This is a genomic window from Streptomyces sp. NPDC090798 (assembly GCF_044768965.1).
Taxonomy (GTDB): Bacteria; Actinomycetota; Actinomycetes; order Streptomycetales; family Streptomycetaceae; genus Streptomyces.
In genome coordinates, this window is sequence record NZ_JBIVXA010000033.1 from 1 (window position 1) to 97166 (window position 97166).

Sequence of the window (97166 nt, forward strand, 5' to 3'; positions counted from 1 at the left end):
TGGGGGTGGGGGCGGTGGGGTTACGGGCCCGACGTTGCCGGCGCCGACCCCGGTCTTTCCCCGGTCGGGGGGGTATGGGTTAGGCGCCGGGGGGGGGGGGGGGGGGGGCCCCCGGGGGCGCCCCCCGACTCCAGCTCTACCTCGACTGTCACCTTGAACGGCGGGGATGTCGCAGGCCTCGGCGCGAGACTGGGCGCGAAGGTCAGCGGGCCTTGCGGCTGCCGGGTGGGTCCTGCGGGTCCTGAGGGTCGACGCCGGTGGTGGCGGATGCGTCCCTGGTCCCGCTGGGGCGCTGGGAGCGGCCTTTGGGGCCGGTGTCGTGCATGCCCTTCTCGTCACTGCGGGCCTTGCTCTGTTCCTCTCCGCGGCGGCTCGTGCTCTTCACGGGCGTGCCGTGCGGATCCCCGGCCTCCTCTTTCGAGACCTTGCGCCCGGGGCCCTTGCCGGGAGCGTGCTGGTCGGGGTGGAACGAGCGGTGGGCGCTCGGGTTGTCCTGTTGGCGGGTCTCGTCGACGTCCGGAGACCAGCCGTGCTGCTGGGTGCCCTTGTGCCGGCTGGGGCCCTCACCGTGCGGGGGCTGGGATGACTTCGGCTCCTTGGCCATGGTCTGGCCTGCCTTCCTTTCCTGCACTGAGTACGTCCTGTGTGAGCTTCACGCGTTGCGGAGCTCCCTGTGCCGATGTGGCTGCTACCAGTAGTGCTTGCGTCCGCCGACGCCGTGGCCGAGGGCGCCCACGATCCACAGGACGACTCCGATGACGCCGAGGATCACGCCGATGGTCCACAGGATGCTGATTCCGGCGACGAGGCCGATGACGAGCAGAATGACGCCGAGGACGATCATGGTGTCCTCCGATTTCGCTGTGATGCCTCTTCCAGACTAGGCACATCGGCGCCCTCACCGCTCTGTCGTCCCGGCGCGAGCACCGTCCTGACGTCGACACCGTCGGGCAGCCGGCACGCCGCATCCGACTCGCGATCGCCTTCCGTGGTGGTTCCCTGCCCGGAGGGTGTCCTGTCGAGCGGTCGGTCGCGCCATGCGGCGTACGCACTTCCACCAGGCGCAGGGCCCGATCTCGAGGTCGGTACCGCCTATCGGGTCGTGGGCACCGGTGCGCGGATCAGCTGGCCCCGCCATCCGCGCGGGCGGGACGCGCCTGCGGCCACCTACGGCGTCGGCGCACGTCGCCACGATCAGAGACATGCACTGTTTATCTATTTATGTCGGCTTTAGGGGTAGATGGTGGATAACCATCTCTCCCTTGGAGGCCGTCATGGCGTTCACCCATCACGCACCCATCGAAGAACACCCCGACCTGATGGAACTGCGCGCCCGACACGACCGCGCCGCCGCCACCCCGCGTGCCCAGATGATCGAGGCCCTCGCTCTCATCACCGGCCTGTACCTCGCCGCGTCCCCCTGGATAGTCGGCTTCAACGGCCTCACCACCCTCGCCGTCACCAACCTCATCGCCGGCATCGCCTACATGCTGCTCCTGGGTGGTCTCGGCAGCTCCTACGAGCGCACCCACTCCATGGCCTGGGCCGCCGCCGCCATCGGCATCTGGACCTGCGTCGCCCCCTGGGTCGTCGCAGGCGACGTCGCCCACACCCGCTCCATCACCAGCAATCTCATCACCGGCGTCATCGCCACCCTCCTCGCCGTCGCCGCCGCCTCCGCCGTCCGCGGCCACACCGACAACCGCCGTCTCAGCACCGGCAGCCCCGACGACCGGCGCACCATGTACCAGGGACGCGACGACCGCTGACCCTGCGGACCCCGCCGGGAACACCGCCAGGAGGCACGCCGTACCCGGCCATGACTCCCCCGTCGGCAGGCAGACAGTTCGAGTGCAGTCGAGGCCATGGTGGGATGGCGGCGTGATGCCGGGTAGTCGTTGTACATGAACACACACGCCCTCGACACCTCCACAAAGGCCGGAAAGACCTCGGCCCTGGACACCGCGTCGGCATGGTGGCTGACGGCCCTGGACCGCATCGAACGGTCAGTGGTAGCGGATCCGGCGATCCGGGTTCTCCAGCGGGGAATCCGCTCGCTCCCGCTGGGTGAGGTACGCGATCTGCTGCGCGGCAGGCCGCTGGGCCATCCTGTACATCCCGTTCTGGTACAAGTACCGATCGGCTGCTGGCTGTCGGCCGCCGTACTGGACATCGTGCCGTCCGGGCAGCGTGCGCCCACGACCCTCACGGCCGTCGGTTTGGCCGGAGTCGCCCCGGCAGCGGTCGCCGGCTGGGCCGACTGGGCGGACCTGCCGCCCGAGCAGGCCCGGGTCGGACTGGTCCACGCGGTCTCGAACGTGGCTGCGGTGGCCTTCTACACCGCGTCCCTGACGGCGCGACTCCGCGGTCGCTCGGCCAAGGGCAGGCTGTGGTCGCTGGGCGGACTGACGGCGGTCGCTGTGAGCGGTGCGCTGGGTGGCCACGTGGCCTATCGGCAGGCGGTCGGGGCGCATCCCTGAGGTCTTCGGATTGTCGTCGGCTGATGGGTGAGTGTGAGTCCGGTGCCGGAGCAGGCTCCGGTCACCAGGGCAAGCGGTCGGGTGGTGACTGGGCTGTCCACGGGGACTCTGTTCCGCAGGGGATGGCACCGTGGTCCCCGACCTGCGGGACGGCTCCTGTCCCAGCCCGGTGAGGCAACAGGGCGGCGCGCCCGGCCTAGTGAAGTCACCCGTTCGGCAGGCGTCGTGAGCGCAATCGTCTCGTTGGGGACAACGTGACAGTGCACGGTGAACAACATGTCGGCGGCGACCTGACCGGTGGCAATTGCTCCTACCAGGGAGACCGAACGCGCCGCGCGCTGAGGCTGCGGCTGGAAGCCGCAGCCTCAGCGCGGCTTGGCATGCCCGGCGCCACAACGCCCGGCGCCCGGCCACTGGCCGCCGCCCACACGCCTGGCGTGGCGAGCCCCTGCGCTGTGGCCCGCCCGGGCCTGGACGTAACCTGCGATCATGCCTGATACCCCGCACCTGACACCGTCCGAGGCCCTCGACCTACTGTTGGTCGGCAATCAGCGATTCGTCGCGGGCTCCCCGCAGCACCCGAATCAGGACGCCGCGCGCCGCGCCGCGACCGCACCCGGCCAGCGCCCCTTCGCCGTGCTCTTCGGCTGCTCCGACTCCCGCCTGGCCGCGGAGATCATCTTCGACCGGGGCCTGGGCGACCTTTTCGTGGTCCGCACCGCCGGCCACGTGGCCGGGCCCGAGGTGCTGGGCAGCATCGAGTACGGAGTGAGCGTCCTGGACTGCCCATTGGTCGTCGTGCTGGGCCACGACTCGTGCGGCGCGGTCGCCGCGACCCGTGCCGCCCTGACCGACGGACTGGGCGCCACCGGATACGTGCGCGACGTCGTCGAGCGCGTCACGCCCAGCGTCCTGGCCGCCCGCGCCGCCGGACTCACCCACGACGACGACATCATCGCCGAACACATACGGCACACCGTCGACCTTCTCCTGGACCGCTCCCGAGTACTCGCCGACCAGGTCACCACCGGACAGACGGCCGTAGTGGGCCTGTCCTACCGCCTGGCTGACGGCAGTGCCCGCCTCGTCACCGCCCGAGGTCTGCCGGCCGAAGAAGCTGCCCCGAGCCCGGGAGCCTGAGTGGCGAGCCAGCACCGCGGCCACCCTGCCGCGGCGAGTGGTGTACGTACGACCGCCCGCTGCGGTCGTACGTACACCCCACGCCTGGACCTCATCTGCGTGCCGATTGCCTGGTGCGCGTCGCCGTCAACGAGTCCGGCCTTGCAGGAGGTCAACTCAGCGTGGCCGAATGAGAAGGTGACCTCGCCGTAAGGCCAACATCGGGGGTAATCAACGCGCGGGTCGCGGCGTGGGTTGGAGGGCACATCGCGATGGACTGGCAGGGCTTTGCGCAACGCATGGCCTCGATGGCGCGCGATCTGCTGCGGCAGGAGTCGGACACGGCCACACTGCAGCGGATCGCTTCGTCGACGGTGGAGGTGGTCGAGGGCTGTGATTCGGCCGGCATCCTGGTCCGGCACGGCGACAGGGTGGAAACGCTGGCTTCTACGGGCGTGCTGGCAACGGAATCCGACCGGCTGCAGGACCTCCTCGGGGAGGGACCGTGCTTCGACATCGCCCGCAGAGCGGGCAGCGCCCAGGTGTTCCGCATCGAAGACCTCACCGAGCATCAGCAGCGATGGCCCCGCTACACCCCCGAGGCATGCAAGTTGGGCGTCGGGAGCATGATGGGATTCCTGTTGTTCGCCGACGACGAGGAGTTCGGTGCGCTCACCATGTACGCGCGCCGGCCCGGAGCCTTCAACGAGGTCAGCGAGACCGCCGGGGTACTGCTGGCCTCGCATGCCGCTGTCGCACTCGCCAGTGCACGCACATACACGCAAATGCACAGTGCGCTCGCGACTCGGCACACCATCGGGGAAGCGATGGGCATCCTCATGGGGCGCTATCACCTCGACGAGGACGGTGCGTTCGCCGTACTCCGGGAGCTTTCTCAGAAGCGCAACATCAAGCTCCGGTTGATCGCACAGCAGGTATGCGAAAGCGGCGGCATCGAGGATGGAAGGCATGAGGATTCGGGCGGCTCTTCCAGCACGTAGTCAGGACCAGGAGAGCCTGACCATGCCGTTCCCCGGGAGAACGGCAACGGCTGATGGACGGGTGCCCACATATCACCGACATACCGGCTCAGGGCTCGGCTCATGGCGCCACAGCGCAAAGAAGGCCGAGCGTCGGGGTCCCATTGAGGCGCAGAGAAAGAAGCCAGTCACTGAAAGTGACGACCGGTGAGGCGACGCGTCGGGGGTACTCGGGAACCGGTTGAGCACGGCAAGGCTGATCGCCCTGATGGTCGTACACCGTGTCAGGAGGCGGCGATGAAAACCTCGAAGATCGCCTACAAGCCTGTGGGGCTGGTTCTGGGCACCGTAAGCGGCGTGCTGGCCGGCCGGGTGTTCAGGCAGGTCTGGAAGAAACTCGGGCACGAAGGGGACGCCCCCGACGCCACCGACGAGCAGCACGGCTGGCGCAAGGTCCTGACGGCTGCTGTCCTGCAGGGCGCGATCTTCGCCGGAGTCAAAGCCGCGGTCGACCGGGGCGGCGCCGTCGCAGCGCGCCGCCTGACCGGCATCCGGCCCGGCTGACCTCTTGGCTTCACCCCAGCCCACCGGCTTCACCCCAGCCCGCCGGACGACGGGCAAGCCCGCTCGCCCGGAGGATGGGACCCCGTGAGCGCCCGTCCCCTCCCCCAGTCATGCCTCTCAACGAGGCTCCGCTCTGACAGCGCCGCGCCGCCCCGGACCACCAAGGCGTAGAAACCCGCACCCAGTGCGGAATCTCCTTGTAGTGGTGCTCGTCGTAGTCCGACTTCAGATATCCGTTGACGGTGTCGTTGAAGTGGATCCAGTGCGGCGCTTGCCGTGCGCGTCAAGGTGGTCCTGCGATTCCCAGTGCTGAATTAGGCGGTCATGACGAGCCGCGCGGCGGTCCGTCGCGGTCGGTTCTGATGCGGCGCGGCGCTCAGGCGGGTACGGCGCGGACGATCACCAGTTCTTCCAGACTCTCGGCAGCGGGCATTCCCCGCTCCCGCAGCCAGTCCAGCCGGGACAGCAGCACCGGTCCGAACGGGATGGTCGCCCGTTCGGTCACCGATGCCCTCAGCCCCGCCGCCGTCAGACGATCGAGCGTGGCCTCCACGCCGCACAGAGCGGAGTGCACGACCAGAAGCACACCGGTCGGCCGCAGCACCGCAGGCGCCGCGTCGCAGACACGGTCGAGGAGCGCCCGGCCATCCCAACCCGCGTCCCAGGAGCGGCTCGCTCCCTTCGGTGGCCACGCACAAGGTGAGGGAACGTACGGTGGGTTGCTCACCACCAGGTCGAAGGACCGTCCCGGGACGGCGGACGCCAGATCGCCGTGCCGGACAGCGATCTTCTGACGGCGGCGCATCGCGTTGAAACGTGCCGACAGCACCGCTCGCCAGGAGATGTCGACGGCGGTGACGCGGGCACCGAGACGCGCCGCTTCCAAGGCGAGGGCACCGCTGCCCGTTCCCAGATCGAGCACTTCCGCTCCGCCTGCGATGTCCTCGCGCTGCAGCGCCCCGGCCAAGAGACGTGTGTCGTGCTGAGGCTCGTACACGCCCGGCAGCGTTCTCAGTCGCGGCGATGTGGACGGCGGACGAGCTAGGGTCGTCATCGAATTCCTCCGGGCCTGCGTGAGTTGCAAGAAACGCATGGCGGACAAGGTTCCCACCGTGTCGCATGCTCTGGTCCCCCCCGATCGGAAGGCCCACAAAGGTGAACCACCGGCAAAGGCATAAGCGTGGCCGGGCGTGTTCGTCCTTCTCCGATCGGCGTGTCGTGCTTCTGGAGGGACTGGGTTGTTCGGGTTCCCGCCGACGCTCAAAACATGCGGTACGAGTCCACGGCGGGTTTCGCGCGACATGCACGTACCGAAGTCGGGCAAGTACCGAAGCAGGCCGGCGACGGTCGGACCTGGGCCGGTCGAGTACCGGAGGACAGCCCCCTGCGTTTGCGGAGATTTCGCTTTCTGGCCGGGCAGAAGACCGGCTGCAAAACGCGGACCGTCTCGATGGAAACCCGTTAGATGCGCCTGAAACCGGCAATACCCCGGTGGGCGACCGGACTTCCGCACCTGTCCCGGTCCCGAACCACTGAGTCCCGGAAATCGGCGGTGGCGCGCGTATGACAGAGCGGTGGGGGGCGACCGCGCCTACCCTGAAAGGGGCTTCACCGCGATATCGGAGGGCACGATGATCGTCCTCGGCGTCATTCCGCTCGTCATCGGGGCCATCCTCTGGATTGTGGGCGCCCTCGACCACCTTCCGCACCCAGTCCCTCGTCGAGGCCCTCTGACCGGCTGACGCCTCAGCTCAGGTCATCATTCCGGGCCGGCCGGGCTTTCGTCTGTGCAGGTTTCGAGGCTGCAGTGGGTACTCGGTTCCCCCGGGCGGCACCGGCCGTCCGGAGGAAGCTGACATGGAGGAAGAACTGTGGACGGGATTGTGCTGCTCAAGGAAGACCACAAGACGGTGGAGAAGCTGTTCAAGCAGTTCGAGAAGGCCGGCGACGACGCCCATACCGAGAAGCGGAAGATCGCCGACCAGGTGATCGAGGAGCTCACCACCCATACCTGGATCGAGGAGAAGATCTTCTACCCGGCCGCCCGCGAGGCGGACCCCGACACCAAGGACGACGTCCTGGAAAGCGTCGAGGAACACCACGTCGTGCTGTGGATGCTCTCCGAGCTCAAGGACCTCGACCCGGCCGACGAGCGGTTCGACGCCAAGATGACCGTCCTCATGGAGAACGTCCGCCACCACGTCGAGGAAGAGGAGAAGGAGTGGTTCCCCGAAGTCCGCAAGGCCATGGGCCGCAACCGACTCACCGAACTCGGCGAACAGATGGAAGCGGCCAAGAAGAAGGCCCCCGGTGAACCCCTCGCCGTTCCCAGCGCCGAGCAGTAGACCGCCCACGGCGGGCGCGCCTGCCGCGCGCCTGCCGCGGCGCAACCACTCGCCGGCCCGCCCGCGCCCTCCCCGCTGCCACCACTCGCCGCCGGCCTCCGGCGGCCGATCCCACCCGGGGAGGTACGCCCGCTCCGATGGATGTTCCGCACGTTCCGTCAGGCAGGAGGTGTTCTGGTATGGCTGTCCGTCATCAGCTCATCCATCGTCCCCCGCACGCGGTGTGGGCAGTTCTTGCCGATCCGGCCCGGTACGGGGAGTGGGTGGTGGGACCCTCCGAGTCCACGCCCCTCGACCAGGCCTGGCCCGAGGTCGGTTCCCGGATCCGCTACACCGTGCGGCTGGGTCCCTGGTCCTCGGACGGGGTCACGACCGTCCGCCACAGCGATACGGGCAGGGAGCTGGAACTGGAGGCATCGTTCAAGCCGCTGGGCACCGCGAGGATCTTCCTCCAGCTCCGTCCGTGGGGCGAGGAAACCCTCGTCGTCTGTGATGAGCACCCCCTGCGAGGTCCGGGCGGCACTCTCCACAACTCCGCGACCGAAGCGCTGCTGCAGCTGCGGCACCGGGGCATGCTGGCCCGCCTGGCCAGGGTGGTGGAACACCAGCACGACGCGACCAGCCATGCCTGACGCGGTGGTGATCGGCGCAGGCCCCAACGGGCTGGTGGCCGCGAATCTGCTGGTGGATGCCGGCTGGAGCGTAGAAGTCCTGGAAGCACAGGAAGAGCCGGGAGGCGCGGTCCGCAGCGACCGCGGCGTCCACCCCGACTACGTCTCGGATCTCTTCAGCGCCTTCTACCCCCTGGCCGCCGCCTCTCCGGTCCTCGCCCGCCTCGACCTCGCCGAGGAAGGACTGCGGTGGAGCCACGCCCCGCGTGTGCTGGCCCACCCGCTGAGAGACGGGGGGTGCGCCGTTCTGGAGCCTCATGTGCAGGACACCGCGGCCGGACTGGCAGAGTTCGCGGCAGCCGACGCAGGCGCCTGGCGGGACATGTACGACGTGTGGAGCCGTGTCGGGCCGGACCTGGTACAGGCCATGTTCACGCCCTTTCCCCCGGTCCGCGCCGGACTCCGCCTCGCCGCGAAGCTCCGCGCCGCTGGAGGCCTTCGGCTCGCCCGCAACCTGTCCCTGCCGGTGCGGCGCCTGGGCGAGGAGGAGTTCGCGGGCGCGGGGGGTCGCCTCCTGCTGGCCGGCAATGCACTCCACGCCGACCTGGCCCCTGAGGCCGCCGGCAGTGGCGGCTTCGGCTGGCTGATGTCGATGCTCGGGCAGAGCCATGGATTCCCGGTGCCCGTCGGCGGCGCCGGCGCCCTGACGGCGGCGCTCGTGACCCGCCTCCAGCGCCACGGGGGCAGCCTGCGATGCGGCGAGCGCGTCGCATCCGTCGTCGTGCGGGGCGGAACGGCAGTCGGTGTCGAGACGTCCGGCGGGGAAGCCGTCGCGGCGCGGCGGGCCGTGTTGGCCGACGTGTCGGCGCCTGCCCTCTACCGGGACCTCGTGGGCGAAGAACATCTGCCGGCCCGCCTGCTGCGGGACCTGGAGCGCTTCCAGTGGGACTTCGCGACATTCAAGGTCGACTGGGCGCTGACGGGCCCGGTGCCGTGGGACGCGCCGCAGGCCACCGGGGCGGGGACGGTCCATGTGGCCGACGGTGTCGACGGCCTGACCCGGTTCGCCTCCCAGATCGCCATGGGACAGGTTCCCGACGAACCGTTCGCCCTCGTCGGCCAGATGACCACGGCCGATCCCAGCCGCTCCCCCGCCGGCACGGAATCGGCCTGGGCCTACACCCACCTTCCGCAGCACGTCACCTCCGACGCAGGCGCCGACCGCATCACCGGCCGATGGGACGTCCGCGAACAGGAGGCCATGGCCAACCGTATCGAAGCGCAGGTGGAACGGCTTGCGCCCGGCTTCCGCACGCTGATCGGCGCTCGTCGGATCCTTTCCCCCACCACGCTCCAGGCCATGAACGAGAACCTCCACAACGGCGCCATCAACAACGGCACCACCGCCCTGCACCAACAGGCGGTCTTCCGCCCCGTACCCGGCACCGGACGACCCGAGACTCCCGTCAAGAGCCTCTACCTCGCCTCCGCTGCCGCCCACCCCGGCGGAGGCGTCCACGGGGCGCCCGGCGCAAACGCCGCCCGAGCCGCCCTGCGCCCCCACCGACTACACACTCTCCTCCACCGCGCCCAGCGCGTCTGAGGCCCAGCTGTCCCCCGACGGCGTCCACGCCCGGTGTCCGGACGCTCATGTATGTGCTGCTGCCCTGCGCTGGCGCCACGGAGCACGTGAGTGGGCCCGAACTCGACGAGTTCGGGCCCACTCACGTACGGGAGTCAGATGATGGGCTGGCCACCGGCGGGGGTGATCGGGCGATAGTAGGCGCCCAGTTCCTCGCGGTAGCCTGCGTCGCCGAGGTGCTTGTCCCGGTGGAACTCGGGGGCGTTCTTGATCTGTTCCTTGGTCCGGTCGACGAAGATCTTCTTCTTCTCCAAGTCGATCTGGATCACGGTGCTCGCCGGGAGGAGAACCTCCTTGCCGAAGATCCAGACCCCGGTGTCCACGACCAGGTAGGCGTCACCGACCTCGTCGGAGTGCTTGTCGACCTTGCCGATGTCGCCGTCGATCGCCTCGACCTTGTAGCCGGTCAGATCGCCGCCGGCCAGGTGGCCCGAGGTCGACTTGTAACTCCACACATGCTCAGTCACGCGAAAACAACTCCTCCGCTAAACAGAGGACAGCGGGGAAACCCTGCCGCCCTTCCTATTTCGCATACCACACGGGGCAGCTTTCTCTTCCGCTCGAAATCCGATTGCCCTGAACCCGGCGCTTCATTCGTCCAAGTCAAGAGACGAAGACCGGGATGGCCGTCGGACGGCGGAGGCGGGCGCAAACGTCGGCATGGCGTTGTGGCCCCCTCCGGAGAGGAGGACGGCCACCGCCATGTCGTTTCCGCATTCAGCCGAAGCCCGCTCCGCTACCAGCGGTACCAGCGGCCACTACTGCCCTTGGGCCGGGCGACGAAGCCGATCAGCCACAGGACCAGCACGACGATGGCGACCCACCAAAGGATCTTCAACGCGAAACCCGCACCGAACAGAAGCAAAGCCAGCAGCAGAACGAGAAGCAGGGGAACCATATTATCAACCTCCGAAAATCCGTATGCCCCTCCTGTCCCCGCTCACACCTACGGATTCACAAACCGCCTGAATGCCTGTCGCGAAACACCCGGCCGGTCCATAATCCGAGGAAATACGGGATGCAGGCAGGTCAAGCGCGTGGGCAGCATGGCGGTCGCCACGAGCAGGCGGGTGTCGGCGTCGATGATGACCTGCACGTTCGCGGAGAACCGGTGGTTGCGGCTCGCGGCACCGACCTTGCGGTCGCGGACCGGGACCAGCGTGCCGTCCACGATCCACAGCCGGTCCGCGGCATCGACGGGACGGGAGGCCGGCTCGAGCGCGAGGAGGGGCCGCAGCCGCTGGATGACCCTGCGCACCGTGGCCGGCGAGACCCCGAACAGCGGTGCGAGCTGCCGCATCGTGAGGTTCGTCCGGTAGTGGACAGCCACCACCAGCACCCGGTCCGCAAACGGCAGACACCACGGCCGCCCGATGCGCGGCCCGTCGCCACCCCGCTCCCGCTCCAACTTCGGCAACCGCTCGAACTGCTTCATCCGCAGCCCGGTGAACGACTCCACCCACAACGGATCAGCCCTCAACACCCCAGCCATACAAGGGAAATGCCCTGCATACGGCCTTCTGCGACACGCTTCAGTGCAGGATGCTGACGGCACGGGCGATCACGAGGAGCGAGGTCAAGAGGGCGGAGACACTCTGGATGCTCATCATAATTTTGGCCCTCGTCGACAGCGGCATGGTGTCGGTCGGACTGAATGCGGTGGAGTTCGTGACCGACACATACAGGTAGTCCACGAGAGTGGGAACCCAGTCGGACGTGCCACTGGCGCCGTCGGCGACTTCCTCCACGGCGTCGTCGTTCTCGTCCTGTGAGAAACGGAAGTCCGCCATGGGCAATGCGGCGCGGGGCTCCTGGGTGCGGCTGACAGGACCGCCTCGATCCAGTTCCCAGTAGGCCAACCCGAAGACGATGACGTTGGTGAGCCAGACCTGCAACGCGGCCATCAGCAACGACCCGCCGTTCTTCACCCCGGCGTACACCAACTCGTGAATCAGGATGCCCAGCGCTACCAGATTGCCCATCGCAATGACAGCTACGAGCAGCAGGGACAGGACACGGAAGGCTCGGGTCTGGCGGGTCAGGCGCCTCGGGTTAATCGCGATGAGCGGTACGAGCAGAATCAACTCCAGAGCAGGCAGCACGTAGCGAGGTGCGATCAGCAACCGCTGCGGCAAAGCCAGGTACAACGTGATCGCGGCGAGCGTCGCGATCACGGCGGGCAACCGCGCTTCCCCTCGACGTTCGTGCCGAGGATGTCTCGTCTGGGCCTCTGAGCGCGTGTACGGCATGTCCCGCCCCCTCACTAACACCTTATGAACAACGCCCCGAGATCCTCACCACACGGAAACATCAGCGGAGCTGGAGTTCCGCGTGTTCGTCATCGAGACCATTCCGTCATGGCGTCCGGTCGCGTCGGACCAGACTGGCTTAGACGCCCAGTCATTTCTTGTCCTACGTTGCAATCGCTGGAGCCGACCATTGGGTGGCACGCGCAGCAAGTAATCTAAGGGATGCCGAAAGGGAAATGGCCACGCACACCACTGCCGGGGCGGTGAGTCGACCTCGGCCGTCTCGACCTGGCCGACCCTGCACGCGTCGCGCGGCCCATTGCTTAGCCGCCCCGTATCCCGCTCACCGGGACACGCGAACAGCAGATGGCGCACTTTTCGCTTCAGTGATGAACCCGAGCGCCATCTGACGCTCCGCCGAAGAGGCTGGCAACCGCCCGAAAGGGCAGAGTGACAACGGTGGCGAGTGCGCGGCCGACCGAACGCAGAACGTCAGCAATTGCTTGGAACAAGATGAAACCCTTCCTTGGAACGGGCACGTGAAGCGCTCTGCCGCGACGGTTCACTGGTGGGGCGGATGCCCTACAAGCACCCGAACAAACTCTCGTCCGTTTTGAAGCAACGCCCCTGTAGTGGAACAGGAAGCGCGGGTACGGTGTCGCCGATGTTCGTTTCCTCGTGCTGACGCTCTGGCAAGGACCGCGCGCAGGTGTAGGGATCCGAAGCCCGCGGCCGTCTGCTCCTCGGATCGAGCGGTACGAGACGCTGCACGCCCTTGCTGACCGGGGTGCCGGGTGACTCGGTGGGTGTGGGCGGGTGGGTCAGAGCTCGCCCGGTGCGCCGAGGCCCGTCAGGGCGCCGACCGGGTCGAGGTCCGGGGTGCCCCGGGGCCACCAGTCCTCGTGGCCCGGTTCCGATTCGTAGGCGTACCAGAGGCCGTCGTGGCCCAGGCGGAGCTGGGCGTGGCCGCGGGGGTGGGTGAGGTGGTTGCGCCAGGGTCGGAAGGCGGGGAGGTCGGCGGCGAGGAGGAGGGGGCGGGCGCGGTCGAAGCGGCCCGCGGGCGGGTCCCAGGGTTCTTCGAGGACGGTGAGCCCTTCGAGGCCGCCCTGCCGCCAGGCGGCCACGGCACGCGCCAGGTCGGCGGGGGTACGGCCGGCGGCGGAGGCCAGCGAGGAGTAGAGGGCGCGGGTCGCGGCGGTGAGGCCGGAACCGGGGCGGGCGGCGGCGAGCCGTACCGCGTCCTGCCAGAGCGTCAGCTCCGCGACCGGGTCTCGGCCCGTGGTGAGCAGCGCGTGCGCGCGGGCGGCCGCGTCCGTGGCGAGCTGGTCCAGTGCGAACGGGTCGGGGCCGCCCGGCGCGCCCGGGTAGGTCGGCGGCTGCTCGGGGTGCGCGGGGGCGGGCAGCGGCGCCGGGAGGGGTGGCAGAGCCCGGCGCGCGAGGGCGTCACGGGCCCGTACACCGGGCAGCGGCGCCGACTGCTGTTGCTGGGCGGCACGGGCCGCGCGGGTGGCGTTGCGGCGGGACAGTGCGTCCAGCAGCTCGCGCTCGCCCCTGCCGCGCAGCAGAAGCAGTACGAAGGGATCCTCGTCGAGCAGACGTGCCGTCTGGTAGCAGAGGGCGGCGGCGTGTTTGCAGGGGTGGCCGTAGTCGGGGCAGCTGCACTGGGGTGCGAGGTCGCCGGGGCCGGGGAGCAGGGCGACTGCGCAGTCCGCGAGCGACTTGGGCATTTCCTTGTCGAGGAGCGCAGCGATGTGCCCGGGGCGCTCGGCGGCCGCGTCGAGGAAACGGTCCCAGTCGCCGTCGTCCAGCGTCCGCAGTCGGACCTGGACGCGGTACGGCCGCGGGCGGCTCCCGTGGACATAGGCCAGCACGAGTCCCGGTGTGACGGTGATGGCGTCGACGTGCCCCTGGTCGGCGTACGCCCGTCCGCGCACCAGCCGCGCCGCGTCCAGGGCTCCCTCTTCGAGGGCGCTCACCCAGGCGTTGCCCCACCAGGTCACCGCGAAAGGGTGCGCGCCCGCTTGCGAGGTGCGGGCGGGGAGCGCTTCGAACGTGCGGCGCAGCTCGCCGTCGCGGCGCGGGGCTGCCATGGAGCGTGGCAGGGCGGCGGAGGACGGGAGCGTGCTCGGCTCGCCGAACCGGGGCTGCGTCGGGTGCGCCGACCTACGGTGTCCCTTCTCGGCGTCGGTCTCGGTGTCGGCCTTGGCGTCGGACTCGGTGTGGTTCTTGGCGTCGGGCTCCGTGTAGTTCTTGGCGTCGGGGTCGCGCTCGGCGTCGGCGTGCGCCGGACGTCCGGGGGCGGTTGCCTCGCGCGTCGCTTCGGAGCCGGGCAGCTCGAAGACCTCCGCGAGCACCTCTCGTACGTCCCGGACCCGGCCTCCCCGGTCGTGGTCCCGTCGGTCACGCGGGGCCCGCGAACCGGCCGACGCACGGTCCGCGGATCGGTGCGCGCTCCCGACTCCCTTGGTTTCCGCCGCCGTTCGCGCCTGTCTGGCCTCCGTGCGCGCCGCGCGCAGTGCCTCGCGGGCGATGTCACCAGGACGCGTGCCGGTCGCGGGCACGTCGGCGGACGGGGTGTCCGCGGTCTCCGCTTGGGCGGGAGGCCGTACCGGGCCGGGTTCGGCGCCTGAGTCGGTCTCCGGATCCGCGGCGGTGTCCGCACCCGAACTCGGGTCCGGGTGCGGATCGTTCCCCCTCGTGGCGGCCCGGCGCAGGGCCTCCCGGGCCGCGTCGCCCGGTCGGGTCGCCGGGGAGGTCACCCCGTCGGACCGCGAACCCGGCTCGTCCCCTGCCGCCGGAGTCCGGGAGTCTCGCTCGCGCGCGGCTCGCAGCGCGCGACGCGCCAAGTCGGCGGGGCGCGGCCCGGCCGCCGGATGTGACGGCTCGGCGTCCGGCACGTCCACGCCCCCGGTCACCGGTCGCGTCTCCTCCTCGGCACCGCTCACGACGACCTCCGCAGTGACACGAGGTCCGACAGCTCGCGGTCGGTCAGTTCGGTCAGGGACGCCTCTCCGGAGCCCAGGATGGCGTCGGCGAGAGCCCGCTTCGCTTCGAGCATCTCGGCGATGCGGTCCTCGACCGTGCCCTCGGTGATGAGGCGGTGGACCTGGACGGGCTGGGTCTGGCCGATGCGGTAGGCGCGGTCGGTGGCCTGTTCCTCGACGGCCGGGTTCCACCAGCGGTCGAAGTGGACGACGTGGCCCGCCCGGGTGAGGTTCAGGCCGGTGCCCGCGGCCTTGAGTGACAGCACCAGGATCGGGGTGGACCCGCTCTGGAAGCGGTCCACCATGTGCTCGCGTTCGGCGACCGGGGTGCCGCCGTGCAGGAGCTCCACCGGGACGGCGCGCGCGGCCAGGTGGGCGGTGATCAGCCGGGCCATCCCCACGTACTGGGTGAAGACCAGCGCCGAGCCGTCCTCGGCGAGCAGTGTGTCCAGCAGTTCGTCGAGCAGGGCGAGCTTGCCGGAGCGGGCGGAGGGTCCGAGGGCAGCCGCCCGGGCGTCCTGCTTCAGGAACAGCGCCGGGTGGTTGCAGATCTGCTTGAGGGAGGTGAGGAGCTTCAGGACCAGGCCGCGGCGGGTGATGCCCTCGGTCGTCTCGATGGCGAGCATCGACTCGCGGACCACGGCCTCGTAGAGGGAGGCCTGCTCGCGGGTCAGGGGGACCGGGTGGTCGGTCTCCGTCTTGGGCGGGAGCTCGGGGACGATCCCGGGGTCGGACTTCTTGCGGCGGAGCAGGAAGGGGCGGATCAGCCGGGCCAGGCGGGCGATCGCCTCCTCGTCCTCGCCGTTCTCCACGGCGCGCGCGTGCCGGGCGCGGAAGGACTTGAGGGGGCCGAGCAGGCCGGGGGTCGTCCAGTCCAGGAGGGCCCACAGCTCGGAGAGGTTGTTCTCCACGGGGGTGCCGGTGAGGGCCACGCGCGCGGGGGACGGGATCGTCCGTAGGGCCTTCGCCGTCGCCGAGTAGGGGTTCTTGACGTGCTGGGCCTCGTCCGCGACGACCATGCCCCATGTCTGCTGGGTAAGCCGGGGCGCGGCCGAGCGCATCGTGCCGTAGGTGGTGAGGACGAAGCCGCCGTCGAGGTCCTCCAGGGTGCGGTCGGGGCCGTGGAAGCGGCGGACGGGGACGCCGGGCGCGAAGCGGGTGATCTCCCGCTGCCAGTTGCCCATGAGCGATGCCGGGCAGACGACCAGGGTGGGTTCGCCGCGGTCCCGGCGCAGGTGCAGGGCGATGACGGTGATGGTCTTGCCGAGGCCCATGTCGTCGGCGAGGCAGCCGCCGAGGCCGAGTGAGGTCATGAGGTCGAGCCAGGCGAGGCCCCGCAGCTGGTAGTCCCGCAGCCGGGCCTGGAGACCCGGGGGCGGCTCCACGGGGGTGATGCCGGCCGTCAGACGGTCGCGCAGCGTGGCGAGGGCGCCGACCGGCACCGCCTCGACCGTCTCGCCGTCGACGTCCGCGGTGCCGGTGAGCGCCGCGGACAGGGCGTCGACCGGGTCGAGCAGGCCCAGCTCCCGCTTGCGGGCCTTGCGGACGAGGGCGGGGTCGACGAGGACCCACTGGTCGCGCAGCCGCACGACCGGGCGGTGGGCCTCGGCGAGGGCGTCCATCTCGGCTTCGGTGAGCGGGTCGCCGCCGAGGGCCAACTGCCAGCGGAACTGGAGCAGTTCCTCGCTCTCGAAGAATCCGGTGCCGTCCGTGGCCGAGCCGGGCGCGGGGCGCACCACCGCGGTGGCGCTGAGGTCGTGGGCGAGGTCGCGGGGCCAGTGGACGGCGACGCCGGCCGCGCCGAGGCGGGTCGCGGCGATGCCGAGCAGGTCGGAGAGCTCCTCTTCGGAGAGTGCGAGGACGTCGGGCACGTCCTGTTCGGACAGGCGGTCCAGGGGTGGCCAGACGCGGGCCGCGCGGCGCACGGCGAGCGCCGCGTCCACGCGCGCGCGGGGGCCGAAGGTCGTGTCGGCGTCGCCCGCCCACAGGGCCGCGGCGTCGACGACGAGGGTGGGGTCGGCGAGGCTGTGCACCTGGACGACGGCGGCGCCCGCGCGGTGCGCGCCCTCGCCGTCGTCGAAGAGCTGGTACGCCGACAGGTCCAGACGGAGCGAGATCCGTACGCCGGCGTCCATGCCCGCGGCGACCTCGGCGGCCCAGTCGTGGGCTCCGGGCAGCCGCTGCGGCTCTCTGGCCGCGAAGGGTTTCCCTGAGGTGTGGGGAGCGGCGGGGGTGCGCGGCAGGGTGTCGGCGACCGCGTCCAGGAAGGAGCGCATCAGCGCTTCCGGGTCGGGCAGCCGAAGGGGGCCCTTGCCGGGGAGCGGGACGGCATGGCCTTCGTACGGGAGAGCGGCGGCCACGGCCCGCAGGTGGGCGATGTCGTCCGGGTCCAGTGGGCCCGCGCGCCAGGCGTCGTGGCCCTCGGGGGTGAGCCCGGGTAGCAGCCGGCCCCGCGCGACGAGCCGCAGCGCGTGCAGCGCGGCCGCGCCCCAGCAGGTCGTGGCCGGATGCGCGGCGCGGTCGTGGCGGGCCCCGGCGAGCAGCGGGAGCGCCTCGGCGATCGGCAGGGTCAGCGCGGGGACGGTGCCGCGGCGGGCTCCGGAGCCGTGCGGTCGTACCACCGTCAGCTCGGTCGGCTCGGCGGACGACGTGCTCTCGGCGGGGGACACGCTCTCGGCGCTGTCGCGGGACGGCAGCGGCCCGCCGTCCGGGTCCCAGAAGGCGACGCGCCCCTGGCGGGGCAGGAGTGCGGGCAGGAAGACGGCGGCAAGCCGCACCGGCACAGCGTTGTCGATCCACACGGCCTCGTCGCCCATACGTCCGGTCACCTCCCGCCCCTCGGTCGAATCAGTTGTCTTCGACTCTACGGGCGGGCTCTGACAATCGGTCCCGACGGTGGCCCTGGCGCGGGGCCGGGGCGGCTCAGGGGATCGTGCGCGAGACGACGTAGACCATGGCGCGCCCGGGCTTCGGCCAGTTCACGACGATGTCCTGGGTGGGCGCCGGGTCCTTCTGTTCGTGGACGAGGCCCCACCACGAGCCGGGGCCCGTGAACTTCCAGCCGACGACCTTCTGGTCACGGGTGCTGATGGCGATGTCGTTCTTGCGCAGTGTGTCCCTGCTGGTGCCGATCTCCGAGAGGAACTGCTCCAGGCCCGGGCCGTTGGTGGCGAACTGTACGTAGAAGCGGCTGGTCTTCCAGTTGTTCGTCTCGTAGGAGGCGACGGCGACGGCGTTCAGCGGGATCGGCACCTGGTAGAGGCGGCGCTGGACGCGCGAGGGCCAGCCCACGGTGAGGCCGGTCGCCGAGTACTTCTCCTCCTTCTGCTTGCCGCTGTCGCGGCTCTGGTTGGCGGAGATCACCAGGTAGCCGGCCGGGACGCCGATGAGCAGCACGATGATCAGCAGCGTCAGGGCACGGCGGCGGAACTTGCGGCGCGGGTCCTCCGGCGGCCGCTGGGGCTCGTCCGGAGGTGAGGCCTGGCGCGGCAGCGAGGCCGTCACAGCGTCCCCTGGGTCGTACGGCGGGACTCGGAGTAGCGCTCGTACCGCTCGTAGCGCTCCACACGGCGGCGCTTGGCGCGGCGGAAGCGGCGGGCGACGAGGCGGGCGAGGTCGGCGGCGCCGACCATGCCGGCCTCGGGGCCGAGCTGGGCGCGGGCGATACGGGCCTCGGGGCGGTAGCCGCGGCCGGTCAGATGGCGGCGGAAGGCGTCGCGCGCGGGGCCGATGAGCAGGTCGTCGGCCGCGCTGACGCCGCCGCCGATGACGAAGCAGGAGGGGTCGAGGGCCGCCGCCAGGTTGGCGATGCCGACGCCGAGCCACTGGCCGATGTCCTGGAGCAGCTCGATGCACATGGCATCGCCCTCGCGGGCGAGCTCGGTGATCATCGGGCCGGTGATGTCGCCGATGTTGCCCTTGACGTGCTCGATGATCCCGTACGCGACCGGGGAGTCCGCGGCGGCGAGTTCGCGGGCCTCGCGGACCAGCGCGTTGCCGGAGCTGTACTGCTCCCAGCAGCCGCGGTTGCCGCACGGGCAGCGGTGGCCGCCGGGGACCACCTGCATGTGACCGAACTCGCCCGCGACGCCGAACTTGCCTCGCTTGACCTGGCCGTCCTCCAGCAGCGCGCCGCCGATGCCGGTGCCGAGCGTGATCATGACGAGGTTGTCCTCGCCGCGCCCGGCGCCGAACCGCCACTCCGCCCAGGCGGCGGCGTTGGCGTCGTTGTCGACCAGAACCGGGACGGCGAGCCGTCCGGCGAGGCGGTCGCGCAGAGGCTCGTTGCGCCAGGACAGGTGGGGGGCGAAGAGGACGCGGTTGCGCTCGGCGTCGACCCAGCCGGCCGCGCCGATGCCGACGGCGTGCACGTCGTGCCGGTCGGAGAGGTCCAGGACCAGCTCCACGATGGTGTCCTCGACGGCCTTGGGGCTCTTGGACTTGTCCGGCGTCTCGGCGCGGAGCTTCTCCAGGATGTTGCCGTCGGCGTCTACGACGCCCGCCATCACCTTCGTGCCGCCGATGTCGATACCGACGGTGGGGACACGGGGCGCCGTCAGGTGGGAACGGCGTTCACGCGTCCCTACGGTCCGCAGGACAGTGGCCCGCGCGGAGCCGCGGTGTGCGAGGTCGCGGTAGGTGCTCATCGGGCCGATTCTGCCTCACCGTGCCATGGGGGCGCATGGCGGAGTCCCCCTGAGCTCTCCGGAACGCTCCGTCGGAGCGCCCCGGAAAGCCTTGGGACGTATGTGAACCGCGGGCCGTGTGCGGCTGGTCGCGCCCACGCGGCGGAGCCGCGAATGTCACAGCCCCGTGCCCCTTAAGGGGCGCTTCGCTCCAGCTCGTGACGCAGGTCGTCCAGCTCGCTGCCGCCCGCCATCTGGCGGGTCAGCTCGTCGAGGGTGATCTCGTCGCGGGTGTGGCTGCCGAACATGGCGCCGCGCTTCAGGAGGACGAAACGGTCGCCCACCAGGTACGCGTGGTGCGGGTTGTGGGTGATGAGGACCACGCCGAGACCGGCGTCCCGCGCGGCGGCCACGTACTTGAGGACCACGCCGGACTGCTTCACGCCGAGCGCGGCGGTGGGCTCGTCGAGGACGAGGACCTTGGCGCCGAAGTGGACGGCGCGGGCGATCGCCACGCACTGGCGCTCACCGCCGGAGAGGGTGCCGATGGGCTGGTCGACGTCACGCAGGTCGATGCCCATGCGCAGCAGCTCCGCGTGGGTGGTCCTGCGCATGCGGTCGACGTCCATGCGCTTGAAGGGGCCCGTCCCCCTCGACAGCTCGGAGCCGAGGAAGAAGTTCCGCCACACCGGCATCAGCGGGACCACGGCGAGGTCCTGGTAGACGGTGGCGATGCCCCGGTCCAGTGCCTCGCGCGGGGAGGTGAGCCGGGTCTCCTCGCCCTCGATGCTCAGGGTGCCCGCGTCGTGCTGGTGCAGACCCGCGATGATCTTGATCAGCGTGGACTTGCCCGCGCCGTTGTCGCCGAGCACGCACGAGATCTCGCCCGCGTGCACCACCAGCGAGACGCCTTCGAGGGCGCGGATGTTGCCGTAGTACTTGCTGACGTCGTCGAGTTCGACGAGCGCCGTGCGTTCCGTGGCGGCCGCGCCGGTCGTCTTTTCCGCGTCCGTCGTCATGCCGTCGCCTCCGCGCGCTTGCGGACCCAGTGGTTGAGCAGGGTCGCCAGGAGCAGCATCACTCCCAGGAAGAACTTGAACCAGTCCGGGTTCCACTCGGCGAACACGATGCCCTTGCTCACCATGCCGAAGATCAGCGCGCCGACCGCCGCGCCGACCGCGGAGCCGTAGCCGCCGGTGATCAGACAGCCGCCGATGACGGCCGCGATGATGTAGATCAGCTCGTTGCCGACGCCCTCGCCGGACTGCACGACGTCGAACGAGAACAGCAGGTGCTGCCCGGAGATCCAGGCACCGAAGGCGACGCCCATGTAGAGGCCGATCTTCGTCTTGTTGACCGGGACGCCGACCGCGCGGGCCGCGTCCTCGCCACCGCCGACGGCGTAGATCCAGTTGCCGAAGCGGGTGCGCAGCAGGATCCAGGTGGCGACGACGACCAGGGCCAGCCACCACAGGATGGTGATCTTGAAGTCGACGCCGCCGATGGTGAGCGTCGAGGCGAAGACGTCCCGGGCCGAGGAGAAGCCCTGCATGTCGGAGATCGACTTCGTGGACACCGTGCCGCTGATCAGCTTGGTGAAGCCGAGGTTCATGCCGGTCAGCATCAGGAAGGTGCCGAGCGTGATGATGAAGCTCGGCGGGTCCGTACGGGTCAGCATGACGCCGTTGAAGACACCGATCGCCAGCGTGACGACCAGCGAGACGAGGACGCCGACCCAGACGTTCGCGGTCATCTGGTAGCTGAACATCGAGGAGATCAGCGCGGAGCTGGTCACCATGACGCCCGCGGAGAGGTCGAACTCACCGCCGATCATCAGCAGCGCGACCGGTACGGCCATGATGCCGATCGTCGAGGAGGCGTACAGCACCGTGCTGAGGCTCGCGGCCCGTACGAAGCTGTCCGCGAAGATCGCGAAGAAGAGGAAGACCGCGATCGCGCCGACCACGGAGCCGAGCTCGGGCCGGCCCATGAGTCTGCGCAGGGGTGAGGTCTTCAGGAGGCGCTCGTCGACCTTGGTGTCGGGCGACGGCGCGGGTGCAGGCGCAGTGGCGCTCATCGGGTCCCCCGCTTGGTGTACTCCTCGAGCGCGGCGGCCTGATCCTTGGTGATGATCTGCGGGCCGGTGAGGACCGGCTTGCCGCCGCCGAGGACATCGGCGTTGTACTTGTAGAGCCACAGCAGGTCCACGGCCTCGTACCCCTGGAGGTAGGGCTGCTGGTCGACCGCGAAACCGAGCGTGCCGTCCTTGAGCTCCGAGGCCACCTTCGCGTTCAGGTCGAAGGTGTCGATCTCGGCCTTGCTGCCCGCGTCGGTCTTCGCCTTCACCGCGGTGTCCGCGTACGGGGCGCCGAGCGTGACGACCGTGTCGATGGACTTGTCGGCCTGCAGCTTGGCGCCGATGGAGGACTGCACGTCGGGCATGCTGGTGCCCTGGACGTAGAGGTTCTGCACGGTGCCGTGGAAGGTGTTCTTCACGCCCGCGCAGCGCTGCTCGTGGCCGACGTTGCCCTGCTCGTGCAGGATGCACAGAGCCTTCTTGCGGCCCCGCTTGTTCAGCTCCTCGCCGACCGCCTCACCGGCGATCGTCTCGTCCTGCCCGATGTGGGCGAGCGCACCGAACGCCTTGGACTGCTCGGAGCCGGAGTTCACCGTGATCACGGGAATGCCGGCCTTCTCGGCGCGCGCGACGGCGGCCTTCATCGCGTCCGGCTTGGCCAGCGTGACGATGATGCCGTCGACCTGCTTGTCCACGGCGGCGTCGACGAGCTGCGCCTGCTGCTGCGCCTCGGCGTTGTGCGAGTACAGGAAGTTGATGTTGTCCTTGACGGCGGCCTGCTTGGCGCCGCTCTGCACGATGTCCCAGAACGTGTCGCCATCGCCCGAATGGGTGATCATCGCGAAAGTCCACTTGGGCGTGTTCACCGCGGCCCTGCCCTGGGCCGACGCCGCCTTGCGGGCATCCTCGGCCCGCTTCCCGCCGGTGCTGCTGCATCCCGCGAGGGACACCCCCAGCGCCCCTGCGAGCGCGATGCTTACCCAGGTCCGAGTCCGTGCCACGAGGCCGTGCCCTTCTTGCTGTGTTCTTTGGTGCGCCGGGGCCTGCGGAGCGGCCCGGCGGGCCGTTCCGCAGGCCCCGGGGGCCGACATCTCGCCGGCCCCAAACGCCCAAGTATCGAACACTGGGATCGTGCACCCCATCAGCGGGTCCCGCGCGCGGTGTACTTCTCGAGGGTCGAGGCGTCCTTCTCGGTGATGATGGCCGGGCCGGTCAGGACCGTCTTGCCGCCGCCGAGGATGTCGCCGTTGGTCTTGTAGAGCCACAGCATGTCGATGGCCTCGTACCCCTGGAGGTAGGGCTGCTGGTCGACCGCGAAGCCGACCTCCTTGGCCTGGAGGCGCTTGACCACCTCGGCGTTCAGGTCGAAGGTGTCTATCTCCGCCTTGCTGCCCGCGTCGGTCTTCGCCTTCACCGCGACGGCGGCGATCGGGGCGCCCAGGGTGACGACGGCGTCGACGCCCTTGGTCGCCTGGAGCTTCGCCTCGATGGAGGACTGGGTGGCGGGTGCGTTGGTGCCGTCGACGTTGAGGTTCTCGACCGTGCCCTTGAAGGTCTTCTTCACGCCCGCGCAGCGCTGCTCCAGCGAGACGTTGCCCTGCTCGTGGATGACGCAGACGGCCTTCTTCAGGCCCCGGTTGTTGAGCTCCTCGCCCACGGCCTCACCGGCGACCGACTCGTCCTGGCCGAAGTGCGCGAGCGCCCCGAACTGCTTGGAGAACTCGGCACCGGAGTTGATCGTGACGACCGGGATGCCCGCCCGCTGGGCCTTGGCGAGGACGTCCTTCATGGCGTCGGGCTTGGCCAGGGTGACGACGATCCCGTCGACCTTCTTGTCGATGGCGGCCTGCACGAGTTGGGCCTGCCCGCCCGCTTCCTTGTCGTTCGAGTACAGGAAGTCGACGTTGTCCTTGGTCGCCGCCTGCTTGGCGCCGCTCTGCACGATGTCCCAGAAGGTGTCACCCTCGCCGGAGTGCGTCACCATCGCGATCTTCAGACGGGGCGTACTCGCGACGTTGCCGCCACTCCCGCTGCCGCTCGCCTTGTTCTCGGAGTCCTTGCCACCGGAGTTGCTGCAGCCGGCCGCGAGCGCGATCACGGCGATCACCGCCGCTGCCGTTCGGGCTGTACGCATGGTCGGAACACCCTCTCTTTTCCGCCGCTCCTTTGCGGCTGAGGGGAGTTCTAGCTTTGCGCCCGCACACCAGTCAATGTACTTTTTAGAACATTCTTACGATTCAAATCCAGCCTCGCCGAAGCCGATTCACGGCCACACCTCAACCGGTTCACGGCCGATTCACGGCCGCACGAGGAGCTGGAATTCGAAGGAGTAGCGCGAGGCACGGTACATGTGGCTGCCGAACTCCACCGCGCGCCCGGTGTCGTCGAAGGTGGTGCGCTGCATGGTGAGCAGCGGTGCCCCCTCGGGCTCACCGAGCCGCTCCCCCTCCTCCGCGGTGGCCGCGCGGGCGCCGACGGACTGACGGGCGCTGTGCAGCGTGATGCCCGCGGCCCGCATCAGCCGGTACAGACCGGTGGCCTCCATCTGCTCGCTGTCCAGCTCCAGCAGCTCCGGGGGCAGATAGTTGCAGAGGTACGCCATCGGCTCCCCGTGGGCGAGCCGCAGCCGCTCCACCCGGTGCACGTCACTGCCCTCGGCCACGCCCAGAGCGGCCGCGACCTCGGCGGACGCCGGTACGACGGTGTTGACGAGCACCCGGGTCGCGGGACGCTGCCCTGCCGCCTCCAGGTCGTCGTACAGACTGCTGAGCTCCAGGGGTCGCTTGACCTGGCTGTGCACGACCTGGGTGCCGACACCGCGGCGGCGCACCAGCAGGCCCTTGTCGACGAGGGACTGGATGGCCTGGCGGACCGTGGGCCGGGACAGCCCGAGCCGCCCCGCGAGCTCGATCTCGTTGCCGAGAAGGCTGCCCGGGGTCAGGGTCCCGTGCTCGATAGCGGCCTCCAGCTGTTGGGACAGCTGGAAGTACAGCGGGACCGGACTGCTGCGGTCGACGCTGAGCTGGAGCGACACGGTCGGATCCTCATCTGGTTTCGGCACGGGCCGAGCGTAGCTCCGGGAGATGTTGACGGGAAGTTGTGTAGTTCGATTGTCCGGACAAAGCATTGACAGCGTGCCTGGTGGGCCCTCAGTTTGTTCCCATGCGCATCGGACTTATCGGAACGGGTCGTATCGGCACATTTCACGCGACCGTTCTCAACCGCCACCGCGAGGTCGGCTCCCTCATCGTCACGGACGCGGACTCGGTGAGGGCACATGCGGTCGCGGACCGGCTGGGCGCTACGGCGGCGCCCAGCGTGGACGAGATCTTCACCTGGGGCGTGGACGCCGTCGTCATCACGGCGGCCACCTCGGCGCACGGCGATCTGATCGGCAGGGCAGCGCGCCTGGGCCTCCCGGTGTTCTGCGAGAAGCCCATCGCCGTCGACCTGCCGGGCACGCTGTCCGCGCTCGCCGAGGTCGACGCGGCCGGCACGGTCCTGCAGCTGGGTTTCCAGCGCCGCTTCGACACGGGCTACGCGACCGCGCGTGAGGCGGTGCGCTCGGGGCGGCTCGGACGGCTGCACACCATCCGCGCGATGACCTCCGACCAGTCGCCGCCCCCGGCCGCGTACCTCCCGATCTCCGGTGGCCTCTACCGCGACTGCCTCGTCCACGACTTCGACATGCTGCGCTGGATCACCGGCCACGAGGTCGTCGAGGTGTACGCGATGGGCTCCGACGCCGGGCCCTCGATGTTCCGTGAGGCGCATGACATCGACACGGCCGCCGCCGTCCTCACCCTGGACGACGGCACGCTCGCCACGACGACCGCGACCCGGCTGAACGGCGCGGGCTACGACGTGCGCATGGAGCTGGCCGGCGAGCTGGACCAGATCGGCGTCGGCCTGGACGACCGTACGCCGATCGCCTCCACCGAACCGGCCGGACCGCCGGCCGCCGACAAGCCGTGGACCGGTTTCCTGGAGCGCTTCGGCCCCGCCTACGAGGCCGAGCTCGCCGCCTTCGTCGACGTCGTGCGCGGCGAACGCGCCAACCCCTGCGACGGGCAGGAGGCCCTGCACGCACTGCGCATCGCCGAGGCCTGCGAGCTGTCGCGACTGGAGAGACGCCCGGTGTACCTGGCGGAGATCCCCGGCAGACGGGACTGAGCGATCAGATCCGGGGCTGGACGCCGCGCCCGAAGGAGAGATGGCTCTGCCGCCGATCCACAACGGCTCCGCCGCACAGCGGTGTGTCCACGTCTCGACCGGTCCCTCGAAGCGCAGCTCCTCCGCCACCGCGCCCTCGAGGAGCGACATGTCGGCCTGCGGCCCGGCGAGTTGGCCGACGGATACGGCTCCCTCGTGTACCCCGTGCCGTAATCCCCCGGATCGATCACGATCCCCCTCCCGCCTCCTTCCGACGCGCGGGCCCCGCGCTCAGTGCCCGTCTCCCTCCAAAAGTCCCGCGTCGTACGTCAACAAGGCGATCTGCACTCGGTTGTTGAGGCCGAGCTTGGCGAGGATCCGGGAGACGTGGGTCTTGACGGTGGCGACGCTCATGTACAACTCGGCGGCGATCTCGGCGTTGGAGGAGCCCCGGCCGACGGCCACGGCGACCTCGCGTTCCCGGTCGTTGAGCGCGCCGATCCGGTCCCGGGCACCGGTGCGCCGCCCACCCGGCGCCCCACCGGCCGCGTGCTCCATCAACTGGCGGGTGACGGCGGGCGAGAGCACGGGATCGCCGGCCGCGACCCGGCGTACCGCGTCGAGGATCTGCGCAGGTGGCGTGTCCTTGAGGACGAACCCGGCGGCACCCGCGCGCAGCGCCCGCAGCACCTGGTCGTCGGCGTGAAACGTGGTGAGGACCACGACCTGCGGCGCGTCCTCGCGCCCCCGCAGCCGTTCGGTGGCCGTGAGCCCGTCGACCACCGGCATCCGGATGTCCATCAGAACGACGTCCGGGCGGGTGCGGTCGACGAGCGCCTCGACCTCGCTGCCGTCCGCGGCCTCGCCCACGATCTCGATGTCGTCGGCGCCGCCCATCATGAAGGACAGGCCGGCCCTGACCAGCGGATCGTCGTCGACGAGAAGCAGCCGGATCGCATTCATGGTGCCTACCGTAGGTGCCCGCCGGAGCATTACCCACGCCTCGACCGCGACGAACGACTACCGTCGGCCGCCAGGACAGTCTCGACGGGGTCTCCCCCGGGAGTGAGGAGTTCAGTGCGCTATCGGCTCTTGGGCAGGACCGGCCTGCGCGTCTCGGAACTGTTCCTCGGCGCCATGACGTTCGGGGAGCAGGGCGGGGTGGGAGCGCCGAAGGAGGAGTGCGCGCGGATCCTCGACGCGTACGCGGAGGCGGGCGGCAACGTGGTGGACACGGCCGTCAACTACCGCGGCGGCGCCAGCGAGGAGATCGTGGGGGAGTTACTCAAGGGCCGACGCGACCGTTTCGTCCTCTCCACCAAATACACCGTCTCGCGTGACGGTACCGACCCGAACGCCGCCGGGAACCACCGCAAGAACCTCGCCCTCTCCCTGGAGACGAGCCTGCGGCGCCTCGACACGGACTACATCGACGTCTACTGGGTGCACATCTGGGACCGGAACACACCGGTCGAGGAGACCATGCGCGCCCTGGACGACGCCGTAAGGTCCGGCAAGGTCCTGTACGTGGGTATCTCGGACGCGCCCGCCTGGGTGGTCTCACGGGCCAACACCCTTGCCGAGTGGCGGGGCTGGTCCCCCTTCGCCGCCCTCCAGGTGCCCTACAGCCTGCTCAGCCGCGACGCGGAGCGCGAACTCCTCCCCATGGCGGAGACCTTCGGCATGTCGGTGGCCGCGTGGAGCCCGCTGCAGAACGGCGTCCTGTCGGGCAAGTACACACGTCCGGGCGGCGTGGCCCCCGGCACGGCGACCCGCCTCTCCCCCGAGGCGATCGGGGAACTCGAACGGACGGTGGCCGAAGCGGTCCAGTCGGCGGCCGACGAACTCGGCGCCTCCCCCGCCCAGGTGGCCATCGCCTGGACCATGGCCCACTCCCCCGCCGTCCACCCCATCGTGGGCGCCCGCCACGTCACCCAGCTCACCGACAACCTGGGCGCAAGCGAACTCACCCTCCCCGAGCACATACTGACCAGTCTGGAGGAGGCCACGGCCTTCCGCACAGGCTTCCCGACAGACTTCATCAACGAGACATCAAGCTGGGTCTACGGCACCGCGGGCCACCGAGTAGTCCCCCGCACCCCCTGACACACCCGCAGAGGCCCCCGACCCGCAGCCGCAGCCGCGATGCGACGCAAGGGGCCGTGGCGGTGCGTCGCAAGCCCGTCGCTTACGCCCGGATCGAGCAGCGGCTCCCATGCCCGGCCCACGTCTGATCCAGCGGCGACGGGCTCGACGCACCGCCACGGCCCCGACCCACCACGCACCCGCGGGCACGCCGCACGCTCACCCACGCAACCGCAACCGCAGCCCACACTCACCCACCCCACGGCAGCCACGCCCGCACCAAGAAGCCCCCACCCCCGTCGGACCCGTGCTCCAGACGCCCCCCGGCCAGAGTGGCCCGCTCGGTCAGCCCGATCAGCCCCTGCCCGGAACCCGGCACATGCGGCACCTCCCCCGCAGGAGCAAGGTTGCGCACGGACACACTCACACCGTCACCCGGGGCCCCCGAGACACCCACTGTGACCTCGGCTCCCGGAGCATGCTTACGGGCGTTCGTCAGCCCTTCCTGGGCGATGCGATACACGGTCCGCCCGACGGACGCGGGCACAGCCGCGGCATCGGCGACCCGCAGATCGAGGGCCACCTTCATCCCCGCCTCACGCGACTCGAAGACCAGCGCGTCCAACGCGCCGAGCGTCGGCTGCGGCCGCCCCGCGTCGTCGGAGTCACCCGCCCGCAGTACCCCGATGATCTCCCGCAGATCCTGCAGGGCCTCGTGCGCGCTCTCCCGGATCACCCCGGCGGCCCGCGCGACCTCCTCGTGAGGCGCGTCCGGCCGGAACTCCAACGCCCCCGCGTGCACGCTCAACAGCGTCAGCCGGTGCGCGAGCACATCGTGCATCTCGCGCGCGATCGCCTCGCGCGCCAACCGCTGCGCCTGCTCGGCCCGTAGCGCGGCCTCCGTCTCGGCCCGCCGTGCCCGGTCCCGCAGACTCAGCATGAGCTGCCGCTTGGACCGTACGAACATGCCCCAGCCGACGACCGCCAGGGTCAGCAGCGCGGTGACGGCCATGGCGGCGGCGTAGGGCAGATCGGGATCGGGACGCAGCCAGAAGTAGAACGGAAGCAGGGCGAGTTGGAGACCGGCGACCCAGCCCACGTACTTGAGGGGCCGGTGCACGGCGAGCGTGAAGAGGGCGACCAGACCTGTGCCGCCCGCGGTGTTCGAGAGCAGTCCGACGGGGATCATCGCCACGGCCAGCGCCAGCGGCCACCGGCGGCGCGACCACACGGCGAGGCAGGCGAGTCCGCCGATCCACTGGTCGACGACGGCGAGGGCGTGCGGGGTGTCCGGGTCGCGGGTCAGCGTGTGCGCGGCCAGCGCCCCGATGACGACGGCCAGCAGAAAGCACCCGAAGTCGACCACCCAGTCACGCGCGGTACGCCGGGGTCGTCCGCCCCGCCCCGTCCGCTCCGGGTCGAGCTCCGCGACCACGGCCGACGGCAGCAGCCAGCGCCGCCCGGTCAGAACGGGTGCCATCGGCACCGGATTGTCACCACTCACGGTCGACGAATCTACGAGGCCCGCCCCGCAGACACCTCCTCCGCGGCGGTGATCGTCGACCAAAGTAGCGGCGCCGCATACTTTCGTCCGGACGTACCTCGCCCCGCGACCCATGAACGTGGGGGGAGCCGCGGGGCGAGGATCTTCCACAAAGCGGTCGAAGCAGTCCAAGCAGTCAGAACAACCGTACGCGCAGCCCTAGGCTCAGCAGCCGAAGTTGATCAGCTTGAACGTGACGTAGTGGTCCGAGGTGTAGTAGTCCTCCTGCGTCTTCTTGCCGGTCACGATGCGCTTGGCGCCACGCGTCGAGGAGCCCGGCGTGATGACGGTGTACTCGTGGTAGTACCCGGTGGACTGGGAGGGCAGGACACCCTCCCGGTTCTGGAAGACGACCCCGTCCTGCGAGTACGGGAAGGGACCGCCGGACGCGATCAGGTCCAGCGTGTCGTACGCCTGCGACGGCAGACTGCCGTAGCAGATGCTGCCCACGGCGGTGGCCGCCGCGTTGGCGGGGACCGCGGTGGTGCCGCCGATGAGCAGCGCGGACGTGAAGGCGACCAGGGCGCCGATACGAGTGATTCGTGGGGGGAATCTCATGACTCTAGGATGACGCGCGTAGACCATGGCATGTCAATGTCAAGGCAGAGGATTTCTCCCGCCAAGTCCGATGAATTTTCCGGGAGTTAACGAAGCCCGACACGACGCCGGGCGCGGTCAGCTGCTCGCGGGATCTTCGGCGGTAGTGTGCCGAGGGACGGTGCAGTGTGCACACGACGCCATCCACGGTGAGGGGCGATGATCGTTTCGGTGGTGTCGATGCCGGAGGGCGTCGTCGTTCGCACCGGTCTGGCACAGGCCCGGGAGCTCCTCGCGGCGACCTCCGGCTTCGTGATCGTGGACATCGACCTGGGAGACGAACCCCCGCCCGACGAGGAGCCGCTCTCCCGTCGGCTCGGACTGGACGACGCGGCCGGCGAGTGGCTCGGCAGAGCGGACGAGCACGTCCGGGCCGAGTACCACGACGGTACTGCCATCGGCGTCGTTCCGGTGGTCAGCGGAAACGAGGTCACCCATATCCATGTCCTGGCCGACCAGCGCCGCTTCATCACGGTGCACCACGGGCCCGTCGAACTGATCGAGGCCTTCCTCGACCGCCTGCCGCAGGACCTGCCCCCCGACGCGGTGACGACGCTGTTCCTGTTTCTGCAAGGGGTCCTGGAGACCTTTCGCCGGGCCGTCACGCAGGCCCATCTGGAGGTCGAGGACCTGGAGGAGGCGATGTTCGAGAGGCGGCAGCCGGAGCATGTCCAACAGCTGGCCCAGCTGCGACGGCGCGCGGCCCATCTGCATCGCGCGTTCCTGCCGTACGCCGCGGTCGCCCAGGAGATCCTGGTGCGCCGCAGGATGACGGATCACCACCTCCCGGAGGAGCGGCAGGCGATGAACCGGCTGCACGAGCACACCGTGCAGCTGGTCCTCGTGGAGATCGAGGCACTGCGGGACGCGGCCCGGCGGGCCGCGACCAGCTACGCCTCACTCGTCGCCGATCAGCAGAACGTCGTGATCAACAGACTCACCATCGTCTCGATGATCTTCTTGCCGCTGTCGTTCCTGACCGGCTTCTTCGGTATGAACTTCGCCTACCTCACCAACCGGCTGATGAGCGAGGACTCCTTCCTGGAGTTCGGCGTGGGTCTGCAGGTGGGTGCCGTGGTCGTCGCCCTGTACTACGTGCTGTACCGCACGCACTGGCGGCAGCTGCGCGACAGCCGTACCCGCGACGCCGTCGACGACCAGCCCTGATCGCGGCCCGCCGGGGCCCCGCGCGGCGCGCGGCAGCGCGGCCTCAGCCGCCGAGTTCCTGGTACCTGGCCGTCAGGGCCGTGGCGCCTTCCTCCGTGAGGGAGCCGAACAGACGCAGGCGGGAGATGCCTCCGTCGGGGAAGATGTCCACGCGCGCGTGGGTCCCGCTCACCGACGCGGCGAGGACGAAGCGGTGGTTGGTGTCGGGCTGGAGGCGGGTACGGGGGAGGATCTCCGTCCAGTCGCCGTCGTCGCCGTCCTTCACCGACACCGACGCCCAGCCGGCGCTGTTGCCCTTCAAGTACGCCGTGTCGATCTCCAGGGCGCGGATCTCGGACTGGGCGACCAGCTGGTAGCGGATCCAGTCGTTGCCCTGGTCGCGGCGGCGGCGGGTCTCCCAGCCGTCGTCCATCTTGCGGGAGCGCCCCGGCTGGATGGTGTTCGTGGCGGGCGAGTAGAAGAGGTTGGAGGCGTCCTCGACCCGGCCGCCGTTCTCCAGGGCTAGAACGTCGAAGGTGCCGAGCGCGGAGAGCCACTCCGGGTCGGCCACGACCTCGCCGTACACGCGCAGCCGGGCGATGCCGCCGTCGGGGTGCTGGTTGACGCGGAGGTGGGTGAAGCGCTGCTCGACGGAGACGGCGAAGCCGTTGGCGGCGTGGCCGCCGACCGCCGTACGCGGGACGAGCGTCGCCCACTTCACGTCGTCCGCGAGGAGTTCCTCCGGTGACGGGGAGCCGGGGAGAGAGGCCCCCTCGACCGACACCGCCTGGGGGTAGTTCCCGCGGAAGTGGGCCGTGTCGACCACCACCCCGCGTACGACACCGGGTGCGCCGAGCCGGACGAGCGCCCAGTCGTGGTCCTCGGCCGTGGGCCACGGGTGCTCGGCCGAGGCGCCGCGGCGCCGCCGCGTCTCCCAGCCGTCCATGACCTTGCCCTTGTGCCCGAAGTGCTCGGGGTCGAACTCGGCCCGCCCGGGCAGCAGGAGGTTCTCGCGCTGGGCGAAGAACTCGTCGTTGGCGGCGATGACCCCGGCGCCGAGCTGCCGGTCGGCGAGGTTGGCGTACCGGGTGAAGGGGAAGTCGGCGGTGCGGTGGTCCGCGTACGGGTCGCCGCCTCCGTAGGGGTTCGCGTCGCCGGTGAAGTGAGGAATCGCCGTCACGTTGATCAGGTCTGCCTTTCGAGGTCGGCCGCTGCGGGTGCGGGTGCGTTCGAGGACTTTCGAGGACTACGGGGTGCGCGTCAGGAGTTCGCCGCTGGGGGCGCCGAACTCGCCGTCGGCCATGATGCGCTCGCCTCGCAGCCAGGTGGACTTCACGACCCCGCTGAGCGTCCGGCCGGCGTAGGCCGTGACCCGGTTGCGGTGCTGCAGCGCGGCGGGATCCACGGTGAAGGTCTCGTCGGGGGCGAGGACGGCGAAGTCGGCGTCAAGGCCCACCGCGATGGCGCCCTTGCGGGAGTCCAGGCCGACCAGCCGGGCTGTGCGCGTGGACATCCAGCGGACCACGTCCTCCAGGCTGTGACCGCGCTTGCGGGCCTCCGTCCAGACCGCCGACAGGCTCAGCTGGAGCCCGGAGATGCCGCCCCAGGCGGTCGCGAAGTCGTCCGTCTTCAGGTCGGCCGTGGACGGCGAGTGGTCGGTGACGACACAGTCGATCGTTCCGTCGGCCAACGCCTGCCACAGCAGATCCTGGTTGGCGGCCTCACGGATGGGCGGGCAGCACTTGAACTCGCTCGCCCCGTCCGGGACTTCCTCGGCCGTCAGGGTCAGGTAGTGGGGGCAGGTCTCCACCGTGATCCGCACGCCCGCACGCTTGGCCTCGGCGATCAGGGGCAGCGCGTCGGACGACGACAGGTGCAGCACGTGCACACGCGCGTGGAGGCGTTCGGCCTGCGCGATGAGGTTGCCGATGGCGGTGTCCTCGGCGTCGCGCGGGCGCGAGGCCAGGAAGTCGGCGTACTTCCGACCGCCCTTCTGAGGGGCGGCGGCGAGGTGGTGCGGGTCCTCGGCGTGCACGATGAGCAGGCCGTCGAACGCGGCGATCTCGGCCAGGGACCGGGCCAGTTGCTCCTGGTCCAGCTCGGGGAACTCGTCCACGCCGGACGGCGACAGGAAGGCCTTGAAGCCGAAGACTCCCGCGTCGTGCAGCGGGCGCAGGTGCTTGACGTTGTCGGGAAGGGCACCGCCCCAGAAGCCGACGTCGATGTGCGCCTTGGAGCGGGCGACGTCCTGCTTCGTACGGAGGTGGTCGACCGTGGTCGTCGGCGGGAGGGAGTTGAGCGGCATGTCGACCAGGGTGGTGATGCCGCCGGCCGCGGCGGCGCGCGTCGCGGTCCAGAAGCCCTCCCACTCCGTACGACCGGGGTCGTTGACGTGCACGTGGGTGTCGACGAGGCCCGGCAGGAGAACGTCGTCGCCGAAGTCCTCCAGGCGGGCGCCGGGCGGCACCTCGGTGTCGTACGCGAGCACGGCCGTGATCCTGCCCGCGGCGACCGCGACCGTGGCGGCGCGCGTTCCTTCGGGAGTGATGACGCGCGTCGAGCGCAGCATCAGTTCGACCCATCCGACGTCGGACACCCGGACCCCTCTCTCTGCCGCTGTCGACTCCCGCTGCCGCAGTTAACTTCCACGTAACGGAATTCAACGTTCTGTTGAAGGAGTCTTCACTCAAGCCCTCACGCCGTCAAGGGCCCACCCCTCCACCCTGCCCCTGAATCCACCCCTCTGGATGTTTCCACAGAATGGAATTAGAATTCCACAGAGCAGAACGTAGCTACGTACCACCAAGGAGTCAACCAAGTCCCGGGTAGGCTGCATCACTGCCTGTCAGCCCTGAAAGGACCGCGCCGTGCCTGCGTCCAGCGCCAGCACCACCGACGACGCCAAGTCATCCGCCCCGAGCGGTGGTGTCCAGTCCCTCGAGCGCGCCTTCGACCTGCTCGAGCGCATGGCCGACGCCGGCGGGGAGGTCGGCCTGAGCGAGCTCTCCGTGAGCAGCGGGCTGCCGCTGCCGACCATCCACCGCCTCATGCGCACGCTCGTGGCCTGCGGTTACGTGCGCCAGCAGCCCAACCGACGCTACGCGCTCGGCCCCCGCCTGATCCGCCTGGGCGAGTCCGCCTCCCGGCTGCTCGGCACCTGGGCGCGCCCCTATCTCGCCCGTCTGGTCGAGGAGACCGGCGAGACCGCGAACATGGCGCTGCTCGACGGGGACGAGATCGTGTACGTGGCCCAGGTGCCCTCCAAGCACTCGATGCGCATGTTCACCGAGGTGGGACGCCGGGTGCTGCCACACTCCACGGGCGTGGGCAAGGCCCTGCTCGCGAATACCCCGGCCAACGAGGTGCGCGCGCTGCTCGCCCGTACCGGCATGCCCGCCGCGACGGAGAAGACGATCACCACCCCGGACGGCTTCCTCACCGCGCTGGAGGAGGTGCGCCGGCTCGGTTACGCGGTCGACGACAACGAGCAGGAGATCGGCGTGCGCTGCCTGGCCGTCTCGGTCCCCGACTCGCCCACGGCCGCCGCCATCTCGATCTCCGGTCCCGCGGGCCGGGTCACGGACGCGGCCACGGAGAAGATCGTGCCCGTGCTCCAGCAGGTCGCGGTGGAGCTGTCGGAGGCGCTGGCGAGCTCGGGCCCGGGGGCCTGACCGGAGCGCCCCGGGGGTCACCCGGCGGCGAAGTCGGCGAGATCGGCGAAGTCCCGCGCCATGGCCCGGCGCAGGGCACGGCGTTCGCGCCGTGCGAAGGCCGGGGCGGGCACCGTCAGGACGGGGCAGCGGGCGTGCGCCGGCACCTGGCGGCGGACCGCGGCCCTACGAGCCCCCGCGCGGGCGCCGAGGACCAGGAGGTCGTCCGGGTGCGCGGCCAGCCGGCACAGGGCCCGGTCGGGACGGGCACGGACCACCCTGCGGACGACGGTGACCTCGGGCGGCGTACCGCCGAAGGCCTCCTCGAAGGCGCGGTCGAGCCGGGCAGCGGCATCGCGGGCCCAGCGGGCGGCCCAGGCGCTGTCGGGGTTGCGGACGTAGAGGAACTCGCCCTCGGGCGGCTCCCACGCGAGTACCGCCACGAGCACCCGGCCGCTGTCGCGGGCGGCACGGGCGGCGACCCGCAGCGCGGCGAGACTGGCGAGCGAGCCACTGGCGCCGACGACGACCTCTTCGGCGGCGGCCATCAGGACTCACCCCGGCGCAGCCGCGGCAGCCCGGGCCCTCCACCGGCGCGGGCGGCGAAGCGTCCCGCGACCAGCCCGCGCACCCACTCCCGTACCGGCACCCCCGGCATCCGCTCCTCCTGGCGCCGCTGCATCTCCCGCTCCCCACGATCGGTGAGGCAGCGGTCACTTTCCTTGGCGCCGGACCTCCCCTTGGCGCTGATCCTCCCCTTCGCGCAGACATGTCCGGTGTCGATCGACATCACTCCGCTCCCCTTCCCAGGCCAATGCGGTGGGACGATATCCCCTGGTCCCCGAAGTCTGTACGCTGATTGGCCTGCCCCACAGGGCCAATGCAAGGGAGTTGGCATGGTGAACGGACCGGTGGTCCACGGAATGGACAGGACGCTGGGAAGCCGGCAGCTCGCCGCGCTGCTGACCGCCGTGCCCCACACCGACGGCCGCCTCGGGTATCGCGCGCTGGCCGACGGTGTACGCAGGCTGCTCCTCGACGGCCGGATCGCGCTGCACGTCCGGCTGCCCGCCGAGCGCGAGCTGGCCTCGGCGCTCACGGTCAGCCGGGCCACGGTGACGGCGGCGTACGACCTGCTGCGGGAGGACGGGTTCGCGCGGAGCCGGCGGGGCGCGGGGACGTGGACGGAGCTGCCCGACGGCCACCGTCCGGCCAATGTGGCCTCCTTCCCGGCCGACGACGGGGTGATCGACCTGGCCATCGCGGCGCCCGGCGCGCCCGAGGCGGAGCTCGCCGCGTCCTTCGCCGAGGCGGGCGTCATGCTGGCCCGTCGGGCCTCGACACCCGGCTATCACCCCTACGGGATCCCGGAGTTGAGGGCCGCCGTCGCCGAGCGGTTCACCCGGCGCGGGCTGCCGACGCTGCCGGACCAGATCCTCATCACGAACGGCGCGCAGCAGGCCCTCTCGCTGACGCTCGGGCTGCTCGGGCGGCCCGGTGACCGGATCCTGGTCGAGAACCCCTCGTATCCGAACGCGCTCGACGCGATGCGCCGCGTCGGACTGCGCACCACTCCCGTGCCCGTCACGGCGGAGGGCTGGGACCCGGGGCTGATCGACTGCGCGCTGCGGCAGGCGGCGCCCCGGCTCGCGTATCTGATCCCGGACTTCCACAATCCGACGGGGCATCTGATGCCGCTCGAACAGCGCCTGGCCGTACTGGAGTCGGCGCGCGCGACCGGCACCTGGCTGGTGATCGACGAGACGATGACGGACATCGCGCTGGATGTGCCCGGAGCCGCGCCGTTCGCCTCGCTCGCGCCGCGCGGGACGGGCGAACAGGTCGTGACGGTGGGGTCGTTGAGCAAGACGCACTGGGGCGGCCTGCGCCTCGGCTGGGTGCGGGCGGGATCCCGGCTGATCACGGAACTGGCGACCGCGCGGGTGCCCACGGACATGGGCGGTTCGGTCCTGGACCAGTTGGTCGCGCTCGGGCTGCTGGCGCGCACGGACGAGGTGCTGCGCGAGCGGCTGCCTCGGCTGCGCGCCCAGCGGGACGCGCTCACCGACTCACTGGCCCGCCATCTCCCGGACTGGCGCTGGCAGTTGCCGCCCGGCGGATTGACGCTGTGGATCGACCTGGGCCGCCCGATCGCCTCGTCGCTGGCCCGCGCGGCCCTGGCCCAGGGCCTGCGCATCGAGGGCGGTTCCCGCTTCGGCGCCGACCCGGGCACCCATGAACACCGGTTGCGCTTCCCCTACACCCTGCCGTCCGACGTTCTCGACGAGGCCGTACGCCGGCTCGCGACCGCCCTGGACAGCGGGCTCACCGCGGCCGGAGCGGAGGCGGGCCGCCCGCACTGGGTGGCGTGAGCGGTACTCCGGAAACACACCACGGAGAAAGCTCCGGCCCCTCCCGGAGAACGCTCCGGCCCCTCAAAGGCGCCGGGGCGGTTCCCCGAACAGCTCCACGGCGCTGCGTACGCCCGCGAGGCCGGTCGACAGCGCGCTGACCGAGCCGATCGCGCCCGCGATCAGCAGTAAGGAGCGGCGCAGCCGGGGTATCTCGGGCATACCGCTGAGGGCCATCGCGGCGAGCGCCGCGAGCTCGTCCTCGGCGATGCCCCGGTCGGGGAACTCGGCCGGGTGCGTGGCGAGTTCACGGCGCAGCCGGGAGACGGCGGTCCGCAGTTCCGCCACTCTCGGATCCTCGTCGCTGCCGGTCACTGGCCTCTGTCCCAAGCTCCGCAACAACAGCTCGCCCCCTCGCACGTCGTTGTGCGCACGCCCCTCGCCTGTCCGTCCCGCGCCCCATGGCGATGGCCGGGGGACGCGGGCCAGTAAACGCCACCCGATGCGGTGGCGCCACCGCGCGGACCGAAATTCAGCCCCGTGAAACCGTGCCCTCGGCGCCGGGTCAGGTATGCAGGAGGTATGACGCACAGGGAAGACGGCGTATGACGCACGAAGAAGACCAGGTGGCCGGGCTGCTCCTCGCGGCGGGTGGGGGGCGACGGCTCGGCGGACGGCCCAAGGCGTTGCTCGAACACCGGGGGCGACCCCTCGTGGAGTACGCGGTGGGGGTGCTGCGCGAGGCCGGGTGCACGCGCGTCCACGTGGTGCTGGGGGCGCGGGCCGACGCCGTACGAGAGCGGGCGCGGCTCGACGGGTGTGTGCTCGTGGACAACCCGGAGTGGGAGCACGGCATGGGTTCGTCACTCCGGGCCGGGCTCGGCTCACTGGCCGGCACGGGCGCGCGTGCGGCACTGGTCTCGCTGGTCGACCAGCCCGGCATCGGGCCGCGGGCGGTCGCCCGGGTGCTCGCCGCCTACCAGGACGACACCTCGCTGGCTTCCGCGGCGTACGACGGCGCGCGCGGCCATCCCGTCCTCTTCGGCGCCGCCCACTGGGCCGGCGTCGCGGCGAGTGCCACCGGTGACCGGGGGGCGCGCGCCTATCTGAAGGAGCACGCGGCGTCGATCACGCTCGTCGAGTGCGGCGATGTGGCGAAGCCGTACGACATCGACACGGAGGACGATCTGGGACACCTTGAGTGAACGGCGTGGCACTGAGCGCCACGTTGCCTCGACCTGGAGAATCTCGACATCAACAAACCATTGAACTTCCACCATGAGGAAACTACTATCCACTGTTCAGAAGCGCCGGGCTGCTCTCCAGGCGCTGCTCGTCCTACCCGGGTCGCCTGGCACCCGGTGCCACGCTCGCTGAAGGAAGTGACAGCTCATGTCCGCACCAGCGCCGTCCCCGCTGGCCATCGTCGACGCCGAGCCCCTGCCCCGGCAGGAAGAGGTCCTCACCGACGCGGCCCTCGCCTTCGTGGCCGAGCTGCACCGGCTGTTCACGCCCCGGCGTGACGAGCTCCTCGCCCGCCGCGCGGAGCGCCGCGCCGAGATCGCCCGCACCTCCACGCTCGACTTCCTCCCCCAGACCGCCGGCATCCGCGCGGACGACTCCTGGAAGGTGGCCCCCGCCCCGGCCGCCCTGAACGACCGCCGTGTCGAGATCACCGGCCCCACCGACCGCAAGATGACCATCAACGCCCTCAACTCCGGCGCGAAGGTGTGGCTCGCGGACTTCGAGGACGCCTCGGCCCCCACCTGGGAGAACGTGGTCACCGGTCAGCTCAACCTGATCGACGCGTACACCCGCGGCATCGACTTCACCGACCCGAGGTCCGGCAAGTCGTACGCCCTGAAGGCGGACGACGAGCTCGCGACGGTCGTCATGCGGCCACGCGGCTGGCACCTGAACGAGCGTCACCTCGTCGACGCGGACGGCACGCCCGTCCCCGGCGCGCTCGTCGACTTCGGCCTCTACTTCTTCCACAACGCGCAGCGCCTGCTCGACCTCGGCAAGGGCCCCTACTTCTACCTCCCGAAGACGGAGTCGCACCTGGAGGCCCGCCTCTGGAACGACGTCTTCGTCTTCGCGCAGGACTACGTCGGCATCCCGCAGGGCACCGTCCGCGCGACCGTCCTGATCGAGACGATCACGGCGGCGTACGAGATGGAGGAGATCCTCTACGAACTCCGCGACCACGCCTCCGGGTTGAACGCGGGTCGCTGGGACTACCTCTTCTCCATCGTCAAGAACTTCCGTGACGGCGGCCAGAAGTTCGTGCTGCCGGACCGCAACGCGGTGACGATGACGGCCCCGTTCATGCGCGCCTACACCGAACTCCTCGTCCGCACCTGCCACAAGCGCGGCGCGCACGCGATCGGCGGCATGGCGGCGTTCATCCCCTCCCGGCGCGACGAAGAGGTCAACAAGGTCGCCTTCGAGAAGGTCAAGGCCGACAAGGACCGCGAGGCGGCCGACGGTTTCGACGGCTCGTGGGTGGCCCACCCGGACCTGGTCCCGATCGCGATGGCCTCCTTCGACGCCGTCCTCGGCGACAGGCCGAACCAGAAGGACCGGCTGCGCGAGGACGTGTCCGTCGCCGCCGGAGACCTGATCGCCGTCGACTCCCTCGACGCCAGGCCGACGTACGACGGTCTGGTCAACGCCGTCCAGGTCGGCATCCGTTATATCGAGGCCTGGCTGCGCGGGCTCGGCGCGGTCGCCATCTTCAACCTCATGGAGGACGCGGCCACCGCCGAGATCTCCCGCTCACAGATCTGGCAGTGGATCAACGCGGGCGTCGAGTTCGAGCACGCGGGCAACACCGTGAAGGCGACTCCGGAGCTGGCCCGCGAGGTCGCCGCCCAGGAGCTGGCGAACATTCGCGCCGAGATCGGTGAGGAGGCCTTCGCCGCCGGTCACTGGCAGCAGGCCCACGACCTGCTCCTGGAGGTCGCACTCGACGAGAACTACGCCGACTTCCTGACGCTGCCGGCGTACGAGCAGCTCAAGGGCTGACCTCCGCGGCGGCTCACTTGTCCGAGTGGCCCAGGGACCTTCCCGGGGCCACTCGGTCGCGTACGAGCTTCTTCACGGCCGTCGGTTCCGGGAAGCCCTGCTCGCGCCGGTCCCAGACCACCTCGTCGTTCACGCGGACGACGAACACACCGCCGGTGCCGGGCTTCAGGGACAGCTCGGTGAGTTCCGTCTCGAAGGTGGTGAGCAGCTCCTGGGCCAGCCAGGCCGCGCGGGGCAGCCAGCGGCACTGGGTGCAGTATTCGATCTGGACGCGCTGGACGTCTGTCATCCGAGGTGCACCGACCAATCCTGTTCCGCCGCCGGTTTGCCGTGCAGGTCGGGGACCCGCTTGAGCCAGTTCGGGCGGCCCTGCTGGGTTTTCGCCGCGCGGTCCGCGTCCTCGGCGGCGAGCTGTTCACGGCTCGGGAAGTCCGTGGGGAGCCAGGCCGCGGAGGCCTTCACGCGGGCGAGGAGATAGCGGACGTACGCCTCCCGCGCCTCGTCCGGGGTCGCGAAACCGGGTTCTTCGGCGAGCCAGGCGTCCGGCACCTCCGCGGTGACCTCGCGCAGCAGCTCCTCCGTCACCTTGGGCGCCAGTTCCGCGTCGGCGGCGCGGGTGTCCGGGGCATGGCCGCCGAGGGCGTGGCTGCGGAAGTCGTACGCCTTCTCCGGTGCCGAGGCGTCCCAGCGGTGGTGGAAGACGAGGGCGGCGCCGTGGTCGATCAGCCACAGCCGCGGGGGCGCGATGCCGAACGTCGGCCAGACCATCAGGTTCGAGCTGTGCATCGTACGGTCCACGTTGACCGTGAGGGCGTCGAGCCAGATGACCTTGCCCGCCTCCAGCGGGTCGACGGGGAACGTCCTGGCGATCTCCGGGGTGAAGTCCTTCGCGCCCGGCAGATAGTCCATGCCGAGGTTGAGGCCGGCGCTGGCGCGCAGCAGGTCCTGGACCTCCTGGTGCGGCTCGTGCTCGGCGACGGCCGGGTCGAAGTGGACGAGGACCAGCTCGGGGAAGCGCAGCCCGAGGGCGCGCGCGAGCTCACCGACGATCACCTCGGCGACCAGCGCCTTGCGACCCTGCGCGGAGGCCGTGAACTTCACGACGTACGTCCCCAGGTCATCGGCCTCGACGACCCCGGGGACCGAACCACCGGCCCGCAAGGGTGCGATGTAGCGGGTTGCAGTGACCTCTCTCAGCATTTTCTCAGGCCGTTCGTGTCTTTAGCCTTACAGTCCACGCCCAACCTCCGGCGTGCGCAACAGCGAGAAGTATCCATCATCAGCCCTGGGGAGAATCTGGGGAGTTTCCACCGGCATGCAGATCCCCCTGCCTCCCCAGCAGTCCGTCAATGGCCGTCCGGCCCCTGCTTCCGGCCTCCGGCATGAAGTGAGCATAGTAACCGAGGGTGATCGCCGGCGAGGAGTGCCCGAGCCACCGTGCCACCGTCACTGGGCCTCCAGGTCCGGGCCATGCCGCCCTTCCAACGCGTCCGATACGACATCCAGTGTGAGTCGATGCGCACCGGCCACGTCTACGGCAGCTTCCTGCGCCACGCCGTCGATCTGCGCCCGGAGCCGGCCCCTGCGATGGCCACGCCCACGCCTGGCAATCCCCCACAGGAGGTACCGGAACCCACATGAGTGATCGAACACAGCGTCACAGCAGGCCACCCCCGGCCGCGCACGGAGAAGCCCGAATATTCGAAATCGGGTTCTAGATTTCGCCCTCCCACACCCGTGACGGCGACAGGAAACCCCCCGTTACCCGATCACCTGTCCGCATCTGACCCCGAGGAGCACCCATGCATCCCGTACGCCGCCCTGCGCTCGTTCATCCTGCGTTCGAAAGCACCGCTGCCTCCTCGGACACCACCGGCCGCCCTGCCGCTGGCTGCGCCGTCTTCCTCGACGCCGGGGCACGACCGGATACGAGGTACCTGGCATGACGGACTCCCCACGCCTCCCGGAACCTCTCGCCTCCTGGGGGGAACCGGTCCTGGGCCCCCGCAAGCGACTGATGCAGGAGGGACGGCGTTGAGCAGAACTCCTCACCCGCTGATCGCGGACGTGGCCCAGATCCTGCTCCGGGCGAACGGCGCCGTCCTGTGCGTGCGCCGCAAACCCAACACGGACCTGGCACCGGGACAACTCACCGTTGTCGGAGGCCATTTGGAGGCAGGCGAACCGCTGGACCGCGCGGCACGGCGCGAAGCGAAGGAAGAGACCGGCGTCCGCATCAGCGCCGACCAGCAAGAGTTCGGCGGGCTCGTCCACCACCACGAGCCCGGGGGCACGGATCGGATCACCGCCGTGTTCGTCACCCAGTCCTGGACCGGCGCACCGCACAACGCCGAGCCGGACAAGCACGAAGGGCTGTTCTGGGTGCCGATGGAGAAACCCCCGCCGGACTGCCACCCCTACACCGTCGCCATCTTCCACATGCTCACCCACGGCCCGTCGTACCGGGCCCTGAACTGGCCCACCTCGGGAGGCGCCCGGTGAAGAGGTTCTTCGGACCGGTGAAGATGGCCGAACCCCAGGTCTCCGACGCCGAACAGGAGCTCTTCGGCGGACCGCTGCGCTACGACATGGGCTGGTCCCACCATGAGCACGCGGGCCTGGACCTGACCATGATGTCAGCGCTGCGCTCCATGCCGGCCCTCGTCGGCACCACCCTGCGCATGGCGTGGAGCGCCGACCGGCGGGCGCTGCTCGCCGTGGCGGTCAGCGAGATCGGCCAGGGCATCGCCGCGGCCGTCGGCCTGCTCGCCATCAACGCCGTCATGCATGCCCTGCTCGCCGGGAGCGGCGACGCCGCCCAGCGGCTGCACGCGCTGCTGCCCGGGCTGCTGGCCGCCGCCGCCATCGGTGTGGTCAACTCCGCCCTCTCCGCGTGGTCGACCTCTCGCGCCGGGCGCCTGGAGCCGATGGTCGAGCGGATCGCCACCACCCAGTACCTGGCCGCCGCCGCGAGTGTCGAGTTGGAAGCCATCGACGACCCCGACTTCCGGCGGCTCCTCGACGTCGCCCAGTACGGTCCGGGCTCCGCCCGCCGCATGATCGGGGCCTGCGTCGCCGCGCTGAACGGCCTCATCTCCCTGATCACCACCGCCGGCGTCCTCGCCGTCCTCCACCCCGTCCTGCTGCCCATGCTGATCCTCATCGCCGCCCCGCGCGGCTGGGGCGCCATGCGCGTGGCCCAGGAACGGTACGTGTCGGTGATGAGCTGGATCGAGCATGTGCGGGCCAGCCGACTCATCGGCAACCTGCTCACCGAGCGCAGCGCCGCCCAGGAGGTCCGCCTTCACGCTGTCGGCGCCTTCCTCCTCAGCCGCTACCAGCGCATGGCCGAGAGCGCCGAGGCCGAACAGGAACGCCTCGCCTCCAACAAGGCCCTGACGGAGTGGATCGCCTCCGCGCTGTCCGGCCTGGCCATGGCCGCGACATACGGGGCCATGTTCTGGCTGATCCTGGCCGGTCACATGAGCCTCGCCATCGCCGGCACCGCCGTGATCGCGGTGCGGACGGGGTCGGCGAGCCTGGGCGCGCTGGTGATGAACATCAATCAGTTGCACGAGGAGTCCCTGTACGTCCGCGACCACGGCCGGTTCCTGGCCCAGGCAGCACAGCGCACCATCCCCGAGGGCGGCAATCCGGTACCCGAAGAGATCAGGGAGATCGTCCTCGACCGCGTCACCTACCGCTACCCAGACCGTGACACAGCTGCCCTGGACCAGGTGTCGCTCACCCTGCCGATGGGCTCGGTCACCGCCGTGGTGGGCGAGAACGGCTCCGGCAAAAGCACACTGATGAAGATCCTGTCGGGCATGCTGCTGCCCCAGGCCGGCACCCTGCGCTGGGGAGAGGCGGACATCAGCGACCTCGACCGCTCCCAGGTCTTCGAGCGCGTATCCCTGCTCACCCAGGATTTCCAGCGCTGGCCCGTGACCGCCGCGCTGAACATCCGCCTCGGCCGCCCCGCCCACGCCGCCACACCGCAGGATCTGCAGCCCTCCGTCGACTATGCCGGAGCAGGCCCGGTCATCGCCAAACTCCCCGACGGCCTGCGTAGTCTGCTGGCGCGCATGTTCCGCGGCGCCATCGAACTGTCCGGCGGGGAATGGCAGAAAGTGGGTCTGGCCCGCACGCACTGGCGTAGCTCGACATCGCAGGCGGACAGCGTCCTCATCGTCGACGAGCCCACCTCTGCCCTGGACCCCGAAGCCGAGATCGAAGCCTTCGACCGTATCCGCCGTCTCGCCGCTCCGAACAGGGCCGTCGTCCTGGTCACTCACCGCATGTCCGGCGTCCGCCACGCCGACCGCATCTACGTCCTCACTCACGGGCGCCTCGCCGAACACGGCACCCACGAAGAACTCATCGCCGCACAGGGGCGGTACGCCGCCATGTTCGACGCGCAGGCCGCCCAGTACGCCCCCAACGCCAGCATTCCGAAGCCCGCCGCACCCACCGTCGCGGATCCCGCATGACCCGCTCGACCGAAAGGCCCGCCGTGACGACATCTCCCACCACCGGCCTCGACGAGGCGGGCGCACTGCGCCACCAGCTGGCCGACCAGCTCGCCGGCGCCGGCCACATCCGCACCCGCGCGGTCGACAAGGCCCTACGCACCGTGCCCCGGCACGCCTTCGCCCCCGAAGTTCCTCCCCAGAAGGCGTACGCGAACGACACCGTCGCCACCTGCCCCGGTGACGACGGCCGCATCACCAGCTCCATCTCGGCACCCTGGCCGCAGGCCGACATGCCGGAAGCCGCCCGCCTCCAGCCCGGCCACCGCGTCCTGGAGATCGGCTCCGGCGGCTACAACGCGGCCCTGATCGCCGAACTCGTCGGCCCCACCGGCGGCGTCACCACCCTCGACATCGCCCAGGCCGTCACCGACCGCGCCACCCGCTACCTGGCCCAGACCGGATACGACCGCGTCCGCGTGGTCAGCGCCGACGCCGAGCACCTGCCCGTCGGCATCGTGCCGGACGGCGGCTTCGACGCCATCCTGGTCACCGTCGACACCTGGGACCTGGCGCCTCGGGCCTTCGCCCGTCTCGACGCCATCGAGCGGGCCCGGCGCGGCGAAGGCCCGGCCTGCCTCATCACCCACACCTGACCGCGTCGCGCAGCCCACCGAGGAGACACCGTGCCCGTCGAGGACATCAACACCCAAGCCTGGACCGTCTACGGCAAGCGCCAGCTGGCCCGCGCCTACATGCCGCCCATCCCCGACCGCCTGGCCTGGACGCCCTGGGAGGGGGTCGGACCGGGTGCGGAAGTCCTCGGCGACATCACCGGCCGACGTGTCCTGGACATCGGCTCCGGGGCCGGCCACCACGCCGTGCATCTCGCCAGGGCCCACGGCGCTCGCGTCACCGGGATCGAGCTGTCGCCGACCCAGCACGAACGCGCCGCCTCCACGCACGCGGATGTTCCGGATGTGGAACTCGCGCAGGGGGATGTGGCCGAGTACCTCGCCGAGGCTGAGCCGTTCGATGCCGCGTACGCCATCGGCACCCTGGCATTCATCGATCCGCACCGCGTGCTGCCCGCACTGCGTGACGGCCTACGCCCTGGCGCGCCGCTGATCCTCTCACTCCTGCACACCGACCTCCACGGGCGCGGCCCGTCCACGGAAGTGGCACCGCGCGAACAGATGATCTTGCTGCGTGACGACCCGCCCCTGCCGTCCCAGATGTGGGTCCTTGCACCGCAGCTGTGGGAGGACCTGCTCACCGAGTACGGCTTTCGCGTCGAGGCCATCGATCTGCTGCACCACCCCGAGGAGAGTGCCCCGGTCATCCAGCAGCTCATCCGGGCCCGCCGCCTGCCCGACCGTCCTGTGGTGGCAACGTCCGGGACCACGGCGTTGTCGCCGCACGCGGAGCAGGAGACGTAGAACGTCTGAAGTCCGTGTACTGGGCGCTGATCCGGTATTCGGGTTCTGCCATGGAGCCCCGGGGGGACGCCGCCAAGCGCTCGTCCGAGGTACAGATGTGACGACATCTCCGGCAGCCGTCCGGCTGAACCGCGGCCGGCCGCCGGACCGAGCGACAACCTACGGTGGCGCACCCGGCGCCAAGGGAGGCAGTACATGATCGACGTCGTCTTCGGAGTTGACGTTGGCACCTCCAGCACCAAGGGCGTGGTGGTCGACACTGCCGGCCGCATCCTGGGTGAGGCCGTACGCGGTCACGTGGTCGGCCGTCCCCGGCCGGGGCACGTCGAGATGGACGCACATGTGTGGTGGGACGAGTTCGTCTCGCTCGCGACCGAGTTGCTCGATCGCGACGACGTCACCGTCCGCGCCGTCGGAGTCAGCGGCATGGGCCCGTGCACCCTTCTGGTCGATGACGCGGGAGAGCCGGTGCGTCCAGCGGTGCTGTACGGGGTGGACACCCGCGCCGAGGAACAGATCGCCCGGCTGAACCGGGAGTTGGGGTCAGACACCGTCTTTGGCAGGTGCGGTTCTGCGCTGTCGTCCCAGGCCGTCGGGCCGAAACTCGCCTGGATCCGCGAGCGGGAGCCCGGGTTGTGGGCACGCGCCCGCCGCCTCCTCATGCCCGCCTCGTGGCTCGTCCACCGGCTGACCGGCGCCTACGTGCTGGACCTGCATTCCGCCAGCCAGTGCACCCCGCTGTTCGACATCCACGAGCAGCGCTGGATCCCCGAGTGGGCCGAGCACATCGCACCCGGCATCGAACTCCCCCCGCTGCGCTGGCCGGGCGAGGAGGCCGGCCGGGTGCGCACGCCCGTCGCGGGCGTCCCGGCCGGGACGCCGGTCATCGTGGGGACGATCGACGCCTGGAGCGAGGCCATCAGCGTCGGCGGCCACGGCGTAGGCGACCTGATGCTGATGTACGGCACCACGATGTTCCTGGTGAACACCGTCGACCGGCTCGTGACCAGCCCGTCGATGTGGTCCACGGTCGGCGCTCTGCCCGGCACCCGTTGCCTGGCCGGCGGTATGGCCACCTCCGGAGCCGTCACCGACTGGCTCGGGCACCTCTTCGGCGACGTCGACCTCGGCGTGCTGTTCGACGAGGCGGCCGCCTCGTCCCCGGGTGCGAACGGCCTGGTGATGCTGCCGTACTTCGCCGGGGAACGGACACCCGTCATGGACCCCGACGCCCGGGGCGTGATCGCGGGCCTGACGCTGGGTCACACCCGGGCCGACCTGATGCGGGCGGCGCTGGAGGCCACCGCCTACGGTGTCCGTCACAACGTCGAGACGATGTTCGCGGCCGGCGCCGACATCCGGCGGATCGTGGCGGTCGGCGGCGGCACCCGGGGCGGACTGTGGCCTCAGATCGTCAGCGATGTCACCGGTCTCGAACAGGTCGTCGCCCGCACGACCATCGGTGCCAGCTACGGTGCCGCCTTCCTCGCCGCCGGGCTGATCGGCCGACCGGACATCGCGGCCTGGAATCCGGCGGAATCGGTGGTCCGGCCCGATCCCGCCACCGCGGGTGTCTACGACCGCCGGTTCACCCAGTACCGGGCCCTGTACGAGTGCACCACCGCGGTGACCCACGCCCTGGCATACGACCAGAACACCGGCCGTGAAGTAGATACCCCGTGACGTCGCCCTACGCCCTGCCCGCCCCGTTCCGTGTCCGGTCTCGAAGGTGCACAGCACCACCGGCTCGTCGGGAGGCGCGGCGAACCAGTCCAGTGCGGCTGTGCGCGCCTCGGCCTCCCGGCTCCCGGAACCTCTCCCCACGACTGCCGTCCACGGTTTTCCCGCCGGCGCGGGGGAACCGGCTAGCGCCCCTCTTGGTCAGTGCCGGGCACGGCTGCGCCGTGGTGTCGGGGGCATGCGGCCTCCGGCACGACGGCCGTGTCCTCGGCGCGGACCGGCGCGTTCACCGAGGTGCGGCGGCCGGTCCGCGCTTGCGCGCGAGGTCTAGAACTCCTCGACGAAGTAGGGCTCGACGGTCATCCAGCCGTTGCCCGAGGCGCCGTTCAGCCGGCCCGAGGAATTCTGGGCGAGGGTGTACCAGGACTCCACGTAGTCGGGGTCGTCGGTGAACCAGCTGTCCGGGATCGCGCTCAGGAGCGCGTTCACCAACGGGATGTAGGTGCCCTGGTCGGTCACGGTGAGCAGCGCCGTGGTGATCGCCTGTGCCAGCGCACGGTAGTTGGTGCCGTCGTCGTCCTCCATCATGACGACGTCGGCCAGGTTGTACTTGTAGTTCGACCAGTTGACCAGGATCTGGTTCGGGTAGTAGACGGTGCCGTCGTAGTCCAGGTAGGGCATGTCCACCGAGTCGACGCGCGCCGTGCCGTCCTGACCGAAGCCGGTCACCAGCGAGAACATCTCGGCGGAGCCCTTGAACCAGGGCTCCTGGTCGTCGTTCACCTCGACGGCCGTGACCTTGGTCGCCCACCCGCCCGCCGCGGCGGCGTGGGCGCTGTTCGCGGCCTTGGACGGGAGGGAGGTCAGCCCCTTGTCGGCGAAGGCTTTCTGCAGCACCTTCAGGCCGGCCCGGTGAGCCTTGGTGACGTCGATATCCAGGATGTACAGCGGGCGGTCCGGGACGCGCGCGGTGTCGACGGCGTGGGCGTGGCCCTGGCTGTCGTAGGCCGTGATGCTCTTGGCGTCGTCGGCGGCCGCGGCAACGGCGATCCAGGGGGTGACATCGGCGTTCAGACGCGACCGCATGGACGGCGAGCCCAGCCGAACGCGCAGCAGCGACCCGGTCGACGCGGGCAGGCCCTTCAGGCCCGCGATGCGACGGTCCGCGGCGGAGACGGAGGCGAACAGGTTCTTGCCCTCCGGAGCGGCGGTCCTGCCCGCCAGCGCCCGGAGGTCCACGTCCTCGGTGCCGAGCGCGGCCGCACGGACCTGCGCGCGCCACTGCGGGTCGCGCAGCGAGGCGGACAGCGCCCGCGCGATCTCCTGCTCGGTCGACCGCATCGGAGACTTCCGCAACGGCGTGGCCTGGTCCCCCGCGTCCCGCACCGGCTCGGCGATCGCCGGCTGGACGGTGCCACCGATGACCGCGGACAGCAGCACGCCGATGAGGACGCCGCGTCTCTTGCTTGATCTGCTCACCATGCTCCTTGTGTTGTCGGTCGCCGCCGCGCCCACGGTGAACGGGCGGCCGTCCTGGGGGTGATGGGCCCGGATTGCCTCGGGCACCTGAGGGGTCGCAGCCGCACACCTGGTCCCACCCCGTCGGGCGTTCACCAGGGCGCCAGCGTTGACCTATGCATGACAATGGAGGAAGCGTGGGACGACCGGGCATCCGTGCATGATCGGGGCCACTCCGGGGCCCGGCCGCTTCGCCGCACACACCTCGCCTCGACGGGAGCCGGCGGGCCCGGAGTCGCCGCCGGGAAGCGCGGCTACCGGGGACCGTCGGCGGTCGACCGTCCGCGAGAACTGCTCAGCGAACCGAGCATGATCTTCTCGGTGCCGGCCAGATACGTCTCCGCCGCGCGCCGCGCCTCCTCGCCGTCCCGGTCGACCACGGCCCGTACCACCGGCGCGAGCCGGTCCGTCGCCCGCGCCGCGTCCTCGAACGGCGCCCGCAGCGAGGCCCGTACCGGAAGATAGGCGTTGAACAGCGTGTTCGTGAGGAGCAGGTAGACCCGGTTCCCCGTGGCCCGCGCCAGTTCGCGGTGCACTTCCACGTCGGCGAGCTGGACGGCGTCGGCGTCCGGGCCTTCCGCGACCTGACGCAGCAGGTGTTCCAGCCGCCGGGCCTGTCGTTCCGTGCGCCGGTCGGCCGCGCGGCCGGCGATCAGGGTGCCGATCTGCCGTCGCACCTCGAAGACCTCCCGCAGCCACGTGGGGTCCTGTGCGGCCAGCATCGGAAGCAGGTCGGCGCCGCCGACCCGCAGGTAATCCAGGATGCGCGTGCCGATGCCGTGCCGAGTGCTCAGCAGTCCCGCCTGCTCCAACCGGGTCAGCGCGTGCTTCAAGGTCGTACGGGTGACCCCGTACCCGGCGGCCAGCTCCCTCTCGGGGGGCAGCAGGGATCCGGGTTCGTGCGTGCCGCTCAGAATGTCGTCACGCAGCCGCGCTTCAAGCAGGTCGACCACGGTTCGGCGCAGAATGCTTTCGACGGCCACGGAGGATCTCCCAGGCTTCGGTCAATGGTTCAGCGGCTCACTGGTCTAGTGGCCCACTGGTTCAGCGACTTCTTGGTCTAGTGGCTCAGCCACTGCCCCAGTGAAGCAGCCCCCCGACCGCCACGTCAATTACCTGATGGCGCAGAGCAGTTGGGCACGGTCCGCGTGGAGAGAACCAGCGCGCGGACGAGCTGTGTGGGCCTGGGCCTCCTCTGGAGCCGGTCCGTCGGCGTCGCGTCTGCGGGGCGCGCGTGCGTCGCCCCGTGGGGCGCAGGGCCCTGCGACGGGTCGCACCCCGGGGTTCGGGGCAATGCATCAAGGACACCGGGTGGACTGGCTGTTGAGAGAGTCCCCGGGTGGAGCGAGGCCAGGCCGGCGCGGCGAAAGGCCGGAACGGGCTGCCCCGTCGGGCTGGTGCGGGCGGCGGGTTCCTCACCGAGCGGGACGGACTCGGCCAGGTCGACGGCGGCGTAGTCAGCCAGCAGGAGCACGGCGAGGTCGGCCAGTTCCCGGCTGGTCTGCGTCACGTCCAGGGTGCTGCCGATCAGGGTGCCGGCCTCGCTGAGGATGGCGAGGCGCTCGCGGGCCCGCTGGTCGCCGGTGACATCCACGCTCATTTGGACCGCACGGCAACCACTGGGCGCTTAGTACGACCTTCGGGTGAGAGTTGCTGCCAATGAACTAATCCGCCGGCGGTATTCGCGCAGGATTCCGGAGTGCGGCCTGTCGCGTCCCGAAGAAGCGGATCACGGACGGACCTGTAGCATTGCGGTATGGCTGCGGAGCATCCAGAGGCCGCAAAACAACTGTCCGTGGTCGCGGCGAACGTAGGGTCACACCTCCCGGAGGTCAGCCGCGACATAGGGGACTATGTCATTGCCGAGATCCCGGAGCTCAGAGGCGACGAAACCGTCATTAAAATCCTGCAGGCGAGCGTCGCGGAAAACGTCGCCACATTGCTGCACATTTTCGAGAACGACATACCTCTGGACAAGATCGAAGGGCCCGCGGCTGCTCTTGAGTACGCCAGGAGGCTGGCCCAGAGAGGTATCCCCCTCAGCGCGATGGTACGGGCCTACAGAATCGGCCACTGGCGTTTTCTGCAATGGTGTCTGGACGAACTCAACCGGCAGGACGCCGACGAGGATCTCGCCACCGCGACCAACCGGCGCATGCTGCGGGTGAGCTTCGGTTACATCGACCGCGTGACCGAGCATGTCATCACGGTCTACCAACAGGAGCGCGATCACTGGCTGCTCAGCCAGACCGCCGCGCGTGCCGCACGCGTGCGGGACATCCTCACCGAGAAGGACGTCGACCTCAACTGGGCTGAACCAGCCCTTGGTTACCGGCTCCGACAACATCACCTCGGACTGGTGGCCTGGCTTCCCACACTGACGGGTGGGGGCGAGGGACTGGCTCGACTCCACCGGATCACCAACGAGATCGCCCAGAAGCTGGGCTCCCCCGCCAGGCCGCTGTTCGTCCCCCGAGATGCCGTCGTGTCCTGGGCCTGGCTGCCGCTCGGCGCGCACGGCGACGTCTCCTGGCGACAGGTGTCGGATGTCGTCGAGCGCTGCGATCCTTCCGTGCACGTGTGCGCCGGACGCGTGGGCTACGGCATCGAGGGATTCCGCTCCACGCACCGACAGGCAGTACGCACGCAGGAACTCGCGGCAGCGGCCAAGCCCGCCCCCCAGTTCACCGACTTCTCCACTGTCGCTCCCATCGCATTGATGGCCACGAACATAGACGACATGCGCGCATGGGTGTGGGGCATTCTGGGGCCTTTGGCCGTCGACGACGAGAACAGCGCACGGCTCAGGGAGACGGCACAGATATTCCTGGACACCGGCTGCAGTTACACCGCCACCGCCAGCGCTCAGATTCTCCATAAAAACACCGTGCAGTACCGCATCCGGAAAGCCGAGGAAATCATGGGGCACCCTGTCCAGAAAGGGCACACTGATCTGGAAATTGCGCTGCGCGCCGTTCAGTACCTCGGCTCGACGCTCCTTCGCACCAGCCCCGCATGAAATCGACGTCCATCAGGCCGCCGCGCGCCCAGTACGCCCCCTCTTCGCCCCTCCTCCTACCGGGCAGGGGTCGTAATGACCTGCCCGACTGCCTTGTGTGGGGTGGCCCGTCGTGGCGACCGGCCGCGCGTCCATCCCGGCCGGCAGCTCCGCGGCAGGGGCTGCTCGGTCCAGATCGCCTTGCCGGCCTGCGTGGACCTGGTCCCCCAACGCTCCGCGAGCCGGGCGACAAGAAACCGACCACGTCCGCCCTCGTCCATGGGTCATCCAGGCCCCAGTGCGCAAGCTGGCGCGTGAGAGCAGCGCGTAGGTCCGCCACCGCCGCCGGCTCTGAGGGAACATCCCAGTCGGCGACCTGATCAGGTCGCATGCCGCGAGTGCGGGCGACCATCGGCGCGACGGCACCGCCGGGACGGACCGGGAGCACTGCCTCGAACACGGCCGCGCAGCTCTCCTCCGGGCCCACAACGCCTTTCCGGGCGACAGCTCGGCTCAGAACCTCCTCAGCAGTGCGAAACCGGCATCGGCGCCCCTTCCTCGACGCTGGATCAGGCCGTGGCCGTAGAGCACCAGTTGGCTGCCCTCGGGTACCTCCCACTTCACAGTGGTGAAGGCGCCGCCGCCCAGGCCGAGGGGCGGCCCGGCGGGCGGCCGATCCAGGCGCGGGCACGCGGGCCGCAACCACCACGCTCCCCACGGCCATGGCCACGCGATTCTCGGGCAGCGCAACGAGCTCGATCCAGTCGCCCGATGTCTCCGATCGCGCAGGCCGGTATCGGGCTGCCACGTCGACAGCGTGCTGGGCGATCGGGCTCCGGGAGGTGCGGGGTAACGGCCACTGGGCGCAGGACACCACCTCTCACTTGAAATTGGTACCAACGGGCCAATCAGCCTCTACGTCGCCGTCCTGGCCCTCAACGGCTCGCAACACAGCAGGCGTTCCCGACCGGGAAGCCCCGGCGGGGAACGCCTGACCTGTTTTTAGTAGCCGCCCCCACTCCAACCGTCGCCCCCGCCGTCGTCGCCCCAACCGCCGGTCCTGAGTAACTAGTGCTCTGACCACATAGGTTCGCCGCGCAATGTCCTGAACGGTGTTCCCGCTTCAGACCGGGTTGGAGGGCACGGAATCCTGCGGCATGAGGGCCGGCGGCCCGATGCGCGGGTCGGCGGGGCGAGGGACGTAGACGGGGGAGTCCGACTGGTAGAAGAGGTCGATGTCGGCTTCCTCGCCGCCGACGATCAGGGTGTCCCACGCACCGCTTTCCTGGAGCGTGCGGAGCGTGGCCGGGTCCAGCGTCGAGAGGTGGTCGCGCAGTTCCTCGTCCGTTGGCATACCGGGGAGACGGGATGCGAGGCGCTCGCGTATCGCGCTCATGCGCTCCAGCAGGGCGTCGAGGGACGCGTGCTCGGGTTCGGATCCGTCGCCGGGTTCCGGTTCCATGCTGCGGGCGATGATGTCCTTGATGGCGCGGGTGACGCCCTGTTCGTCGGTGGTGACCATGGCGTTCCAGGCCCGGCTCTTGTGCCGGTACTGAAGCATGGACATGGCCGCCTCGTGCCGGATGAAGTCGGCGTCGCGCAGCGGCTTGCCCTGCCAGGTGCGGCTGAGGGAGCGGGCGAGCGAAGTGGCCGAGGCGAGACCGCTGTTGAGGCCGCGACCCGGCCAGAAGTGGATGGCGTTGGCCGCGTCGCCCAGCAGGAGGCCGTACATGCCGGGGCTCGTCGAGGTCGGGCGGCTCAGCTGCGCCGTGAACCGCGGGCGCTGCACCATGTCCAGCCGGAACGACGTGATCGCGGTGAGGTCGTTCTCCGGGACGCCAAACAGTTTCAGCCCCTCCCGGATCCGCTTCCACAAGGGCGAACTGCGCAGCAGGGCGGGCAGGAAGAGGGTTCCGTGCGTGGGACAGCGGAACTCGTGGTCCTCCTCGCGGCTCATGACGCAGGGGCGAGCGGCGATGCACTCCTCGAAGACCTGACGGACCGGGTCGATGCCGATCACGTTTCGGGCTTCCTCGCGGGTGAGCCGCATGTTCAAGAAGCCCTCGCCGCGCAGCGAGTTGAGAAGAAACCTGTTCTGCGACACGGTCAGCAGGACACTCATCTGGTCCGAGAGCGGGGACTTCACCCGGAGTCCCAGCACCACGTCCTGCAGGTGGTCACCGTCAAGGGAGTAGATCGAGGCGTCGGCAGCGCCGAAGCGGTCGGCGTAGTGCTCCCGCGTGCGGGATCGTCCGCCTTCGCAGATCGCCAGGACGTGTTCCTGCGAGAGCCGACCCTGATGCTCCGACGGGTCGAACCGCTCCGCCACCAGCCGGATCGCGGCGTTCTTGTTCGCCAGTTCCAGCAGGCGGTCCTCGACGTAGGCGATCCGGATGTTGCGGGGAGGCAGGCCGTCCACGGAGTCCGGTCCGACGGGCCACATCTCCGAATAGTCGCCCGCGTCCTCGAACAGCGCCGACCGTATCTCCTCGGGCAGAGCGAGGTACTGCCGGCTCTGGATGGTCACGACCTGCTGGCGACGGACGTTTCCCTGGGTCTCGTCCTTCCAGACGACGGTGGAGCCGTTCTTGGTCCACCGCCCTTCGTACACCGTGATCGAGACCCGTCCGCGCAGCATGGTCTCCAGCGTCAGCGCGAAGGCGAGGCCCACCGGGCCTCCGCCGGTGACGGTGACCCTGAGCATGCCGGGGTCCGCGGAGGCGCTCACCCGGGGCGTGTCGAGGTGGGAGAGATCCATCATCGTCTCGATGGCGTCCTCCGACTCGAAGAGGAAGGTCTCCTCACCGATGCGGATGCGGTCGCCGGAGCGCAGTGCATGCCGTGTGATGCGCTGGTCGTTGACGAAGGTGCCGTTACGGCTGTTGCGGTCGTAGAGCACGAAGCCGGCATCCTCCTCGAGGATTTCGGCGTGCAGACGGGAGGCGTTGGCGCTGACGATCACGACGTCGTTGTCACTCTTGCGACCGAACGTCAGTGGAGCGGCGCTCAGGACCACGCTTTGACCAGTGAAGGGGCCCGTTTGCCCCAGGATGACCGATGGCACTCATACTCCTTATGAACGACATCCAACTGCGAAAGAGAGGCCACATGATGCGGCTGGCCCGGCACGAGGCCGGAGCTTTCACTCAAACGTGAACGTGGCCCGGTTTAGTTCGACTCTCGCGACAAATTCGTCACGTGCCTCGTAGCGGGCACGGGATCCGGACACTTCGCCGCGCTTGAGAGAACTCCGGGCACGGGACGGCCGGGACGCGGAGCGCGCGGTGCCGCGCGGCCGACCGGTCCCGGCCACGGAACCCTCGGCGACGCGGTCCGGGCCGTCAGACAGTCAGTCAGTGCCCGGACGACGTGCCTTAGTTCGTTCCCCCTTCGCACGTCAGCGACAGAGGCACCAAGTTGGACTTGCCGTGCACGGGTGCCTTGAGCTCCACGCCGATTTCGCTCTCGAGCCGTCCGGCTTCCGCCCACGTGGTCAGGCTCACCGTGTCCTGCTTGCTGAGCCCTCCGTCATCCGAGAACACCAGCGTCCTCCAGTGCGGATCGGTCACCGAGCCGTCCTTGGACACCCACCGGTAGGAGAACTGGGCCGGGAGCCGGTCCACCGAGAACGTCGCCGTAAAGGTGGGCGCCTGCTCGCTCGGCGGCGGGCACTGTCCGGAGTACGTCGTGTGCGAACCCGTCACCGTCACCTTCACCCCCAGGGTGGTGGAGGCGTCTTGGCCGTCGCCCTCCGTGCTCGCAGCGGTGGCGTTCTCGGCGTTCTTCGAGGCCGAACCCGCCCCTGCGGTGGCGTTGCCCGCGCTCTGCCGATCTCCGCTTCCGTTTCCGTTTCCGTCATTCATGAGCGCATAGCCCACCCCGGCCAGCGCCAGCACGCACAGGGACACGCCCGCGGCGACGAGCGCGATGCTGCGCCGGCTGCGCCGCGCGTCAACCGGGGGGACGGAGGAGGCGGGTGTTCCCGCGGCGCGCGGATCCGGCACCGCGGGATCCGCGACCGCGGGCTGTGCGCCAGGATCCGCGTCCGCCGCCTGCGCCAGGGAATGCGTGACCGTGGGCTGCGCCGAAGGATCCGCGGCCGTCGCCTGCGCCAGGGAGTCAGCGACCGTGGGCTGTGCCATGGAATGCGTGACCGTGGGCTGTTCCCCAGGATCCGCGGGTGACGTTCGTGTCGTGGGCTGCGTCGAAACGGTCGGGGAGTCGGAGGACGACTGCACGACTCCCGTGTCGGGGATGCCGCCCTGGCCGATGAGCCGCAGGTCCCGTTCCGCCTGCTCGGCGGTGAGGCGTACGTCCGGATCCTTGCGCAGCAGTCCCTCGATGACCGGAGTGAGGGCGCCGGCCCGGCGGACTTGCGGCAACTCCGCGTCCACGATGGCCCGCAGGGTGCTGAGCGGGGTGTTCTGGCGGAAGGGGGAGCGCGCCTCGACGGCCGCGTACAGCAGCACGCCGAGCGACCACAGGTCCGACGCGGGCCCGGACCGCCGCCCCAACGCCCGCTCCGGAGACAGGAACTCGGGCGATCCGACGACTTCACCGGTCATGGTGAGCGCGGCATCGCCCTCGATCATGGCGATGCCGAAATCGGTGAGCACCACCCGGCCGTCCTTGGCTATCAGCACATTGGCCGGTTTCACGTCGCGGTGCAGCACGCCGGTCTCGTGGGCGGCGTGGAGCGCGGCGAGCACCTCGAGGCCGATGGACGCGGCACGCTGCGGGGAGAGCCGGCCCTCGGTCTTGAGCAGGTCGGCCAGCGACTGACCGCGGACCAACTCCATGACGATCCACGGGCGGCCCTCCTCCATGGCCACGTCGTAGACGGTCACCACGTTCCGGTGCGCCACCCGGGCCGCGGCCCACGCCTCACGCTCCAGCCGCGTGTACATCCGCTCGATGTCGGCCGCCGCCAGTCCGGCAGGTGCCCGGACCTCCTTGATGGCGACCTCGCGGTGCAACACCTTGTCGTAGGCGCGCCACACGGTGCCCATGCCGCCGGCGCCGAGGGGCGACAGCAGACTGTAGCGGCCGGCAATCACACGCTCGCTGCCCGACTCTTCGGACACGACGTCCTCATTGGCCATCGGAGCGATTCTCCCTTTCCATACGCAAGCTGCTCGCCAGAGCGCGGACATCGCGCCTGGACCATGCACCTCGCCTGCCCGGAAAGCAGGGCACGGACGGAGTGCCCCCACAGCGGAGGAACCCGCGGCGACCCAACGGGCTAATCCGACGGTGATCGTACCGTCGTTCACCCGACGCGGGCGCCGACGTGTGCGCGGCGCCGCCCGGGTCGGATCGCTCCGTCATCACGTTCATCTGCCGTCCCCCTGTTGTTCGTCTCGCCTTGTCGGCGTGCCGACGGCGGCGACCCCGTTGACGGTGGCTGGGGTCTGTCCCAGATCCGTTGGACGGCAAGGGTGTTGAGCCGGTCACTGCCCCGCCACCGGGACATGTACCCAGCCGAAGAGGAACTCGGCACTAGGCGCGCGCCAGCGGATTCGGCAGCGGAAGGTAGCGGGCGTCCGCGCCGTCCGCGCCCGTCCAGCGGAGCAGCAGGTTCGTCTTGCCGGGGAGCGTGGGGGCGGCGAGCAGCTCCGTGATCTCGTGCGCGATCCCGGGCAGGCCGTGCCGGGCCAGCTCGGTCCGTACGGCGGGCCACGGGTCCCAGCCCGGGTGGTCCTCCGCGAGCAGGGCGGCGAGTTCCGACACGTTGTTGACGATCAGGCAGTAGACGAGCCGCTCCCATCCGGCGGCCCGGTCCACGTCCGTGAGCAGCTTCACGCCTTCCGCGTCCCGGAACAGCGCCTGCACGGGGACGCCGTCGGCGTCCACGGCCACCACCGTGTTCTGGAGGTGCGCCTCGATGACGACGCCGTGCAGCGCGAAGGCCGCAAGGGCCGGTGGTACGACCTGGCGCAGATACGCCGTCCACCAGGCGCAGGGGTCGGTGAGACCGTCGAGGGGACTGCCCTCGAAGCGCTCGACGAGGGCGGCGGCGAGGAGCGGGGTCGCGCCGGGGACGACGTGCTCGCGCAGTCCGTCGCGGACGAGGACCGCGAGTTCTTCGAAGGCGAAGTCGGCGGTGCGGTAGCCGCGGTCGCTCAGCCAGGCGGCGCCCGTGCTCGTGCCGGACCTCGTGCCCGTGGTCGTGGTCGCGAACGCGGCGGCTGTCGCCTGGTCCGTGCGGCGCAGTTTCAGCAGGTCGTGGCGCCACAGCCGACGGATGTCGTTGGTGATGCGAACGTCGAGGCTGAACTTGACGAATACGTCGTCCTCAGGGGCGTAGAGCGTGCGGATGGCGGCCGTCGGCCACAGCGGGCGCGCGGTGCGGCCCAGGCGGATCAGCCGGCCGTCCGCGAAGGCCTCCCGGATCTCCGGGCGGGCGCCGATCAGGTCGAGCTGCCAGGGGTGGGCCGGAAGCAGCCGGTAGCCCTCCGGGGACGGCCCGAAGTCGTCCAGCGCCGAGGTGTCGCCCTCCTCGACGACCGCGTCCTCCCGCACACCGATCAGCTCCAGCGGGAAGCGGGCGTATGCCTCGGGCGCGTAGGGCAGCCAGCCGGCGACGGGGCCGCCGCCGCGGGCCTTGGGCGCCGGGTGGTACGGGTGCCCGGTGATCAGGGACTGCTCGGAGCGGATGTACGGGTCCGCGGGCGGCTTCGCGTGCCGGCGGGCGGCGAGCAGCGCTGCCACCGCGTCCCGGCTGTCGATCATCTCGGCGGGCAGCGCCGGGTTGGACAGACCGGTGAATCCGCGCAGTTCCTCGGCGGTCAGCTTGACCAGTTCGGCGTGGGTGAGCCGGTGCCAGGCCCCGTCGGCGTACACCTCGGGCGCCACGGGCCGGCGCGTCCCCCGCACCCGCAGCAGCCGCCCGCTGGAGCGGAGCCGGAACACACCGGAGCCCTCGACCACCCGGCCGGGGTCCTCGGCGTGCTCCCCCACCTCCCGCAGCAGACAATTGAGCAGCGGGGCGGCGGCGTACGCGTCGGCGGCCTCTTCTGTGTCGTCCCTGAGGTACCTGGGGGGCATGGAGTCCACGCGGTCCATTCGTTCCATACGGTGCACTGGTGATCAGTATGTCTGTCGGCGCGGGCGACCGCGACGCGCAGTCCCCGTACCCAAGGAGCCCGACCGTGCACCGTCCCCCCACGCCCGACGCCGAGGCAGCGCTCGCCGACGAGCTGAGTGCCGTACGCCCCGCCCTCTCGGCGCCGTACGCGGCCGGGCTCCCCGGCGCCCGGGCGGCCGTGCTGAGCCGTCTGTGGCGTGCGCTGGCGTATGAGCCGATGCCGTGGATCGCACGCCGTGAGCCGGGGGGCGACGGGCTCACGCTCCACCTCACCGACGGCCGGCGGCTGCACGGTCCGCGCCCGGATCCGTACGCGACCACCACGTACGTCGACGAGGTCCGGCTGGACGACACGGTGTACGACCGTCCGGCGCGGCTCATGACGGCCCTCGCCGTCCCCCACGCCGCCGCATTCGCGGCCGAACTCGACCACAGTGTCGCCTCGTTGGCCCTCTCGCGCGCCGACCAGGCCGCCGCCGGCCGGGAGCCCGCGACCGGCTGGGAGTGGGAGCAGCGGGTGGTCGACGGACACCCGTACCACCCCAACTGCCGTTCGCGTCCCGGCTTCTCCGTGGCCGAGCAGCTCGCCTACGGGCCGGAGCACCGGCCGGTGGTGGAACTGGGCCTGATGGCCGTCGACGACTGTCTGGTCCGGGGCGAGTGGCCCAAGTGGCTGCGGGACGAGGACCGGTTCCTGATCCCGGTCCACCCCTGGCAGACGGCGCATGTACTGCGTGCCACGCCCCAAGAGGTCGTCCCAGCACACCCGTTGATGTCGCTGCGCACCCTCGCCCTCCCCGACGGGCCGCACATCAAGACCGCGCTGAGCGCCCGGCTGACCTCCTCCGTGCGGGACATCTCGGTCTACTCGATCGAGACGTCGGCGACGGTGTCAGCGTTCGCGGAGGACATGGCGGCCCGCACGGACGGCCTGCTGCATGTCACCCGCACCCTGGGCGCCGTCACGGCCCACTCCCCCGACCTGGCGGCGGTGCTGCGCGAGTCCCCGGACGTGTACGCCCGCCCGGGCGAGCGTGTCCTGCCGGTGGCCGCCCTCGCAACCACCGAGCTGCCCCGGTCGGCCGCCTGGCTGGCCGACCTCACCCGCCTCGCGCTCACCGTCTGTCTGCGGCTGCTCGACCTGGGGGTGGCCCTGGAGGCACACGGCCAGAACCTCCTGGTCGTCCTGTCCGCCAGCGGCGCCCCGGTCCGGCTCGTCTACCGCGATCTGGCCGACATCCGTGTGAGCCCGGCCCGGCTGGCCCGGCACGGCATCCCGGCGCCCGCGCTGTCCGGACGGATCGTCACGGACGACGTGACCACCCTGCGTCGCAAGATGTTCGGCTCGCTGATCGGCGGCACGCTGGGGGCGACCGCGGGATCCTCGGCGGTGCTGCGGGAGGCCCTGGAGACGGTCGTACGGGATCTGCCGCGCACCCCGGACCTGACGGCGCTGCTCGAAGAGCGGTTGCCGACCAAGGCGTTGACCTTGATGCGGCTGTCTCCCGAGACTCCCGGGGACAGTTGGGCGCGACTTCCCAACCCGTTCGCCACCTCCTAGTCCGCAGTTCACGGTTCTCGGTCGCGGGGTGCGTCGTTCACGGTTCGGCGCGCGTCGTTCGAAGATCGTTTTGAAGCGCGGCACCTTTGATCAATAGGATCCGGCGATGATCACAAGACAACGGCTGGCGGCAGGAGTCTGCGCCCTGCTCGCCGCCCTGACGGCCGGGATCGCCTTCCCGACCGGAGCGGTCGCCGACGAAACGGCGGAGCAGGCCGCTCCCAAGGTCGAACTCGTGCTGGACGTCAGCGGTTCGATGCGGGCGCGCGACATCGACGGCGGGTCGCGCATGTCCGCGGCGAAGCAGGCGTTCAACGAGGTGCTCGACGCGACACCCGAGGAGGTCCAGCTCGGCATACGGACCCTCGGCGCCAACTACCGCGGCAACGACCGCAAGACGGGCTGCAAGGACACCGCCCAGCTCTACCCGGTGGGCACGCTCGACCGCACCGAGGCGAAGACCGCCGTCGCGACGCTCACGCCCACCGGCTGGACGCCGATCGGCCCCGCGCTGCTCAAGGCGGCCGGCGACCTCGACGGCGGCAACGGCACCCGGCGGATCGTGCTGATCAGCGACGGCGAGGACACCTGCCAGCCGCTCGACCCGTGCGAGGTGGCCCGCGAGATCGCCGCCAAGGGCATCGGGCTCACCATCGACACCCTCGGGCTCGTGCCCGACGCCAAGACCCGCGACCAGCTCAGCTGCATCGCGGACGCGACCGGCGGCACGTACACCTCGGTCCAGCACAAGGAGGAACTCACCGACCGCGTCGGACAGTTGGTGAAGCGCGCCGCCGACCCGGTGGTGACGCCGGTCGCCGTGGAGGGCGCCGCCGCCTGCACGAGTGCCCCGGCACTGAAGTCCGGGCTGTACACGGACCGCGAGGAGTTCGGGCAGCACCGCTACTACCGCGTGGACGTCAAGCCGGGCCAGGAGCTGCGCGCCTCGGTGAGTGTCGCGGCCGACCGCGAGGTCAACCCGGACTACGGGGTGTTGCTGCGCGCCGTCACCGTGCACGGACGTGAGATCGTGCGCGGCGAGGCGGCGGGCAACGGCCGTACCGACGTCATCTCCACCGGCCTGCGCTATCCCAAGGCCGAGAGCGACGACGAGAACGCCCCCGCCGAGACCGTGTGTCTTCAGATGTCCAACTCCTTCTCGGCGGCGAGCGGCGTGAAGACCACGCCGGGCATGCCGGTGGAGCTGACGGTCGACGTCGTGGACGGGCCGGACCAGGCGAGCGACGTGGCCTCCTTCGGCCTCGGCCGCGGCTGGTGGCTGCTCGGCGCCCTCGTGCTCACCGGCTTCCTCGCGGGTGTGCTGTGGGGCTGGGTCTCGCGCCTGCGGATCGCGGTCTGGAGGACCAACTGATGCGTGTCAGAAGAGTGTTGAGCACCGCCCTGCTGCTGCTCGGGATCGCCGCGGCGCCCGCCGCGGCCGACTCCTCGCCCTCCGCGAGCCCCTCGGGCGACAGCGCCGCGCCGACCCAGGCCGGCACGTCGTTCCGTACGGCGACCGAGATCAAGCAGGGCCAGCAGGCCACCGCCAGCGGGTCCACGGGCGACTACCTGTACTGGTCGTTCCCCGCGGACGCCGGGCAGCGGCCCACCGTGAAGGCGACGGTGAAGCTGCCGGAGGCCGCCACGCGGCACGCCGGCCAGACCTGGCAGCTCGACGTCTACGACGGGCTGCGGCGGCGCCAGGCCTGCCAGTACGGGGCACAGACGCGGACGGCGGCGCAGGACGCGGCCTCCGTGGAACTGGCCTGCACCCTGCGCACGGTCCGTTCCTGGTCGGAGACCTGGGCCAACGACCCGCTGCCGGGCACGTACTACGTCCGGCTGACCGTCACCGGGCTGCAGGCCTCCGACCTGGGTCTGCCGGTCGGGGCCGAGGTCGAGGTCGACTCCAAGGACATCGGCGGGTCGGCGGCGGTGGACGGTTCGCTGGCGAAGCCGCTGGTGCCGGGCATCGCGACGAGCGCCGAGAAGTCCGACTCCGGCTCCGGTTCGTCGACGGCCGCGCTGTCGTCCATCGAGCCCGACGGCGGCTGGGCCTCCGGCTGGTGGTCCGACCGCTGGGTGTGGACCGCGATCGGCGGCATCCTCGCGGCGCTCGCGGGCATCGGCGGATACGCGCTGACCCGGGGGTCCGGGCGGCCTTCCCGGGTGCCGCCGGGTGCCTAGGCACACGTAGCCCCGTGGCGGCTCCGTGACGGCTCCGTGACGGCGAAGGCCCGCCGTGCCCCTCGGCACGGCGGGCCTCGTCCCCCGTCCGGGTTCCGGTCCGGTGAGGTGCTGGGACGTTGTGCCTTGTGCGTTACCAGCAGGCCGGAAGCGTATTGGTCTCACTGCCGATGGCGGTGTCCTTCATCCAGCCGTACTCCCCGTTGTCGGCCTCGGTCCACTCCCAGCGGTAGGGGTGCGGGCCGCCCACGTACTCGTCCGGGTTGCCGCCGTCGTAACGGCACTCGAACCAGCTGGGGTTCGAGCGCATGTAGCCGACGATGCGACTGGAGTCCGGATAGAACCGGGCCAGGTCCTTGTAGCCGTAGACCGGGGCGCCGGACCGGTTGTTGCACCACCAGTGGCTCCCGCTGTACCAGCAGCCGCTCGCCGCCGACGCGGCAGGTGCGGCGGTGGTCCCGAGGCCGACGGCGAGCGCCGCGGCGCTGAACAGCACCGCCAGGGACTTCTTGATACGCATGCGAGCCACCCTGAGGTCGCCGCCCCGCCGCCCGCAATGTTTTCGAACGCGCTGGAAGTGTCTGGCGCGAGCGGCACGCGACGGCTACGGGGACCCGTACTCGCGTCAGTTCCCGCGGAGTACCTTGGCGAGGGTGCTCTCCCCCGTGACCTCGATCCGTCCCTCACGCACCGCGTCCAGCACGGTCGAGGTCCCGCGGCTCACGTCCGCGCAGGTAGCGGTGTCGAGGCTCAGCCGGACGTCCGGCTCCTCCGGGGCGGGGCCGTCCCCGTACACGGGCCCCTCCTCGGCGCCCAGCCACACATGGAACTCCCCTTCCTCCAGGCGGACTTCGACCAGCCCTTCGCCGACCTCCGCCGCCAGGCCCCGCAGCAGTGGCAGCGCGAACCAGTGCGCCCGTACGGCGTCGGTGGCCCCGCGCTCACCCAGCGAGGGCGCGCCCCACTCCCCCAACGCCTGCAGCACGGGCAGCAACTCGCGTCCCCGGCCGGTGAGTTCGTAGACGTAAGCGGCGCCCGGCGGCGGCAGCCGGCGCCGGGCCGTCAGTCCGTCGCGCTCCATGTCCTTGAGCCGGGAGGCGAGGACGTCCGTGCTCACGCCCGGCAGATCCGCGTGCAGATCGGTGTAGCGGCGCGGGCCGCCGAGCAGCTCGCGGACGATCAGGAGGGTCCAGCGGTCACCGACGGCGTCGAGCGCGCGGGCCGCGGAACAGTACTGGTCGTAGCTTCGGCGAGGTGACATGCGACGCAGTCTAGACATGTTGTTGGACTTTCCAAGCACTCACTTGGTAAAACCAAGCAACACCACGAACCGGAGGGCACAGCGCATGGAGTTCCGGCAGTCGAGCAAGCTCAGCGAGGTCTGTTACGAGATCCGCGGCCCGGTGATCGAGCAGGCCGACGCACTGGAGGCGGCAGGCCACAGCGTGCTGCGCCTCAACACCGGAAATCCCGCGGCCTTCGGTTTCGAGGCGCCGGAGGAGATCCTCCAGGACATGATCCGGATGCTGCCGCAGGCGCACGGCTACACCGACTCGCGCGGCATCCTCTCCGCCCGCCGCGCGGTCGCCCAGCGCTACCAGGAACGGGGCCTGGAGGTCGGCGTGGACGACGTCTTCCTCGGCAACGGCGTCTCCGAACTGGTCTCCATGGCGGTCCAGGCGCTGGTGGAGGACGGCGACGAAGTCCTCATCCCCGCCCCGGACTTCCCCCTCTGGACGGCCGTCACGACCCTCGCGGGCGGCAAGGCGGTCCACTACCTCTGCGACGAACAGTCGGACTGGTACCCGGACCTGGCCGACATGGAGTCGAAGATCACCGACCGCACCCGCGCGGTCGTCATCATCAACCCCAACAACCCGACCGGTGCGGTCTACCCCCAGGAGATCATCGAGGGCATCCTCGACCTCGCCCGCCGGCACGGCCTGATGGTCTTCGCGGACGAGATCTACGACCAGATCCTGTACGACGACGCCGTCCACCACTCGGCCGCGGCGCTCGCCCCCGACCTGGTGGTCCTCACCTTCTGCGGCCTGTCCAAGACGTACCGGGTGGCGGGCTTCCGCTCGGGCTGGCTGGTGGTGACGGGCCCCAGGCAGCACGCGCGCAACTACCTGGAGGGCCTGACCATGCTGGCCTCCATGCGGCTGTGCGCCAACGCGCCCGCCCAGTACGCCATCCAGGCCGCGCTCGGCGGCCGTCAGTCCATCCACGAACTGACCGCGCCCGGCGGCCGCCTCCACGAACAGCGCAACCGCGTCTGGGAGAAGCTGAACGAGATCCCGGGCGTCTCCTGCGTCAAGCCCAAGGGCGCGCTGTACGCCTTCCCGCGCATCGACCCCGAGATCCACAAGATCCACGACGACGAGAAGTTCGTCCTGGACCTCCTCCTCCGCGAGAAGATCCAGGTCGTCCAGGGCACCGGCTTCAACTGGCCCCGCCCCGACCACTTCCGCATCCTCACCCTCCCGCACGCCGACGACCTGGACGCGGCGATCAGCCGGATCGGGCGGTTCCTGGGCGGGTATCGGCAGTAGGGCCGCCGTATGGCGCACTCCGGCCTGCGGACCGCCGGGGGCGATGACACCGTACGGAGGGAGTGACAGGACCGGAGAAGGGTGTCGGCCGTGGGTGACCTGCTCCTCGTGCGACACGGCGAGACCGAGTGGTCCTTGTCCGGGCGGCACACCAGTTCCACCGACATCCCGCTGACGGAGAACGGTCGCGAGCAGGCCAAGCGGCTGGCCCCGCTGGTCGCCTCGCACTGCATCGCGGCGGCGTTCGTGAGCCCGATGCGGCGGGCGCTGGAGACGGCGCGGCTGGCCGGGGTCGAGGAGGCTCGGGTGGACGCGGACCTGTGCGAGTGGGACTACGGCGGGTACGAGGGGGTCACGACCGCGGAGATCCACCGGACCCGGCCCGACTGGTTCCTGTTCGACGACGGCGTCGCGCCGGGTCCGCCGGAGCATCCCGGTGAGAGCCCGGAACAGGTCGGGGCACGGGCGGAGCGGATGCTCGCCAAGGTCGACGCGGCGCTCGCCGAGGGGGAGGGCAGTGTCGTCCTCTTCTCCCACGGGCACTTTCTGCGGGTGCTGACCGCCCGGCGGCTGGGGCTGCGGGCTTCGGACGGCGCGTTGTTCCAGCTCGCCACCGGGACGGTGAGCCGGCTGAGCACGGAGCACCGGCGGCATGTCGTGGCCGGATGGAATGTCAGACCCCCGTCGTAGTCTTCGAGTGGGCCGGTGATGGGGTCGGCCCATGAGGGCGTCGTTCTTCGGTCGCGGGCCGATGGGGGCGGGTCGCGCAGTTCCCCACGCCGCTGAAGGGGCGCTGCGGGCGATGTACGGAAAGGGGTGCCGTCATGACACGACCGCCGACCGTCGCGCAGCGGCGCGTCATCGATGCGGCGGACCCGGTGACCGGGCGGCTGAAGGGGACGGACGCGCAGCTCGCCGCGCTGGTGAAGCGGGGGCTCGCCTTCCGGCATCCGCGCCCGCCGCACGACCACTTTCTGACGCCCGCCGGGCACCGGATACGGGAGACGCCGGAGCCGACGGCGGCCCCTGAGCCTCCCGCCGCCCCCTCCGACTCGGGCGTGTTCGCCGCGCGGATCGGCGGCGAGGAGAACGCCGGCGGCGGCCCCTCCCGCACACGCGAGGTGCACAGTGCCTGGCAGGGGCTCCTGGAGCTGCGGCGGATGACCAATCGGGACGGGGCGGTGGACCGTCCGTGCGGGTGGGAGCGTACGCATCTGGTGCAGGCCGCCGCGCTCGCCCTGGAGGCCGCCGGGCACGACCCCGCGGCGGCGGAAGGGCCCGGCTTTCGGGTGCGGGCGACTCCGCAGCCGGAGGCCGTCGCCGTGCGCGAGCCTGACGCCGAGGCGCTGCGGGCCTGCGCGGCCACGCTGGAGAACGCGGGCTGGCAGGTCGGCGAGCACACGGAGCCGCGTACGGGAGCGCGGTACGTGCTTGCCTCACCCCGGCGGTCGTGAGGTCCCTCGACCCCCTTCCACCCGTCAGTAGAGTGGCGTCCGTTCCGGCCGTCGTACGCACGGTCGAAGAAGGGAACGCCGTGGCTGAGCCGTTTTCCGTGCCCGTGACCGTCCGCGGGTACGAGACCGACATCCAGGGTCATCTGAACCAGAGCGTGTATCTGCAGTACGCCGAACACGCCCGCTGGTGCTTACTCGACGCGGCCGGGATAGGCCAGACCGAGCTGATCTCCAAGGGTGTGGGACCGGTGACCCTGGAGACGACGATCCGCTATCTGCGGGAGTTGCGTGCGGGGGACCGGACCGAGGTGACCTGCGCGTTCACCTGGGGTGAGGGCAAGATCTACCGGATCGGGCAGACGATACGGAAGGCGGACGGCACGGTGGCCGCCGAGGTCACCGCGGTGGGTGGGCTGCTGGACCTCAAGGAGCGCAGGCTGGTCGCGGACCCCCGCGTGTACTTCCGTGCGCTGGCCGCCGATCCGGGCGTCTTCGGCCTCTGAGCCCGCCCCGCGTGGCGCGGTCTACACGTCCAGCAGCTCCGGGTTGTGCTGGGCGTCATAGGCGGCGCGCGACTCGGCGATCGTGACCCGGTGCCGCTCCGCCCAGTCCGTCAGGGACAGCAGGGTGGCGTGCAACTCGTCCGCCACCGGCGTGAGTTCGTACTCGACCTTGGGCGGGACCGTCGGGTGGACGGTACGGGTGAGGAGTCCGTCGCGCTCCAGATTGCGCAGCGTCAGGGTGAGCATGCGGCGGCTGATGCCCTCGATGCTGCGCTCCAGTTCGGTGAAGCGGATCGGGCCGTGCGCCGCGGCCACGATGATCTGCACGCTCCATTTCCCGGCGACCCTGTCAAGAACCTCACGGACCGGGCACGCCTGCGCGTGCACGACCTGCGGGGTAACACCGGTGTTCCCTTGGGACATTGAGCTGCCTCCTTACGCCGATCTCCATGGTCACTCACGATGTACCCCGTTACAAGTCGTGCACCTATGGAAACGCGTCGCGGACGTGGTCGCATACATGGAGGTCGTCGTCATGCCGTTCCGGACCGGGTCACCGTCCGAGCCGCCACTCCCCCGAACGTACTCCCGCTGGGCCTCGCTGGTCGTCCTGTGCGCGGGCACCCTGATGACGATCCTGGACGGGAACATCGTCACTGTCGCGATGCCCGCGATCCAGAGTGATCTGGGGTTCTCGGCGCCGGGGCTCGCCTGGGTGGTGAACGCGTATCTGATCCCGTTCGGGGGGCTGTTGCTGCTCGTGGGCCGGCTCGGTGACCTCGTGGGGCGCAGGCGGATGTTCGCCGCCGGGCTCGTGGTGTTCACGGCGGCGTCCGTGCTGTGCGGGGTCGCCACCGGCCGGGGCATGCTGGTCGCGGCCCGCGCCCTGCAGGGTGTCGGCGGGGCGATGACCTCGGCCGTCGTCCTCGGCATGCTGGTCGCGCTCTTCCCCGAACCGCGCGAACAGGCCCGCGCCATCGCGGTGTTCAGCTCGGTCGGCGCGGCGGGCGGGGCACTCGGCACGTTTCTCGGCGGGGCGCTGACCCAGACGGTCGGCTGGCACTGGATCTTTCTGCTCAACCTGCCGATCGGAGTGGTCGCGTGGCTCGCCGCGCTCCGGATCCTCGCCCCGGACCGGGGAGTCGGGCTCGGCAAGGGCGCCGACTATCCCGGCGCGGCGCTGGTCACGGGCGCGCTGATGCTGACGGTGTACACGATCGTCGGTGCCGGCGACCGGAATCCGGGGACCACGCTCACCCTGGCCGTGGTCACGCTCGGTCTCTACGTCGGCTTCGTCCTGCGTCAGGCGCGGGCCGCCCGTCCACTGCTGCGGCTGCGGCTCTTCCGCTCCCGCACTTTGAGCGGCGCCAACGGGGTGCAGATCCTGATGGTCGCGGGGATGTTCGGCTTCCAGTACATCGGCGCGCTCTACCTCCAACGCGTCCTCGGGTACAGCGAGTTGGCGACCGGCACCGCGTTCCTTCCCGCACCGGTCGCGATCGGGGTCCTGATGCTGACCCTGTCCGCGCGGACGATCGCCCGGTTCGGACCGTACCGGGTGCTGCTCGCCGGTCTCGTCCCCATCACCGGAGGCATGGCCCTGCTGAGCCGGGCCCCGGCCGACGGCTCCTACGCCGCCGACGTACTGCCGGCGATGCTGCTGCTCGCCGCCGGTTTCGCGGCCGCGATGCCCGCGGTGACGGGGCTCGCCATGACGGGCGCCCGGGAGGAGGACGCTGGACTGGCCTCCGGGCTCTTCAACACCACGCAGGTGGTGGGTGGTTCGCTGGGGCTGGCCGCGCTGACCACGTTGGCGGCGAGTCGTACGGAGCGTCTGACCGGCGGGGGTGAGGGGGCCGTGGCAGCCATGGCGGACGGTTACCGGCTGGCCTTCACGGTGGCCACGGGGATCGCGCTGGCGGCCCTGGTCCTGGCGGCGGCGATCCTGCGGCCGGGACGCGGGCACATCCCGCAGGTCTCCTCCACCGCCGTCCCCGACGAGACACCCGAGACAGCGCGCACTTCCGATGCGGAGTCGGCGTCCGCGACCGGTCCTCAGATCGGCGCGAACGCCTCCTCGTGATCACGCGCCCACTGCTCGGGCGTACGCGGCGCACGGCCCAGCACCGCCCGACCGCATCAGTGGAGCGTGCGCCAACTCGGTCTCGCCGGGCGGGTGTACGTCGTCCGCAATCTCTGGTAGGAAACTTTCCTAACAGTACGTGGACGCAACACTCCCCTCATCGGAGGTACCGTGCACACCCCCCACATACGTCCCCAGCTCCCCACCTCACGGCGCACACTGCTCACGCTGATCGGAGCCTCGCTGGTGGCAGGCCCCCTCCTCGCGACCCGGTCCCAGGCCGCCGCCTCCGGCGGTCTGGACGACCCGGCGAAGAAGGAGATCGCGATGAAGCTCGTCTCCAGCGCGGAGAACTCCTCGCTGGACTGGAAGGCGCAGTACAAGTACATCGAGGACATCGGTGACGGGCGCGGCTACACGGCCGGCATCATCGGCTTCTGTTCGGGCACCGGGGACATGCTGGACCTGGTCGAGCTGTACACCCAGCGCAAGCCGGGCAACATCCTCGCCAAGTACCTGCCCGCCCTGCGCAAGGTGAACGGCGGCGACTCGCACCAGGGCCTGGACCCCGGCTTCCCCGCCGACTGGCGCAAGGCCGCCCAGGACACCGCGTTCCAGCAGGCCCAGAACGACGAGCGGGACCGGGTCTACTTCAACCCCGCCGTCGCCCAGGGCAAGACAGACGGCATCGGTGTCCTCGGCCAGTTCACCTACTACGACGCCATCGTGATGCACGGCGACGGCAGCGACAGCACCAGCTTCAGCAACATCCGCAGGCGCGCCCTGGCCAAGGCCAAGCCGCCGGCCCAGGGCGGCGACGAGGTGACGTATCTGAACGCCTTCCTCGACGCGCGCGTCTGGGCGATGAAGCAGGAGGAGGCCCACTCCGACACGACCCGGGTCGACACCGAACAGCGGGTGTTCCTGCAGAAGCGGAACCTGAATCTCGATCCGCCACTGGACTGGAAGGTGTACGGGGACAGCTACCACATCGGCTGAGACCCAGGCCCTGGACCCGGCCTCCCGGGGTGCGGACGCGGACCCGGACCGCTACGCGCCCACCACCGCGGGGCCGGGTCCGGTGCGCCGGTCCCCGATCTCCTCGCCCGGTTCCATCGGGGCCGTGACCTCGTCGTCGTCACGGTGTCCGCCCAGGTGGTTGAAGACGAGGTTGAGCACGACGGCCGCCACGCACCCCGTGGAGATCCCCGAGTCCAGGACGATCCGCGCGGTCTGGGGAAACGCGTGGTAGAAGTCCGGCGCGGTGATCGGAATGATCCCGACGGCCAGTGACACGGCGACGATCAGGACGTTGTTGTCCTTCTCCAGCCCGGCCCTGACCAGGGTCTGGATGCCGCTGGCCGCGACCGACCCGAACAGGACGACGCCCGCCCCGCCGAGGACCGGGCGCGGTACGACGGCGATCAGCGACGCGGCCATCGGGCACAGGCCCATCAGCACCAGGAAACCGCCGCCGGTGGCGACGACGTACCGGCTGCGGATCCGCGTCATCGCGACCAGCCCGATGTTCTGTGCGAAGGCGCTGCACATGAAGCCGTTGAAGAGCGGGCTGAGGGCCGAGCCGAGGGTGTCCGCGCGCAGGCCCGCCGCGATGGTCCGCTCGTCGGCCGGACGCTCGACGATCTCGCCCAACGCCAGCATGTCCGCGGTCGATTCGGTCATCGAGACCACCATGACCACGCACAGCGAGAGAATCGCGGCGAGCTGGAACTGCGGGGCGCCGAAGTGGAACGGCGTCGGGAAGCCGACCACGTCCGCGTCGGTCACCGGACCGAAGTCCGTGACACCGAACGGGATCGCCACGAGCGTGCCGATGACCAGGCCGAGCAGCACGGCGATCTGCTTGACGAAACCGCGGGTGAAGCGGCGCAGCAGCAGCACGAGCACGAGCGTGGCCGCCGCGAGGCCCAGGTAGGTCCGCGAACCGTAGTCGTGCGCCGCGGGATCGGGTCCCTGCGCCCAGCCGAAGGCGACCGGCAGCAGCGAGACACCTATGAGGGTGATGACGGTGCCGGTGACGACGGGCGGGAAGAAGCGGACGGCCTTGCTGAAGAAGGGGGCCGCCACGAAGCCCAGGACGCCCGCGACCATCACCGCGCCGAAGATGACCGGCAGGGCGTCGGACCTGTCCTTGGTGGAGGCGACGACGGCGGTCATGGGGGCGACGCCCGCGAAGGTGACACCGTTGACGAACGGCAGCCGCGCTCCGATCTTCCAGAAGCCGAGGGTCTGGAGGAAGGTGGCGAGGCCCGCGGTGAACAGGCAGGCGCCGGTCAGGAAGGTCAGTTCGGTGGGGGACAGACCGACGGCGGCGCCGACGATCAGGGGTGGGGCGACGACTCCCGCGTACATGGCGGCCACGTGTTGCAGACCCGTGGTGGCCATTTTGAGTGCGGGCAGTTTCTCGTCGACGGGGTGGACGGTCACGGCGGCTCCTCCGGGCGGGTAACACGTCGGCTCTGACGTGGGTTTCAGGAGGTGGTGCGCGGTCGTGCGGGACCGGGGGACGGAACCCCTCAAAAGGGGCGAGGGAGACCGTTCCGGGGCGCGCACGTCCATGCACGCCCCGGAGACGGCCGCCGTGGACCCCGCTCGGGTCCACGGCTACCGGCCGAGGGCCGTCCCCCTCGGCCGGAGTTCTTTCAGTGGGTCAGGCCCCCGCGGCGATCCGCGCGAGGCGCTGTGCCTCCTCCCGCGTGGCGCGGGCGATGGCGTCCTCGTCGACGTGCAGGAGCCGGCCGTTCTCCACCACCGGCTCGCCGCCCACGAGCGAGAGCGTGACCGGGGCCGCCGCGCCGAAGACCAGCGCGGTCACCGGGTCGGCGATGGAGGCGTGCGCGAGGGTGTCCAGCTTCCACAGGACGAGGTCGGCGAGCTTGCCCGGCTCCAGGGAGCCGATCTCCGCCGCCCTGCCCAGGACCTGGGCGCCGCCGTAGGTGCCCAGGCGCAGCGCCTGACGGGCGTTCAGGGCGGCTTCCCGGTGGGCGCCGAGGCGGTTGATGAGGAGGGCGTTGCGCAGTTCGGTGTGGAGTTCGCCGGACTCGTTGGAGGCGGTGCCGTCGACACCGAGGCCGACCGGGACGCCGGCCGCGAGCATGTCGGGGACGCGGGCGATGCCGGCCGCGAGACGGGCGTTGGACGAGGGACAGTGGGCGACACCGGTCTTCGTACGGGCGAAGGCGGCGATGTCGGAGTCGTTCATGTGGACGCAGTGCGCCATCCACACGTCCTCGCCGAGCCAGCCGGTGGACTCGAAGTACTCGGTCGGGCCCATGCCGAACAGCTCCTTGCAGAACTGCTCCTCCTCCACGGTCTCCGAGCCGTGCGTGTGCAGTCGTACACCCTTGCGGCGGGCCAACTCGGCGCCCTGACGCATGAGTTCGGTGGAGACCGAGAAGGGCGAGCAGGGCGCGACGGCCACCTGGGTCATGGCGCCGAAGGAGGGATCGTGGTGCTCGTCGACCGTCGCCTCGGTGGCGGCGAGGGCGCCTTCGAGGGTCTCGACGGCGAAGTCCGGCGGCAGCCCGCCGTCCTTCTCGCTGCGGTCCATGGAGCCACGGGCGAGGGTGAAGCGGACGCCCATCCCGCGGGCGGCCCGGATGATGGCGCCGGACAGGTCGCCGGAACCCTGCGGGAAGACGTAGTGGTGGTCCATGGCGGTGGTGACACCGCCGCGGGCCATCATGGCGAGGGAGCCCTGCGCGGCGGCGGAGACCATCGGCTCGTCGATGCGCGCCCAGGTCGGGTAGAGCGCGACGAGCCAGTTGAAGAGGTTGTGGTCGGTGGCAAGGCCTCGGGTGATCCACTGATAGAAGTGGTGGTGGGTGTTGACCAGGCCGGGGGTCACGAGGTGACCCGTGGCGTCGATGCGGCGTACGACGTTCTCCAGGCCCTCCGGGGCCCTGCCCGCGCCGAGCGACTCGATGCGGTGGTCCGCGACGACGACATGGCCCGATGCGTACTCGGTGTCGCCCGCGTCCACCGTCGCGATCGCACAGTTCTCGATGACGATGCGCTGTGCTTCTGCCGATGCTGCCATGGTGCGTCCTTCTTCGTTTCGAGAGGTGGGCACGGCAGGACCCTAGGAGGTTTGAGTGCCGCGGCTGTCGACGCCACGGGTGCCGAAGGAGGGGCCTTCGCCAAGGCCTCGGAGGTTGGTCGGAGGCTGTTACAGAAGTGGGCTCGGAGGCCGGCTCAGAGGGCGGCTCAGAGGCCGGCTCAGAGGTTGGTGAGGTCCACCGGGATGTGCGGCTCGCAGCCGTCGCGCAGGATGGTGGCCTCGATGAGTCCGTAGGGCCGGTCGGCCGCGTAGTACACCTCGTTGTCGTTCTCGAGCCCGAACGGCCCCAGGTCGACGAGGAAATGGTGCTTGTTGGGAAGGGAGAAGCGGACCTCGTCGATCTCGCCGCGGTTCTCGATGATCCGCGAGCCCATCTGGTACAGGGTCTGCTGCAGCGACAGGGAGTAGGTCTCCGCGAAGGCCTGGAGCATGTGCTTCCTGACCTGGTCGTAGGACTTCTCCCAGTTGGGCATCTTCTGCTCGTCGCCGGTCCAGTTGAAGCGCCAGCGGCCGGAGACCTGGGTGGCCAGGACGCGGTCGTACGCCTCGGGGAGCGTCGTGTACTTGTCCTTGACGTAGCCCCAGAACTCGGAGTTCGTCGAGTTCATCACGACGAGGTCCTTCAGCCCCGAGATGACCTCCCACGACGAGCCGTCATAGGTGATCTGGGTGACCCGGGTCTCCTGGCCCTTGCGCACGAAGGAGTGCTTGACGTCGTCGGCGCCGATGAACCTGGAGTTGGCGTCGGAGGTCTCGATGCGCTCCCAGGCGTACTCCTCGATACGGATGCGCGCGGTCCTGATCGGCTCCTGCGAGGTCACGAAGTGCCGGGCGAGGTGGATGCCGAACTGTTCGGCGGACTCGATGCCGTACTCCTTGGCGAAGGCGTACACCGTGTTCTTGGTGGTGTCCGTCGGCAGGACGTTCGCGTTGGAGCCCGAGTAGTGGACCTCTTCCATGTCGCCGCTCAGCGCCACGGACACGTTCAGGTCCTTGATGTGGTGCGTCGCGCCGTCGCGGGTGATCTTCACGACGCGGTTCTCGGCCTTGCCGTACTGGTTCTGCCCCAGCATCACAGGGCGGCCGCGGTGGGAATGGTCGGTCATTTCTGCTAGCTCCCTCGGTAAACGGAGTAGCCGAACGGGTTGAGCAGCAGCGGTACGTGATAGTGCTCGCCCGGCCTGACGGCGAAGGTGATCGTCACCTCGGGGAAGAACACTCCGCTCGCACCGCTGTCCCGATTCGCGGGGGCGTCCTGCTGCGCATCGGCTTGCTTCTTCTCGAAGTACGCCTCGACCTCGAAGTCGAGCCGTACGTGGGTCGTCCCCTCCGGCAGCGCCGGGAGGTCCTTGCACCGCCCGTCCACGTCGGTCGCGGAGCCGCCGAGCTCCCGCCAGTCCGCCGTGCGGCCGCCGCGGGCCGCGAGCCGGACGGCGACGCCCTCGGCGGGGCGTCCGACGCTGGTGTCCAGGATGTGCGTGGACACGGATGCGGTGGTGTCGGTGCTCATACGTTCTCCTCCTCCACGAGACGGGTCAGCCGGATGCGGTTGATCTTGCCCAGTTCGGAGCGGACGATCTCCCGCTCCCGCTCGGGCGAGTTGCCGATCCGTTCCTTGACCGCGTCGCGCATCTGCTCGCCGGTCCTGCCGGTGGCGCAGATCAGGAAGACATGGCCGAACCTCTCCTGGTACGCCAGGTTCAGTTCGAGCATCTCCTCCTGGAGCTTCGGGGAGGCGCCGGCCATGCCGCGCTGCTCCCAGGAGGAGGTGGGGTCCCCGGGCTTCGGCCGCCCGATCGGCGGGTGCCCCGCCATCGCCTCCGCCAGGTCCCCGGCGGTCAGCTCGGCCATGACGGCGTCGCTCGCGGCGAAGAGGTCGTCGGGGGTGGCGTACGGACGGCGGGCGAGCAGGGTGCGCACCCAGACCGTCGAGGCGCACGCCTCGTGGAGGGCGGCGTGGGCCGCGTACTCCTCCAGGGCGTTGAACCGGGCGAGGCCGCCGGGTGTCGTACTCGAAGTCACGGGAAGCCTCCGTGGCCTTGTGCTGGACGGGCTGCGGCTAGCTAACGCCCTCGGAAACACCACGTCAACACTTTGTTGAAAAATCGAGGTAACAACCGACGCCCCGCGCGAGGCGACAACCGAAGCCCTGTGCTCAGGCCTCCTTCTCGCGGTTCAGGTAGTTGTAGACGGTGAAGCGGCTGACGCCCAGCGCGCTCGCCACCGTCTCCACTCCATGCCGCACCGAGAAGGCGCCGCGAGCCTCGAGCACCCGTACGACCTCCTGCTTGGACTTACGGTCGAGGTCGGCCAGCGGCTTGCCCTGCTTGCGCTCCAGGGCGGCCAGGATGTGATCGAGCGAGTCGGCCAGCTGCGGCAGCCGTACGGCGACCACGTCCGAGCCCTCCCAGGAGAGCACGACATCGTCGAGGCCTGCCTCGTCGGGCGCCAGCATCTCGCCCCCCATGGCGTCGACCAGCGGCTTGACCGCCGCGACGAAGGGGTCGTCTCCGATACCGGTCACTTATAACCCTCCCCGACCGCGTTCACCTGCAGGGAGACCCTGGTGGCGCCCGCCTCCAGAGCCCGGCGCAGCAGCGCGTCGACGGCGGTGAGCACCGCGTCCGCCTCCCCCTCGGCGGTGTTGCCGAACGGGCCGACGTCCACGGCGTCCAGCTCGGCCGCCTCGATGACCTCGCGGGCGACCAGCGCGTGCGGGGGCGCCTCGTCGAGGTCGAAGGGCTCGGTCGTGAACTCCACTCTCAATCGCACTGCGCCCCCAAAATACCTCTCCGACCTGCACCTTTACCCCGAGCCCTCATCGCGAGGGCACATCAGGGCACAACGTGGAGGCATCGATCGACTGCTCCTCAGCCGCAATGCACCGCAGGCCGATCAATTTCACGGTGACGGAGCCGGTTCGCCCGTCACGAGGCGACCCTAACCGCCAGAGGGCAGTTACGGCCCTACTGGAGGGCCCGTCAGACGCTCGAAACGTCAAACGAGCGTCACGGCCAACCGGAACCACGTCCCTACCGAATCGCTTCAGCCAGGTCTGTCACCAGGACGTCGGCCACCAGTTCCTCGACCACAGCGATGCCGTGCCCGCTCAGCCGCTTGGCCGGCCTGGCGGCCGCGGCGGTTGGCGATCCATGTGCCGAGTGCGGTTCGGAATGCTGACTGCCCCGGCGCAGGGGATGCGTCGAGGCAGTCCGGCATCGCGGCCAGTTAGCTGAGTGAGGTGAGGAGGGTGTTGAGTGCCTTGACCTCGGTGGCCTTGTCGGGGTTCGAAGCGCGCAGCGCCTTCAGGACGTGGTCGATCTCGCTGTCGAGGAAGTGCCAGGACTGCTCGCTCTTGGGCTCAAGACTGGGCTGGCCATCGTCCCAAGCGGTCTCGAGGTCGGTCACCCGGGTGGTCGCGGCTTGCTGGTTGCCCGAGTTGAGTTTTGCCAGGGTGTCAGCTGTGATCGTGCGGAACTTCGCGATCTCAGCCGGAGGGAACGGCGACGTCGCCTGCTTCGGGGTGAGGTGGGCGGTCACAGGTGCCGGGGTGTCGGACTCGCTGGCCGCGGCCGCGTGGGGCTGGTGGTGTGCCCAGATGAGAAGGGCCGCAGTCGCGACCGCTACGACGGCGTAGTAACCGAGCATGATCCGCTCACGCGCCGGGTTGAGCGCTCGTGGGGTATCGGTGAGGTCGTTGGTCTCGATGACATCGCTGCGGCTGAGCGTGAGGTACACGACCGTGGCGAGGATCGCCGCCAGGAAGATCACGCTGGTCGCCGCGGTGCCGAGGCCCAGGCCGCCGTCGCCGCTGGGCGAGCCGAGCCAGTCGCCGAGGTTGGCGCCGAGCGGGCGGGTGAGGATGTAGGCCAGCCAGAAGGAGAGCACCGCGTTGGCACCGAGGCGCCATGCGAGGACGATCGCGCCGATCAACCCGAGAGGCAGGAGCACGGAGACGCCCGGAGTCCAGCCGGTCAGTTCCAGGGTCCAGTCGCCGGTCGCGGTGCCGAGGGCAAAAGTGACCAGGACCGCGAGCCAGTAGAAGAGCTCACGGGGGCGGGTGGTGATGGTGTGGACCGACAGGGTCCGCTCGCGGGCGTACCAGATCCCGAAGACAACGGCGAGGATGCAGGCGAACACGCTACTGCTCAGCGCGAGGGGAACGCCCTGGCTGTCGGTGAGGATGTCGGTGTAAAGCGTGCCGGTCACGCTCACCACCACGACGGTGAGCCAGTACACGAACGGGACATAGCGTTTGGTGGTGAGTTGCCAGCCCAGGACACCGACCAGAACCGCGGTGAAGATCAATGAGGTGTTGATCAGGCCGACGCCGAGGTTCATGTTGATCCAGTCGGCGAAGCTTTCGCCGACCGTGGTGCACAAGATCTTGATGATCCAGAACCAGATCGTGACCTCGGGAACCTTGTTCAGCATCTGCTTGACATGCGTCCGAGAGCTCTCGGGCGTCGTCACAGTTGTCATGTAACCCTCACATAGAACGGGCGGCAGCACAGAGGGGGCGCCCCTCACGTCTGCGGAACGGTAACTGTCTACAACTGTGTAGACAAGCGCAGCCTTGAATCCGCAGGACGGCGGGATGACTTCGATTGCTCGTCAAGCCCGCCCGGGCCGCGCCGCCGGGGGCGATATCCGCGGCACGGTTCGCATTCCCGGAATGACCTCTGCTTTCATTCTTTCCTTGGCCTGCGCAAGGACTTTCGGTACACCTGTTATGGCCCGGGGGCGACATACCTTATAGGCGGGGCCTTGAGATTGCCCCGTGTGATACAGGACACGCCTTTGGCTGAAACTCTGGAAACCTCGTCCCAGAATTCAATCTGCGGAGCGCGTGAATTCGCGTCGCCCGATCCCCCGTGCGGCCTCCCCCTCCTGGCCACGCAAAGGCTCTCCTGGCACTCCCTACCCAGTGCCGGAGAGGCGGTGTGGGCCCGCCTCGGCTGGTTGCTCGCCGACTCGCTGCCGGTCTCCTTGCTTGGTGCCCGCCTCTGGAAGCACCTGACCCTCAGAGGTTTCATTGGTCATACTGCTCGACTGTGCCAGCGGGAACCTGAACGCATCCTGACTGCCACCGTGTATCACCCGCCCCACTCGTGCACCACGAGCAGCATGGCTCCATGCACACACGCGCCTCTCCTCCGTAACGGTCGTCCCCCACTCTCGGCGGGCCGAACTCTGATTCAACCGCCGCCGACACCCCGCTCTCCCCGACCAGCAGCGCCGTCCTCTCGGCGCCTGTTGGCTGAACTCCCCTGCCTTCGCTCGACCACCTGTGCGTGCTTCTCCACGGGTGGGATGAACCAGCAGTCGAGCGTGGCCGGCAGGAAGTACCGGACCGGCTCGTGGCTCAGGCCGCGTACCCCGACGGGTGCTCCGGTTCGGCGACATCCCTGCGGGTGACGGAGAGGTAGGTGACCAGTCCGAGGATGACTGCCAGGAACAGAGCGCTGGTCACGACGGCGCCCAGGTCGAGGCCGCCGTTGCTGGTGGGCTGGGAGAGGTAGTCGCCGATCGAGGCGCCCAGCGGGCGGGTCAGGACGTAGGCGATCCAGAAACTCCACACCGCGTCCAGATCCAGCGCGAAGTGCGCGATGGCCACCGCGGCGATGGCCATCGCGAAGAGCACGGCGGACAGCCAGTAGCCAAGGTCTACGCGCTCGGACACCAGGTCACCGGCTGCGGTGCCGAGTGCGAAGGTGAACAGGACCGCCAGCCAGTAGAAGGACTCGCGGCTGGTGGTATCGATGTGGTGGATGGACAGGGTCCGCTCGCGCCGGTGCCAGACGGCGAACACGACCGCGAGGACGATCGCGAAGACCGTGGTGCTCGTCGCCAGCGGCACGCCCACGTTGTCGGTGAGGTTGTCGCTGATCAGCGTGCCGACGACGCTGATCAGCGCCACCGCCGACCAGTACACGCCCGGCCGGTAGGCGCTGGAGCGGAACTGGACCACCAGGACGACGGCCAGCAGGGCACTCATCAGCACCGACACACCGGTCAGCCCGAGACCCGTCTTCTCGTTCAGCAGGTCCGCCGCGGTCTCGCCGACCGTCGTGCACAGCACCTTGATGATCCAGAAGTAGACGGTGACCTCAGGCACCTTGTTCGAACGCAGCCGTCCCCGAGAACCGAAGGGCTGACCGGACTGCGGAACCACCTGACTCTCACACGTTTCATAGGTCACGTTGTCCGACCGTGCCACCGGGCACCTGAACGCATCCTGACTGCTGGCGCGCTTCACCCACCCCGCCCGTCCCGCACGGGCACCATGCCGCCATGCCGCCATGCACACACATATCGCCCACTCCCCTATAGCGGGCCTCCGTCCCGCCCCTGCCCACGTGACGGAAGAGAACCGCCTTGGACACTCCGAGCACCGCTCCCCCGGCGTGGTGCGCGAGATCGCCGCGGCGGGCCACGAGATCGGCGTCCACGGCTGGCGGCACCGGCCGCTGCTGCTGCGCAAGCCCGCGCGCGACTACGACGACTTCGCCCGCGCCCGCGGCACGGTCGCCGACATCACCGGCACCCGGCCGACGCTCTTCCGCCCGCCGTACGGCATCATGTCCACCGCCGCACACGTGGCAGCCCGGGCCTCAAACTCACCCCCGTGCTGTGGACCTGCTGGGGCGAGGACTGGACCGCGCGGGCCATACCCGAGTCGGTCCACCGCACGGTGACCGCGGACCTCGACGGCGGCGGCACCATCCTGCTGCACGACTCGGACTGCACCTCGGCCCCCGGCGCCTGGCGCTCGGCCCTCGGCGCGCTCCCCCGCATCCTCGACACCTGCACGGAGCGAGGCTACGAGGTCGGCCCGCTCTGCGACCACGGACAGCCGCTGCCGGACACGAGCTGCGGGAACCCCCTGCAGCCGCCGATCGTCTACAGCTATGTAGACGATCGGCTCTGGCGTAGTCGTTCATTCCTGTCCGCTCACCGCCGTCAGGGAATGACCGCTCGCCGGATGCACCTGGCGTTGGAGTCCGACCCGGACCGCAAGGCCGTGCTCGCCCGGTTCGTCGACAGGCTGCCCGCCACGGACGTAGAGCTGCTGCGGCAACCGCTGGGCAGTCTGCCGGATGAGCGGTGAGCGGCGATGCGGCGGCGGACCGACAGCGGCGAGGGCGGCCACAAGATCGCGGGCAAGATCGTCATGGCAGCCCTCGCCGCGAACTGGAGCAACACCCCGGAGAGTGACTTTGACGACCAACCGCAACGAGTGGACTTTGCGTCTCGCGGCCCCGATGCGGAGAATTCCCCCGCGGAAGCCGATGGTCGTCGACCGGCCGACACCGCGCCCAGCGGTGTGGATGGCCGGGGCCGGTATCGCACTGTTCGCTCTGGTCGGCGCGAGCGCGCCCAACCACAACACGCTCAGGGCACCGATCCCCTCGCTCCGGCTGCCCGCCATGGCCGGCACCGTCTCCCAGACGGCCACGATCGCGGCCGTCGTGCTGTCGTGCTGGGGCACGCTAAGCATGCTCAAGGCCCATGAGCGGGGCTGGAGACCCGATGCCCGGCTCCTGTTCCGGCTCGGCGCCATGACCGCGCTCGCCGTCGCCAACCTCACCCCCGTCGGCTCCTCCGACACGGCCAGCTACGCCGCGTACGGCCGCATCGCTGCGCTCGGCGGTGACCCGTACGTGACGACTCCCGCCCGGCTGGGCGGCGCGTACGCCCACCTGGTGAGCGAGGCGTGGCGGAACACACCTTCCGTGTACGGGCCGGTGGCGACGTGGTGGCAGGGCGCTGCGGCCTTCATCGGCCAGGAGCGGCCGTGGCTGACCATCTGGGCGCTGATGCTCGCGAACGCCGCCGTCTTCGTGGGTACCGGGTACCTGTTGCTGCGGACCGCCGACGACCCGGTCCGTGCGGGCCTGCTGTGGAGCGTCAATCCGCTGCTGATCGGTGTGCTGGTCGAGGGTGGGCACCTGGACACCCTCGTCGCAGGCCTGGCCGTCTGCGCGGTTCACCTCGCCCGCAGGGCGGCCCGGTGGCACCACGACCTGATCGTGGGAGGGCTGGTCGGCCTTGCCTGCGGTGTGAAGATCAGTGCCTGCCTGTTCGGTGTCGGGCTGGCCTGGCCGCTGCTGCGTTCGGGCAGCTGGCGACCGGCCGCCCGGCAGGCATGCGCGGCCGCGCTGACCCTGGCCGCGCTCTACGGAGCCTACGGCGCGCACGCACTGGCCCCGCTCTCCGCGGCCTCCCGACTGGTCTCTGCACCCTCCTTGTGGGCGGTCTTCGATCAGTGCGCCAGCACGGTCCTGGGCCCTGGCTCGACCGCGGCGATCGTCAGCGTGCTGTGGCCGGTGGTGATGCTCGCACTGGCGTGGGCGCTACGCCGCCGCGCCGCTCCGGACGCCCCCTCCGTCATCGCCCTGCCGTTCGCGCTGGCCTTCGCCTGGGTCCTCGCGGCACCGTGGTCGATGCCGTGGTACACGGCTCTCGCCTGGGCCCTGGCGGCCCTGTTCAGTCAGGGCCGCCCGACCCAGTACCTCACCGTGGCCACCGCCGTCCTGGCCCTGTCCCACAACAGCGGCGGCCACGGCTGGACATGGTGAGAGACCACGCCGGGCCGGCCGCAGAGGTGTTCGGCCAGCTGTCCACAAGGACATCGGCGGCCGACCTCGGACCGCCGGTTTCACATGATGCTGGCTTTGACGGCGTGATGAGCCGGCGCTGACGCACAGGCCCACCGTCCCAGGCCGAGTTTCAGACGCTCCGTACCTGAATCTCATGGTTGTGCGGAACCTGGGAGCGGTCAGGGGAGTCATCCCAGGCGGGGGGTCGACCACCAGAGAGGCATGAGGATGGCTGATCAGAGCAGCCGCCCCGCGCGGAGCGGGGCCGCCTGGCACTGGTGGTTCCTCGGACTCTGGGCGACCGTCTGGTTCCTGGCGGACCTGCGAGGCGGCGGCTACTCGTGGCACTACTTCGCGAACGGCAGCACCTTGCTGTTCTCCGGCTCCGGAGCCTCGCCGGCGGGGGGCCTGCACCTCTATGCGAACTACCCGAACCTGCAGATAGGACCACTGGCCTTTCTCTGCGCCTGGGTTCTGGGGAACCTCGGCGGGGTCGTCGCCGCCCAGCTGACGATGATGAGCGTCGGCCTTCTGGTGCTGCGGCTGATCGAGCAGACGGCACTGGCCCGGCAGCCGGATCTGCGGTCGCCCCCGCAGGCCCTGCGGATGACCGTCGCGGCCGCCGGTGCGGTGTTCCTGATCGTCTGGGCATCGCTGGCGGTGCACTACAGCCACCTCGACGACGTGCTGGCGCTGCTCTTCGCGGCACTGGCGATCCGGGCGGTCCTCGCTGACGTCCCGGCACTGGCGGGACTGAGCCTGGGCCTAGCCGTGGACGCCAAGCCGTGGGCTCTGGTCTTCCTGCCGCTGGCTCTCGCCGTGGCCCGCGACCGACTACGGCATGTCGCGTTCTACGCCGTCGCCGTCGTGGTGCTGGCCTGGCTGCCCTTCGTCGTCGCCGACCCCGCGACGCTGGGTGCGACCCAGTACCACATCGTCAACGAGCCGTCCTCGGCGCTCCGCGCGCTCGGGGTGTCGGCGGCGGGGACCCCGTCGTGGGACCGGCCGGCGCAACTCGTGCTCGGCTGCGTGCTTGGGGCGGCCGCGATCCTCCGAGGGCGCTGGGTGGCGGTGCCGCTGCTCGGCATCGGCGCGCGACTCCTGCTGGATCCCGGCGTCTACGACTACTACTCGGCGGGATTCCTGCTCGGCGCCTTGGTCTGGGAGGCCCTGGGGCTGCGTCGGCCCGTGCCCGTCTGGTCGCTGGTCTCCTTCGGCGCACTCTACCTAGCCCCGAGGCTGACCAACGACGCGCAGGTCCTGGGCGACCTCCGACTCTGGCTGGTTCTCGTGGTGACCCTTAGCGTCCTGCTGGCTCCACGGGACTGGTGCGTCGCGTCGAAACCGAACAAGGTCGCCGCGGGCGCCCTCCGACTGCCTCCCCGAGACCCGTGGGTCGCCCACTCGGTCGGCGCGGAAGCGAGCAGGTGGTCCGTGCATTGCTGAGCGTGACTGACGCGAGCCCGGGCACAGGCTCTCTAGGAACCCAGCAGCTCCGCGCAGAGCGTCGCCTGCTCTCGGCGCTCCAGCGATACTCACCACCTTGACAGGGCCTAACCTGCCCAACAGGCGACCTGGCACCCCATCAGAACGAGCGTCAAATGAGCGTCACGAGCATCATTTCAGCGTCAAGACATCACCCGTAACGCCCACACCGCACATAATGTGCACGGCTAGACCCCAGGACGGGAGCCCTCTGCGGCAGGTTCGAGGATCGCCACCCACTCCACGTGATGCGTCATCGGAAACACGTCGCCCCGAGAGAGTCCGGTCAATTCGCAGATCAGGGCAGTTTTATCGGCTTCTCTAGCAGTCATCGGGCGCGTGGAGCGTCAGATGAGCGCCACGCGGAGCAGTGGTGACGCCAGGCCCTTCGCCACCACACCGATGATGCCGAGCACGGTGGCCACAAGGGCCAGCAGGAGGAAGAGAGCCATTGGTGTCACCTGATGGTGGGAGACGTTGTCGGGGGCATCAGTGGCGGGTGAGGCGACGTTCGCCGCCCTCACCCGTTCGGTAGGCGAGCTCGTAGTGCGCGAAGACCGTCTTCTCGTCCTCCGCGAGCAGTTCGCCGTCCGTGCCGATCGAGGGCGCTTCCTTGACCTGCTTCTTGTCGTAGGCGACCTTCAGCTAGCCGGGACCGGCGGTTGTCCACGTAGACCGCCTCCAGGACGTCGATCTTGTGCCGCTCGTGGTAGACCGCCCCTGGCCTCGCCATTCCCTGATGTCTTGCGCCTCGAACACGGGGCCCCCTCTGTCTCAGGTCAGCTGAAGACCGCTGTCGTCGCTCTCTCGCTCCTTCCTCCTTCCTGCCTTCGGAGCGTCACACCCTGGAGAGCAGCCAACTTGCAGGCCGGACCGGCGGACGACCTTCACTCGCGGCGCGATGCCTCGGCGACCGCCCGGCCGTCGCGGTCCAGCGCGCGGCAGCGTGGGCGATCAGCGGCGCGGCCCGCAACACCTGTCACGGGGTCAGTAGGTGGCCAGGGAGATGGCGATGTAGTGCGCGGTGAAGGCTGCCACGGTCAGGGCGTGGAACACCTCGTGGAAGCCGAACCAGCGGGGTGAGGGGTCGGGGCGCTGGAGGGCGTAGACGACCGCGCCCGCGCTGTAGAGGAGACCGCCGGCGACGATCAGGGTGAGTACGGCCGCTCCGCCGGTGTGCAGGAAGTCGGGCAGGTAGCGCACCGGTGCCCATCCCAGGGCCAGGTAGCACGGGGTGTACAGCCAGCGTGGCGCTCCGACCCACAGGACCCGGAACGCGATGCCGGCCAACGCGCCCGTCCACACGATCCACAGCAGCACGGACCGCTGGTCCGGCCGGAGGAGGAGCACGGCCAGGGGCGTACAGGTACCGGCGATGATCAGGAAGATGTTGGCATGGTCTAGACGTCGCAGAAGAGCCTCGCCGAGCGGCCCCCAGGTGCCGCGGTGGTAGACGGCGCTCGTTGCGAACAGCAGCCAGGCGGTGACCGAGTACACGGCGCAGCCCAGGGCCGCCTGCGGGGTGCGAGCCAGGCAGATGAGCACGATGCCCGCGATCAGTGCGGCGGGAACCATTCCGGCATGGAGCCAGCCACGCAACCTCGGCTTGATCGGTTCGGCCAGGTCGGCCGCCCGCTCCACCAGAGCGGCGACCGGGTGAGCGTTCTTCCCTGTCCCGTCATCTTGTGATCCGACGGGCAGCCCGTCTTCACGGCGCTCTCCACCCCCTGAGGCGGCGTGGATGTGTTCGGCTTCAGCGGCGTCGCGGGACACAGCTTCTCGTCCTCCCTCGGACTCCTGGGCGTCACCGGTGATCATGGGGTCATGCTGGAAGACGACACCCCGACGGCATTCTAGGAGTCCGGCCGCGAACACCACGCCCACGTCGCCGGCATGGTGTTCCGCAACCGTTTGAACTCCGACCTCGTTGATCCTGGCGCCAATCGGGCCTGCCGAGGCCGAGTAGAACAGCTGGTCATGGCAATGATCAGGGCTCCCGAACGGGCATCTCCGCTTGCCTACGCGCAAGGATCGTCGATGCTTCCTGAGGTCTGCCCCCACATATCCGCCCCCTCGCACACCAGTTGGAACACCAATTGGGCCTGGCTCCGCATCTCGAAGCGGGCCAACTCGATGTGGAGCGCGTCGCCGGCATCGCAGTCGTCGCAGCTGCCCACTCCGATGGGTATGCGGCCACCGGCCATCTCCTCGGACTGCCGGCCGCGCTACTTGCCCCCACCAAGGCAGGAGCCCACCGCCTGGCGCGTCCTGCACGCGGACCACAGGTTGGATGATCCGGCTCGCCGGACGGCCTTCCTCGACGCCTGGACCAGCGCCTGAACGTCTGCTCCTGCAAGCTGCGCTGTGCGTGCCGGGCAGCGTGCGTGAGGGCAGTGGCGAAGCTGCCGGGAAAGCCGTAGGTCCCAGCCGTCTCAGGACGCGGCTGTTGGATTCGCCGATTCGGCGGCGCGGCGGTATTCGGCGTTGATGCGCTGGGCTTCCTCAAGCTGGTCTTCGAGGATGACGATGCGGCAGGCGGCCTCGATGGGGGTCCCGTGGTCGACGAGCTCCCGGGCGCGGGCCGCAATGCGCAGCTGGTAGCGGGAGTAGCGGCGATGGCCGCCCTCGGAGCGGAGCGGGGTGATGAGGCGGGCTTCGCCGATGGCGCGGAGGAAGCCCTGGGTGGTGCCGAGCATCTCGGCGGCCCGACCCATGGTGTAGGCGGGGTAATCGTCGTCATCGAGCCGGCCGAAGGAATCGTCTGCTGTCATTACACCTCACTGTGGAACGCGTGGAGGGGCCCTGGTGCCATATGACACCAGGGCCCCGAAGGGAACTGCTACACCATCTGCCGGCCCTGATACTGCGCCGGCCTACTTGTTCCGCAGGCCCACCCGGGAGAGGACGGGAAATGCGGGGATCGCGGATGCGTGACCGGAGACCACCTACCTATCGATGTCCTGCGGTACCCGGGCTCGAGCCTTCCGCCCGGGCGATCCTGATGGCGCTGAAGCCCTCCGTTCTTCCCTCTGAACCAATCACTTACCAAACGGGGACTGCGTACTGCTTGCACTGCTGATACCGCGAACTACTGGTGGCCTCGCCTAGCGCCACCCTTCGGCAGGCAGCTCCGTCGCCGGTCCTGCATCTGCTCTGACTCAGAACCCCACTGCCGAACCTCCCGGCACGCGCGCCCGCAGCCGACGCCTTTACCGAGGAACCACTGACAACCGCACTGCTGGTACTGCGAACTGCACTTACGGAACTGCTACTGCGTGAACTGCGGTCCTGCTCACGGCGGCCCCTGATCACTGCGGGCCACCCGGTCCGGTCGTCAGCCCCGTCGCCGTCCTGCGACAACCCTGGCTTCGGAACTCCACCACCGCACCGTCCTGCGAACTGCAACTACGTGTACTGCTGCCCGGCAGTTCATCTCTGCCGGGCCTCGTTCGATCTCGGCTACGAGAGAAACCATAGCCAGACCACCACCCAATGTCTACTCCAGCAAACATAGATTTCCGCGTGCCCCGAGATGAAGCTATCCGCCTCGATCGGTCTATGGACGGTCGGATCTGCCCCGAAGCTCAGGTCTGGCGCTCGGAGTGCCCCGCAGCCGGGCAGCCCGTTGGGCTGACCGTGACGCCGCCGACTGCGCCGCGGCTACCGTCGGCGGGTACCGGCCACCACTGGGCACCTCATGTTTCCGGCCGTGACACCCCGACAGGCCGGCCGATGACAGGCGTAGCACGAGGGCCCGCGCCGGCCTTGACGATCCCGGCCCCACGACGGAGCAGCAGTTCGTGGAAGCCGTGCACGCCGGTGCCGGTGCCGCAATCCGCGGACTGCCGCTCCTGCTGCCGCGTCAGCGCCTCGAGAGGATCTACTTCATCGGCCCGCGGTAACTCTCTGCGCCCTCGCCCGGCTGGCCGTGCTCGCCCGACCGGTGGCGTCCGCCTCGGATGGGCCGCCCGCTCGAACCGGCGCGGGCCCCCGACTTGAGCAGGCCGTGGGCCGGCACCGTGACACAGGCGTGACGCGGACGCGCGGCAGTGCCTTTGCGGGTGGAGGGGCGGGGCAAGAGATCGGGTAGGCAAGGCCGGGCATGGACGATCCAGAGACCAGGGTGACCCTGATGAACATGACGGCCGTCGACGCCACAACCGTCCGTTCCACGACAGCCGTTGGTGACGCACGCGATACGCCACGGGCCTTCCTCGAATGCCTGCGACAGCCGGCCGTGGCCCCTGACGCAGCGGACACCGTGGTCCTGGTCGTGTCCTGGCTCGTCACCAACGCCCTGCGCCACGGCCCGGGGCCGCTGCACGTAGGAACTGACTGCGCACCCCGACACCATCGAGGTGGCCGTCCACGATCCCAGTCGGCATGCGCCGCGCATGCGCACCCCTGACCCGAACGGCGTCGCAGGGGGCTTCGGTTGGCCCATGGTCAACCGCCTCGCCCGCGCCACCGCGGTCACCCGCCGGGCCTCCGGCGGCAAGACCGTGAGCGGCCGTCTGGCCCGGTGGCGCCACCGCTGAGCACCCGGATGGCCGGTAAATATAATCTGCCCCATGTCGAAGCCTGACGAGCTGCTCGTTGACGTCGCCGCCCTGGTGGAGTCCGGGCAGAGCAACCAAATGTCCCTGACCGTGGTCACCGGTGGCGCTGTCATCACCGGTCGGCTGGCTCCCGAAGCAGTGTGGAGGCAGAGGGTGTCGGATGTGCTGACAGATTCCGCCCGCTTGGGAGAGTTCTCCGCCGCCTTCGACGCCCCCGCGAAGAAGAACGGGCCGCCCACTCATCTGCACTTCCATGTCGCCCGGATCCTGCAGGGCACGGTCGGCATCCCGGAGACAGGCGGAATGTACCGCGTTGCGATCGACGACGTCAGCGCCTGGACCATGGGCGACTTCAGCTATTCCGACCACTGAGCAACCACTGCGACGCGAACCCGCCGCAAGCAGTGTGGGCCCGGCCGGCGCGCGTCGGCCGGGCCCACACTGCCGTTCAGGTGCCGGCTCGTGCTCCTGTTCCCCAGGTCAGACCGTGACGGGGGTGCCGAGCTTCGCGGCAGCTTGCTGGAGCGAACTGGGGAGGCGTACGGGTGCGGCCGTGGGGAGGGTGCGGCAGGTGAAGCCGAGCTGAGTCATCGCCCGGAGGACTTCGGCGGCGCTGAAGTCACGGCGGTCCTGGCGGGTGACGACCACATGAGGCGGACCATATCGCGGCGCTGGTTCGGTGTGACGAGGGTGACGACGCTGCCGGACTCGCCGGCGCGGGCGGTACGTCCGCCGCGGTGGAGGTAGTCCTTGTGGTCGGTCGGCGGGTCGAGGTTGTCGACGTGGATGCCACGCGCCGCGACGTTGGTCGCTACCAGCACGCTGACGTGCCCCGTCTTCGCCAGCGTGCGGGTGCGCTGCGGCTGCGACTTGCCCCCGGGGAGCGCGGCGGCCCGTACCCCGCTGGTGAGCAGGTCCTGGGTGAGCCGGTCGACGGCGTGCTTGGTGTCCAGGAACATGCCGAAATAGGTGACGCAGTGGGGACGTAAAATCCGGGCGTCGACTGCGGTGTAGCTCTTCAGGATGCGCCTGCATCCCGAAAGGGGAGCCGCGTGTGGTGAGACTGCGGATTCCTCCGAGCCGTCCCGCGGGTGAAACCACCGCGGGAAATGGATGCAGCTGGGGCCCGCACCCCGAAGGATGCGGGCCCCAGCTACAAGTCTGTCAGGCCGGAACGATGTTCTCGGCCGTCAGGCCCTTCTGGCCCTGCGCGATATCGAAGTTCACCTTCTGGCCTTCGAGCAGCTCGCGGAAGCCCTGGGCGGCGATGTTCGAGAAGTGGGCGAACACGTCAGCGCCGCCACCGTCCTGCTCGATGAAGCCGAAACCCTTTTCCGCGTTGAACCACTTCACGGTACCAGCAGCCATGTCATATCTCCTTTGGGGCAGTACACCGACGTCCGCACTGTGCGAGCACCGTGTCGCCGCGATGATTACCCCGCCGGAAAATGACCGGAAATAAAAAAAGCGCTCTCCCCGGCAAGAGCGGGGTGGGAGCACTTGAAGTTTCGGGAACCACAACTGCAACTGAGATGGACAGTAGCACGCCGCAACGGCCCGCGTCGGTTAAGTAATTCCACTCCACTTGTTGCGGCAAAAACTCTCACTACACCGTCCGTCAAACTCTCACCTCACGAACACAGATATTGACTCACTCGCAGTGCAACGTTCCCCGCCGGGCCGGCCCTTTTGCGTCTGCGGGTCACCGGTGCCGTGGTGCGGGTTGAACCGGGACAGCGATCCCGTCGTACCGGCCGCCAAGCCCACGATCCCGAACGCGTGGGCCAGCACGGCCTTGAGATCGTCAGAGCACTTACCCAGAGCCTCACTGTCGAGCGGACACTCCTCGGCAAGCGCATCACCGCGGACATCGCCCTCACCACGGCCACCACATAACCGGACCGGTCTCGGCAGTTGCTGTCCGCTCATCGCGACGGCCGCCGGTCGCCCGGCGACCGTGTGCCTCGCGAGACGTGGCCCCCGTACCGTCCACATCGAGCACTCCCCACGGGCACGACCCGGAAGCGCGGAAACCCGGTCTCGAAGCTGGCCGCCAGGGACGCACCGGGCCGCGGCATCTGCGGGAGCCGAGGTGGGCCCGGCGCTCGTGGAACGCCGCAGGCTCACTGTGCCGCGGGAAGCAGCCTCAACCACCACACCCGAACGGCACGGGGAGACTGCATCAACCTGGCCCTCAGCCGCTATCGACCGCCATAAGCGCCCCAGCTGCTCACACACGAGGGAGGAAGCGAGCCTGCGTCCGTTCGCTCCAGCTCCGCGGCCGTGGAACGCGAAGCTGCGCAGCACGTTGCGCGTCGCTGGCGACCTGCGAGGGTGACAGGCAGTGAAGTCCTGCACGGGTTGCACGTCCTGGGCGCCTCAGGCGGCGGTTGTCGGGTTCGCTGATCCGGCGGGGCGGCGGTATTCGGCGTTGATGCGCTGTGCTTCTTCGAGCTGGTCTTCGAGGATGACGATGCGGCAGGCGGCCTCGATCGGAGTGCCCTGGTCGACGAGCTCCCGGGCGCGAGCGGCGATCCGCAGCTGGTAGCGGGAGTAACGGCGGTGTCCGCCCGCAGAGCGCAGCGGGGTGATCAGGCGCGCTTCGTCGATGGCGCGGAGGAATCCCTGGGTGTGCCGAGCATCTCGGCGGCCCGGCCCATCGTGCAGGCGGGGTAGTCGTCGTCATCGAAACGGCCGAACGAGTCGTCTGCTGTCATTGCACCTCTCTCATGGAACGCGTGGAGGGGCCCTGGCGCTATTCACGCCAGGGCCCCGAAGGAACTGCTACACCATCTGCCGGCCCTGATACTGCGCCGGCCTTCTGAGTCCGCACCAGCTCACGGGGGATGAGGGCTTGTGCGGGGATCGCGGTTGCTCGACCGGAGACCACCTCACTATCGATGTCCTGCGGTACCCGGGCTCACGACTTCCGCCCGGGCGATCCTGATGGAGCTCGTCCCTCCGTTCTTTCCCTCTTGGATCAACTAACTGCTGGTACTGCTCTCCTGCGTACTGCTGGTACTACGAACCGCTCAGTGACCTGTCACAGCGCCACTTTCCGGCAGCCAGCCCCGTCGCCCGTCCTGCGTCTGCTCTGGCTTGGAACCCCACTGCCGAACTTCCCGGTGCGCGCGCCCGCAGCCGACGCCTTCACCGAGGTACCGCTCACTCTCTTCACTGCTGGGCCTTGCGAACTGCACTTACTGGTACTGCCACTGCATCAACTGCGGTCCTGCTCACGGTGGCCCCTGATCACCGCGGGCCACCCGGTCCGGTCGTCAGTCCCGTCGCCGTCCTGCAACCACCTGGCTTCGAAACTCCACCACCGCACCGTCCTGCGCACTGCTGCCCGGTAGTTCGTGTCTGCCGGGCCCTGCTGTCTCTCTGGGCTACGAGAGAAACCATAGCCAGTCGATCACCTAATGTCTACTCCAGCAAGCATAGATTTCCGGTTGTTCGGCAGCGAGATAATCGGCCTCGTGTAGCGACGACGGAGTGAGTAAAGCCGTCATGCGCCGGGTTAGCGGGCCGCCGACCAGGGCATGAGCCCCGCGCACACGAACGGGCATGACGATCTCGAGACCGGGGGGACCTGATGGACACGATGAGCGTCAGCGCCGCAGCCGTCCGCTCCACGACATCCGTTGCCGACGCTCGCGAGAGCACCCGGGAATTCCTCGAAGGGCTCGTGCCGACGCTCGCGGCGGAGGCTGCCGAAACCGTGGTCCTGGTGGTCTACAGCGCCATGCGGGGCTCAGACCTGGATTTCCGCGGTTAAGGGGGCGTCTTCCGGATGGACGGGTGCTGACGTCTGCCCGCACCGACCCGCCGCCGAGGCACGCCGGAAGGGGGAGGCGGCGGAACACCAGGTGCCCGGTCCCGCGGCGCTCCGCGGGATTGGGCTACGCGCTTCGCGGACGGCGGCCGAAGTCCGCTTGCGGCTGGGTGGGAGTACGGCGGTATGGATCTCCGCAGCAGGAACAATGTGACGGCCACGGGCCGGGCTCGCCGCAGGTCCGGCTCCTCACAGATCTCCACCACATCGTGGGCATAGCCCTTCAGCGAGGAGTACCGCTCGGGGCTGAAGGCCGACGGATCCGAGCCGCCGGAGCCTACGTAGTCGAACAGCACCACCCGGTACCGCTCGGCCAGGGCGGGCACGGCCGGCCGCCACATGTTCTGATCACAGCCGAACCCGTGCGCCAGCACCACCACCGGCCCATCTGGGCCCGGGCCAGGACCTGGTCATCGACCTGTCCGGCCTGGAGTACTGCGACTCCAACGGCATCACCGCTCTCCTCGCCGCCCGCCAACGCGCCCAAGCCGCCGACGCAGAGACGACCCTGGCCGCCGTCCCCGCCAACACCCTGCGCATCCTCACCGTTGTCGGCCTGGACCAGGTCTTCACCATCCAACCCGGCAGCAGTACCGCGTGAGATTCACGTCGTCACGGCGTCGGCACGGCGACCCGTGCACGGGTGAGCATCGGACCCGACCTCATCACGTGCGCCAAGCGGATCTGTTCGGCTACTCGGGGGCAGGACAGCACAAATCCCGGCAGCCACGGACGTGGCTGCCGGGATCAAAAGTGGTGCGCCTACTTCGGCTTGATGGCGTCCTTGGCCTTCTCCTTGGCCTCGCGCAGGTCGCCCTTGGACTCCTCGGCGTGACCCTCGGCCTTCAGGGACTCGTTGCCGACCGCAGCGCCGACGACCTTCTTGATCTTGCCCCTGGCCTGCTCACCCTCGGCCTGAGCCTTCTCGTCCGCAGCCACAACCACTCACTCCTGTCTCGCTTGAAGGAAGTTTCACCCTCCGTGTCGCCCTGGATTCCACTCTTTAAACCGGAAGGCCGCCGCACGGCTCCTCGCAGCTCCGTGCTCTCTATGAAGTACGCGGGTCCGCAGGAATGGAGATCGCCACGCGGGGCACACGAGGGGGCGGAGGTTGATAACTATGGTTCCTATTCTTCTTGTTCTTCTGCTCGCCCTGATTCTCTTCGGTGCCGGTTTCGCTCTCAAGGCCCTGTGGTGGATCGCCGTCATCGTGCTGATCGTGTGGGTCCTCGGCTTCGTGATCCGCCCCACAGCAAGCGGTGGAAAGCGCGGCCGCTGGTACCGCTGGTAAGCCGCCTGAACAGCGCACCCATACGGGTGGGGCCCGACGCCGCGGCGTCGGGCCCCACCCGTTTCCTGTTTTCCTGTTACCACAGGGATGAAAGTGGTGATTCTGCCGCTTCTGGGTACCTGGAGGTCATGGCCGGAGGTGGCCGTGACGCCAGGAACCGTGGCCTCCAGCACGGCACCTCCGGCCATCCGCATTTCTTCTCGGCATGATGTGTGGGGTCCGGGAGGCCGGGGCACCCGGCTTTCTGAGGAAGCGTCACCGAATTCGATGACGTCTATAACTCCGCAGTTCCGCTGCGGCAGCAGCAAGGAATCTCGAACAGGGAGCCGTTCTTTATGAGTGACAACATCTGGGGCTACCAGCCGACCACGGGCTACACCGCGGGCACCGACCTGACCGGATGGAAGGTCGAGGCCACCGACGGCAGCATCGGGAAGGTCGACAAGCACTCGGACGACGTCAGCTCCGCCTACCTCGTCGTCGACACCGGCGTGTGGATCTTCGGCAAGCACGTTCTGCTGCCCGCCGGGACCGTGAGAACGGTTGACCTGGCCGAGCGGAAGATCTACGTCGACCTCACCAAGGCCCAGATCAAGGACTCCCCCGAGTTCGACAAGGACAAGCACGTCGGCGACGCCGACTACCACGAGCAGGTCGGCGGCTACTACCAGAACCACCGACGCGCCTGACCTCAGCACCACCCCGGAAGTGGGGCCCGCCGGAGACGCTCCGGTGGGCCCCACTTCTCGCGGCCCAGACCAGCCCACGGGGCAAAAACCGGGTGCGCTGGGTCTGCTCTAAAATCGCCTGGCATGCATTCTTCGAACCCGGGTACGCCGTCTGTTGCCGCCGCACAAGGGGCCGGTGACACGAAGCCTGGATCGCAACAGGAGGGGCCTGACATGACAGTGACGAAGACGGCAGAGGCACGGACCGTGGTGCTGCCCGAGATCGCGGACCCGTCGCAGGTCGCCCCCAAGGACGCCCGGCAGTTGTCCAGGCTGTTCTTCGACCAGCTCGGCGTTCTGGAAGAGGGCACGCCCGAGTACCAGTACGCGCGCAACACGCTCATCGAGATGAACATGTCCCTCGTCCAGTACGCGGCCGGGCGCTTCCGCAGTCGGGGCCAGGACGAGATGGAGGACATCGTCCAGGTCGGCACGATCGGATTGATCAAGGCCATCGACCGGTTCGAGCTGTCCCGCGAGGTCGAGTTCACCTCCTTCGCCGTCCCCTACATCGTCGGTGAGATCAAGCGCTTCTTCCGCGACACCTCGTGGGCGGTCCACGTCCCCCGCCGTCTGCAGGAAGCCCGCATCCAGCTCGCCAAAGCCACCGAGGAACTCCGCAGCCGACTGGGGCGCATGCCCACCGTCAAGGAACTCTCGCAGTTGATGTGCCTGAGCGAGGAGGAGGTCAACGAAGCGCGTCTGGCTTCCAACGGCTACAACTCCTCCTCCCTCGACGCCACCATCAGCTCCAGCGAGGACGGCGAAGCGGCGCTGGCCGACTTCATCGGCATCGACGACAACGCTCTCGAACTCGTCGAGGACTTCAACGCCCTCGCCCCGATGATCGCCCAGCTTGACGACCGGGAACGGCGCATCATCCACATGCGGTTCGTCGAGGAACTCACCCAGGCTCAGATCGGCGAACAGCTCGGCATCTCCCAGATGCACGTCTCCCGCCTCCTCAACCGCACCCTCGTCAAGCTCCGAGAAGGCATGCTCACCACCAGCTGACCGCAGCGGCCCGCAGCGAACCGGTGGTGTTTCCCTCCCTCCACCAGGGAGGGAAACACCACCGGTTCGCGTCACGGCATGTCGGTGAGGGCGCCTTCCTCTACGTCCCGTGTGGATCTTTGGGCGGACAAATCTAGGTGATCGGTGACGGAATGCTGGGGGACGGGGCTGAGTCTCGTGGCGTCGGCGCGGGTGGGGAGTCCTAGGGGACGAGGCGGAGCATGGGCTGGTCGATCAGTGCTTGCTGCAGTGCGGCAAGACCTTCGGTCAGTGCGGTGCGCTGGTGGCTGGGCATGCTGTCGAGGGCCTGGAGGAGAAGTTGGTCGCGCCGTCCACAGACCTGGGCCAGGTGTCTACGTCCGGCGGGGGTCACGCACAGCATGACTTCGCGGCGGCTGTCGGGGCACGGCCGGCGGTCGACCAAGCGGCAGACGGAGGGCGGCGATGCGCCCAGGAGCCGGGTGAGCGCCCGCATGCGGATTCCGTTCTCGTGGTCGACGATGTACATCACGCGCAGCTGGGAGACAAAGGGATTACGGAGGCGGCCCGTCGTTGCGGTCTTGTTCCCACATGACGTCGAGGAGTTCGGCGATGCTGCTGGCCTGACGGGCGCGGCGCGGACGGGGTCGAAACCGGGGCTGATGCGCTCGGGCATGCGTTTTCCATCCGCGGGGCCTGGTTCCTGATCAGGGTCATGCACGCGTGGTCGGACGGCGCCAGAGTCCGATCCGGCCGGACGAGACCCTTGGCCGTCGGCGTGGCCGACGAGTACGCCGTCCTCTGACGTATGACGATCCGCCCCCTTGGAGCTCGGTCATAGCGCCGGCTCCTGATGTGTGTGCCTGCCTCACTCGCTTCTCTAACTCCGACAAAGATTGCGTGGAGGGGTGCCCGCGCAGGGCATCCGTACCACCGTCACTCCAGGGCGACCGGCTTCTGGCATCAATGCCGCAGACCAGAGCACACCCGCCGATCGGGAGCGCAATGGCCCTCCGGTGTTCAGTGGCGGTCGTGACCGGCCTGGCGCAGTTGGTCGGTGTGGCGGGTGATGGTAGCGATGCGGGCTGCGAGGTCGGGGTGCGTGGCCTTGAGGTGGGTGCGGGTGTCGGCGAGTGGATCGATGAGCTGGGCGGCGTCGTTGTCGGCGAGGGCTTCGGCGAGCCTGGCCAGGGGTGTGCGAGCACGAGCGGGGAGGTCCGTGAGCGCGGAGACCTGGCCGGCGAGCTGGCGCAGTTCGGCGGCGTTGGCCCGCGCCCAGGTGGTGATGGTGCGGTCGGCGGCCCGGCGGTTACGGGTGGCCTGTACGCGCTGTTCGCCGGTGGTGCCGGGTGTTCCGGGGCGCACGCGCAGGTAGCGGCGTTCGGCGGCCTGGCGGCTGGCGACGCCGAGCGGGTGGGCGAGGTCCGCCCAGCTGGAGCCCGCGGCCCGGGCTGCCTCGATCAGTCCAGGTTCCCATCCTGCGAGTTCGTCGCGTAGCTCACGCAAAAGAAGGAGTGCGGCCAGCGCCTGGTCCGCACTGGCCGGTCCGTCCTGGGGGTGCCCTGGGGCCTGCGGGTTCTGGGCGGTGCGGACGACCTCGCTGATCGTGTTCAGGGCTGTCGCGGCGGCAAGGAACGAGGCAGCACGGTCCTGCGGCTGGGGGAAAGCGGTCATGAAGATCCTCCTTGGTGTCACCCTTCCGGTGACGTGTTCGCTTGTCATCGTTTGGATGACATGTTACAACGGTGGCAGACGAAGCGCATTGGCAGTTCCTGCCAGACCTGTGGAGGTGTATTCGCGATGTTGATGCGCACCGACCCGTTCCGCGAA

The 97166-nt window shown here is 69.8% G+C and carries 91 protein-coding genes and 6 pseudogenes; 42 read left to right on the forward strand and 55 right to left on the reverse strand.

Annotated features, from left to right (window positions below):
* Positions 1 to 202 precede the first annotated feature (202 nt).
* Both ACIQTP_RS42790 and ACIQTP_RS42795 read right to left on the reverse strand, forming a co-directional pair.
* Entirely contained in the window at positions 203 to 604 is a 402-nt protein-coding gene (locus ACIQTP_RS42790) for a hypothetical protein (protein ID WP_402037769.1), read from the reverse strand.
* A gap of 84 nt (positions 605 to 688) precedes the next feature.
* Positions 689 to 844 carry a DUF6131 family protein gene (locus ACIQTP_RS42795; RefSeq protein WP_403410557.1) on the reverse strand — a complete coding sequence of 52 codons (156 nt, stop codon included), beginning with the start codon at positions 842 to 844 and terminating at the stop codon, positions 689 to 691.
* A gap of 430 nt (positions 845 to 1274) precedes the next feature.
* Between ACIQTP_RS42795 and ACIQTP_RS42800 the strand changes: the two genes are divergently transcribed.
* The 5 genes from ACIQTP_RS42800 (at position 1275) to ACIQTP_RS42820 (ending at position 5143) form a co-directional block, all read left to right on the forward strand.
* Positions 1275 to 1769, forward strand: a complete 495-nt coding sequence (locus ACIQTP_RS42800) for an SPW repeat protein (RefSeq protein WP_403410560.1) — start codon at positions 1275 to 1277, stop codon at positions 1767 to 1769.
* 135 nt (positions 1770 to 1904) lie between these two features.
* Positions 1905 to 2480, forward strand: a complete 576-nt coding sequence (locus tag ACIQTP_RS42805) for a DUF2231 domain-containing protein (RefSeq protein ID WP_403410563.1) — start codon at positions 1905 to 1907, stop codon at positions 2478 to 2480.
* Between the two features lie 489 nt (positions 2481 to 2969).
* Positions 2970 to 3620 (forward strand): carbonic anhydrase, encoded by a 651-nt coding sequence (locus ACIQTP_RS42810; RefSeq protein ID WP_403410566.1) that lies wholly within the window; start codon positions 2970 to 2972, stop codon positions 3618 to 3620.
* A 251-nt stretch (positions 3621 to 3871) separates the two neighbouring features.
* Complete coding sequence (locus ACIQTP_RS42815; protein ID WP_403410569.1) at positions 3872 to 4600, forward strand: GAF and ANTAR domain-containing protein; 729 nt, start codon at positions 3872 to 3874, stop codon at positions 4598 to 4600.
* Between the two features lie 276 nt (positions 4601 to 4876).
* Positions 4877 to 5143 (forward strand): DUF4235 domain-containing protein, encoded by a 267-nt coding sequence (locus tag ACIQTP_RS42820; RefSeq protein WP_403410572.1) that lies wholly within the window; start codon positions 4877 to 4879, stop codon positions 5141 to 5143.
* A gap of 376 nt (positions 5144 to 5519) precedes the next feature.
* Here ACIQTP_RS42820 and ACIQTP_RS42825 read toward each other — a convergent pair whose 3' ends face one another.
* A complete protein-coding gene (locus ACIQTP_RS42825) occupies positions 5520 to 6197 on the reverse strand; it encodes a HemK2/MTQ2 family protein methyltransferase (RefSeq protein WP_403410575.1) in 678 nt (225 codons plus the stop codon).
* 817 nt (positions 6198 to 7014) lie between these two features.
* Here ACIQTP_RS42825 and ACIQTP_RS42830 point away from each other — a divergent pair.
* The 3 genes from ACIQTP_RS42830 to ACIQTP_RS42840 all read left to right on the forward strand — a co-directional run bounded on the left by ACIQTP_RS42830 (position 7015) and on the right by ACIQTP_RS42840 (position 9702).
* Complete coding sequence (locus ACIQTP_RS42830) at positions 7015 to 7488, forward strand: hemerythrin domain-containing protein (protein WP_403410578.1); 474 nt, start codon at positions 7015 to 7017, stop codon at positions 7486 to 7488.
* A 179-nt stretch (positions 7489 to 7667) separates the two neighbouring features.
* The gene (locus ACIQTP_RS42835; protein WP_403410581.1) at positions 7668 to 8120 is read left to right on the forward strand and encodes an SRPBCC family protein; all 453 of its coding nucleotides are present in this window, start codon (positions 7668 to 7670) and stop codon (positions 8118 to 8120) included.
* The gene (locus ACIQTP_RS42840) at positions 8113 to 9702 is read left to right on the forward strand and encodes a phytoene desaturase family protein (protein WP_403410584.1); all 1590 of its coding nucleotides are present in this window, start codon (positions 8113 to 8115) and stop codon (positions 9700 to 9702) included. The genes ACIQTP_RS42835 and ACIQTP_RS42840 overlap by 8 nt, the downstream gene beginning before the upstream one ends.
* Before the next feature lie 134 nt (positions 9703 to 9836).
* Here the strand turns inward: ACIQTP_RS42840 and ACIQTP_RS42845 are convergent, their stop codons facing one another.
* From ACIQTP_RS42845 to ACIQTP_RS42910, 14 genes and pseudogenes are all read right to left on the reverse strand, one after another.
* On the reverse strand, positions 9837 to 10208 hold the full coding sequence (locus ACIQTP_RS42845; protein ID WP_403410587.1) for a PRC-barrel domain-containing protein: 372 nt from the start codon (positions 10206 to 10208) through the stop codon (positions 9837 to 9839).
* Between the two features lie 269 nt (positions 10209 to 10477).
* The gene (locus tag ACIQTP_RS42850) at positions 10478 to 10639 is read right to left on the reverse strand and encodes a hydrophobic protein (protein ID WP_402037793.1); all 162 of its coding nucleotides are present in this window, start codon (positions 10637 to 10639) and stop codon (positions 10478 to 10480) included.
* A gap of 150 nt (positions 10640 to 10789) precedes the next feature.
* A pseudogene (locus tag ACIQTP_RS42855) lies at positions 10790 to 11233 on the reverse strand (transposase family protein); the annotation flags it as partial.
* Between the two features lie 40 nt (positions 11234 to 11273).
* Positions 11274 to 11915 (reverse strand): hypothetical protein, encoded by a 642-nt coding sequence (locus ACIQTP_RS42860; RefSeq protein ID WP_403410769.1) that lies wholly within the window; start codon positions 11913 to 11915, stop codon positions 11274 to 11276.
* Positions 11916 to 12373: 458 nt separating this feature from the next.
* On the reverse strand, positions 12374 to 12502 hold the full coding sequence (locus ACIQTP_RS42865; RefSeq protein WP_403410591.1) for an LPFR motif small protein: 129 nt from the start codon (positions 12500 to 12502) through the stop codon (positions 12374 to 12376).
* A gap of 309 nt (positions 12503 to 12811) precedes the next feature.
* Positions 12812 to 14905: an SWIM zinc finger family protein gene (locus ACIQTP_RS42870; protein WP_403410772.1), complete on the reverse strand. Its 2094-nt coding sequence runs from the start codon at positions 14903 to 14905 to the stop codon at positions 12812 to 12814.
* Positions 14906 to 14931: 26 nt separating this feature from the next.
* A complete protein-coding gene (locus tag ACIQTP_RS42875; protein WP_403410775.1) occupies positions 14932 to 17790 on the reverse strand; it encodes an SNF2-related protein in 2859 nt (952 codons plus the stop codon).
* Between the two features lie 106 nt (positions 17791 to 17896).
* On the reverse strand, positions 17897 to 18478 hold the full coding sequence (locus ACIQTP_RS42880; protein ID WP_403410594.1) for a sugar kinase: 582 nt from the start codon (positions 18476 to 18478) through the stop codon (positions 17897 to 17899).
* The gene (locus ACIQTP_RS42885; RefSeq protein ID WP_403410597.1) at positions 18475 to 19620 is read right to left on the reverse strand and encodes an ROK family glucokinase; all 1146 of its coding nucleotides are present in this window, start codon (positions 19618 to 19620) and stop codon (positions 18475 to 18477) included. Before ACIQTP_RS42885 ends, ACIQTP_RS42880 begins: the two co-directional genes overlap by 4 nt.
* A 173-nt stretch (positions 19621 to 19793) precedes the next feature.
* Positions 19794 to 20618 (reverse strand): ATP-binding cassette domain-containing protein, encoded by an 825-nt coding sequence (locus ACIQTP_RS42890; protein WP_402037800.1) that lies wholly within the window; start codon positions 20616 to 20618, stop codon positions 19794 to 19796.
* A complete protein-coding gene (locus ACIQTP_RS42895; protein ID WP_101401719.1) occupies positions 20615 to 21676 on the reverse strand; it encodes an ABC transporter permease in 1062 nt (353 codons plus the stop codon). The genes ACIQTP_RS42890 and ACIQTP_RS42895 overlap by 4 nt, the downstream gene beginning before the upstream one ends.
* Positions 21673 to 22677: a sugar ABC transporter substrate-binding protein gene (locus tag ACIQTP_RS42900; RefSeq protein WP_403410602.1), complete on the reverse strand. Its 1005-nt coding sequence runs from the start codon at positions 22675 to 22677 to the stop codon at positions 21673 to 21675. Before ACIQTP_RS42900 ends, ACIQTP_RS42895 begins: the two co-directional genes overlap by 4 nt.
* 140 nt (positions 22678 to 22817) lie before the next feature.
* A complete protein-coding gene (locus tag ACIQTP_RS42905; protein WP_403410605.1) occupies positions 22818 to 23810 on the reverse strand; it encodes a sugar ABC transporter substrate-binding protein in 993 nt (330 codons plus the stop codon).
* Between the two features lie 162 nt (positions 23811 to 23972).
* On the reverse strand, positions 23973 to 24710 hold the full coding sequence (locus tag ACIQTP_RS42910; protein ID WP_060898451.1) for a GntR family transcriptional regulator: 738 nt from the start codon (positions 24708 to 24710) through the stop codon (positions 23973 to 23975).
* A 128-nt stretch (positions 24711 to 24838) separates the two neighbouring features.
* Here ACIQTP_RS42910 and ACIQTP_RS42915 point away from each other — a divergent pair, with 128 nt between their 5' ends.
* On the forward strand, positions 24839 to 25849 hold the full coding sequence (locus ACIQTP_RS42915; RefSeq protein ID WP_403410608.1) for a Gfo/Idh/MocA family oxidoreductase: 1011 nt from the start codon (positions 24839 to 24841) through the stop codon (positions 25847 to 25849).
* A 270-nt stretch (positions 25850 to 26119) separates the two neighbouring features.
* Here ACIQTP_RS42915 and ACIQTP_RS42920 read toward each other — a convergent pair whose 3' ends face one another.
* The gene (locus tag ACIQTP_RS42920) at positions 26120 to 26791 is read right to left on the reverse strand and encodes a response regulator (RefSeq protein ID WP_403410611.1); all 672 of its coding nucleotides are present in this window, start codon (positions 26789 to 26791) and stop codon (positions 26120 to 26122) included.
* Between the two features lie 114 nt (positions 26792 to 26905).
* On the opposite strand from ACIQTP_RS42920, the gene ACIQTP_RS42925 reads away from it, so the two are divergent.
* A complete protein-coding gene (locus tag ACIQTP_RS42925) occupies positions 26906 to 27934 on the forward strand; it encodes an aldo/keto reductase (RefSeq protein WP_403410614.1) in 1029 nt (342 codons plus the stop codon).
* Positions 27935 to 28163: 229 nt separating this feature from the next.
* Here ACIQTP_RS42925 and ACIQTP_RS42930 read toward each other — a convergent pair whose 3' ends face one another.
* Both ACIQTP_RS42930 and ACIQTP_RS42935 read right to left on the reverse strand, forming a co-directional pair.
* The gene (locus ACIQTP_RS42930; RefSeq protein ID WP_403410778.1) at positions 28164 to 29393 is read right to left on the reverse strand and encodes a sensor histidine kinase; all 1230 of its coding nucleotides are present in this window, start codon (positions 29391 to 29393) and stop codon (positions 28164 to 28166) included.
* Positions 29394 to 29621: 228 nt separating this feature from the next.
* Complete coding sequence (locus tag ACIQTP_RS42935; protein WP_403410617.1) at positions 29622 to 30014, reverse strand: ribonuclease; 393 nt, start codon at positions 30012 to 30014, stop codon at positions 29622 to 29624.
* A 198-nt stretch (positions 30015 to 30212) separates the two neighbouring features.
* Here ACIQTP_RS42935 and ACIQTP_RS42940 point away from each other — a divergent pair, with 198 nt between their 5' ends.
* Positions 30213 to 31220, forward strand: coding sequence for a CorA family divalent cation transporter (locus ACIQTP_RS42940; RefSeq protein ID WP_403410620.1), 1008 nt, complete (start codon positions 30213 to 30215; stop codon positions 31218 to 31220).
* Between the two features lie 43 nt (positions 31221 to 31263).
* Here the strand turns inward: ACIQTP_RS42940 and alc are convergent, their stop codons facing one another.
* Together alc and allB are read right to left on the reverse strand one after the other, a co-directional pair.
* Positions 31264 to 32379, reverse strand: a complete 1116-nt coding sequence (alc, locus tag ACIQTP_RS42945) for an allantoicase (RefSeq protein ID WP_403410623.1) — start codon at positions 32377 to 32379, stop codon at positions 31264 to 31266.
* A gap of 66 nt (positions 32380 to 32445) precedes the next feature.
* The gene (allB, locus tag ACIQTP_RS42950) at positions 32446 to 33768 is read right to left on the reverse strand and encodes an allantoinase AllB (RefSeq protein WP_403410781.1); all 1323 of its coding nucleotides are present in this window, start codon (positions 33766 to 33768) and stop codon (positions 32446 to 32448) included.
* Between the two features lie 298 nt (positions 33769 to 34066).
* Here allB and ACIQTP_RS42955 point away from each other — a divergent pair, with 298 nt between their 5' ends.
* Positions 34067 to 34870 carry an IclR family transcriptional regulator gene (locus tag ACIQTP_RS42955; protein WP_168512600.1) on the forward strand — a complete coding sequence of 268 codons (804 nt, stop codon included), beginning with the start codon at positions 34067 to 34069 and terminating at the stop codon, positions 34868 to 34870.
* A gap of 17 nt (positions 34871 to 34887) precedes the next feature.
* Here ACIQTP_RS42955 and ACIQTP_RS42960 read toward each other — a convergent pair whose 3' ends face one another.
* Together ACIQTP_RS42960 and ACIQTP_RS42965 are read right to left on the reverse strand one after the other, a co-directional pair.
* Positions 34888 to 35397, reverse strand: a complete 510-nt coding sequence (locus tag ACIQTP_RS42960) for a universal stress protein (protein ID WP_403410627.1) — start codon at positions 35395 to 35397, stop codon at positions 34888 to 34890.
* Positions 35397 to 35639 (reverse strand): hypothetical protein, encoded by a 243-nt coding sequence (locus ACIQTP_RS42965; RefSeq protein WP_403410630.1) that lies wholly within the window; start codon positions 35637 to 35639, stop codon positions 35397 to 35399. Before ACIQTP_RS42965 ends, ACIQTP_RS42960 begins: the two co-directional genes overlap by 1 nt.
* A 106-nt stretch (positions 35640 to 35745) precedes the next feature.
* Between ACIQTP_RS42965 and ACIQTP_RS42970 the strand changes: the two genes are divergently transcribed.
* Positions 35746 to 37221, forward strand: coding sequence for a PLP-dependent aminotransferase family protein (locus ACIQTP_RS42970; RefSeq protein WP_403410633.1), 1476 nt, complete (start codon positions 35746 to 35748; stop codon positions 37219 to 37221).
* 63 nt (positions 37222 to 37284) lie between these two features.
* Here ACIQTP_RS42970 and ACIQTP_RS42975 read toward each other — a convergent pair whose 3' ends face one another.
* Positions 37285 to 37602: a DUF5955 family protein gene (locus tag ACIQTP_RS42975; protein ID WP_099919954.1), complete on the reverse strand. Its 318-nt coding sequence runs from the start codon at positions 37600 to 37602 to the stop codon at positions 37285 to 37287.
* Positions 37603 to 37805: 203 nt separating this feature from the next.
* Between ACIQTP_RS42975 and ACIQTP_RS42980 the strand changes: the two genes are divergently transcribed.
* Positions 37806 to 38405 (forward strand): NTP transferase domain-containing protein, encoded by a 600-nt coding sequence (locus tag ACIQTP_RS42980; protein WP_403410636.1) that lies wholly within the window; start codon positions 37806 to 37808, stop codon positions 38403 to 38405.
* Positions 38406 to 38592: 187 nt separating this feature from the next.
* Positions 38593 to 40227 carry a malate synthase A gene (aceB, locus tag ACIQTP_RS42985; RefSeq protein WP_403410639.1) on the forward strand — a complete coding sequence of 545 codons (1635 nt, stop codon included), beginning with the start codon at positions 38593 to 38595 and terminating at the stop codon, positions 40225 to 40227.
* Positions 40228 to 40240: 13 nt separating this feature from the next.
* Here the strand turns inward: aceB and ACIQTP_RS42990 are convergent, their stop codons facing one another.
* Complete coding sequence (locus tag ACIQTP_RS42990) at positions 40241 to 40516, reverse strand: SelT/SelW/SelH family protein (protein WP_054237070.1); 276 nt, start codon at positions 40514 to 40516, stop codon at positions 40241 to 40243.
* Entirely contained in the window at positions 40513 to 41427 is a 915-nt protein-coding gene (locus ACIQTP_RS42995; RefSeq protein ID WP_403410642.1) for a HipA family kinase, read from the reverse strand. The genes ACIQTP_RS42990 and ACIQTP_RS42995 overlap by 4 nt, the downstream gene beginning before the upstream one ends.
* A 237-nt stretch (positions 41428 to 41664) precedes the next feature.
* Here ACIQTP_RS42995 and ACIQTP_RS43000 point away from each other — a divergent pair, with 237 nt between their 5' ends.
* From ACIQTP_RS43000 to ACIQTP_RS43025, 6 genes are all read left to right on the forward strand, one after another.
* A complete protein-coding gene (locus ACIQTP_RS43000; protein ID WP_403410645.1) occupies positions 41665 to 41868 on the forward strand; it encodes a hypothetical protein in 204 nt (67 codons plus the stop codon).
* Between the two features lie 393 nt (positions 41869 to 42261).
* Positions 42262 to 42729: an NUDIX domain-containing protein gene (locus tag ACIQTP_RS43005; RefSeq protein ID WP_403410648.1), complete on the forward strand. Its 468-nt coding sequence runs from the start codon at positions 42262 to 42264 to the stop codon at positions 42727 to 42729.
* Positions 42726 to 44717 (forward strand): ABC transporter ATP-binding protein, encoded by a 1992-nt coding sequence (locus tag ACIQTP_RS43010; RefSeq protein WP_403410651.1) that lies wholly within the window; start codon positions 42726 to 42728, stop codon positions 44715 to 44717. Before ACIQTP_RS43005 ends, ACIQTP_RS43010 begins: the two co-directional genes overlap by 4 nt.
* Positions 44714 to 45352 (forward strand): methyltransferase domain-containing protein, encoded by a 639-nt coding sequence (locus ACIQTP_RS43015; RefSeq protein WP_403410654.1) that lies wholly within the window; start codon positions 44714 to 44716, stop codon positions 45350 to 45352. The genes ACIQTP_RS43010 and ACIQTP_RS43015 overlap by 4 nt, the downstream gene beginning before the upstream one ends.
* Positions 45353 to 45382: 30 nt before the next feature.
* Positions 45383 to 46135, forward strand: a complete 753-nt coding sequence (locus ACIQTP_RS43020; protein ID WP_403410657.1) for a class I SAM-dependent methyltransferase — start codon at positions 45383 to 45385, stop codon at positions 46133 to 46135.
* A 195-nt stretch (positions 46136 to 46330) separates the two neighbouring features.
* Entirely contained in the window at positions 46331 to 47818 is a 1488-nt protein-coding gene (locus tag ACIQTP_RS43025; protein ID WP_403410660.1) for an FGGY-family carbohydrate kinase, read from the forward strand.
* Positions 47819 to 48142: 324 nt separating this feature from the next.
* On the opposite strand, the gene ACIQTP_RS43030 is transcribed toward ACIQTP_RS43025, so the two are convergent.
* The 3 genes from ACIQTP_RS43030 to ACIQTP_RS43040 form a co-directional block, all read right to left on the reverse strand.
* On the reverse strand, positions 48143 to 49297 hold the full coding sequence (locus ACIQTP_RS43030; RefSeq protein ID WP_403410663.1) for a DUF3103 family protein: 1155 nt from the start codon (positions 49295 to 49297) through the stop codon (positions 48143 to 48145).
* A 290-nt stretch (positions 49298 to 49587) separates the two neighbouring features.
* Positions 49588 to 50316, reverse strand: a complete 729-nt coding sequence (locus tag ACIQTP_RS43035) for a FadR/GntR family transcriptional regulator (RefSeq protein WP_403410666.1) — start codon at positions 50314 to 50316, stop codon at positions 49588 to 49590.
* Between the two features lie 125 nt (positions 50317 to 50441).
* On the reverse strand, positions 50442 to 50933 hold the full coding sequence (locus ACIQTP_RS43040) for a hypothetical protein (RefSeq protein ID WP_403410669.1): 492 nt from the start codon (positions 50931 to 50933) through the stop codon (positions 50442 to 50444).
* Between the two features lie 156 nt (positions 50934 to 51089).
* On the opposite strand from ACIQTP_RS43040, the gene ACIQTP_RS43045 reads away from it, so the two are divergent.
* Positions 51090 to 52352 carry a PucR family transcriptional regulator gene (locus ACIQTP_RS43045; RefSeq protein WP_403410672.1) on the forward strand — a complete coding sequence of 421 codons (1263 nt, stop codon included), beginning with the start codon at positions 51090 to 51092 and terminating at the stop codon, positions 52350 to 52352.
* Positions 52353 to 53454: 1102 nt separating this feature from the next.
* Here ACIQTP_RS43045 and ACIQTP_RS43050 read toward each other — a convergent pair.
* From ACIQTP_RS43050 to ACIQTP_RS43060, 3 genes are all read right to left on the reverse strand, one after another.
* Positions 53455 to 55395, reverse strand: coding sequence for an FHA domain-containing protein (locus ACIQTP_RS43050; protein WP_403410675.1), 1941 nt, complete (start codon positions 55393 to 55395; stop codon positions 53455 to 53457).
* A gap of 310 nt (positions 55396 to 55705) precedes the next feature.
* Positions 55706 to 57433 (reverse strand): protein kinase, encoded by a 1728-nt coding sequence (locus ACIQTP_RS43055; protein WP_403410678.1) that lies wholly within the window; start codon positions 57431 to 57433, stop codon positions 55706 to 55708.
* Positions 57434 to 57830: 397 nt separating this feature from the next.
* On the reverse strand, positions 57831 to 59396 hold the full coding sequence (locus tag ACIQTP_RS43060) for an IucA/IucC family protein (RefSeq protein WP_403410784.1): 1566 nt from the start codon (positions 59394 to 59396) through the stop codon (positions 57831 to 57833).
* 86 nt (positions 59397 to 59482) lie between these two features.
* Here ACIQTP_RS43060 and ACIQTP_RS43065 point away from each other — a divergent pair, with 86 nt between their 5' ends.
* The 3 genes from ACIQTP_RS43065 (at position 59483) to ACIQTP_RS43075 (ending at position 63166) form a co-directional block, all read left to right on the forward strand.
* Positions 59483 to 60979: an IucA/IucC family protein gene (locus tag ACIQTP_RS43065; protein WP_403410681.1), complete on the forward strand. Its 1497-nt coding sequence runs from the start codon at positions 59483 to 59485 to the stop codon at positions 60977 to 60979.
* Between the two features lie 106 nt (positions 60980 to 61085).
* Positions 61086 to 62351 (forward strand): VWA domain-containing protein, encoded by a 1266-nt coding sequence (locus tag ACIQTP_RS43070; protein ID WP_403410684.1) that lies wholly within the window; start codon positions 61086 to 61088, stop codon positions 62349 to 62351.
* Entirely contained in the window at positions 62351 to 63166 is an 816-nt protein-coding gene (locus ACIQTP_RS43075) for a hypothetical protein (protein WP_403410687.1), read from the forward strand. Before ACIQTP_RS43070 ends, ACIQTP_RS43075 begins: the two co-directional genes overlap by 1 nt.
* Before the next feature lie 133 nt (positions 63167 to 63299).
* On the opposite strand, the gene ACIQTP_RS43080 is transcribed toward ACIQTP_RS43075, so the two are convergent.
* Together ACIQTP_RS43080 and ACIQTP_RS43085 are read right to left on the reverse strand one after the other, a co-directional pair.
* Positions 63300 to 63686: a hypothetical protein gene (locus tag ACIQTP_RS43080; protein ID WP_403410690.1), complete on the reverse strand. Its 387-nt coding sequence runs from the start codon at positions 63684 to 63686 to the stop codon at positions 63300 to 63302.
* Between the two features lie 105 nt (positions 63687 to 63791).
* Positions 63792 to 64427: a winged helix-turn-helix transcriptional regulator gene (locus tag ACIQTP_RS43085; protein ID WP_403410692.1), complete on the reverse strand. Its 636-nt coding sequence runs from the start codon at positions 64425 to 64427 to the stop codon at positions 63792 to 63794.
* 85 nt (positions 64428 to 64512) lie between these two features.
* On the opposite strand from ACIQTP_RS43085, the gene ACIQTP_RS43090 reads away from it, so the two are divergent.
* From ACIQTP_RS43090 to ACIQTP_RS43105, 4 genes are all read left to right on the forward strand, one after another.
* Complete coding sequence (locus tag ACIQTP_RS43090) at positions 64513 to 65721, forward strand: pyridoxal phosphate-dependent aminotransferase (protein ID WP_402037887.1); 1209 nt, start codon at positions 64513 to 64515, stop codon at positions 65719 to 65721.
* Positions 65722 to 65811: 90 nt separating this feature from the next.
* On the forward strand, positions 65812 to 66411 hold the full coding sequence (locus ACIQTP_RS43095) for a histidine phosphatase family protein (RefSeq protein WP_403410695.1): 600 nt from the start codon (positions 65812 to 65814) through the stop codon (positions 66409 to 66411).
* A 134-nt stretch (positions 66412 to 66545) separates the two neighbouring features.
* Positions 66546 to 67175, forward strand: a complete 630-nt coding sequence (locus ACIQTP_RS43100; RefSeq protein WP_403410698.1) for a hypothetical protein — start codon at positions 66546 to 66548, stop codon at positions 67173 to 67175.
* 80 nt (positions 67176 to 67255) lie between these two features.
* Positions 67256 to 67678, forward strand: a complete 423-nt coding sequence (locus ACIQTP_RS43105) for an acyl-CoA thioesterase (protein ID WP_403410701.1) — start codon at positions 67256 to 67258, stop codon at positions 67676 to 67678.
* 21 nt (positions 67679 to 67699) lie between these two features.
* Here the strand turns inward: ACIQTP_RS43105 and ACIQTP_RS43110 are convergent, their stop codons facing one another.
* Positions 67700 to 68101, reverse strand: coding sequence for a winged helix-turn-helix transcriptional regulator (locus ACIQTP_RS43110; RefSeq protein ID WP_403410703.1), 402 nt, complete (start codon positions 68099 to 68101; stop codon positions 67700 to 67702).
* Between the two features lie 112 nt (positions 68102 to 68213).
* On the opposite strand from ACIQTP_RS43110, the gene ACIQTP_RS43115 reads away from it, so the two are divergent.
* The gene (locus ACIQTP_RS43115; protein ID WP_403410706.1) at positions 68214 to 69761 is read left to right on the forward strand and encodes an MFS transporter; all 1548 of its coding nucleotides are present in this window, start codon (positions 68214 to 68216) and stop codon (positions 69759 to 69761) included.
* A 171-nt stretch (positions 69762 to 69932) separates the two neighbouring features.
* Positions 69933 to 70760 (forward strand): chitosanase, encoded by an 828-nt coding sequence (locus tag ACIQTP_RS43120; protein ID WP_403410709.1) that lies wholly within the window; start codon positions 69933 to 69935, stop codon positions 70758 to 70760.
* 51 nt (positions 70761 to 70811) lie between these two features.
* On the opposite strand, the gene ACIQTP_RS43125 is transcribed toward ACIQTP_RS43120, so the two are convergent.
* The 9 genes from ACIQTP_RS43125 to ACIQTP_RS43165 form a co-directional block, all read right to left on the reverse strand.
* Positions 70812 to 72209, reverse strand: a complete 1398-nt coding sequence (locus ACIQTP_RS43125; RefSeq protein ID WP_403410712.1) for a nucleobase:cation symporter-2 family protein — start codon at positions 72207 to 72209, stop codon at positions 70812 to 70814.
* Positions 72210 to 72432: 223 nt separating this feature from the next.
* The gene (locus ACIQTP_RS43130) at positions 72433 to 73821 is read right to left on the reverse strand and encodes an 8-oxoguanine deaminase (protein ID WP_403410715.1); all 1389 of its coding nucleotides are present in this window, start codon (positions 73819 to 73821) and stop codon (positions 72433 to 72435) included.
* A 179-nt stretch (positions 73822 to 74000) separates the two neighbouring features.
* Positions 74001 to 74948, reverse strand: coding sequence for a factor-independent urate hydroxylase (pucL, locus tag ACIQTP_RS43135; RefSeq protein WP_403410718.1), 948 nt, complete (start codon positions 74946 to 74948; stop codon positions 74001 to 74003).
* Between the two features lie 5 nt (positions 74949 to 74953).
* Complete coding sequence (gene uraH, locus ACIQTP_RS43140) at positions 74954 to 75352, reverse strand: hydroxyisourate hydrolase (RefSeq protein WP_351539068.1); 399 nt, start codon at positions 75350 to 75352, stop codon at positions 74954 to 74956.
* Positions 75349 to 75864 carry a 2-oxo-4-hydroxy-4-carboxy-5-ureidoimidazoline decarboxylase gene (gene uraD, locus ACIQTP_RS43145; RefSeq protein WP_403410721.1) on the reverse strand — a complete coding sequence of 172 codons (516 nt, stop codon included), beginning with the start codon at positions 75862 to 75864 and terminating at the stop codon, positions 75349 to 75351. Before uraD ends, uraH begins: the two co-directional genes overlap by 4 nt.
* A gap of 133 nt (positions 75865 to 75997) precedes the next feature.
* Positions 75998 to 76366: a helix-turn-helix domain-containing protein gene (locus tag ACIQTP_RS43150; protein ID WP_403410724.1), complete on the reverse strand. Its 369-nt coding sequence runs from the start codon at positions 76364 to 76366 to the stop codon at positions 75998 to 76000.
* Complete coding sequence (locus ACIQTP_RS43155; RefSeq protein ID WP_403410727.1) at positions 76363 to 76614, reverse strand: hypothetical protein; 252 nt, start codon at positions 76612 to 76614, stop codon at positions 76363 to 76365. Before ACIQTP_RS43155 ends, ACIQTP_RS43150 begins: the two co-directional genes overlap by 4 nt.
* A 456-nt stretch (positions 76615 to 77070) precedes the next feature.
* A complete protein-coding gene (locus ACIQTP_RS43160) occupies positions 77071 to 78324 on the reverse strand; it encodes a hypothetical protein (RefSeq protein WP_403410730.1) in 1254 nt (417 codons plus the stop codon).
* A gap of 883 nt (positions 78325 to 79207) precedes the next feature.
* A complete protein-coding gene (locus ACIQTP_RS43165; protein ID WP_403410733.1) occupies positions 79208 to 80044 on the reverse strand; it encodes a hypothetical protein in 837 nt (278 codons plus the stop codon).
* Positions 80045 to 80201: 157 nt separating this feature from the next.
* Between ACIQTP_RS43165 and ACIQTP_RS43170 the strand changes: the two genes are divergently transcribed.
* From ACIQTP_RS43170 to ACIQTP_RS43185, 4 genes are all read left to right on the forward strand, one after another.
* The gene (locus ACIQTP_RS43170) at positions 80202 to 80540 is read left to right on the forward strand and encodes a polysaccharide deacetylase family protein (protein WP_403410736.1); all 339 of its coding nucleotides are present in this window, start codon (positions 80202 to 80204) and stop codon (positions 80538 to 80540) included.
* Positions 80471 to 80953 (forward strand): hypothetical protein, encoded by a 483-nt coding sequence (locus ACIQTP_RS43175; protein WP_403410739.1) that lies wholly within the window; start codon positions 80471 to 80473, stop codon positions 80951 to 80953. Before ACIQTP_RS43170 ends, ACIQTP_RS43175 begins: the two co-directional genes overlap by 70 nt.
* Positions 80954 to 81107: 154 nt before the next feature.
* On the forward strand, positions 81108 to 82424 hold the full coding sequence (locus ACIQTP_RS43180; RefSeq protein ID WP_403410742.1) for a hypothetical protein: 1317 nt from the start codon (positions 81108 to 81110) through the stop codon (positions 82422 to 82424).
* Positions 82425 to 82673: 249 nt separating this feature from the next.
* The gene (locus tag ACIQTP_RS43185; protein WP_403410745.1) at positions 82674 to 83891 is read left to right on the forward strand and encodes a hypothetical protein; all 1218 of its coding nucleotides are present in this window, start codon (positions 82674 to 82676) and stop codon (positions 83889 to 83891) included.
* 1026 nt (positions 83892 to 84917) lie between these two features.
* On the opposite strand, the gene ACIQTP_RS43190 is transcribed toward ACIQTP_RS43185, so the two are convergent.
* Complete coding sequence (locus tag ACIQTP_RS43190; protein WP_403410748.1) at positions 84918 to 85748, reverse strand: hemolysin III family protein; 831 nt, start codon at positions 85746 to 85748, stop codon at positions 84918 to 84920.
* A gap of 614 nt (positions 85749 to 86362) precedes the next feature.
* A complete protein-coding gene (locus ACIQTP_RS43195) occupies positions 86363 to 86701 on the reverse strand; it encodes a MerR family transcriptional regulator (RefSeq protein WP_067385805.1) in 339 nt (112 codons plus the stop codon).
* Positions 86702 to 88062: 1361 nt separating this feature from the next.
* On the opposite strand from ACIQTP_RS43195, the pseudogene ACIQTP_RS43200 reads away from it, so the two are divergent.
* Both ACIQTP_RS43200 and ACIQTP_RS43205 read left to right on the forward strand, forming a co-directional pair.
* Positions 88063 to 88468, forward strand: a pseudogene (locus ACIQTP_RS43200) (ATP-binding protein).
* A gap of 33 nt (positions 88469 to 88501) precedes the next feature.
* Entirely contained in the window at positions 88502 to 88861 is a 360-nt protein-coding gene (locus ACIQTP_RS43205) for a hypothetical protein (RefSeq protein ID WP_403410751.1), read from the forward strand.
* Positions 88862 to 88969: 108 nt separating this feature from the next.
* Here ACIQTP_RS43205 and ACIQTP_RS43210 read toward each other — a convergent pair.
* From ACIQTP_RS43210 to ACIQTP_RS43225, 4 genes and pseudogenes are all read right to left on the reverse strand, one after another.
* Positions 88970 to 89176 (reverse strand): annotated as a pseudogene (locus ACIQTP_RS43210) (SCO5918 family protein); the annotation flags it as partial.
* Positions 89104 to 89448, reverse strand: a pseudogene (locus ACIQTP_RS43215) (helicase-related protein); the annotation flags it as partial. The pseudogenes ACIQTP_RS43215 and ACIQTP_RS43210, both read right to left, overlap by 73 nt.
* 205 nt (positions 89449 to 89653) lie before the next feature.
* Positions 89654 to 89857 (reverse strand): cold-shock protein, encoded by a 204-nt coding sequence (locus tag ACIQTP_RS43220; protein WP_067385816.1) that lies wholly within the window; start codon positions 89855 to 89857, stop codon positions 89654 to 89656.
* Between the two features lie 1011 nt (positions 89858 to 90868).
* Positions 90869 to 91206, reverse strand: a pseudogene (locus ACIQTP_RS43225) (MerR family transcriptional regulator).
* 878 nt (positions 91207 to 92084) lie between these two features.
* Between ACIQTP_RS43225 and ACIQTP_RS43230 the strand changes: the two are divergent.
* Positions 92085 to 92267 (forward strand): hypothetical protein, encoded by a 183-nt coding sequence (locus ACIQTP_RS43230; protein WP_403410754.1) that lies wholly within the window; start codon positions 92085 to 92087, stop codon positions 92265 to 92267.
* 224 nt (positions 92268 to 92491) lie between these two features.
* Here ACIQTP_RS43230 and ACIQTP_RS43235 read toward each other — a convergent pair.
* Positions 92492 to 92704: pseudogene (locus ACIQTP_RS43235) on the reverse strand (alpha/beta fold hydrolase); the annotation flags it as partial.
* Positions 92705 to 92736: 32 nt separating this feature from the next.
* Between ACIQTP_RS43235 and ACIQTP_RS43240 the strand changes: the two are divergent.
* Entirely contained in the window at positions 92737 to 92925 is a 189-nt protein-coding gene (locus tag ACIQTP_RS43240) for an STAS domain-containing protein (RefSeq protein WP_403410787.1), read from the forward strand.
* A 161-nt stretch (positions 92926 to 93086) separates the two neighbouring features.
* Here ACIQTP_RS43240 and ACIQTP_RS43245 read toward each other — a convergent pair whose 3' ends face one another.
* Positions 93087 to 93263, reverse strand: coding sequence for a CsbD family protein (locus ACIQTP_RS43245; protein WP_403410757.1), 177 nt, complete (start codon positions 93261 to 93263; stop codon positions 93087 to 93089).
* A gap of 181 nt (positions 93264 to 93444) precedes the next feature.
* Between ACIQTP_RS43245 and ACIQTP_RS43250 the strand changes: the two genes are divergently transcribed.
* The 3 genes from ACIQTP_RS43250 (at position 93445) to ACIQTP_RS43260 (ending at position 95357) form a co-directional block, all read left to right on the forward strand.
* Positions 93445 to 93615, forward strand: coding sequence for a hydrophobic protein (locus ACIQTP_RS43250; RefSeq protein WP_067385923.1), 171 nt, complete (start codon positions 93445 to 93447; stop codon positions 93613 to 93615).
* Positions 93616 to 93950: 335 nt separating this feature from the next.
* Positions 93951 to 94304, forward strand: a complete 354-nt coding sequence (locus tag ACIQTP_RS43255) for a PRC-barrel domain-containing protein (RefSeq protein WP_403410760.1) — start codon at positions 93951 to 93953, stop codon at positions 94302 to 94304.
* Positions 94305 to 94517: 213 nt separating this feature from the next.
* Positions 94518 to 95357, forward strand: coding sequence for an RNA polymerase sigma factor SigF (locus ACIQTP_RS43260; RefSeq protein ID WP_382101619.1), 840 nt, complete (start codon positions 94518 to 94520; stop codon positions 95355 to 95357).
* A gap of 202 nt (positions 95358 to 95559) precedes the next feature.
* On the opposite strand, the gene ACIQTP_RS43265 is transcribed toward ACIQTP_RS43260, so the two are convergent.
* Positions 95560 to 96012, reverse strand: coding sequence for a MarR family winged helix-turn-helix transcriptional regulator (locus ACIQTP_RS43265; RefSeq protein ID WP_403410763.1), 453 nt, complete (start codon positions 96010 to 96012; stop codon positions 95560 to 95562).
* 344 nt (positions 96013 to 96356) lie between these two features.
* A complete protein-coding gene (locus tag ACIQTP_RS43270) occupies positions 96357 to 97010 on the reverse strand; it encodes a type III effector protein (protein ID WP_403410766.1) in 654 nt (217 codons plus the stop codon).
* Positions 97011 to 97166 lie beyond the last annotated feature (156 nt).

Bases quoted from the DNA above. Each gene is read 5' to 3' on its own strand.
- ACIQTP_RS42790 (WP_402037769.1), bottom strand. From the start codon at position 604: ATGGCCAAGGAGCCGAAGTCATCCCAGCCCCCGCACGGTGAGGGCCCC.
- ACIQTP_RS42795 (WP_403410557.1), bottom strand. From the start codon at position 844: ATGATCGTCCTCGGCGTCATTCTGCTCGTCATCGGCCTCGTCGCCGGA.
- ACIQTP_RS42800 (WP_403410560.1), top strand. From the start codon at position 1,275: ATGGCGTTCACCCATCACGCACCCATCGAAGAACACCCCGACCTGATG.
- ACIQTP_RS42805 (WP_403410563.1), top strand. From the start codon at position 1,905: ATGAACACACACGCCCTCGACACCTCCACAAAGGCCGGAAAGACCTCG.
- ACIQTP_RS42810 (WP_403410566.1), top strand. From the start codon at position 2,970: ATGCCTGATACCCCGCACCTGACACCGTCCGAGGCCCTCGACCTACTG.
- ACIQTP_RS42815 (WP_403410569.1), top strand. From the start codon at position 3,872: ATGGACTGGCAGGGCTTTGCGCAACGCATGGCCTCGATGGCGCGCGAT.
- ACIQTP_RS42820 (WP_403410572.1), top strand. From the start codon at position 4,877: ATGAAAACCTCGAAGATCGCCTACAAGCCTGTGGGGCTGGTTCTGGGC.
- ACIQTP_RS42825 (WP_403410575.1), bottom strand. From the start codon at position 6,197: ATGACGACCCTAGCTCGTCCGCCGTCCACATCGCCGCGACTGAGAACG.
- ACIQTP_RS42835 (WP_403410581.1), top strand. From the start codon at position 7,668: ATGGCTGTCCGTCATCAGCTCATCCATCGTCCCCCGCACGCGGTGTGG.
- ACIQTP_RS42840 (WP_403410584.1), top strand. From the start codon at position 8,113: ATGCCTGACGCGGTGGTGATCGGCGCAGGCCCCAACGGGCTGGTGGCC.
- ACIQTP_RS42850 (WP_402037793.1), bottom strand. From the start codon at position 10,639: ATGGTTCCCCTGCTTCTCGTTCTGCTGCTGGCTTTGCTTCTGTTCGGT.
- ACIQTP_RS42875 (WP_403410775.1), bottom strand. From the start codon at position 17,790: ATGGGCGACGAGGCCGTGTGGATCGACAACGCTGTGCCGGTGCGGCTT.
- ACIQTP_RS42885 (WP_403410597.1), bottom strand. From the start codon at position 19,620: ATGAGCACCTACCGCGACCTCGCACACCGCGGCTCCGCGCGGGCCACT.
- ACIQTP_RS42890 (WP_402037800.1), bottom strand. From the start codon at position 20,618: ATGACGACGGACGCGGAAAAGACGACCGGCGCGGCCGCCACGGAACGC.
- ACIQTP_RS42895 (WP_101401719.1), bottom strand. From the start codon at position 21,676: ATGAGCGCCACTGCGCCTGCACCCGCGCCGTCGCCCGACACCAAGGTC.
- ACIQTP_RS42905 (WP_403410605.1), bottom strand. From the start codon at position 23,810: ATGCGTACAGCCCGAACGGCAGCGGCGGTGATCGCCGTGATCGCGCTC.
- ACIQTP_RS42915 (WP_403410608.1), top strand. From the start codon at position 24,839: ATGCGCATCGGACTTATCGGAACGGGTCGTATCGGCACATTTCACGCG.
- ACIQTP_RS42920 (WP_403410611.1), bottom strand. From the start codon at position 26,791: ATGAATGCGATCCGGCTGCTTCTCGTCGACGACGATCCGCTGGTCAGG.
- ACIQTP_RS42930 (WP_403410778.1), bottom strand. From the start codon at position 29,393: ATGGCACCCGTTCTGACCGGGCGGCGCTGGCTGCTGCCGTCGGCCGTG.
- ACIQTP_RS42935 (WP_403410617.1), bottom strand. From the start codon at position 30,014: ATGAGATTCCCCCCACGAATCACTCGTATCGGCGCCCTGGTCGCCTTC.
- ACIQTP_RS42940 (WP_403410620.1), top strand. From the start codon at position 30,213: ATGATCGTTTCGGTGGTGTCGATGCCGGAGGGCGTCGTCGTTCGCACC.
- allB (WP_403410781.1), bottom strand. From the start codon at position 33,768: ATGCTGCGCTCGACGCGCGTCATCACTCCCGAAGGAACGCGCGCCGCC.
- ACIQTP_RS42960 (WP_403410627.1), bottom strand. From the start codon at position 35,397: ATGGCCGCCGCCGAAGAGGTCGTCGTCGGCGCCAGTGGCTCGCTCGCC.
- ACIQTP_RS42965 (WP_403410630.1), bottom strand. From the start codon at position 35,639: ATGTCGATCGACACCGGACATGTCTGCGCGAAGGGGAGGATCAGCGCC.
- ACIQTP_RS42970 (WP_403410633.1), top strand. From the start codon at position 35,746: ATGGTGAACGGACCGGTGGTCCACGGAATGGACAGGACGCTGGGAAGC.
- ACIQTP_RS42980 (WP_403410636.1), top strand. From the start codon at position 37,806: ATGACGCACGAAGAAGACCAGGTGGCCGGGCTGCTCCTCGCGGCGGGT.
- aceB (WP_403410639.1), top strand. From the start codon at position 38,593: ATGTCCGCACCAGCGCCGTCCCCGCTGGCCATCGTCGACGCCGAGCCC.
- ACIQTP_RS42990 (WP_054237070.1), bottom strand. From the start codon at position 40,516: ATGACAGACGTCCAGCGCGTCCAGATCGAATACTGCACCCAGTGCCGC.
- ACIQTP_RS42995 (WP_403410642.1), bottom strand. From the start codon at position 41,427: ATGCTGAGAGAGGTCACTGCAACCCGCTACATCGCACCCTTGCGGGCC.
- ACIQTP_RS43015 (WP_403410654.1), top strand. From the start codon at position 44,714: ATGACCCGCTCGACCGAAAGGCCCGCCGTGACGACATCTCCCACCACC.
- ACIQTP_RS43025 (WP_403410660.1), top strand. From the start codon at position 46,331: ATGATCGACGTCGTCTTCGGAGTTGACGTTGGCACCTCCAGCACCAAG.
- ACIQTP_RS43030 (WP_403410663.1), bottom strand. From the start codon at position 49,297: ATGGTGAGCAGATCAAGCAAGAGACGCGGCGTCCTCATCGGCGTGCTG.
- ACIQTP_RS43040 (WP_403410669.1), bottom strand. From the start codon at position 50,933: ATGAGCGTGGATGTCACCGGCGACCAGCGGGCCCGCGAGCGCCTCGCC.
- ACIQTP_RS43045 (WP_403410672.1), top strand. From the start codon at position 51,090: ATGGCTGCGGAGCATCCAGAGGCCGCAAAACAACTGTCCGTGGTCGCG.
- ACIQTP_RS43055 (WP_403410678.1), bottom strand. From the start codon at position 57,433: ATGGCCAATGAGGACGTCGTGTCCGAAGAGTCGGGCAGCGAGCGTGTG.
- ACIQTP_RS43060 (WP_403410784.1), bottom strand. From the start codon at position 59,396: ATGGACCGCGTGGACTCCATGCCCCCCAGGTACCTCAGGGACGACACA.
- ACIQTP_RS43070 (WP_403410684.1), top strand. From the start codon at position 61,086: ATGATCACAAGACAACGGCTGGCGGCAGGAGTCTGCGCCCTGCTCGCC.
- ACIQTP_RS43075 (WP_403410687.1), top strand. From the start codon at position 62,351: ATGCGTGTCAGAAGAGTGTTGAGCACCGCCCTGCTGCTGCTCGGGATC.
- ACIQTP_RS43080 (WP_403410690.1), bottom strand. From the start codon at position 63,686: ATGCGTATCAAGAAGTCCCTGGCGGTGCTGTTCAGCGCCGCGGCGCTC.
- ACIQTP_RS43085 (WP_403410692.1), bottom strand. From the start codon at position 64,427: ATGTCACCTCGCCGAAGCTACGACCAGTACTGTTCCGCGGCCCGCGCG.
- ACIQTP_RS43090 (WP_402037887.1), top strand. From the start codon at position 64,513: ATGGAGTTCCGGCAGTCGAGCAAGCTCAGCGAGGTCTGTTACGAGATC.
- ACIQTP_RS43100 (WP_403410698.1), top strand. From the start codon at position 66,546: ATGACACGACCGCCGACCGTCGCGCAGCGGCGCGTCATCGATGCGGCG.
- ACIQTP_RS43110 (WP_403410703.1), bottom strand. From the start codon at position 68,101: ATGTCCCAAGGGAACACCGGTGTTACCCCGCAGGTCGTGCACGCGCAG.
- ACIQTP_RS43115 (WP_403410706.1), top strand. From the start codon at position 68,214: ATGCCGTTCCGGACCGGGTCACCGTCCGAGCCGCCACTCCCCCGAACG.
- ACIQTP_RS43130 (WP_403410715.1), bottom strand. From the start codon at position 73,821: ATGGCAGCATCGGCAGAAGCACAGCGCATCGTCATCGAGAACTGTGCG.
- pucL (WP_403410718.1), bottom strand. From the start codon at position 74,948: ATGACCGACCATTCCCACCGCGGCCGCCCTGTGATGCTGGGGCAGAAC.
- uraH (WP_351539068.1), bottom strand. From the start codon at position 75,352: ATGAGCACCGACACCACCGCATCCGTGTCCACGCACATCCTGGACACC.
- ACIQTP_RS43160 (WP_403410730.1), bottom strand. From the start codon at position 78,324: ATGACAACTGTGACGACGCCCGAGAGCTCTCGGACGCATGTCAAGCAG.
- ACIQTP_RS43180 (WP_403410742.1), top strand. From the start codon at position 81,108: ATGCGGAGAATTCCCCCGCGGAAGCCGATGGTCGTCGACCGGCCGACA.
- ACIQTP_RS43185 (WP_403410745.1), top strand. From the start codon at position 82,674: ATGGCTGATCAGAGCAGCCGCCCCGCGCGGAGCGGGGCCGCCTGGCAC.
- ACIQTP_RS43190 (WP_403410748.1), bottom strand. From the start codon at position 85,748: ATGATCACCGGTGACGCCCAGGAGTCCGAGGGAGGACGAGAAGCTGTG.
- ACIQTP_RS43195 (WP_067385805.1), bottom strand. From the start codon at position 86,701: ATGACAGCAGACGATTCCTTCGGCCGGCTCGATGACGACGATTACCCC.
- ACIQTP_RS43205 (WP_403410751.1), top strand. From the start codon at position 88,502: ATGTCGAAGCCTGACGAGCTGCTCGTTGACGTCGCCGCCCTGGTGGAG.
- ACIQTP_RS43220 (WP_067385816.1), bottom strand. From the start codon at position 89,857: ATGGCTGCTGGTACCGTGAAGTGGTTCAACGCGGAAAAGGGTTTCGGC.
- ACIQTP_RS43230 (WP_403410754.1), top strand. From the start codon at position 92,085: ATGGACACGATGAGCGTCAGCGCCGCAGCCGTCCGCTCCACGACATCC.
- ACIQTP_RS43250 (WP_067385923.1), top strand. From the start codon at position 93,445: ATGGTTCCTATTCTTCTTGTTCTTCTGCTCGCCCTGATTCTCTTCGGT.
- ACIQTP_RS43255 (WP_403410760.1), top strand. From the start codon at position 93,951: ATGAGTGACAACATCTGGGGCTACCAGCCGACCACGGGCTACACCGCG.
- ACIQTP_RS43260 (WP_382101619.1), top strand. From the start codon at position 94,518: ATGACAGTGACGAAGACGGCAGAGGCACGGACCGTGGTGCTGCCCGAG.
- ACIQTP_RS43265 (WP_403410763.1), bottom strand. From the start codon at position 96,012: ATGCCCGAGCGCATCAGCCCCGGTTTCGACCCCGTCCGCGCCGCGCCC.
- ACIQTP_RS43270 (WP_403410766.1), bottom strand. From the start codon at position 97,010: ATGACCGCTTTCCCCCAGCCGCAGGACCGTGCTGCCTCGTTCCTTGCC.